The sequence below is a fragment of the Cupriavidus sp. SS-3 genome (genome assembly GCF_035818815.1).
Lineage (GTDB): Bacteria > Pseudomonadota > Gammaproteobacteria > Burkholderiales > Burkholderiaceae > Cupriavidus > Cupriavidus taiwanensis_C.
Genome location: NZ_JAYLVT010000016.1, coordinates 57,672 through 160,819, shown reverse-complemented (window position 1 = coordinate 160,819; position 103,148 = coordinate 57,672). Strand labels below are relative to the sequence as shown.

The 103,148-nt window shown below is 68.8% G+C and carries 102 protein-coding genes and 2 tRNA genes (1 of these 104 only partly in view); 56 read left to right on the top strand and 48 right to left on the bottom strand.

Features of this window, described 5'->3' with window-relative positions; all coding sequences use genetic code 11:
* The first annotated feature begins 259 nt into the window (after positions 1-259).
* The 3 genes from U9J39_RS22195 (at position 260) to U9J39_RS22185 (ending at position 2,613) form a co-directional block, all read left to right on the top strand.
* On the top strand, positions 260-646 hold the full coding sequence (locus U9J39_RS22195; protein WP_115681339.1) for a DUF488 domain-containing protein: 387 nt from the start codon (positions 260-262) through the stop codon (positions 644-646).
* A gap of 79 nt (positions 647-725) precedes the next feature.
* Entirely contained in the window at positions 726-1,970 is a 1,245-nt protein-coding gene (locus U9J39_RS22190) for a nucleoside recognition domain-containing protein (protein WP_326348071.1), read from the top strand.
* A gap of 364 nt (positions 1,971-2,334) precedes the next feature.
* A complete protein-coding gene (locus tag U9J39_RS22185) occupies positions 2,335-2,613 on the top strand; it encodes a DUF1488 domain-containing protein (RefSeq protein ID WP_078198172.1) in 279 nt (92 codons plus the stop codon).
* A 14-nt stretch (positions 2,614-2,627) separates the two neighbouring features.
* Here U9J39_RS22185 and U9J39_RS22180 read toward each other — a convergent pair whose 3' ends face one another.
* Positions 2,628-3,098 (bottom strand): universal stress protein, encoded by a 471-nt coding sequence (locus U9J39_RS22180; RefSeq protein WP_326348070.1) that lies wholly within the window; start codon positions 3,096-3,098, stop codon positions 2,628-2,630.
* A gap of 207 nt (positions 3,099-3,305) precedes the next feature.
* On the opposite strand from U9J39_RS22180, the gene paaA reads away from it, so the two are divergent.
* The 7 genes from paaA (at position 3,306) to U9J39_RS22145 (ending at position 8,854) form a co-directional block, all read left to right on the top strand.
* The gene (paaA, locus tag U9J39_RS22175; RefSeq protein WP_326348069.1) at positions 3,306-4,325 is read left to right on the top strand and encodes a 1,2-phenylacetyl-CoA epoxidase subunit PaaA; all 1,020 of its coding nucleotides are present in this window, start codon (positions 3,306-3,308) and stop codon (positions 4,323-4,325) included.
* Positions 4,326-4,351: 26 nt separating this feature from the next.
* Positions 4,352-4,639 carry a 1,2-phenylacetyl-CoA epoxidase subunit PaaB gene (paaB, locus tag U9J39_RS22170; protein ID WP_012354162.1) on the top strand — a complete coding sequence of 96 codons (288 nt, stop codon included), beginning with the start codon at positions 4,352-4,354 and terminating at the stop codon, positions 4,637-4,639.
* Between the two features lie 10 nt (positions 4,640-4,649).
* Positions 4,650-5,501 carry a 1,2-phenylacetyl-CoA epoxidase subunit PaaC gene (gene paaC / locus U9J39_RS22165; protein WP_326348067.1) on the top strand — a complete coding sequence of 284 codons (852 nt, stop codon included), beginning with the start codon at positions 4,650-4,652 and terminating at the stop codon, positions 5,499-5,501.
* A gap of 43 nt (positions 5,502-5,544) precedes the next feature.
* Positions 5,545-6,114 (top strand): 1,2-phenylacetyl-CoA epoxidase subunit PaaD, encoded by a 570-nt coding sequence (gene paaD, locus U9J39_RS22160; RefSeq protein ID WP_115711169.1) that lies wholly within the window; start codon positions 5,545-5,547, stop codon positions 6,112-6,114.
* A gap of 24 nt (positions 6,115-6,138) precedes the next feature.
* Complete coding sequence (gene paaE / locus U9J39_RS22155; protein WP_326348065.1) at positions 6,139-7,236, top strand: 1,2-phenylacetyl-CoA epoxidase subunit PaaE; 1,098 nt, start codon at positions 6,139-6,141, stop codon at positions 7,234-7,236.
* A 195-nt stretch (positions 7,237-7,431) separates the two neighbouring features.
* Complete coding sequence (locus tag U9J39_RS22150; RefSeq protein WP_326348063.1) at positions 7,432-8,226, top strand: DUF1835 domain-containing protein; 795 nt, start codon at positions 7,432-7,434, stop codon at positions 8,224-8,226.
* A 10-nt stretch (positions 8,227-8,236) separates the two neighbouring features.
* Positions 8,237-8,854, top strand: coding sequence for a TetR/AcrR family transcriptional regulator (locus U9J39_RS22145; protein WP_018006092.1), 618 nt, complete (start codon positions 8,237-8,239; stop codon positions 8,852-8,854).
* 27 nt (positions 8,855-8,881) lie between these two features.
* Here the strand turns inward: U9J39_RS22145 and kefC are convergent, their stop codons facing one another.
* Together kefC and kefF are read right to left on the bottom strand one after the other, a co-directional pair.
* Positions 8,882-10,696, bottom strand: a complete 1,815-nt coding sequence (gene kefC, locus U9J39_RS22140; RefSeq protein WP_115711173.1) for a glutathione-regulated potassium-efflux system protein KefC — start codon at positions 10,694-10,696, stop codon at positions 8,882-8,884.
* On the bottom strand, positions 10,693-11,247 hold the full coding sequence (gene kefF, locus U9J39_RS22135; RefSeq protein WP_326348061.1) for a glutathione-regulated potassium-efflux system oxidoreductase KefF: 555 nt from the start codon (positions 11,245-11,247) through the stop codon (positions 10,693-10,695). Before kefF ends, kefC begins: the two co-directional genes overlap by 4 nt.
* A 329-nt stretch (positions 11,248-11,576) precedes the next feature.
* Between kefF and U9J39_RS22130 the strand changes: the two genes are divergently transcribed.
* Positions 11,577-12,275, top strand: a complete 699-nt coding sequence (locus U9J39_RS22130) for a GNAT family N-acetyltransferase (RefSeq protein ID WP_012354170.1) — start codon at positions 11,577-11,579, stop codon at positions 12,273-12,275.
* A gap of 88 nt (positions 12,276-12,363) precedes the next feature.
* On the opposite strand, the gene U9J39_RS22125 is transcribed toward U9J39_RS22130, so the two are convergent.
* From U9J39_RS22125 to U9J39_RS22105, 5 genes are all read right to left on the bottom strand, one after another.
* Positions 12,364-12,858: an Lrp/AsnC family transcriptional regulator gene (locus U9J39_RS22125; protein WP_010813460.1), complete on the bottom strand. Its 495-nt coding sequence runs from the start codon at positions 12,856-12,858 to the stop codon at positions 12,364-12,366.
* 412 nt (positions 12,859-13,270) lie between these two features.
* Positions 13,271-13,891 carry an EF-hand domain-containing protein gene (locus tag U9J39_RS22120; protein WP_115711178.1) on the bottom strand — a complete coding sequence of 207 codons (621 nt, stop codon included), beginning with the start codon at positions 13,889-13,891 and terminating at the stop codon, positions 13,271-13,273.
* A 154-nt stretch (positions 13,892-14,045) separates the two neighbouring features.
* Positions 14,046-14,831, bottom strand: coding sequence for a type II secretion system protein N (locus U9J39_RS22115; RefSeq protein ID WP_116311855.1), 786 nt, complete (start codon positions 14,829-14,831; stop codon positions 14,046-14,048).
* A 126-nt stretch (positions 14,832-14,957) separates the two neighbouring features.
* The gene (locus U9J39_RS22110) at positions 14,958-16,178 is read right to left on the bottom strand and encodes a globin domain-containing protein (protein WP_115711181.1); all 1,221 of its coding nucleotides are present in this window, start codon (positions 16,176-16,178) and stop codon (positions 14,958-14,960) included.
* Between the two features lie 93 nt (positions 16,179-16,271).
* Complete coding sequence (locus U9J39_RS22105) at positions 16,272-16,724, bottom strand: RrF2 family transcriptional regulator (RefSeq protein ID WP_115711183.1); 453 nt, start codon at positions 16,722-16,724, stop codon at positions 16,272-16,274.
* A 244-nt stretch (positions 16,725-16,968) separates the two neighbouring features.
* Here U9J39_RS22105 and gspG point away from each other — a divergent pair, with 244 nt between their 5' ends.
* The 11 genes from gspG to gspF all read left to right on the top strand — a co-directional run bounded on the left by gspG (position 16,969) and on the right by gspF (position 28,580).
* Positions 16,969-17,430, top strand: coding sequence for a type II secretion system major pseudopilin GspG (gene gspG / locus U9J39_RS22100; protein WP_012354175.1), 462 nt, complete (start codon positions 16,969-16,971; stop codon positions 17,428-17,430).
* Positions 17,431-17,463: 33 nt separating this feature from the next.
* Complete coding sequence (locus tag U9J39_RS22095; protein ID WP_115711187.1) at positions 17,464-17,964, top strand: GspH/FimT family pseudopilin; 501 nt, start codon at positions 17,464-17,466, stop codon at positions 17,962-17,964.
* Positions 17,961-18,374, top strand: coding sequence for a type II secretion system minor pseudopilin GspI (gspI, locus tag U9J39_RS22090; protein WP_115678844.1), 414 nt, complete (start codon positions 17,961-17,963; stop codon positions 18,372-18,374). Before U9J39_RS22095 ends, gspI begins: the two co-directional genes overlap by 4 nt.
* The gene (locus U9J39_RS22085; RefSeq protein ID WP_115711189.1) at positions 18,352-19,059 is read left to right on the top strand and encodes a PulJ/GspJ family protein; all 708 of its coding nucleotides are present in this window, start codon (positions 18,352-18,354) and stop codon (positions 19,057-19,059) included. Before gspI ends, U9J39_RS22085 begins: the two co-directional genes overlap by 23 nt.
* On the top strand, positions 19,056-20,102 hold the full coding sequence (gene gspK / locus U9J39_RS22080) for a type II secretion system minor pseudopilin GspK (RefSeq protein WP_116311856.1): 1,047 nt from the start codon (positions 19,056-19,058) through the stop codon (positions 20,100-20,102). Before U9J39_RS22085 ends, gspK begins: the two co-directional genes overlap by 4 nt.
* A 270-nt stretch (positions 20,103-20,372) precedes the next feature.
* Positions 20,373-21,818 (top strand): type II secretion system protein GspL, encoded by a 1,446-nt coding sequence (gene gspL / locus U9J39_RS22075; RefSeq protein WP_116311857.1) that lies wholly within the window; start codon positions 20,373-20,375, stop codon positions 21,816-21,818.
* 16 nt (positions 21,819-21,834) lie between these two features.
* On the top strand, positions 21,835-22,440 hold the full coding sequence (locus tag U9J39_RS22070; RefSeq protein WP_115711743.1) for a type II secretion system protein M: 606 nt from the start codon (positions 21,835-21,837) through the stop codon (positions 22,438-22,440).
* Complete coding sequence (locus U9J39_RS22065) at positions 22,440-23,249, top strand: type II secretion system protein N (RefSeq protein WP_116311858.1); 810 nt, start codon at positions 22,440-22,442, stop codon at positions 23,247-23,249. Before U9J39_RS22070 ends, U9J39_RS22065 begins: the two co-directional genes overlap by 1 nt.
* A 34-nt stretch (positions 23,250-23,283) precedes the next feature.
* Positions 23,284-25,773, top strand: coding sequence for a type II secretion system secretin GspD (gspD, locus tag U9J39_RS22060; protein WP_326348058.1), 2,490 nt, complete (start codon positions 23,284-23,286; stop codon positions 25,771-25,773).
* 98 nt (positions 25,774-25,871) lie between these two features.
* Positions 25,872-27,347, top strand: a complete 1,476-nt coding sequence (gene gspE, locus U9J39_RS22055; protein WP_116313201.1) for a type II secretion system ATPase GspE — start codon at positions 25,872-25,874, stop codon at positions 27,345-27,347.
* A 15-nt stretch (positions 27,348-27,362) separates the two neighbouring features.
* A complete protein-coding gene (gene gspF, locus U9J39_RS22050) occupies positions 27,363-28,580 on the top strand; it encodes a type II secretion system inner membrane protein GspF (protein WP_115678851.1) in 1,218 nt (405 codons plus the stop codon).
* 197 nt (positions 28,581-28,777) lie between these two features.
* Here the strand turns inward: gspF and U9J39_RS22045 are convergent, their stop codons facing one another.
* Complete coding sequence (locus U9J39_RS22045) at positions 28,778-30,061, bottom strand: NYN domain-containing protein (RefSeq protein WP_326348057.1); 1,284 nt, start codon at positions 30,059-30,061, stop codon at positions 28,778-28,780.
* A 337-nt stretch (positions 30,062-30,398) separates the two neighbouring features.
* Between U9J39_RS22045 and U9J39_RS22040 the strand changes: the two genes are divergently transcribed.
* Positions 30,399-34,016 carry an indolepyruvate ferredoxin oxidoreductase family protein gene (locus U9J39_RS22040; protein WP_326348056.1) on the top strand — a complete coding sequence of 1,206 codons (3,618 nt, stop codon included), beginning with the start codon at positions 30,399-30,401 and terminating at the stop codon, positions 34,014-34,016.
* A 56-nt stretch (positions 34,017-34,072) separates the two neighbouring features.
* On the opposite strand, the gene U9J39_RS22035 is transcribed toward U9J39_RS22040, so the two are convergent.
* Positions 34,073-34,684: an HD domain-containing protein gene (locus U9J39_RS22035; RefSeq protein ID WP_111521211.1), complete on the bottom strand. Its 612-nt coding sequence runs from the start codon at positions 34,682-34,684 to the stop codon at positions 34,073-34,075.
* Between the two features lie 175 nt (positions 34,685-34,859).
* On the opposite strand from U9J39_RS22035, the gene U9J39_RS22030 reads away from it, so the two are divergent.
* From U9J39_RS22030 to U9J39_RS22015, 4 genes are all read left to right on the top strand, one after another.
* Positions 34,860-35,210, top strand: coding sequence for a GFA family protein (locus U9J39_RS22030; protein WP_018006114.1), 351 nt, complete (start codon positions 34,860-34,862; stop codon positions 35,208-35,210).
* 4 nt (positions 35,211-35,214) lie between these two features.
* The gene (locus U9J39_RS22025; RefSeq protein ID WP_116311863.1) at positions 35,215-35,634 is read left to right on the top strand and encodes a VOC family protein; all 420 of its coding nucleotides are present in this window, start codon (positions 35,215-35,217) and stop codon (positions 35,632-35,634) included.
* A gap of 98 nt (positions 35,635-35,732) precedes the next feature.
* Positions 35,733-37,022 (top strand): MFS transporter, encoded by a 1,290-nt coding sequence (locus U9J39_RS22020; protein WP_326348055.1) that lies wholly within the window; start codon positions 35,733-35,735, stop codon positions 37,020-37,022.
* On the top strand, positions 37,019-38,218 hold the full coding sequence (locus tag U9J39_RS22015; RefSeq protein ID WP_326348054.1) for an MFS transporter: 1,200 nt from the start codon (positions 37,019-37,021) through the stop codon (positions 38,216-38,218). The genes U9J39_RS22020 and U9J39_RS22015 overlap by 4 nt, the downstream gene beginning before the upstream one ends.
* Before the next feature lie 4 nt (positions 38,219-38,222).
* On the opposite strand, the gene U9J39_RS22010 is transcribed toward U9J39_RS22015, so the two are convergent.
* Positions 38,223-39,107, bottom strand: a complete 885-nt coding sequence (locus U9J39_RS22010) for a DODA-type extradiol aromatic ring-opening family dioxygenase (protein WP_116311865.1) — start codon at positions 39,105-39,107, stop codon at positions 38,223-38,225.
* Positions 39,108-39,345: 238 nt separating this feature from the next.
* On the opposite strand from U9J39_RS22010, the gene U9J39_RS22005 reads away from it, so the two are divergent.
* A complete protein-coding gene (locus tag U9J39_RS22005) occupies positions 39,346-39,684 on the top strand; it encodes a hypothetical protein (RefSeq protein ID WP_326348053.1) in 339 nt (112 codons plus the stop codon).
* 77 nt (positions 39,685-39,761) lie between these two features.
* Positions 39,762-41,072: an MFS transporter gene (locus U9J39_RS22000; RefSeq protein ID WP_326348052.1), complete on the top strand. Its 1,311-nt coding sequence runs from the start codon at positions 39,762-39,764 to the stop codon at positions 41,070-41,072.
* 69 nt (positions 41,073-41,141) lie between these two features.
* On the opposite strand, the gene U9J39_RS21995 is transcribed toward U9J39_RS22000, so the two are convergent.
* Complete coding sequence (locus tag U9J39_RS21995) at positions 41,142-41,498, bottom strand: DUF2314 domain-containing protein (RefSeq protein ID WP_115711212.1); 357 nt, start codon at positions 41,496-41,498, stop codon at positions 41,142-41,144.
* A 105-nt stretch (positions 41,499-41,603) separates the two neighbouring features.
* Between U9J39_RS21995 and U9J39_RS21990 the strand changes: the two genes are divergently transcribed.
* Positions 41,604-42,230 (top strand): DNA-3-methyladenine glycosylase I, encoded by a 627-nt coding sequence (locus U9J39_RS21990; protein WP_116311867.1) that lies wholly within the window; start codon positions 41,604-41,606, stop codon positions 42,228-42,230.
* A gap of 346 nt (positions 42,231-42,576) precedes the next feature.
* Here the strand turns inward: U9J39_RS21990 and U9J39_RS21985 are convergent, their stop codons facing one another.
* Positions 42,577-43,521: a cation diffusion facilitator family transporter gene (locus tag U9J39_RS21985; protein ID WP_240987629.1), complete on the bottom strand. Its 945-nt coding sequence runs from the start codon at positions 43,519-43,521 to the stop codon at positions 42,577-42,579.
* A gap of 216 nt (positions 43,522-43,737) precedes the next feature.
* On the opposite strand from U9J39_RS21985, the gene U9J39_RS21980 reads away from it, so the two are divergent.
* Complete coding sequence (locus U9J39_RS21980; RefSeq protein WP_018006124.1) at positions 43,738-43,989, top strand: hypothetical protein; 252 nt, start codon at positions 43,738-43,740, stop codon at positions 43,987-43,989.
* Positions 43,990-44,004: 15 nt separating this feature from the next.
* Here the strand turns inward: U9J39_RS21980 and U9J39_RS21975 are convergent, their stop codons facing one another.
* Positions 44,005-44,718 (bottom strand): aspartate/glutamate racemase family protein, encoded by a 714-nt coding sequence (locus U9J39_RS21975; RefSeq protein WP_326348051.1) that lies wholly within the window; start codon positions 44,716-44,718, stop codon positions 44,005-44,007.
* Between the two features lie 302 nt (positions 44,719-45,020).
* A complete protein-coding gene (locus tag U9J39_RS21970) occupies positions 45,021-45,872 on the bottom strand; it encodes a MurR/RpiR family transcriptional regulator (protein WP_326348050.1) in 852 nt (283 codons plus the stop codon).
* Between the two features lie 719 nt (positions 45,873-46,591).
* On the opposite strand from U9J39_RS21970, the gene U9J39_RS21965 reads away from it, so the two are divergent.
* On the top strand, positions 46,592-48,511 hold the full coding sequence (locus U9J39_RS21965) for a hypothetical protein (RefSeq protein ID WP_326348049.1): 1,920 nt from the start codon (positions 46,592-46,594) through the stop codon (positions 48,509-48,511).
* Between the two features lie 204 nt (positions 48,512-48,715).
* Positions 48,716-49,747, top strand: coding sequence for a hypothetical protein (locus U9J39_RS21960; RefSeq protein ID WP_326348048.1), 1,032 nt, complete (start codon positions 48,716-48,718; stop codon positions 49,745-49,747).
* Positions 49,748-49,837: 90 nt separating this feature from the next.
* On the opposite strand, the gene U9J39_RS21955 is transcribed toward U9J39_RS21960, so the two are convergent.
* The 18 genes from U9J39_RS21955 to U9J39_RS21870 all read right to left on the bottom strand — a co-directional run bounded on the left by U9J39_RS21955 (position 49,838) and on the right by U9J39_RS21870 (position 63,659).
* Positions 49,838-49,913, bottom strand: a tRNA-Ala gene (locus U9J39_RS21955).
* Between the two features lie 73 nt (positions 49,914-49,986).
* Positions 49,987-51,708 carry a thiosulfohydrolase SoxB gene (gene soxB, locus U9J39_RS21950; protein WP_116311871.1) on the bottom strand — a complete coding sequence of 574 codons (1,722 nt, stop codon included), beginning with the start codon at positions 51,706-51,708 and terminating at the stop codon, positions 49,987-49,989.
* A 57-nt stretch (positions 51,709-51,765) separates the two neighbouring features.
* The gene (locus U9J39_RS21945) at positions 51,766-52,260 is read right to left on the bottom strand and encodes a TlpA disulfide reductase family protein (RefSeq protein WP_116311872.1); all 495 of its coding nucleotides are present in this window, start codon (positions 52,258-52,260) and stop codon (positions 51,766-51,768) included.
* 5 nt (positions 52,261-52,265) lie between these two features.
* Positions 52,266-52,928, bottom strand: a complete 663-nt coding sequence (gene soxX, locus U9J39_RS21940; RefSeq protein ID WP_326348045.1) for a sulfur oxidation c-type cytochrome SoxX — start codon at positions 52,926-52,928, stop codon at positions 52,266-52,268.
* A gap of 19 nt (positions 52,929-52,947) precedes the next feature.
* Complete coding sequence (gene soxA, locus U9J39_RS21935) at positions 52,948-53,775, bottom strand: sulfur oxidation c-type cytochrome SoxA (RefSeq protein ID WP_116311874.1); 828 nt, start codon at positions 53,773-53,775, stop codon at positions 52,948-52,950.
* Between the two features lie 78 nt (positions 53,776-53,853).
* A complete protein-coding gene (locus U9J39_RS21930; protein ID WP_115678869.1) occupies positions 53,854-54,318 on the bottom strand; it encodes a DsrE family protein in 465 nt (154 codons plus the stop codon).
* Between the two features lie 106 nt (positions 54,319-54,424).
* Positions 54,425-54,736: a thiosulfate oxidation carrier complex protein SoxZ gene (gene soxZ / locus U9J39_RS21925; protein WP_115711233.1), complete on the bottom strand. Its 312-nt coding sequence runs from the start codon at positions 54,734-54,736 to the stop codon at positions 54,425-54,427.
* A gap of 50 nt (positions 54,737-54,786) precedes the next feature.
* A complete protein-coding gene (soxY, locus tag U9J39_RS21920) occupies positions 54,787-55,242 on the bottom strand; it encodes a thiosulfate oxidation carrier protein SoxY (RefSeq protein WP_018006136.1) in 456 nt (151 codons plus the stop codon).
* A 156-nt stretch (positions 55,243-55,398) separates the two neighbouring features.
* On the bottom strand, positions 55,399-55,725 hold the full coding sequence (locus U9J39_RS21915; protein WP_035826540.1) for a c-type cytochrome: 327 nt from the start codon (positions 55,723-55,725) through the stop codon (positions 55,399-55,401).
* A gap of 117 nt (positions 55,726-55,842) precedes the next feature.
* Complete coding sequence (locus U9J39_RS21910) at positions 55,843-56,892, bottom strand: c-type cytochrome (protein ID WP_326348043.1); 1,050 nt, start codon at positions 56,890-56,892, stop codon at positions 55,843-55,845.
* The gene (gene soxC / locus U9J39_RS21905) at positions 56,876-58,234 is read right to left on the bottom strand and encodes a sulfite dehydrogenase (protein WP_326348042.1); all 1,359 of its coding nucleotides are present in this window, start codon (positions 58,232-58,234) and stop codon (positions 56,876-56,878) included. Before soxC ends, U9J39_RS21910 begins: the two co-directional genes overlap by 17 nt.
* A gap of 116 nt (positions 58,235-58,350) precedes the next feature.
* Positions 58,351-58,770 carry an ArsR/SmtB family transcription factor gene (locus U9J39_RS21900; protein ID WP_326348041.1) on the bottom strand — a complete coding sequence of 140 codons (420 nt, stop codon included), beginning with the start codon at positions 58,768-58,770 and terminating at the stop codon, positions 58,351-58,353.
* A gap of 51 nt (positions 58,771-58,821) precedes the next feature.
* Positions 58,822-59,721 (bottom strand): EamA family transporter, encoded by a 900-nt coding sequence (locus tag U9J39_RS21895; protein ID WP_115711241.1) that lies wholly within the window; start codon positions 59,719-59,721, stop codon positions 58,822-58,824.
* A gap of 126 nt (positions 59,722-59,847) precedes the next feature.
* The gene (locus U9J39_RS21890) at positions 59,848-61,113 is read right to left on the bottom strand and encodes an NAD(P)/FAD-dependent oxidoreductase (protein WP_115711243.1); all 1,266 of its coding nucleotides are present in this window, start codon (positions 61,111-61,113) and stop codon (positions 59,848-59,850) included.
* A 12-nt stretch (positions 61,114-61,125) separates the two neighbouring features.
* Positions 61,126-61,491, bottom strand: a complete 366-nt coding sequence (locus tag U9J39_RS21885; protein ID WP_115711244.1) for a c-type cytochrome — start codon at positions 61,489-61,491, stop codon at positions 61,126-61,128.
* A 176-nt stretch (positions 61,492-61,667) separates the two neighbouring features.
* Positions 61,668-62,546 carry a BON domain-containing protein gene (locus U9J39_RS21880; protein WP_115711246.1) on the bottom strand — a complete coding sequence of 293 codons (879 nt, stop codon included), beginning with the start codon at positions 62,544-62,546 and terminating at the stop codon, positions 61,668-61,670.
* Between the two features lie 53 nt (positions 62,547-62,599).
* Complete coding sequence (locus tag U9J39_RS21875; protein ID WP_115711248.1) at positions 62,600-63,187, bottom strand: phosphoheptose isomerase; 588 nt, start codon at positions 63,185-63,187, stop codon at positions 62,600-62,602.
* A 61-nt stretch (positions 63,188-63,248) separates the two neighbouring features.
* Complete coding sequence (locus U9J39_RS21870) at positions 63,249-63,659, bottom strand: YraN family protein (protein ID WP_115711250.1); 411 nt, start codon at positions 63,657-63,659, stop codon at positions 63,249-63,251.
* An 18-nt stretch (positions 63,660-63,677) separates the two neighbouring features.
* Here U9J39_RS21870 and rsmI point away from each other — a divergent pair, with 18 nt between their 5' ends.
* The gene (gene rsmI / locus U9J39_RS21865) at positions 63,678-64,583 is read left to right on the top strand and encodes a 16S rRNA (cytidine(1402)-2'-O)-methyltransferase (RefSeq protein ID WP_326348038.1); all 906 of its coding nucleotides are present in this window, start codon (positions 63,678-63,680) and stop codon (positions 64,581-64,583) included.
* A gap of 102 nt (positions 64,584-64,685) precedes the next feature.
* Here the strand turns inward: rsmI and U9J39_RS21860 are convergent, their stop codons facing one another.
* Positions 64,686-65,453, bottom strand: a complete 768-nt coding sequence (locus U9J39_RS21860; RefSeq protein WP_115711253.1) for a septal ring lytic transglycosylase RlpA family protein — start codon at positions 65,451-65,453, stop codon at positions 64,686-64,688.
* A gap of 270 nt (positions 65,454-65,723) precedes the next feature.
* Here U9J39_RS21860 and U9J39_RS21855 point away from each other — a divergent pair, with 270 nt between their 5' ends.
* From U9J39_RS21855 to U9J39_RS21845, 3 genes are all read left to right on the top strand, one after another.
* The gene (locus tag U9J39_RS21855; protein ID WP_115711255.1) at positions 65,724-66,374 is read left to right on the top strand and encodes an MBL fold metallo-hydrolase; all 651 of its coding nucleotides are present in this window, start codon (positions 65,724-65,726) and stop codon (positions 66,372-66,374) included.
* Between the two features lie 4 nt (positions 66,375-66,378).
* Positions 66,379-67,026, top strand: a complete 648-nt coding sequence (locus tag U9J39_RS21850; RefSeq protein ID WP_115711257.1) for an exonuclease — start codon at positions 66,379-66,381, stop codon at positions 67,024-67,026.
* 206 nt (positions 67,027-67,232) lie between these two features.
* Positions 67,233-67,460 (top strand): hypothetical protein, encoded by a 228-nt coding sequence (locus U9J39_RS21845; RefSeq protein WP_115705439.1) that lies wholly within the window; start codon positions 67,233-67,235, stop codon positions 67,458-67,460.
* A gap of 70 nt (positions 67,461-67,530) precedes the next feature.
* Here U9J39_RS21845 and arsC read toward each other — a convergent pair whose 3' ends face one another.
* Positions 67,531-67,890, bottom strand: coding sequence for an arsenate reductase (glutaredoxin) (arsC, locus tag U9J39_RS21840; protein WP_115711259.1), 360 nt, complete (start codon positions 67,888-67,890; stop codon positions 67,531-67,533).
* 172 nt (positions 67,891-68,062) lie between these two features.
* Between arsC and U9J39_RS21835 the strand changes: the two genes are divergently transcribed.
* Positions 68,063-68,647 (top strand): GNAT family N-acetyltransferase, encoded by a 585-nt coding sequence (locus U9J39_RS21835; RefSeq protein ID WP_115711261.1) that lies wholly within the window; start codon positions 68,063-68,065, stop codon positions 68,645-68,647.
* 97 nt (positions 68,648-68,744) lie between these two features.
* Positions 68,745-69,041, top strand: a complete 297-nt coding sequence (locus tag U9J39_RS21830; protein WP_115711263.1) for an antitoxin of toxin-antitoxin stability system — start codon at positions 68,745-68,747, stop codon at positions 69,039-69,041.
* An 87-nt stretch (positions 69,042-69,128) separates the two neighbouring features.
* Here the strand turns inward: U9J39_RS21830 and U9J39_RS21825 are convergent, their stop codons facing one another.
* Both U9J39_RS21825 and U9J39_RS21820 read right to left on the bottom strand, forming a co-directional pair.
* On the bottom strand, positions 69,129-70,397 hold the full coding sequence (locus tag U9J39_RS21825; protein WP_116311883.1) for a M20/M25/M40 family metallo-hydrolase: 1,269 nt from the start codon (positions 70,395-70,397) through the stop codon (positions 69,129-69,131).
* A gap of 56 nt (positions 70,398-70,453) precedes the next feature.
* Positions 70,454-71,710 (bottom strand): allantoate amidohydrolase, encoded by a 1,257-nt coding sequence (locus tag U9J39_RS21820; protein WP_115711267.1) that lies wholly within the window; start codon positions 71,708-71,710, stop codon positions 70,454-70,456.
* A 395-nt stretch (positions 71,711-72,105) separates the two neighbouring features.
* On the opposite strand from U9J39_RS21820, the gene U9J39_RS21815 reads away from it, so the two are divergent.
* From U9J39_RS21815 to U9J39_RS21795, 5 genes are all read left to right on the top strand, one after another.
* Entirely contained in the window at positions 72,106-73,503 is a 1,398-nt protein-coding gene (locus U9J39_RS21815; protein WP_115711269.1) for a C4-dicarboxylate transporter DctA, read from the top strand.
* Positions 73,504-73,550: 47 nt separating this feature from the next.
* Complete coding sequence (locus tag U9J39_RS21810) at positions 73,551-74,243, top strand: GntR family transcriptional regulator (protein ID WP_012354232.1); 693 nt, start codon at positions 73,551-73,553, stop codon at positions 74,241-74,243.
* A 580-nt stretch (positions 74,244-74,823) separates the two neighbouring features.
* Positions 74,824-75,627 carry an SDR family oxidoreductase gene (locus tag U9J39_RS21805; RefSeq protein ID WP_326348034.1) on the top strand — a complete coding sequence of 268 codons (804 nt, stop codon included), beginning with the start codon at positions 74,824-74,826 and terminating at the stop codon, positions 75,625-75,627.
* A 51-nt stretch (positions 75,628-75,678) separates the two neighbouring features.
* Positions 75,679-76,458, top strand: a complete 780-nt coding sequence (locus tag U9J39_RS21800) for an enoyl-CoA hydratase-related protein (RefSeq protein ID WP_115711272.1) — start codon at positions 75,679-75,681, stop codon at positions 76,456-76,458.
* Positions 76,459-76,499: 41 nt separating this feature from the next.
* A complete protein-coding gene (locus U9J39_RS21795; protein ID WP_326348033.1) occupies positions 76,500-77,333 on the top strand; it encodes a crotonase/enoyl-CoA hydratase family protein in 834 nt (277 codons plus the stop codon).
* A gap of 10 nt (positions 77,334-77,343) precedes the next feature.
* On the opposite strand, the gene U9J39_RS21790 is transcribed toward U9J39_RS21795, so the two are convergent.
* The 3 genes from U9J39_RS21790 to U9J39_RS21780 form a co-directional block, all read right to left on the bottom strand.
* Positions 77,344-77,724, bottom strand: coding sequence for a DUF2784 domain-containing protein (locus U9J39_RS21790; RefSeq protein WP_115711276.1), 381 nt, complete (start codon positions 77,722-77,724; stop codon positions 77,344-77,346).
* Positions 77,725-77,741: 17 nt separating this feature from the next.
* Positions 77,742-78,662 (bottom strand): LysR family transcriptional regulator, encoded by a 921-nt coding sequence (locus tag U9J39_RS21785; protein ID WP_025586057.1) that lies wholly within the window; start codon positions 78,660-78,662, stop codon positions 77,742-77,744.
* A gap of 149 nt (positions 78,663-78,811) precedes the next feature.
* A complete protein-coding gene (locus U9J39_RS21780; protein ID WP_115711278.1) occupies positions 78,812-79,510 on the bottom strand; it encodes a hypothetical protein in 699 nt (232 codons plus the stop codon).
* A 283-nt stretch (positions 79,511-79,793) separates the two neighbouring features.
* Between U9J39_RS21780 and gcl the strand changes: the two genes are divergently transcribed.
* The 7 genes from gcl to U9J39_RS21745 all read left to right on the top strand — a co-directional run bounded on the left by gcl (position 79,794) and on the right by U9J39_RS21745 (position 91,018).
* Positions 79,794-81,578, top strand: a complete 1,785-nt coding sequence (gene gcl, locus U9J39_RS21775; RefSeq protein WP_326348032.1) for a glyoxylate carboligase — start codon at positions 79,794-79,796, stop codon at positions 81,576-81,578.
* 127 nt (positions 81,579-81,705) lie between these two features.
* Positions 81,706-82,488, top strand: coding sequence for a hydroxypyruvate isomerase (gene hyi, locus U9J39_RS21770; RefSeq protein WP_115678893.1), 783 nt, complete (start codon positions 81,706-81,708; stop codon positions 82,486-82,488).
* Positions 82,489-82,564: 76 nt separating this feature from the next.
* Positions 82,565-83,485 carry a 2-hydroxy-3-oxopropionate reductase gene (locus U9J39_RS21765; protein WP_092316699.1) on the top strand — a complete coding sequence of 307 codons (921 nt, stop codon included), beginning with the start codon at positions 82,565-82,567 and terminating at the stop codon, positions 83,483-83,485.
* 112 nt (positions 83,486-83,597) lie between these two features.
* A complete protein-coding gene (locus tag U9J39_RS21760; protein ID WP_326348030.1) occupies positions 83,598-84,911 on the top strand; it encodes a glycerate kinase type-2 family protein in 1,314 nt (437 codons plus the stop codon).
* Between the two features lie 73 nt (positions 84,912-84,984).
* The gene (pyk, locus tag U9J39_RS21755; protein ID WP_115705363.1) at positions 84,985-86,448 is read left to right on the top strand and encodes a pyruvate kinase; all 1,464 of its coding nucleotides are present in this window, start codon (positions 84,985-84,987) and stop codon (positions 86,446-86,448) included.
* 256 nt (positions 86,449-86,704) lie between these two features.
* Positions 86,705-87,574 (top strand): KPN_02809 family neutral zinc metallopeptidase, encoded by an 870-nt coding sequence (gene ypfJ, locus U9J39_RS21750; RefSeq protein WP_115711287.1) that lies wholly within the window; start codon positions 86,705-86,707, stop codon positions 87,572-87,574.
* Positions 87,575-87,880: 306 nt separating this feature from the next.
* Positions 87,881-91,018 (top strand): multidrug efflux RND transporter permease subunit, encoded by a 3,138-nt coding sequence (locus tag U9J39_RS21745; RefSeq protein ID WP_326348027.1) that lies wholly within the window; start codon positions 87,881-87,883, stop codon positions 91,016-91,018.
* Positions 91,019-91,129: 111 nt separating this feature from the next.
* Here U9J39_RS21745 and U9J39_RS21740 read toward each other — a convergent pair whose 3' ends face one another.
* The 3 genes from U9J39_RS21740 to U9J39_RS21730 all read right to left on the bottom strand — a co-directional run bounded on the left by U9J39_RS21740 (position 91,130) and on the right by U9J39_RS21730 (position 93,172).
* A complete protein-coding gene (locus U9J39_RS21740) occupies positions 91,130-91,543 on the bottom strand; it encodes a hypothetical protein (protein WP_326348026.1) in 414 nt (137 codons plus the stop codon).
* A 259-nt stretch (positions 91,544-91,802) separates the two neighbouring features.
* Positions 91,803-92,222 (bottom strand): nucleoside diphosphate kinase regulator, encoded by a 420-nt coding sequence (gene rnk / locus U9J39_RS21735; RefSeq protein ID WP_115711292.1) that lies wholly within the window; start codon positions 92,220-92,222, stop codon positions 91,803-91,805.
* A 518-nt stretch (positions 92,223-92,740) separates the two neighbouring features.
* Positions 92,741-93,172: a Cd(II)/Pb(II)-responsive transcriptional regulator gene (locus U9J39_RS21730; protein WP_116311889.1), complete on the bottom strand. Its 432-nt coding sequence runs from the start codon at positions 93,170-93,172 to the stop codon at positions 92,741-92,743.
* Positions 93,173-93,394: 222 nt separating this feature from the next.
* On the opposite strand from U9J39_RS21730, the gene U9J39_RS21725 reads away from it, so the two are divergent.
* Both U9J39_RS21725 and htpX read left to right on the top strand, forming a co-directional pair.
* Positions 93,395-93,730, top strand: coding sequence for a hypothetical protein (locus tag U9J39_RS21725; protein WP_326348025.1), 336 nt, complete (start codon positions 93,395-93,397; stop codon positions 93,728-93,730).
* Between the two features lie 122 nt (positions 93,731-93,852).
* A complete protein-coding gene (gene htpX, locus U9J39_RS21720) occupies positions 93,853-94,731 on the top strand; it encodes a protease HtpX (RefSeq protein ID WP_111521265.1) in 879 nt (292 codons plus the stop codon).
* Positions 94,732-94,740: 9 nt separating this feature from the next.
* Here the strand turns inward: htpX and arfB are convergent, their stop codons facing one another.
* Positions 94,741-95,145 (bottom strand): alternative ribosome rescue aminoacyl-tRNA hydrolase ArfB, encoded by a 405-nt coding sequence (arfB, locus tag U9J39_RS21715; protein WP_326348024.1) that lies wholly within the window; start codon positions 95,143-95,145, stop codon positions 94,741-94,743.
* 38 nt (positions 95,146-95,183) lie between these two features.
* Positions 95,184-96,011 carry a MipA/OmpV family protein gene (locus U9J39_RS21710; protein ID WP_326348023.1) on the bottom strand — a complete coding sequence of 276 codons (828 nt, stop codon included), beginning with the start codon at positions 96,009-96,011 and terminating at the stop codon, positions 95,184-95,186.
* A gap of 310 nt (positions 96,012-96,321) precedes the next feature.
* Here U9J39_RS21710 and U9J39_RS21705 point away from each other — a divergent pair, with 310 nt between their 5' ends.
* Positions 96,322-98,070, top strand: a complete 1,749-nt coding sequence (locus tag U9J39_RS21705; RefSeq protein ID WP_326348021.1) for a diguanylate cyclase — start codon at positions 96,322-96,324, stop codon at positions 98,068-98,070.
* 52 nt (positions 98,071-98,122) lie between these two features.
* On the opposite strand, the gene U9J39_RS21700 is transcribed toward U9J39_RS21705, so the two are convergent.
* A tRNA-Arg gene (locus U9J39_RS21700) sits at positions 98,123-98,198 on the bottom strand.
* 464 nt (positions 98,199-98,662) lie between these two features.
* Here U9J39_RS21700 and U9J39_RS21695 point away from each other — a divergent pair.
* The gene (locus U9J39_RS21695) at positions 98,663-99,556 is read left to right on the top strand and encodes a c-type cytochrome (RefSeq protein ID WP_115711303.1); all 894 of its coding nucleotides are present in this window, start codon (positions 98,663-98,665) and stop codon (positions 99,554-99,556) included.
* A gap of 77 nt (positions 99,557-99,633) precedes the next feature.
* Here the strand turns inward: U9J39_RS21695 and hemN are convergent, their stop codons facing one another.
* Positions 99,634-101,091: an oxygen-independent coproporphyrinogen III oxidase gene (gene hemN / locus U9J39_RS21690; RefSeq protein ID WP_373429528.1), complete on the bottom strand. Its 1,458-nt coding sequence runs from the start codon at positions 101,089-101,091 to the stop codon at positions 99,634-99,636.
* A gap of 211 nt (positions 101,092-101,302) precedes the next feature.
* Between hemN and U9J39_RS21685 the strand changes: the two genes are divergently transcribed.
* Complete coding sequence (locus U9J39_RS21685; protein ID WP_326348018.1) at positions 101,303-102,430, top strand: ABC transporter substrate-binding protein; 1,128 nt, start codon at positions 101,303-101,305, stop codon at positions 102,428-102,430.
* A gap of 24 nt (positions 102,431-102,454) precedes the next feature.
* On the opposite strand, the gene U9J39_RS21680 is transcribed toward U9J39_RS21685, so the two are convergent.
* Positions 102,455-103,148, bottom strand: the 3' end of a protein-coding gene (locus U9J39_RS21680; RefSeq protein ID WP_326348017.1) for a UvrD-helicase domain-containing protein. Its footprint extends 1,403 nt past the window's final position; the window shows 694 of its 2,097 coding nt (coding positions 1,404-2,097); its start codon lies beyond the right edge, outside the window; it ends in the stop codon at positions 102,455-102,457.

Genomic DNA, 103,148 nt, shown 5'->3' with positions numbered 1-103,148 from the left:
TCGACCCCGCATCCCTTGCTGCGCCTGCCTTGCAGGTGCCGCGTCGTGTTGCGAGGGGGCGAATAGTAAGCGAGCGCAGCGAGGTTTGCAAGCGGTCCCACGAAATAATTCGATGACGCCGGAAAGACCTGCCCAATGCGCACGACAATGAGCACAGTTTGTCAGCCGCAGCACCATGATTCATGATCTGGGGCTGGAGCGAAGCAGGCACACCGCCGCCGCGGCTCTGCATGGCGGCCAGAGCCAAACCGGGATCCTCATGACCATCAGAATCGTAAGATTGGGTACACCGCGCGCGGCTGACGAAGGACTGCGCGTCGGTACTGTACGCCGGCCGCCGCGGGGCGTGCCCAAATCGGAGTTTGCGAGCCGCGATTACTATGATGTCTGGTATCCGGCCCTTTCTCCGTCACCAGAACTCGTCGCCCAGGCGCTGCATGCGACCGACGACAAGCAATGGCGCGCCTTCGTGCGGCATTTCCGCAAGGAAATGGCCGAGCCGGACGCCAGCCGCACGCTGGACCTGCTGGCGGCGCTGTCGCACCAGACCAATTTCTCGGTGGGCTGCTATTGCGAGGACGAAGCGCGTTGCCACCGCTCCGTCCTGCGCGAGTTGCTCGCGGAGCGCGGGGCCGTGATCGACTGAGTTGCGCGACGTGCCGGGATCTTCCCGGCTTTGTTTTCACGCTTTTCCGCTCTCTTTTTTCCCGCTTCCCAATTTTCCGATGGCGCTGAACGTAGTCTGGCTCGGCTTCTTTCTGATTTCCTTCGCCGCCGCCTGCGTCCGTGTGGCGCAGGGTGACCTCGCCGTCTTTCCGGCGATGCTCGGCGGCCTATTCGACAGCGCCCGCACCGCCTTCGAGATCGCGCTCGGACTGGCCGGGGTAATGAGCCTATGGCTGGGCATCATGCGTATTGGCGAGCGCGCCGGCGTCGTCGACGCGTTTGCCCGGCTGGTGAACCCGCTGCTGCGGCACTTCTTTCCCGGGGTGCCCCAGGGCCACCCGGCACAGGGCGCGATGATGATGAACGTGTCGGCCAACCTGCTCGGGCTCGACAACGCCGCCACGCCGCTGGGTCTGAACGCCATGCGCGAGCTGCAGACGCTGAACCGGCGCCCGGACGTCGCCACCGACGCCCAGATCATGTTCATCGTGCTGAACTCTGCCGGGCTGACGCTGATCCCGACTTCGGTCATCGCCATCCGCCAGGCTATCGCAGTCAAGCAGGGCCTGGTCGGCTTCAACGCCGCCGACATCTTCTTGCCGACGCTGCTGGCCACAGGCGGCGCCTGCCTGGCCGGATTGCTCGCGGTGGCGTGGGTCCAGCGGATCAACCTGCTGCGGCCCGCGGTGCTGGTGATGTTCGGAATGGTGATCGCGTTGCTGGGGGCAATGTTCGCGTGGTTGCAGCATGCGCCGCCCGAGCAGGTTGGCACCGTGACGGCGCTGGCTGGAGCCGGCTTCATCCTGTCCTTGATCACTCTCTTCCTGATTTGCGGCGCGCTGCGCCGGGTCAATGTGTATGAGGCGTTTATCGACGGCGCCAAGGAAGGCTTCGGCGTCGCGGTGCAGATCATTCCCTATCTGGTTGCGATCCTGATCGCCATTGGGCTGTTCCGCGCTGCCGGTTGCATGGACGTGCTGATGCGCTGGCTCATGCACGGTTTCGCGATGCTGGGCGTCAACACCGACTTTGTCCCGGCGCTGCCGGTCGGGCTGATGAAGATCCTGTCCGGTGCCGGGGCGCGCGGGTTGATGGTGGACGTGATGACCACTTATGGCGTCGATTCCTTCCAGGGACGCCTGGCGGCGATTATTCAGGGTTCGACAGAAACGACCTTCTATGTACTGGCGGTCTATTTCGGAAGCATCAATGTGCGCAACACGCGCCACGCGCTTGGCTGCGCGCTGGTTGCGGACGCGGCCGGCATTGTTTGTGCCGTTGGCGCCGCATATCTATTCCGCTGACCGCCCTGGGGTGTCGGTTTGTTGCCGCCTTACAACAATATTGTGCGCATCATCGTACATTGACACATTGCACTTGGTGCGTCGCAACAAAGCATGTATAGTGAAGTCTGTCTCCTCCACCACCTCGGTGGATTCCAACCCACGCACAACCTGCGTGGGTTTTTTTTCGTCCGTATGCAGCCACTGCCGCGATGGATTTCCGCATCGCAACAACGGGGGGCCCAAAGGCCAAGCCATGGCAGGTCCGCGGAACATCGGCGACGAGGGAAACATCGTATGGACGGGCATCTTGGCGCGGGGCTTTACGGAATGCCGACTTGGCCTATATTGATTGGATACGTCCGCCGCCAGCCCGAGGCACGCCATGCCAGACATCACGTTCCCTCGCAGCCTCCCCACCTACTGTGCAGCCAGCCTGACGCTGTCCTGCCCCGCGACGGTCAACGGCAGTCCCACCTTGTATTCCGTCACCGCCGAGGCCCTCGAAGCCCATTTCGGCGCGCGCTCGCCGCGCGAGGAAGATCTGGTGGCGGCCTTCACCAGTAACCGCCAGCGCATCGAACGCCTGGCCGAAAGCCTGTTCGAGCTCACCGAGGCGCGCGAAATCGTGCTGCGCAGCGGCCACTTCCGCTTTGCGGGCTGAGCTTCAGGGGCGCTTCAATCGGCTTTCGCTTCGCCGCGCACCAGCAGCACCGGCACGGTGGACTGGCGGATCACCGCTTCGGCCACGCTGCCCAGCACCAGCCGGCGCACGCCGCGACGGCCATGCGTGCCGATTACCAACAGGTCTGCTCCCCATTGGCATGCGGCCTCATTGATGGAAGCACCAATGTCCCCAGGCACCGCAGCCGCGGTCACGAGTTGGGTTTCGTGCGTGACGCCGGCACCAGCCAGGCGCCGTGCTGCGTCCTGCAGGGCGCGCTGCCCGCTTTCCTCGAATGCCTTCTGCAACTGGCTTGGGTCGTAGTAGCCGGCGTCGAACATCGGCGTGCCGGTATCGACCACATAGAGCGCCAGCACGGTGGCGCCGCCTGGCGATGCCACGCGAATGGCTTCGTCAACCGCTAGGTCTGACGTGCTGCTGCCGTCCACCGCCACCACGATCTTGCTGTATGCCGCGCTTGTCATGAGCGTACCTCCGTCGATCGAAGAGAGATGCGGCGCGGGGGCCGCCTGTCTTGGATAGTACACATCGGGCGAAGCCGGCGTCATGCGCCGACACAGACCCACCGGCGGGCACACCCGCTTTAATTGACCGACCGGTCGGCTTATATATAATAGGGCCAGCCACGCCGGACCGATTTGGCGCGGCGCCCCCCCGCCAGAGGAGACGCTATGTACACGCAGAGTCTTGACCTGCCCGGCCAGCACGCCGATGCAGCACAGGCCAGCGCGCCCCCCGATGAAGCCGCCCGCCAGGCAGCATTCGATGCCTGCATGGCCGCCGACGGCAAGATCGAGCCGCAGGACTGGATGCCGCAGGCCTACCGCAAGACCCTGGTGCGGCAGATCTCGCAGCACGCGCACTCCGAGATCGTCGGCATGCTGCCGGAGGGCAACTGGATCAGCCGGGCGCCGTCGCTCAAGCGCAAGGCGATCCTGCTGGCCAAGGTCCAGGATGAAGGCGGCCACGGGCTCTACCTGTATTCGGCGGCCGAGACCCTGGATGCGTCGCGCGACGACCTGGTCGATGCGCTGCACAGCGGCAAGGCCAAGTATTCGTCGATCTTCAATTACCCGACGCTGACCTGGGCCGACGTGGGCGTGATCGGCTGGCTGGTCGATGGCGCCGCGATCATGAACCAGATCCCGTTGTGCCGCTGCTCCTACGGGCCGTATGCGCGCGCCATGATCCGCATCTGCAAGGAAGAGTCGTTCCACCAGCGTCAGGGCTTCGACGCGCTGCTGGCCATGATGCGCGGCACCGACGCGCAGCGCGAGATGGTGCAGGACGCGGTCAACCGCTGGTGGTTCCCGGTGCTGATGATGTTCGGCCCGCCCGATGCGGCCTCGACCAACAGCGCCCAGACCATGGCCTGGGGCATCAAGCGCATCTCCAACGACGACCTGCGCCAGAAGTTTGTCGACGCCACCGTCGAGCAGGCGCGCGTGCTGGGCGTGACCCTGCCCGACCCCGGCCTGCAATGGAATGCCGAACGCGGCCACTACGACTACAGCCCGCTGGACTGGGATGAATTCTGGCGTGTCCTCAATGGCGACGGCCCGTGCAACAAGGAACGTTTGGCCACCCGCGTGAAGGCGCACGAGGACGGCGCCTGGGTGCGCGAAGCCGCGCTGGCGCACGCCGCCAAGCTGGCCGAACGCGAATCCGGCGCCGGTCGCGCCGCCGCCTGACCCCTGACATCGCCGAGGAGACCACGATGCAACGCAAGGAATGGCCACTGTGGGAAGTGTTCGTGCGCAGCAAGCAAGGCCTGGAACACAAGCATTGCGGCAGCCTGCACGCGGCCGACGCGCAGCAGGCGCTGCACATGGCGCGCGACGTCTATACGCGGCGCCAGGAAGGCGTGTCGATCTGGGTGGTGCCCTCCGCGGCGATCACCGCCAGCGTGCCCGAGGAAAAGCCGGAGCTGTTCGACCCGATGGCCGACAAGATCTACCGGCATCCGACGTTCTACCAGCTGCCCGACGAAGTCAACCACATGTAAGGCCCGCACGATGACCGCGTCACCACAGCCCGCCGTGCCCGCTTCGATCGACCACCTGCCACCGGCCCGCACCGCCGCGCTGCGCTACGTGCTGCGCCTGGCCGACAACGCCCTGATCCTCGGCCAGCGCAATGCCGAATGGTGCGGCCATGGGCCGGTGCTGGAAGAAGACATCGCGCTGGCCAATATCAGCCTCGACCTGATCGGCCAGGCGCGACTGCTGTATGGCCGCGCCGGCGAACTCGAGGGCGAGCTAACCGGCCTGCCCCGCCATGAAGATGACTACGCCTACTGGCGCGCGGAGCGCGAGTTCCGCAACTGGACGCTGATGGAACTGCCGCATCGCGGCCCGCTGGCGGGCAACGCCGCCGCCGAACGCGACTACGCCGTCACCATCGTGCGCAACTTCCTTTACAGCGCGCTGATGGTCGAACTCTGGCAGGCCTTGCACGCCAGCCGGGACGAACAGCTGGCCGCAATCGCCGCCAAGGCGATCAAGGAGGCGCGCTATCACCTGCACCACGCCGCCGGCTGGATGGTGCGGCTGGGCGACGGCACCGAGGCCTCGCACGCGCGCATGCAGCGCGCGCTGGAACACCTGCTGCCGTATATGAACGAGTGCTTTGCGGAGGACGCGGTCGAAAGCGACGCCGCCGCGCAGGGCATCGGCGTGGTCACCGCCACGCTGCGCCCGGCCTGGGACGCCACCGTCGCCGAGACGCTGCAGGCGGCCACGCTCGCATTGCCGCCAGCCACCGGCTTTGTCTCGGCCGGCAAGCATGGCGTGCATTCGGAACACATGAGCTACCTGCTGGGCGAGATGCAGGGGCTGGCGCGGGCCCATCCGGGCGCGCAATGGTGAGCACACTAGTGAGCGCACGCTTCATCGCAAAGGCCCGATCCACATGAACGTCACCGCCCTTCCATCCCATCACGTGGACAACGCAGGGGCCACCGACGCGCGCCTCGCGCGCGCGTGGGCGGCGCTCGAGGCGGTGCCGGACCCGGAGATCCCGGTGGTGTCGATCCGCGAACTGGGCATCCTGCGCGAGGTGGCAGCGGCGCCGGACGGCGTGCTGGAAATCGTCATCACGCCCACCTATTCCGGCTGCCCGGCGATGTCGCAGATCGGCGAGGACATCGGCCACGCGCTGGACCGCGCCGGGCTGGCGCCCTGGCGCATCCGCACCGTGCTGGCGCCGGCCTGGACCACGGACTGGATCACGCCGGCCGCGCGCGAGCGGCTGCGCGCGTTTGGCATCGCGCCGCCGGGACAGTGTGGCACCCCGGCCGGGACGCAGCCGCTGCGCTTCGTGCCGCGCGCCGCGCGTGCCGGCGCGCCCGATGCCGTGCCCTGTCCACGCTGCGGCAGCGTCCATACGCAGGAGATCTCGCGCTTTGCCTCGACTGCCTGCAAGGCGCTGTACCGGTGCCTGGACTGCCGCGAGCCGTTCGACTATTTCAAACCCTACTGAGCCCCCGGGCCGAGCCAGGCTGCCATGACTCCACAGTTCCACCCGCTGCGCGTGGCGCAGGTGCGCCCCGAGACCGCCGACACCATCTCGATCGCGTTCGAGGTCCCGGACGCGTTGCGCGATGCCTACCGGTTTACGCAAGGCCAGTTCCTGACGCTGAAGGCACCGGTCGACGGCAAGGACCTGCGGCGCTCCTACTCGATCTGCTCGGCGGTGCAGGACTATGACGTGCATGGCGAATTGCGGGTCGCGGTCAAGCTGGTGGAGGACGGGCTGTTTTCCAGCCATCTGCACGATTCCATCGCCCCCGGGCAGGTGATCGATGTGATGACGCCCGACGGGCGCTTCCACGTGCCGCTGGATGCCGATGCCGCGCGCCACTATGTCGCCTTTGCCGCCGGCAGCGGCATCACCCCGGTGCTGTCGCTGGTCCGCACCACGCTGCAGGCCGAGCCACACAGCCGCTTTACGCTGGTTTATGGCAACCGCAATGTCGACAGCATCATCTTTTCCGAAGCGCTGGAGGACCTGAAGAACCAGTACCTGGCGCGCTTCACGCTCTATCACGTGCTGTCGCGCCAGCCGCAGGAAGTAGACCTGCTGCATGGCCGGCTCGACCACGCCCGGGTGACGGCCTTCCTGCAGACGCTGATCCCGGTCGACGATATCGACGCGGCCTTCGTGTGCGGGCCGGCCTCGATGATCGACGAGGTGGAAGCGGCGCTGCGCGATGCGGGCCTGGACCCGCATCGCATCCACGCCGAGCGCTTCGGGGTGCCGCTGGCACCGACCCGGCGCAAGCCGGCCGCCGCCCATGACGCGCACGCTGACCATGCCGGCACGGCGGAGCTGGTGGTGGTGCTCGATGGCAAGCAGCACAGCATGCGCCTGCCGCTGGAGGACGGCAACGTGCTCGACACCGCGCTGGCCGCCGGGCTGGACCTGCCCTACGCCTGCAAGGGCGGTGTCTGTTGCACCTGCCGGGCCAAGGTGCTGGAAGGCAAGGTCGAGATGGAAAAGAACTACACGCTCGAGCCCTGGGAGATGGACAAGGGCTTCGTGCTTACCTGCCAGGCACGCGCGCTGACGCCGCGGGTGGTGGTCAGCTACGACGAACGCTGATCCCGGCGCGCCGTCGCGTGCGTCGTCAGACAATCGCCGACATTGGCCAGCACGGGCCGTGACTACAATGGCGGCAGGCGGCGCCCTGCTGGCGCGATGCTTGCAGGCGGGTGATCAGGCGCGCGGTGCGGGCAGCTGTCGCGCCGCCGCCGCGGCGGCGCCAGCGAACCGCCCCACCCATATACAATCACGGCCATGCAATATATCCACGTCGTCAACGGTGATGTAGCAGGCACGACCCTGCGCCAGGCGCTGGCCCAGGCGGCGCGGCCGGATCCTGTCGTGGTGCTGCGCGACGATCTCGCCGTCGGGCCGCTGGCGGACATCGACAGCGCCGGGATGATCCGCTCCGGATTCTGGCAGCGCGTCGCCCCGCACACCGACATCGACTTCGCCGCCGAGATGCGCCAGGCGCTGGACCAGTTGCTGGCGCTGCGGCAGGACGACATGGAAGTGGCGATCTGGCACGGCCAGAGCGCGGCGGACCAGTTGATGCTGCGCCGGGTGGTGTTCCACCTGTACCAGGCGCCGCAGCGGATCAACGAGGTCGCGATGGACCTGCGCGAACTGGAAATGCCCGCGCAGGGCAACCTGGCTGCCATCGGCATGTACTCGCCGGCGCGGCTGGCGCGGCGCTTCTCCACCATCGCGCCGGTCTCGGTGCTGCGGCTGGGGCGCCTGGGTTACGAATGGCAGCAGAACGTCAAGGAAAACGCCGACGTGCGGCTGTGGAAGGGCAACACCCTGGTGCCGGCGGCCTACCGCACCATTGACGACATCATCATGGAGCGCGCCCCGGCCGAATGGACCCCCGCGGCGCAGGTGGTGAGCAGCGTGATGGGCGCGATCGAGGGCCTGCTGGCCAGCGACTGGTTCGTGTTCTGGCGCTGCCGCGAACTGATCGCCATGGGGCAGCTGGTGCTGCGCGGCAACGCCGACTCGCTCGACACCTGTGAGCTGCGCCGCCATGCCGGCGGCGGGGGCGAATAAACAAGAATATATGGCCCGTACCAAGGCACCCGATTTCGAGGCGCAGCGCGAACAGATCCTGGACCTGGCCGCCGCCGCCTTTGCCAACAGCAGCTACCCCAGCACCTCGATGGCCGACCTGGCCGCCGCCTGCGGCACCTCAAAAGCGCGGCTGTACCACTACTACGAGAGCAAGGAAGCGATCCTGTTCGACCTGCTGGACCGCTACACGCGCCGGCTGATGCTGCTCGTCACCGAGGTCGAAGCCGACGCCGAGCGCCATGCGCGCACCGACAAGGACGCCTTCGGCAACCTGATCCGCGCGTTCCTGGCCGAATACGAGACTTCGCAGACGCGCCATATCGCGCTGATCAACGACGTCAAGTTCCTGGCCGAGACCCAGCGCGACCTGATCCTGGGCCGCGAGCGCGACGTGGTCGCGGCGTTCTCGCGCCTGCTGCGCCGCGCCTACCCGGAGCGCGTCACGCGCGAAAACCAGACCGCGCTGACCATGACCATCTTCGGCATGATCAACTGGACCTTCACCTGGCTCAAGCCGGGCGGCCGGCTCTCGTACGCTGACTTTGCCGAGATGGTGGTCGACCTGCTCGAAGGCGGCCTGCCCGGCCGCGCTGCCGCCGGCCGCTAGGCCGGCCACGCCGGGCCACGCCCGCGCCTACATCCACTCGGCCTCTTCACGCTGGCGCCGCTGCTCGCGGTCCTGGCGGAACATCTCTTCCAGCTCGTCGCGCGCCTGGCGCGCCAGCGAGACCAGCTTCTTCTGGTCGGTGTAGTGCGGGTAGAAGCGGTCGATCGCCTCGATGTTGTGGCGCCGGAACCGCAGCGCCACGTTGCGCGCCTCGCCGGGGTCGAAGCCCAGCCCTTCCAGCACGCGCCGGCCCAGCATCAGCGAGCCCTCGAACATCTCGCGCTCGAACAGCTGCACGCCGCGGTCCTTGAGCTGGTAGACATGCGAGACGTGGCGCGCGCGGGCATAGATCTGCAGATCGGGGAAGCGCTCGCGCACGCGGTCGATCAGCGCCAGGCTGTCGTCCATGCTGTCGATGGCCACCACCAGGATGCGCGCGTCGGCAATGCCGGCGGCCTCCAGCAGGTCCAGCCGGGTGGCGTCGCCATAGAAGACCTTGAAGCCGTACTGGCGCAAAAATTCGATCTGGTCCGGATCGTGGTCCAGCACCGTCACGCCCACGCCCTGGGTGTACAGCAGCCGCCCGATGATCTGGCCGAAGCGCCCGAAGCCGGCGATCAGCACCGGGTTGTGCTGCGGCGTGATGACTTCGTCCGGCCGCGCCTTGCCGGCGCCGATGCGGGGCGCCACCAGCCGGTCATAGGCCAGCAGCAGCAACGGCGTGGCCACCATCGACAGCGCCACCACCAGCACCAGCAAGGCCTCGGTCTCGCGCGGCAGCAGCCCGGCGCCGCCGGCGACGCCGAACACCACGAAGGCGAACTCCCCGCCCTGCGAGATCAGCAGCGCGAACAGCAGGCGCTGGCCGCGGGCAATCGCAAAATACCGCGCCAGCAGCGCCAGCACCGCGGTCTTGGCCACCACGAAGGCCGCCACCAGGCCCAGCACCAGCCAGGGGGAGCGCGCCAGCACGGCAAAGTCGATCGACATGCCGACCGCCATGAAGAACAGCCCCAGCAGCAGGCCCTTGAACGGCTCCAGGTCCGCCTCGAGGGCGTGGCGGTATTCCGAATCGGCCAGCAGCACGCCGGCCAGGAAAGTGCCCAGCGCCATCGACAGGCCGACCGCGTCCATCATCAGCGCGATGCCCACCACCAGCAGCAGCGCAAAGGCGGTGAACATCTCGCGCATGTCGGTGCGGGCGATGAAGCGCAGCGCCGGGCGCACCAGGTAGCGGCCGCCGGCCACCACCGCGCCGATGACCGCCACCGCCTTGCCCGCCGCGAGCCAGCCGGCCGCGCCGGTGCCGGTCCCTTCGGCGCCCTGCGTGGCCAGCAGCGGCAGCAGCGCGATCATCGGGATCGCGGCGATGTCCTGGAACAGCAGGATGCCAAAGCTGGCGGCGCCGGCCGGCGTGCCGAACAGGTTGCGCTCGGTCAGCGTCGCCAGCGCGATCGCGGTGGACGACAGCGCCAGCCCCAGCCCCGCCACCAGCGCCACCTGCCAGGGCGCGCCGGCCAGCGCCGCGGCCACCCCGATCACCAGCGCGCAGGCGGCAAGCTGCGCGCCACCGTAGCCGAAAATGCTACGCCGCAGCGCCCACAGCTTGCGCGGCTCCAGTTCCAGCCCGATCACGAACATCATCAGCACCACGCCAAACTCGGAGAAGTGCAGGATCGATTCGACATCGGTCACCAGGCGCAGCGCGAACGGCCCGATCGCCGCCCCGGCCAGCAGGTAGCCCAGCACCGCGCCCAGTCCGCCGCGCCGCGCCAGCGGCACCGCCACCACCGCCGCAACCAGGAACACCAGCAGCGCAATCAGGAAATCATGCTGGTTCATGCCTGCACCTCCGCCGGCGCCGGATGCGTCCCCAGCCGCCCGCAAACGTGGGCGATATGGTCGGCCAGCGCCTGGGCGTCGGCATTGTTGGCGTCGTGCAGCACCACCGGCGGCAGCCAGGTCATGCCGCACAGCAGGGCGGTCTGCTCCAGCGGCAGCAGGAATTCGGCGATCGGGTGGCCATGCGTGCCCTCCGGCCCGTACGCGTCTGCCGTGCCGCCGGTGCTGACCACCGCCAGCAGCGACTTGCCGCGCAGCGCGGTGCCGCCCGGGCCATAGGCCCAGCCCGGTTCGAGCACTTCATCCAGCCAAAGCTTGAGCAGGGCCGGCACGCTGTACCAGCGCACCGGGAACTGCAGCACGATCGTGTCCGACACCGACAGCACGCGCTGCTCGGCGACGACATCGACGTCGTAGTCGACATAGCTGCGGTAGAGGTCGCGTACCTGGACCTGCGGCAGCCCGTCCAGCGCGTCGGCCAGCGGCCGGTTCACGCGCGAGCGGCTGGGCGTCGGGTGCGCGTAGATCACAACGATTGGGGGCTCTTTCATTGAAAGACGTCAGGGCTGTCTGGGTGATCGGAGTTCGGCAGGGTGCCGGTGAATTGCCGCGTTGCACCATATCCACACCTGACGGCGCGCAACAATTCATCACATTTTTTTAAGTCGTTGTTTTTACTAAAATTTATTTCGCAACGGGGCCGCAAAGGTTTCTGCTGCGGCGCAGGATGCTTACGTCAAACTGACAATTCCACTACAATACTTTTCGTGCTGCATCAAGTTGGTGTTTCCCCGAGTCTCGCACGGTTTCGGGGAAAAGTGCCTGGAAAAACACCACCGCAGTGCCTATTTTTTATCTGACAGCACCGGAAGGAATCATCGTGAACCCGCTCGAACTGAGCAAGGCCGTCGGCGCACTGACCGACGAAGATCTACGCAAGGCAGCCGAAGCCGCCCAAGCCGCCCACCGCGCCACCGTCCTGGTGCGCGAGCTGTCGGCCCACCACCGCTCGCGCCTGCTGAAGCATTTCCTCGCCCTGGGCGAGGAGGATCGCCTGCTCCGTTTCGGCCAGTCGGTGGGTGACCACGTGATCGAGGCCTATGTCGACAGCATCGACTTCGACCACGACAGCGTGTTCGGCGTCTACGACGACAAGCTCGAGCTGATCGGCGTGGGCCACTTCGCCAACCTGCGCGACAACGCCCAGGGTCGCGTGGCGGAGTTCGGCGTGTCGGTGTCGGGCAGCGCCCGCGGCCGCGGCATCGGCAGCGCGCTGTTCGAGCGTGCCGCCATCCATGGCCGCAATACCAATGTGCGCACGCTCTACATGCACTGCCTGTCGCGCAACGCCGCGATGATGCATATCGCCAAGAAGGCCGGCATGAAGGTCCAGTACGCCTACGGCGAAGCTGACGCCTACCTCGAACTGCCGCCGGCGGATACCGCCAGCCGCCTGAGCGAGGCACTGGACGAGCAGCTCGCCGACCTGGACTACGCGGTGCGCCGCAACCTGCGCGACGCCCGCCGCTTCGGCCTGCGCTTCTGGCGCACCATGGTGCCGCAGAAGCATACCGCCTGAGCGGCCGCAACCCGGTCCGCACGGCATCGACAAAAACGGCGCATCGCAACGATGCGCCGTTTTGCGTTGCCGGCCCGGGCCGCGCCGCTCAGGCCGCGCCGCCCACCGGCAGCGCCGTGGTGTCCTTGATGCTTTCCAGCGCAAAGCTCGAGCGCACGTCGATCACCGATGGATGCGCCAGCAGCTGTTCCTGCATGAAGCGCGCAAAGTGCTCCATGTCCTCGACATAGACCTTGAGCAGCAAGTCCATCTCGCCGGTCATGGCATGGCACGCCGCCACTTCCGGCCAAACGGCGATCGAGGCGCGGAACAGGTCCAGCGGAGCCTTGCCCTTGGGCGCGCCGCCATGCTTTTCCAGCCGCACATTGATATAGGCCAGCAGGCCGAGTCCGATCTTGTTGGGCTCAAGCAGTGCCGCGTACTGCCGGATCACGCCGATCTCTTCCAGCCGCCGGATGCGGCGCAGGCAGGGGCTGGGCGACAGGTTCACGCGCTCGGCCACCTCCAGGTTGGTCAACCGGCCGTTGGTCTGCAGCACTTCCAGGATCTTCCGGTCGATCTTGTCCAACTCCACCTTGCTCACGATATTGTTGCTCCGCAATATGTTTATTGGCAATTTTTTTGCGCAAATTTAGCAAGCCGTGCACAAGTACGCAATTTTTTGTGAAATTACATCCGATCCGCGCCCGATTTAGTGGGTGGGCGGCCTTATCGGTCACTCGCGCTTCAGCCGTTCGGGCCGGGCAAATCCCAGTCTGGCGGCGCTGCCCGGGTGTCGCGGACGCGGCTGACCGGAGAACGGGCGAGGTGGTGCGCAGGTTCCGGCAAACAGGGGAAGCGGCATTCTACGGGCGTTTGCGTCCGCGCCAGTGCGTTCCTGTCCCGGAGTTCTCCACGATGTCCGCTGAACGGACAAAAAAAGCGCGCGGCCCTCAGGCTCGCGCGCTTGGTCGGTATGCCGGCAGCGGCGCTCGGGCGGCGCTACCGGGGACCGTTCAGCCGCCGCTGGTCGACGGCGCGGCCGGGTTGGCGGGCGCCGGCTGGTTGTCCGGGGCGGCCTGGCCGCGCGGGCCGCGTTCGCCACGCTCGCCGCGATGGGGACGATCGCGGTGCATCTTCTCCATGCCGGCGCGGATTTCATCGCGGGTCAGCTTGCCGTCGCGGTTGGCGTCGAGCTGGTCGAAGCGCTTGGCCAGGCGCGGCAGGCCGGCGTTGGCCTCGGCCTTGGTCAGCGCGCCGTCGCCGTTCTTGTCGGCGGCCTTGAACTTCTCGTCGAAGGCGGCCTGCATGCGCGCGTGATGCTCGGCCATGGCGGCCTTGCGCTGTGCGTCCATCTCGGCCTTGTCGATCTTGCCGTCGCGGTTGGTATCGAGCTTGTTGAACCACGCGTCGGCCTCGGCCTTGGAAATGGCGCCGTCGCCATCGGTATCGATCGCCTTCATCCACATGCCGCCGCCGTGGTGGCGGTGGTGGTGGCCCATGCCGGGCTTGCCGGCCGGTGCTGCGCCCGGTGCGGCGGGAGCGCTGGCCTGGGCAAAGGCGCCGCCGGCGACCAGCAGCGCGGCCGAGGCGGCCAGGAACTGTTTCAGGATCTGCGGCTTGTGATTGCGTTGCATGTCTTGCTCCTTGTCATCACGTTGGCATGTACGGATTAGAACGCAGACGATGCAGCGGAGTTGGCGCTTTTAATACGATGTTACCCGCCTCACAGAAAGCCGGGAGCGGCGTAAGGGAACGCAAGCAAGCGCGAATATTCGATGCGCCGGGAGCCTAGGGCTGCGCTTTCGGCACGATCTGCCCTTCATCCGCCGCCTCGGGCGACATTCCGGGCTGGTACTGACGCGGATCGACGGGTTGAGGCTGGGGCTGGGCCGGCTGGACTGATGTTGCCGGCTGGACCGGTTGTGGCTGAGGCTGGACTTGTGGCTGGATCTGGGGCTGGGCTTGCGGCTGCGGCTGGGCCTGTTGCCCTGGCGGCTGGCCGCGCGGCGGCTGGGCCGGCGTGGGCTGCGCAGCGGCCTGCGCTGGCGGCGGCATGGGCGTTGCCATGGGCGCCGCCGCGCCGGCGGGCGGGGTCGGCAGCGGGCTGGCGGCACGCGGCGAACCGCGCGTGGCAACCGCCTGCAGCGGCAGGGCAATCTCCTGGCGCACGCCATTGCGCTCGATCACCACGCCGCGCTGGCGCACTTCCACCAGCCGGATCTGCGGCGCCAGGTCGGCACCCATGCGCACCGCCTTGGCCGGGCCGCCATCGATGGAGACGATCGCCGCGCTGGCGCCACCGCCGAGCTCGGCCACCACGCCGAGCAGCTGCACGTTGCTGGGGCCGGCCTGGGCCGAGCCGCCGAACAGCGTGGCGATCGCGCCGGTCTCGACCGCTTCGGTCTGCGCCACGCGCGCGCTCTTGGGCACCGGGATGGTCCGCATCGCACTGAACGTCAGCACCCAGTAGGTGACCAGCGCGCACAGCGCGATAAACAGCACCACGCTGGCCAGGCGCGGCAGCCACAGCGCGGAGGCATCGAAGCGGAACGAAGGCCGGAGGGACAATTGCATGGATCGGGACCCTGGATACCCGCCGCGGCGGGTCATGGCGCGAGAGCGCGGACGCGCCAAGCGTACCAGAGCCCCATGACGCTGTCTGCCGCGCCGGCGATGCTGCCGCCGGCCCGGCCCGGGCGCTTAAAGCAGGTCGTCCAGCAGGTCGGGACCGAACACTTCGCGCTCGATATGCGCCACCGGCACGCCCGCGCTGAGCAGCGCGTGACGCTGCGCCTGCATGAAGCCAAGCGGCCCGCACAGGTAGAAGCGGCCATCGACGAAGCGTTGCAGCTCGGGCTGGCGCAGCATCTCGGCCAGCGGCATGGTGCCGGCGTGGTCGTAATCGCGGCCTGCGGCGTCGCCGGCTTGCGGGAATTCGTAGCTGATGTGCGTGACCAGTCCCGGCAAGCGCTCGCGCGCCCATTGCAGGTCGGCGCGATGGGCATGGTGGTGGCCGTCACGGGCGGCGTGGGCGAACAGCACCGGCCGCTGCGAGCCTTGCGCGGCCAGCGTGCGCAGCACCGACAGCATCGGCGTGATGCCGATCCCGCCCGACAGCAGCACCAGCGGCCGGCGGCTTTCCAGCGCCGGCGTGAACTCGCCGAACGGCGCGCTCACCTTGAGCTCGGTACCCTCGTGGGCGTTGGCGTGCAGCCAGTTGGACACCGCGCCGGCCGGCGTGGCCTGGTCGCCGTCCTCGCGCTTGACCGAGATGCGCCAGGTCGGCAGGCCGGCCTCGGCCGACAGCGAGTACTGGCGCAGCTGGCGCGCGCCGTCGTCCAGGCGCGCCTCGACGCTGATGTACTGGCCCGGGCGGAACTCACGCAGCGGCTGGCCGTCGGCCGCCGCCAGCGTCAGCGCCACCACCTGGCCGCCCTGCGCTTCGCGTCGCACCACGCGCACCGGCATCAGCTCGCCGGCGGCGACGCCGGTGCGCTGGTACAGGCGCGCCTCGGCGGCGATCAGCTCGCCTGCCAGCAGCCAGTAGGCCTCGTCCCAGGCCGCCAGCAGCGGCGGCGTGGCGGCTTCGCCCAGCACCGCGGAGATGGCGCCGAGCAGGTGGCGGCCGACGATCGGGTAGTGCGCGGGCGTGATGCCCACCGCCGCATGCTTGTGCACGATACGCTCGACCACCGGCCCCAGCGCCGCCGCGTTGTCGATGTTGGCGGCGTAGGCGAACACCGCCGACGCCAGCGACTGCTGCTGGCTGCCGTTGGCCTGGTTGCCCATGTTGAACAGCTGGGTCAACTCGGGCCGGTCGGCGAACATCTCGCGGTAGAAATGCGTGGTGATGGCCAGGCCATGCTCGCGCAGCACGGGCACGCTTGCATCGATATAGGGGCGGGAAGCGGCGGACAGCATCAGGTATCACTCCGTTTTATTCATGCAAACAATATGCATGTTTTTGGACAACAAAAAACCGGCATTCGCCGGCCACGCGCGGATCCCATCCGCTCAGGCCGAACGCCGGTTCAGGAAATCACGATGCAGGCGGATGATCGATTCGGCGGTGTGGCTGCCGGTGACATCGGCCAGCGTGACGTCGTCGAGCGCGCGGTAGAAGGCTTGCTCGGCCACGTCCAGCGCGCGCTTCAGGTGGCAGTTGCCGTGCAGCGCGCAGGGCGGGTTGTCGCAGTCGATCACCGGCCGGTGCCCTTCCAGCTCGCGCAGGATGGTGCCGATGGTGAGGCGCTCGGCGTCGGGGCCCAGCTGCAGGCCGCCGTGGCGACCGCGCGTGGCGCTGACCCAGCCCAGCTTCGACAGCCGCGCCGCCACCTTGACCAGGTGGTTGTGCGAGATGCCGAACTGCTGGCCGACCTCGGCGATCGTGATCGGCCGGCTGCCGTCGCCACGGGCGACGTACATCAGCAGGCGCAGCGCATAGTCGGAGAAGCGGGTCAGTTGCATCGTGGCGTCATGTTAAAAAAGATGCATCCTGGATGCAAGTTATATTTTTCTGCGGCGTGCTACGGTTCGGGATCCGCCAACAGGCGCCGGCCACCATTGTGATTCACAACAGACTTCGCTGCAGCCCCATCCAGGGCCGCCCATAAAAGAGTCATAAGGCGCCGGTTATACTGATTGGCGAACCCGGCCCCGCCCGCCCCGTGGCGCGGGGCCTCGCCATTCCAGCAACGAGGTCTTACCAACAATGCGCAGATTCACTTCCCAGCTTGCCCGCCCCGCCCGTCCTGCCCGCCGCGCGCGCGGCTTTACCCTGATCGAGATCATGGTCGTGATCGTGATCCTCGGCGTGCTGGCGGCACTGGTGGTGCCCAAGATCATGAGCCGTCCGGACGAAGCCCGCATCGTCGCGGCGCGCCAGGATATCTCGTCGATCATGCAGGCGCTCAAGCTGTACCGCCTTGACAACAGCCGCTATCCGACCACCGAGCAGGGCCTGGGTGCGCTGGTGGCCAAGCCTACCACCGAGCCGGTGCCCAACAACTGGAAGGGCGGCGGCTACCTGGAAAAGCTGCCCAAGGATCCGTGGGGCCATCCGTACCAGTACCTGAACCCCGGCGTGCGCGGCGAAATCGACGTGTTCAGCTTCGGTGCCGACGGCCAGGCCGGCGGCAACGCCAACGACGCCGATATCGGCAACTGGGAGTAAGCGCCCCTGCCGCCCGCCCTTGCCGCTTCCCTGATGACCACGGCGCCGCGCCGCCGCGCCCCCCGGCAGCGGCACTCCGGCTTCACGCTGCTGGAGTTGCTGGTGGTGATGGTGATCGCCGGCATCGTGATCTCGCTGGTCGCGGTCAATGCCTCGCCCAACGAGCGTGGCCGCGTGCTTGACGACGGCCAGCGCATCGCGCGGCTGTTCGAGCTGGCGCAGGAAGAAGCGCAACTGGGCGCGCGCCCGATCGCCTGGGAAGGCGACGCCGGCGGCTGGCGCTTCCTCGAATCGACTCCCAATGGCTGGATCCCCTTGCGCACCGACGTGTTCGCGCCCGGCACCTGGCGCCTGGCGCTGGACCAGGTCATCGTCGCCGAGGGCGGCCGCAGCACCGGCACCAACAGCCCGCCGCGGCTGATTTTCGGGCGCGAGCTGATCGATGCCCCGCAGCGCCTGGTTCTTGTGCGCGGCGATATCCGCGTCGACGTGGCCGGCGACGGCAGCGGCCGCTATTTCGCCAGCACGCCATGATGCGCCCGCGCTTGCCCGCACGCCGGCGCGCCCGCGCCGCCGGCTTCACGCTGATCGAAGTGCTGGTTGCACTGACCATCCTGGCGGTGGCTTTGACCGCGGCGATGCGTGCGATGGGCTCGATGGTCGATGCCAGCGCGTCGCTGCAGACCCGCATGCTGGCCGAATGGAGCGCCGAGAACCACCTGGCCTCGCTGCGCCTGGCCAAGACCTGGCCCGAGCCCGGCGTCAGCGGCTATGCGTGCCCGCAGGGCGGCACGCCGCTGTACTGCGAGCAATCCGTGTCGGCCACGCCCAATCCGGTATTCCGACGCGTCGAGATCGCGGTCTATCCGTCGGCCACCGACAAGTCGGTGCGGCTGGCGTGGCTCGTCACCATCGTTCCCAATGAAATCCGCAACGTGCTCTGAGCGCCGGCGCGGGCGCCAATCCGCCGGCGGCTTCACGCTGCTGGAAATGCTGGTCGCCATCACGCTGCTGGCGGTGATGGCGGTGATCGGCTGGCGCGCGCTGGACAGCCTGACGCGCGGCCGCGAACGGCTGATCGACCATGACACCCGGCTGGATGCGCTGAAGGTGCTGTACGGCCAGCTGCAGGCCGATTGCGAGCATTTGGCCAACCCCACGCTGCTGCAGGGCAGCCCGGTCGAGCTCGGCCCGAACCGCGTGCTGCTGGTGCGCGACCGCCGCGACGAAGGCCAGCCGCCGGCATGGCAGGCACTGTCCTACCAGCTTGACGGCAACACGCTGGTGCGCGTGGCCGCGCCGCCGGTGAGCAACCGCGCCGCGCTGCAGTCATCGCTGCTGGCGCTGCGCCAGGGCGGGGAAAGCAACGCGCAGGTGCGGCGCGTGCTGGGCAACGTCGACGGCATGAGCGCGCGCGCCTGGGTCGAACCCGGCGGCTGGCAGGCCGACAGCAACCGCATCCGCAACGTGCTGTTCAGCGGCAACGCGGCCAGCGCGGTGCAAGCGTCGGAGGCCGGCGCGGCGGTGCCCAATACCGCGGTGCGCGCGGTGGAACTGACCATCCTCGCCCGCATGGGCGACGGCGACGCGCCGCGGCAGTTCCAGAAGATCTGCATGTCGGGGCTATGACGCACGCCCGCCGTCCCCTCCGCTTCAGGCCTTTGCGCCGCGCGCGCGGCGCCGCCGTGGTCACCGCGCTGCTGATGGTGACGCTGGCCGTGGTGGTGGTGTCGGGCATGCTGTGGCGGCAGCAGGTGCAGATCCGCGCCATCGAGAATCAGCGGCTGCTGGCCCAGGCCACCTGGATCGAGCGCGCCGCGGTCGACTGGGCACGGCTGATCTTGCGCGACGACCAGCGCCGCAGCAATGTCGACGAACTGGGCGAGCCGTGGGCGGTGCCGATCGCCGAGACCCGCCTGTCGGATTTCCTGGGTGCGTCGCTGCGCACCGACGTTGCGGGCGAGACCTCGTTCCTGTCCGGGCGCATCCTCGATGCGCAGGCGCGCTTCAACCTTGCCAACCTGGTGACATGGTCCGCCACCGGCGGCCAGGGCGCGGCGGTCGGGCGGGTCGCCAATATCGACCAGTCGGCGCAGGCCGCCTATGGCCGGCTGCTGCGCACCGTGGGCCTGAACCCGGCGCTGGCCGAGTCCACCGCGCGCCACATGCTGCAGGCCGCGCAAGGCGGCCACGGCGGCGAGGGCTCGGGCCGGCAGGCGCCACGCCCGCTCGACAGCGTGCAGGGCCTGCTGGCGCTGCCCGGCTACACGCCCGAGATGGTGGCGGTGCTGGAGCCCTTCGTGATCGTGCTGCCCGAGCGCACCCTGGTCAATGCCAACACCGCCGAGGCCGAGGTGCTGGCGGCCATGATCGACAAGCTGCCGCTGGAGCGCGCGCGCGAACTGGTGCGCCAGCGCGACCGGGCGTACTTCAACAATATCGGCAACCTGCAGACACAGCTGTCCACGCTGGCGCCGCAGGCCAGCAGCGGCAACCTGGGCAACCTGCTCGACGTGCGCACGCATTACTTCCTGGTCTACGGGCTGGTGCGGCACGAGCGCGCCAGGCGGCTGCAGGTGTCGCTGATCTACCGCGGCGAACCGCTCGGTGCGGCCAACACCACCCGCGTGATGTGGGTCCAGGACGCGGACCGGCTGCCGGACCTGCGCTGAACCATGCAAGGCGGCCTGGCGCACATATGAAAACGGCACACCGGTGCAGACGGGGAGAATGGTATTGACGCGATTTTGTCACGCAGGCAAGGTATGCTGCGGCGCTGGCGCGAGCCTGACACCAGCCCGCTCGCCGCTGATCGGCCTCCCAGGCCGCCCGCCGGCATCCCCGCACTCCGGCAAGTTTCCTGCGCCGGGGCGTTCCCGGGCGCACCCCCATGGGCCAAGCGCCTTATCGAGCCGTTCTACTGAAGCCAAAGCAAGGACACCTTGAGCACCACTCTGTACGTGCGCTTGCCGCACCGGCCGCATGACCAGCCGCAACCGTGGCAGTTCGGCGCCCTGCCCTTTGCGCTGGTGCGCACGGCGGCGGGCGAGCCGACACGGCGCGGATCGCCTCGCGCCGCACCGGAAGTGTTGCGAGAAGGCCACGCCCGCATCGCCGACCTGCCCGCGGCGGAGCGGCTGGTGCTGATCCTGGCCGCGAGCGACGTACTGCTGACCACCGCCAGCGTGCCGCCGCTGCCGCCCGCGCGCTTGAAGCAGGCGCTGCCCAACCTGGTCGAGGACGCGCTCGCCACCGACGCGCAGCCCTGCCATATCGGCATCGGCCCTGCCCTCGACGGCGCCACGACCGGCCGCGGCCCGCGCCGGCGCTTGCTGATGGTGGCGGACCGCGCCTGGGTGCGCGCGGTGCTGGATGCCTTTGCCGAGCACCGCCATCGCCGCCGCCACATGCTGCCCGCCCAGTTGTGCGTGCCGTTGGCCGCGCTGGCCGAAGCAGAAGCCGGCGCAGAGCCGTCGCTGGCGCCGCCCGGCGCGGCGCCGGCACCGGTGCAGCCGGCCACGCTGGTGGTCGAGGCCGCCGCCAGCGCACTCGCCGAAGGCGGGGCGCTCGGCGATGCATTGGGCGAAGCCTTGCCGGACACCGCCAGCAGCACCACACGCCAGTGGCAACTGACCGTGCGCACCGGTGCGCACGCCGGCTACGGCCTGCTGCTGGGCGACGACGCCCTGGCCGCATGGCAGGCGCTGGCGCCTGAAGGCGCCTGGTATGCCGATGCCGACGCCGCTGCGATGGCGCCGGTGCCCGGCCTGCGCCAGGCCGCTCGCACCGGCTGGCAGCTGTGGATCGATGGTGCGCAGGAATGCCTGCGCGAACCTGGGCTCGACCTGGCGCAGTTCGAGTTCGCTCAGGGCCGCGCCGACCGCTGGAACCTGGTGGCGTGGCGCCTGCCGCTGGCAATGCTGGCGGGCCTGGTGCTGGTCCAGCTGATCGGCATGAACACGCACTGGCTGCTGCTGCGCAACGAACAGCAACGGCTCGAAGCCGCGCAGGCGCAGACGCTGCGCGGCACCTTCCCGCAGACGCCGACGGTGATCGACGCCCCGCTGCAGATGCGCCGGCAGGTCGAGCAGCTGCGCATCGCCAGCGGGCGCAGCACACCCGATGATTTCCTGCCGCTGGCCGACCGCTTCGCCCAGGCCGCGCGCCGGCTGCCGCCCGACGGGCTGCAGGCCCTCGAGTACCGCGGCCGCATGCTGGTGGTGACGCTCAAGCCCGGCACCGACACCGCCGGCCTGCGCAGCGCGGCGCGCCAGGCCGGGCTGCAGATGGAAGAAGACAAGGCCGGCAATGCCGCGGGCAGCACCGGCTCGAGCGCAGGCACGCCTGTGACACCCGGCTCGCGCTGGACCGTCAAGCCCGGCCTGTGACCGGCGGATGCCCGACATGAACCCATTGAAAGATTCCACCCGCCACCCCTCGCCCGCCGCCCGCCGCAGCGGCGCCGCAGCGCTGCGCACGCGCCTGGCGCGGCTGCGCCCGTCGGTGCCGCAGGCATGGCGGGAACGCTTCGACGCCTTCTGGTCGGCGCGCAACCCGCGCGAGCAGGCCATCCTCGGCGGCGGCGGCGCGGTACTGGCGCTGGTGCTCGGCTACCTGCTGCTGTGGGAGCCGGCCGCCGACGGCCGCGAACGCGCCGCGCGCAACCTGCCGCAGCTGCGTGCCGACCTGGCCGAGATGGAAACGCTCGCGCAGGAAGCCCGCGGCCTGAAGGCCACGCCGGCGCCGTCGCTGCGCGGCGACGAACTGACCCAGGCGCTGCAGGAAAGCCTGGGCCAGTACGGCCTGAAAGCTACCCGGCTCGCGGCTGCCGCCGACAACAGCGTGCAGGTGCAGCTCGACAAGGTTCCGTTCGGGGCGGTCAGCACCTGGCTGCAGGACGTACGCCAGCAGCAGCGCATGAAGGTGATCGATGCCCGCGTGGTCTACGTCGGCGCGACGGCGCTGGTGAACGTTACCGCGACCCTGCAGGGTCCGGGTGGCCGCAGCTGATGGTGCGGCTGGAAACCCTGCGCCTGCCGCGCCGTGCGCTGCGCCAGCCGGCCGCCGCGCGGCGCCTGCGCTGGCTCGGGCTTGGCCTGGCCACGGCCGCGGTCACCACGGTGGCGATGCTGCCGGCGACATGGATCGCCGCGCGCGTCGCCACGCAGACGCAGGGACGTGTGTTGCTGGCCGATGCCAGCGGCTCGCTGTGGCGCGGCAGCGCCACGCTGGCGCTGTCGGCCGGCGCAGGCAGCCAGACCGCCACCGTGCTGCCCGGCCGGCTGCACTGGACGCTGGCGTTCTGGCCGCTGCTGACCGGGCACGCACGGCTGGTGCTGACCCACGCCGAGGCCATGGCCGCGCCGGTCGCGGTCACCGCGACGCCGGGCGGCTGGACCGCGCAATCCGGCGCGATGCGGCTGCCCGCCTCGCTGCTCGAGGGCGTGGGCGCGCCGTTCAACACGCTGCGCCCGGACGGCCTGATGCGGGTGGACTGGTCCACGCTGCAGGGCCGGTTTTCCGGCAAGGGCATGACCGGCCATATGACGCTGCGCATCGAGCAGGTATCGGCCGCGGTCAGCCGGCTGCGCCCGCTGGGCAGCTACCGCGCCGAGATCGACTGGACCGGCGAAGGCGACGGCAAGCTGCAGCTGCGCACCATCGATGGTCCGCTGCACCTGGAGGGCAGCGGCACGCTCGGGCGGCAGGCGCGCTTCGAGGGTACCGCGCATGCCGAACCGGACGCCGCGACGCAGCTGGCCAGCCTGCTGAGCCTGCTGGGACGACGAGACAACAATGTGACTAGGCTGCGTTTCTGATGCCACGCAGAGCGCACAGCCCACGGAAATGACTATGACCACCCACGCCAACCGACCTGTTTTCAAGACCGCCTGCGCCCGTGCCGTGGCATTGCTCTGCGGGCTCTCCTTGCTGGCGCCCGCGCCGCTGTGGGCCCAGCCCGGGGCGCCGGCCTCGCGTACCCAGGGCACGCCGCCGGCGCCGCCCGACGTGACTCCCGCCAATCGCGACCAGGTGGTGCTGAACTTCGTCAACGCCGACCTGGATTCCGTGATCAAGGCGGTCGGCCAGGCCACCGGCAAGAACTTCGTCATCGACCCGCGCGTGAAGGGCACCGTCAATCTGGTCACGGAGCAGCCGGTCTCGCGCGCGCAGGCGCTGCAGACGCTGGGCTCGGTGCTGCGCATGCAGGGTTACGCCATGGTCGAGAGCAACGGCTTTACCAAGGTCGTGCCCGAGGCCGACGCCAAGCTGCAGGGCTCGCCCACCGTGATCGGCGGCAGCCCCAGCCGCGGCGACCAGGTGGTGACCCAGGTGTTCCGGCTGAACTACGAGTCGGCCAACAACCTGGTGCCGGTGCTGCGGCCGATGATCGCGCCCAACAACACCATCACCGCCTACCCGGCCAACAACACCCTGGTCATCACCGACTACGCCGACAACCTGCGCCGCATCGCCCGCATCATCGCCGCGGTCGATGCGCCGGCCTCGGGCGAGGTCGAACTGGTGCCGCTCAAGCACGCGCTGGCCAGCGATACCGCGGCGGTGCTGCAGCGCCTGCTGGACCCGGGCGCCGCGGGTGCCACCGGCGGCGGCGGTGCCGCGGCCGTCGATGCCAGCCTGCGCACTTCGGTGGTGGCCGAGCCGCGCAGCAACTCGCTGATGATCCGCGCCACCAGCCGCGCGCGCCTGCAGCAGGCGCGCCAGCTGATCGAGAAGCTCGACCAGCCCTACGCGCGCCCCGGCAACATCTGGGTGGTACCGCTGAAGAACGCCGATGCGATCAAGCTGGCCGCCACGCTGCGCGCCATCGTTGCCGCCGACAGCAGCTTCGCCAGCACCACCCAGCCCGGCGCACAGGCCGGCGGCATCGGCGGCGCGGCGGGCATGACCAATGTGTCGACGCCAACCGGCGGCCAGTTCACCGGCGGCGCCACCACCGCCCAGACCGGCATGCGCGGCGGCACCGGCACCGGGGGCGGCACCGGCGGCGCCTATGGCAACTCGGCCTTCGCGGCCTCGTTCGGCACCACCACGCAGCCGGCCACGGGCGGCATCATCCAGGCGGACCCCTCCACCAACTCGCTGATCATCACCGCCAGCGAACCGGTCTACCGCAACCTGCGCGGCGTGATCGACGACCTCGACGCGCGCCGCGCGCAGGTCTATATCGAGTCGATGATCGTCGAAGTCACCGCCACCCAGGCGAGTGAACTCGGCATCCAGTGGCAGGGCCTGATCAGCTCGTCAAGCGGCAACAACAACGTCTTTGCCGGCACCAACTTCGGCACCGGCGGACAGAACATCCTCAACCTGACCCTGGCCGGCGCCCTGGCCGACGCCAACCGCTCCGCCGGCATCGCTGCCGCGCAGCAACTGGTCCCCGACATCGGCGGCCTGAACCTGGGCATCGTCAACCGGGCCATGGGCCTGGGCGCCCTGCTGCGCGCGCTGGGCACCAACGGCAGCGTCAACCTGCTGTCGACACCGAACCTGATCACGCTCGAGAACGAGGAAGCCAAGATCCTGATCGGCCAGAACATCCCGATCACCACCGGCTCCTACGCCCAGACCGGCGGCGCGGCGTCGGTCACGCCGTTCCAGACCTTCGACCGCAAGGACGTCGGCATCACGCTGCGGGTCAAGCCGCAGATCACCGACGGCGGGCTGGTGAAGATGCAGATCTTCCAGGAATCGTCGAACGTGGTGCAGGCAACCGCCAACCTGATCCAGGGCCCGACCACCAATGTGCGCTCGATCGAGACCAACGTGCTGGTCGACGACGGCCAGATCATCGTGCTGGGCGGCCTGATCGAGGACAACTATGGCGACGGCGTGCAGAAGGTGCCGCTGCTGGGCGACATCCCGCTGATCGGCGGCCTGTTCCGCTACGAGAACAAGAACCGCTCGAAGACCAACCTGCTGGTGTTCCTGCGGCCCTACGTGATGCGCACCGCCGGCGCCACCGACCGCCTGACCGCGGACCGCTACGACTATATGCGCGCGCAGCAGCAGGGCTTCGTATCGCCTAACATCATGGTGCGGGACACCAACACGCCGCTGCTGCCGCCGGCCGACGCGCCGAGCACGCCGTTCGTCAACCCGCGCACCAACGGCCCGGTGGCGGGCCCGTTGCCGCTGCCGCAAACGCTGCCGCAGAGTGCGCCGCAGCCCGGCGTGCCGGGTCAGCCACAGCCGCTGCAGGCGGTCCCGCAACCGGTGCCCGAACCGGCCCCGCAACCCGCGCCCCAGCCCGTGCCGCAAGCGCCGGTGGGCGCCCCGCAGCCGCTCAACCAGCGCGGCGAAGCCGCACTCCCGTACTGAGGCCCGCCATGGCCAGCGAAGTCCAAACCGCCCTCTCCACCGCTCCAGCCGGCATCGCCGACATCAGCCCGCCGGCCGAACTCGAACCACCCTCGCCGATGGCGGCGCGGCTGGTCTCGTACGGCTTTGCGCGCGAGGCCCCGCTGCTGATCGCGCACCAGCGTCCCGACGGGCTCGAGGTGTGGGTCAGCCGCGCCACCTCGCCCACGGCGCTGGCCGAAGTGGCGCGCGTGCACGGCGCATTGCGCCTGCGCGTGCTGGAACCCGAGGCGCTGGAGCATGCCATGTCCGACGCCTATAACCGCCAGGACGGCAGCGCCGCGCAGGTGGTGGGCGAGGTCGAGGGCGAGGTCGACCTGTCGCGCCTGATGCAGGACATTCCCGCGGTGGAAGACCTGCTGGAATCCGAAGACGATGCGCCGATCATCCGCATGATCAACGCGCTGCTGACGCAGGCGGCGCGCGAAGGCGCCTCGGATATCCATATCGAGCCGTTCGAATCGTCGTCGGTGGTGCGCTTCCGCGTCGACGGCACGCTGCGCGACGTGGTGCGGCCCAAGAAGGCGCTGCACGGCGCGCTGATCTCGCGCATCAAGATCATGGCGCAGCTCGACATTGCCGAGAAGCGCCTGCCGCAGGACGGCCGCATCACGCTGCGCGTGGGCGGGCGGCCGGTCGACGTGCGCGTCTCGACGCTGCCCACCGGCCACGGCGAGCGCGCGGTGCTGCGCCTGCTGGACAAGGAAGCCGGCCGGCTGGACCTGGCCAAGCTGGGCATGGCGCCCGACACGCTGCGTGGCTTCGACCAGCTGATCCGCCAGCCGCACGGCATCGTGCTGGTGACCGGGCCGACCGGCTCGGGCAAGACCACCACGCTGTATGCCGCGCTGTCGCGGCTGGATGCGCGCACCACCAACATCATGACGGTGGAAGACCCGGTCGAGTACGACCTCGACGGCATCGGCCAGACCCAGGTCAACCCGCGCATCGACATGACCTTCGGCAAGGCCCTGCGCGCAATCCTGCGCCAGGACCCGGACGTGGTCATGATCGGCGAGATCCGCGACCTGGAAACCGCGCAGATCGCGGTACAGGCGTCGCTGACCGGCCACCTGGTGCTGGCCACGCTGCACACCAACGACTCGGCGTCGGCGGTGACGCGGCTGGTCGACATGGGCATCGAGCCGTTCCTGCTGTCGTCGTCGCTGCTGGGGGTGCTGGCGCAGCGGCTGGTACGCCGCCTGTGCCCGCACTGCAAGCGCGAGGAAGTGATCGAGGTCACGCCCGCCGAGGCCGACGTGCTGCACGCGCAGGGCAAGCCGCTGCAGACCGTGTGGCATCCGGTCGGCTGCGACAAGTGCGGCCAGTCGGGCTACCAGGGGCGCATGGGCGTCTATGAACTGCTGACGGTGGACGACGAAATCCGCACCATGATCCACCGCCAGGCGCCCGAGTCGGAGATCAAGCAGGTGGCGCTGACGCACGGCATGCACACCATGCGCGGCGACGCGCAGCGCTGGATCGACAGCGGCGCGACCTCGCTCGAGGAAGTGCTGCGCGTCACGCGCGACTGACGCGGAGCCGCCCGCATGCCAGCTTTCCGCTATGAAGCCGCCGATGCCGCCGGCAAGACCGACCGCGGCGTGATCGAGGCCGACAGCGCGCGCCAGGCCCGCACCCAGTTGCGCGCGCGCGGGCTCACGCCGCTGACCGTCGACGCGCTGGCCGGCGCCGGCCTGGCGCCGCGCGGCGGCAGCCAGCTGTTCGCGCGCAAGCTGTCGACACAGGAGCAGGCGCTGTTCACGCGCCAGCTGGCCAGCCTGATCGTGGCCGGCCTGCCGCTGGACGAAGCGCTGGGCGCGCTGGCCGACCAGGCCGAGCGGCCCTACGTGCATGAACTGCTGGCCGGCATCCGCGCCGAAGTGATGGGCGGCAGCGCGCTGTCGGTGGCGCTGGCGCAGCATCCGCGCGATTTTCCGGACATCTACCGCGCGCTGGTCTCGGCCGGCGAGCACTCCGGCCACCTGGGCGTGGTGCTGGAGCGGCTGGCCGGCTACATCGAATCGCGCAACACGCTGACCTCCAAGATCCGGCTGGCCTTCACCTATCCGGCCATCGTCACGGTGGTGGCGTTCGCGATCGTGATCTTCCTGCTGTCGTATGTGGTGCCGCAGGTGGTGAGCGTGTTCGCCAACACCAAGCAGAAGCTGCCCACGCTGACCATCATCATGCTGTGGCTGTCGGATTTCGTGCGCAACTGGTGGTGGGCGGCGCTCGCGGTGATCGCGGTGGCCGCGTTCAGCATCCGCCGGCTGCTGAGCCAGCCCGCGGTGCGGCTGGAATGGCACCGCTGGCTGCTGACCGCGCCGCTGGTCGGCAAGCTGGTACGCGGCTACAACACTGCGCGCTTTGCCGGCACGCTGGCGATCCTGGTTTCCGCGGGCGTGCCGATCCTGCGCAGCCTGCAGGCTGCCGGCGAGACCCTGACCAACGAAGCGCTGCGCGCCAACGTCGAAGACGCCAACACCCGCGTGCGCGAAGGCGCCTCGCTGGCGCGCGCGCTGGCGGCGCAGAATCAGTTTCCGCCGGTGCTGGTGCACCTGATCCGCTCGGGCGAAGCCACCGGCAACCTCCCGGTGATGCTGGACCGCGCCGCGCAAGGCGAAGCGCAGGAACTGGAACGGCGCACGCTGTTCCTGACCAGCCTGCTGGAACCGCTGCTGATCCTGACCATGGGCGTGGTGGTGCTGCTGATCGTGCTGGCGGTGCTGATGCCGATCATCGAGATCAACCAGCTGGTGCGGTAAGAGCGCTGTGCTGGCAACCAGCAACGCTCGCATTGCCTGACGCCGCTGGTGCAGGCTCCCCTCTCCCGCGAAGTGGGAGAGGGGTGGGGGTGAGGGTGGGAGCATCAACGAAGTGCAGCGCATCGGTATGCCGGCGCCTGCCCTCACCCCCTGCCCCTCTCCCGCAGGCGGGAGAGGGGAGAAAACCAGCAGCCGTTTTACTCCGCCTTCTTGCTCGGACGCTTGCGCGTCTTGCGCGCCGGCGCCGGCACCGGTGCGGCCTCGGCCTCAACCGCAGCCGGTTGCGGTTCCGCCTCCACCGTCGCCGTCAGCACGGTCGTGCCCGGCGCCGCGAACACCGACTGGTCGATCGGCCACGGCGTCTCGCTCAACGTCACCTCCGGCCGGCGCGCCGCGCGCTTGCGCGCGCTGGTGCGGCTGCCAGCCTTCGGTTGCACATCAGGCGGCACTTCGGGCTGCGGGTCCGGCTGCGGCGCCGCTTCCAGCGGCGGCACCGGCTCGGGCTCGGCCTGCACCGCGTCGGCCGCGACAAAGGGCGGCTCGGCTTGCGCCGGGGCTTCCGGCTCGGACGCAACCGTCTCCGGCGTGGGCAGTGGCTCGACCCCGCGGGCCGGTTCCGGCGCCGGCGCGGGTGCGGGTGCGGGCTGGCGACGCGCCGGCTCCGCGTGCTGGGCCGGCGGCTGCGGCGTGCGCTGCTGCGGCTCGCCGCCCTTGGCGCGCTTTTTCAGCCGCACCCAGATGGTCTTGTTGTTGCCGCCGTTGCGGGTCTCGACCTCGAACAGGCCGGTCGCCGCGACCAGCTCCGACAGCTTGCCGTAGCCGTAGTTGCGCGAGTCGAATTCCGGCGCCTGCTTGGCGATATGGTTGCCCATGCTGCCCAGCGCCAGCCAGCCGTCTTCGTCCGACACCGCCTGCGCCGCGTTCTGCAGCAGGCGCACCAGGCGCGAATCCTGGCGCAGCTCGCCGGTGCTGCGCTTGCGCGTGGGCGCGGCGGCGCCATCGGCCCCGTCCGCGCCGTCGGTGTCGACTTCGGCGCGCAGCACGTCGGAATAGATGAACTTGTCGCAGGCGGTGACGAACGGCTTGGGCGTCTTGCGCTCGCCAAAGCCGTACACCGTCAGGCCCTGTTCGCGGATGCGCGAGGCCAGCCGGGTGAAGTCGCTGTCGCTGGAGACGATGCAGAAGCCATCGAAGCGCCCGGTGTAGAGCAGGTCCATGGCGTCGATGATCATCGCGCTGTCGGTCGCGTTCTTGCCGACGGTGTAGCGGAACTGCTGGATCGGCTGGATCGAGTGCGACAGCAGCCGCTCCTTCCAGCCGGCCAGGTTGGGGCGAGTCCAGTCGCCGTAGATGCGCTTGACGGCGGCCACGCCGTACTTGGCGACCTCGGCCAGCAGGCCTTCGACGATGGCGGGCGCCGCGTTGTCGGCGTCGATCAGCACGGCCAGGGTCGCAGTGCCCTGGCGGGGGGAATTGGTCATGTTCGGATATTCGCTGGCAAGCCGCGCACCGGCGCGGGCGGACTAGATCGGGTTGCACCAGGATGGCAACGCAGATATGACGCACAAGAGACCGCCCGGCCAAGGCGCGGGCGATCTCGATGCAACGCAGTGTACACGCCAGGCCCTGTCGATACGGGAAATCGCGGCCATGACCGGCACGCTTTGTGCTGCATTGCAAGGTACCGCCGACTTTGTGGCGGTGCTACCATGCCGCGCAGAGACACAGCCGCTCCGGGCCTTCACAAGAGGCAACGAGGCGGTTGCCCACAACTGCAGGTTTCGGTGATCCCGACAGCACGCCCATAGAGGAGCACGCATGAATGCCCCCCTGACCTCGCCGGTCAGCGACGCCATCCGCCAGGCGCTCGCCAACGTTTCCCTCGAAGACAAATACACACTCGAACGCGGCCGCATCTATATCAGCGGCACGCAGGCGCTGGTGCGCCTGCCGATGCTGCAGCAGGAGCGCGACCACGCCGCCGGGCTGAACACCGCCGGCTTTATCTCCGGCTATCGCGGCTCGCCGCTGGGCGCGCTCGACCAGTCGCTGTGGAAGGCCAAGAAGCACCTGGCCGCGCACAACATCGTGTTCCAGGCCGGCCTGAACGAAGACCTCGCCGCCACCTCGGTGTGGGGCTCGCAGCAGGTCAACATGTACCCCGACGCGAAGTTCGACGGGGTCTTCGGCATGTGGTACGGCAAGGGGCCGGGCGTGGACCGCACCGGCGACGTGTTCAAGCACGCCAACTCGGCGGGCTCCTCCCGGCACGGTGGCGTGCTGGTGCTGGCCGGCGACGACCACTCGGCCAAGTCCTCGACGCTGGCGCACCAGTCCGAGCACATCTTCAAGGCCTGCGGCCTGCCGGTGCTGTATCCGTCCAACGTGCAGGAGTACCTGGACTACGGCCTGCACGGCTGGGCCATGAGCCGCTACTCGGGGCTATGGGTGGCGATGAAGTGCGTGACCGACGTGGTGGAATCGTCGGCCTCGGTCGAGCTGGACCCGCACCGCGTGCAGATCGCGCTGCCGGGCGACTTCATCATGCCGCCGGGCGGCCTCAACATCCGCTGGCCCGATCCGCCGCTGGAGCAGGAGGCGCGGCTGCTCGACTACAAGTGGTACGCCGGCCTGGCCTATGTGCGCGCCAACAAGCTCGACCGCATCGAGATCGATTCGCCGCATGCGCGCTTCGGCATCATGACCGGCGGCAAGGCCTATCTGGACACGCGCCAGGCGCTGGCCGACCTGGGCCTGGACGACGCCACCTGCGCGCAGATCGGCATCCGGCTGTACAAGGTCGGCTGCGTGTGGCCGCTCGAGGCGCATGGCGCGCGCGCCTTTGCCGAGGGCCTGCAGGAAATCCTGGTGGTGGAGGAGAAGCGCCAGATCATGGAGTACGCGCTCAAGGAAGAGCTGTACAACTGGCGCGACGATGTCCGCCCCAAGGTCTACGGCAAGTTCGACGAGAAGGACAACGCCGGCGGCGAATGGTCGATCCCGCAGGGCCACTGGCTGCTGCCGGCACACTATGAGCTGTCGCCGGCGATCATTGCCAAGGCCATCGCCACGCGCCTGGACAAGTTCGACCTGCCGGTGGACGTGCGCGCGCGCATCACCGCGCGCCTGGCCATCATCGAGGCCAAGGAAAAGGCGCTGGCCACGCCGCGCGTGGTCGGCCAGGGGAAGGACCAGCCGAAGGCCGAGCGCAAGCCGTGGTTCTGCTCGGGCTGCCCGCACAACACCTCGACCAACGTGCCCGAGGGCTCGCGCGCGCTGGCCGGCATCGGCTGCCACTACATGACGGTGTGGATGGACCGCAGCACCAGCACCTTCAGCCAGATGGGCGGCGAAGGCGTGGCGTGGATCGGCCAGGCGCCGTTTGCCGGCGACAAGCATGTGTTCGCCAACCTGGGCGACGGCACCTACTTCCATTCCGGCCTGCTGGCGATCCGCGCGTCGATCGCCGCGGGCGTCAACATCACCTACAAGATCCTGTACAACGACGCGGTGGCGATGACCGGTGGCCAGCCGGTGGACGGCCAGCTGTCGGTGCAGGATATCGCCTGGCAGGTGCACAGCGAGGGCGCGAAGCAGATCGTCATCGTCAGCGACCAGCCCGAGAAGTACAACGCGGCGATCAAGCTGCCGCCAGGCATCGACATCCATCACCGCGACCAGCTCGACCGCGTGCAGCGGGAACTGCGCGAAGTGCCGGGGTGCACCATCCTGATCTACGACCAGACCTGCGCCACCGAAAAGCGCCGCCGCCGCAAGCGCGGCACGATGGAAGACCCGCCGCGCCGCGCCTTTATCAACGACGCGGTCTGCGAAGGTTGCGGCGACTGCTCGGTCAAGTCCAACTGCCTGTCGGTGGAACCGCTGGAAACCGAGTTCGGCACCAAGCGCCAGATCAACCAGTCCTCGTGCAACAAGGACTTCTCGTGCGTGAACGGCTTCTGCCCCAGCTTCGTCACGGCCGAGGGCGCGCAGGTGCGCAAGCCCGAGCAGCATGGCGTGGCGATGGACAGCCTGCCGGCGCTGCCTGAGCCGCAGCTGCCGTCGATCCGCCGCGCCTACGGCATCCTGGTGACCGGCGTCGGCGGCACCGGCGTGGTGACCATCGGCGGCCTGCTGGGCATGGCCGCGCACCTGGAGAACAAGGGCGTCACCGTGCTCGACATGGCCGGCCTGGCGCAGAAAGGCGGCGCGGTGCTGTCGCACGTGCAGCTCGCCGCGCGCCCCGACGACCTGCATGCCACCCGCATTGCCATGGGCGAGGCCGACCTGGTGATCGGCTGCGATGCCATCGTGTCGGCCTCCGACGAGGTCATCTCCAAGACCCAGGCCGGCCGCACCCGCGCCGTGGTCAACACCGCGCAAACCCCGACCGCCGATTTCATCAAGAACCCGAAGTGGCAGTTCCCGGGCCTGTCCGCCGAGCAGGACGTGCGCAATGCGGTGGGCGAGAAGTGCGACTTCATCAATGCCTCCGGGCTGGCCGTGGCGCTGCTGGGCGATGCCATCTACACCAACCCGCTGGTGCTGGGCTACGCCTGGCAGAAGGGCTGGATCCCGCTGACGCTGCAGGCGCTGGAGCGCGCCATCGAGCTGAACGGGGTGGCGGTGGAAAAGAACAAGGCCGCCTTCGACTGGGGCCGCCATATGGCGCACGACCCGGAGCACGTGCTGTCGCTGAGCGGCAAGCTCAAGAGCACCGCAGAAGGCGCGGCCGTGGTCAAGCTGCCGGCGTCGACCGGCGCCCTGCTCGACAAGCTGATCGCGCGCCGCGTGGAACACCTGACGGCGTACCAGGATGCGGCTTATGCCAGCCGCTACCGCGAAGCGATCGAGCGCGTGCGCGCGGCCGAGAGCGCGCTGCTGGGCAGCGGCAAGGCCCTGCCGCTGACCGAGGCGGCGGCACGCAACCTGGCCAAGCTGATGGCGTACAAGGACGAGTACGAAGTGGCGCGTCTTTATACGGATCCAGCCTTCCTGGACAAGCTGCGCGCGCAGTTCGAGGGCGAGCCCGGGCGCGACTACCAGCTCAACTTCTGGCTGGCGCCACCGCTGAACGCGAAGCGCGACGACAAGGGCCAGCTGGTCAAGCGCAAGTTCGGCCCGTCGACGATGAAGCTGTTCCGCGTGCTGGCGAAGATGAAGGGCCTGCGCGGCGGCATCTTCGACATCTTCGGCAAGACCGAAGAGCGCCGCACCGAGCGCGCGCTGATCGGCGAGTACCGTGCCTTGCTGGATGAACTGGTGGCGGGCCTCAATGCCGCCAACTACGACACCGCCGTGGCGCTGGCCAACCTGCCGGACGATATCCGCGGCTTCGGCCACGTGAAGGAAAACAACCTGAAGGCGGTGCGCGGGCGCTGGGCGAAACTGCTGGAGCAGTTCCGGCATCCGGAGACGACGCAGCGGGCGGCTTGAGGCCCTCTCCCCATGAGGGGAGAGGGGAACACAATCGGTTTGGGTCAGTCGCCGGCTTACGCCTGCGCCAGCGTCGTTTCCCCCGGTTTCACATACATCGAATGCTTCGGCTGCGACAGCACCCGGCGCACCATCGGCTCGAAGAACGACAGCGGCAGCGTGTCGTAGTCGGTCATGAAGGCGGCGGCATCGTACTTGCGGCAGAACTCCGCGGTGCGCTCGAACAGTTCGGGCTGGCTGCGGTATTGCTCGCGCAGGTTGCGATCCAGGCCGAGATGATGGAAGAAGTAGTAGCCCTGGAACACGCCATGCTTTTCCACCATCCACAGGTTCTCGGCGCTGACGAAGGGCTTGAGGATGGCGGCGGCGATATCGGGATGGTTGAAGCTGCCCAGCGTATCGCCGATATCGTGCAGCAGCGCGCAGACCACGTACTCCTCGTCCTGGCCGTCGCGGTGGGCCAGCGTCGCGGTCTGCAAGGAATGCGTGAGCCGGTCCACCGGGAAGCCACCGCAATCGCCGTCGAGCAGGCGCAGGTGCGCCAGCACGCGGTCAGGCAACGCGCGTGCGAACGGCATGAACTCGGCGGAGATGGCGGCCCAGTCCTCGCGGGTGCCGTGTTCCATATGGCTGAAGCTGGCGCGTGCAGGCGCGTGGGTGTCGCTCATGCGGGTCTCCTTTGATGGGATGGGGCGCGGTGGCCGCGCGTGTCGTTGTCTTTTGCCGGCATTGTGGCACCCGTGGCCGGACTACACTGTCAAAAACCAAACAATGTGCCGGCATATTGCGGCGCAGCAGCGTTGATGTGATCCGGTTCGCACGGCTGTATCTCAAGGAGACAACATGACCTTCAACGGAAGCTGCCATTGCGGCAACATCGCCTTCGCGGTCGAGGCCGACAGCATCCCCAGCGTGATCCGCTGCAACTGCTCGATCTGCCGCCGGCGCGGGCACCTGCTGTGGTTCGTGCCGCGCGCGACCTTCAGGCTGGAAACGCCCGAGAGCAACGCCTCCACCTACCGCTTCAACACCATGAAGATCGCGCACCGCTTCTGCCCGGTATGCGGCTGCGGCCCGTACGCGGACGGCCAGGACAAGGACGGCAAGCCGATGGCCGCGGTCAATGTGCGCTGCCTGGACAATGTCGACCTCGACAGCCTGAAGGTCATCGACTATGACGGCCTGCACCACTGACCCCATGTTCCGCATCCTCGGCATCGACCACCTGGTATTGCGCAGCGCCGATGTGGCGGCGCTGCGGCGCTTCTATGTCGACGTGCTCGGCTGCAGCGTGGAGCGCGAGCAGGCCGAGCTGGGCCTGACCCAGCTGCGCGCCGGTGCCAGCCTGATCGACCTGGTCGCGCTCGACGGTCCGCTGGGCCGCGCCGGCGGCGCCGGGCCGGGCGAGGAAGGTCGCAACCTCGATCATTTCTGCCTGCGCATCGACCCGTTCGACGCGCAGGCGCTGCGCGCGCACCTGGCGCGGCACGGTGTCGACGCGGGCGAAGTGGCGCAGCGCTTCGGCGCCGAGGGCAAGGGCCCCTCGCTGTATGTGCGGGACCCGGACGGCAACGTGGTCGAGCTCAAGGGACCGCCCACGCCGGTGACCGCACAGTAACGCGGTGGCGTCCGGCGCGCCGCGCGCAGTATCGCTACAATTTGCGACTGGCCCCAGGCGCGCCGCTTCCATGGCGGCCATCCCCCGCCGGGCCCGCCATGACCACACTAGAAGCCAGTCCCGGCACGGACGCTGCCGACCACCGCCATGATGCCAGCGCGGCCCGCACCGGGCCGGCGCAGCCGGCCACGCCGCCGCGCCGGCTGGTGTGGATTCTCGGCCTGACCGAGACCATCTCCTGGGGCACGCTGTTCTTCGCCTTCACCGTCTTCATCGAGCCCATGATCGGCAGCCTGGGCTGGTCCAAGCCCTACCTGGCGGGCGGCTATTCGCTGGGGCTGCTGGTGTGGGCGCTGTGCTCGTTCGCGGTCGGCCGGCTGCTGGACCGCGCACCGGCGCGCAACGTGATGGGCGCGGGCTCGGTGCTGGCCGGGCTGGGCCTGCTGCTGTGGGCGTGGACGCCGTCGCAGTCCGTGTTCCTGCTGATGTGGGTGCCGCTCGGCCTGGCCATGGCGACCACGCTGTACGAGCCCGCCTTCGTCGTGCTGCGCCAGGCCTATGGCGACCAGTACCAGAAGCCGATCGTCGCGGTCACGCTGATGGCCGGCTTTGCCAGCACGATCTTCGTGCCGCTGGCGCAATGGCTGGTGCTGCATGTCGGCTGGCGCCCGACCCTGGTCGGCTTTGCCCTGCTGAACCTGCTGGTCTGCGCGCCGCTGCATGCGCGCATGCGCTACGCCCTGCATCCCTCTTACACCGGCGCTGGCGCCGGCACGGCCTCCGCCGGCGGCCGCGACATTGCCCGCGCCACGCTGCGCCAGCCGGTGTTCTGGGCGGTGGTGCTGGCCTTTACCGCGACCGCGGTGGTGGCGTCGCTGCTGGGCGCGCACCTGATCCCGATGCTGACGGAGAAGGGCATGCCGGTGGCACAGCAGCTGGCGGTCGCGGCGCTGATCGGGCCGGCCCAGGTGGCGGGCCGCATGCTGATGATGCGCGCAGGCGTGCGCCACCCGGTGCGGCTGTCGCTGCCGGTCTATGCGCTGATGAGCGCCGGGCTGCTGTGCTTTGCGCTGGGGCATGGCGCGTGGCTGATGGTGGCGGCCGTGCTGTACGGCTGCGCCAACGGCGTCAACACCATGCTGCGCGCGATGGCCATGCCGGAGCTGATCTCGCGCCACCATTACGCCACCCTCAACGGGCTGATGATGACGCCGGTACTGCTGATGCAGGCGGCGGCGCCGTGGCTGGGCGCGCTGCTGTGGCGCGCGGCCGGGGGCTACTGGCTGATGCTGTGGGTGATGCTGGCACTGGCGCTGGCCGCGCTGCTGGCCTTCGGCTACGCGCTGCACCGGCGCGGGCTGCTGCGCGTGGAGGCGGGCCACCCATGACCGGCTCCCCGGCGTCCGCCGCCGTGCTGCCCGCTGGCCGGGTCGCGCGCGCCACGCGCGGCACCATGGCGCTGTTTTTCGTCAACGGCGCTACCTTTGCCACCTGGGGCGTGCATATCCCCACCATCAAGGCACGCTTCGGCCTGTCCGACGCGATGCTGTCGCTGGCGATGCTGGCGGTGGCGGGCGGCGCCATCGTGGCGATGGGCCCGGTCGGGCGCTGGGTGGCGCGCGCCGGCAGCGCGCGCGCCTCGATGGCTGGCGGGCTGCTGTTCGCGCTGGCCACGGTGGCGATCCTGGCGATGCCGTCGTTCTGGCTGCTGCTGCCCGCGCTGCTGGTCTTCGGCATGACCAACGCGGCGTTCGATGTGGCCATGAACGCGCAGGCCGCCACGGTCGAGGCCAGCCGCACGCGGCCGGTGATGTCGTCGCTGCATGGCATGTTCAGCCTGGGCGGCATGGCGGGCGCCGGCTTTGGCGGCCTGATGCTGGCCTTGGAGGTGCCGCCGCTGGCGCATGCGGCCATGATGGCCGGCCTGACCGCGGCGGTGGCGGTGGCCACGCTGCCGGGGCTGCTGGCCGACCACCCCGTGCCGCCTTCCGCGCCCCACCATCGCGACCATGCGGTGCGGGCGCTATGGCTGCTGGGGCTGCTGGCGTTTCTCGGGCTGGTCGGTGAAGGCGCGATGTACGACTGGACCAGCGTCTATATGCGCGACGTGGCACGGGCGCCCGACGGCTGGGTCAGCCTGGGCTATGCCGCTTTCTCCGGCGGCATGGCGTGCGGGCGCTTCGGCGGCGACCGCCTGCGCGCGCGCCTGGGCGACAGGGCGACCCTGACCGGCAGTGCCTGGGTGGGCTTTGCCGGCATTGCGCTGGCGCTGGCCGTGCCGCTGCCGCTGGCCGCGCTGGCGGGCTTTGCGCTGATGGGGCTGGGCGCGGCCAATATGGTGCCGATCTTCTTTGTCGCCGCGTCGCGGCTGCCCGGCGTGGCACCGGCCGAAGCGATTGCGCGCGTGGCGCGCTTCGCCTATGTGGGGCTCTTGCTGGGCCCGGTGCTGATCGGCGGCGTGGCGCACCTGGCCAGCCTGCGCGCCGGCCTGGCGCTGGTGGCGCTGACCATGGGCTGGATCGCGCTGGCGGGAGCGCGCTCGGCGCGGCGCTACCTGCCGCCGCGTACCCCGGCCGGCCAGTAAGCCTTCAGGCCGCGGCCCGCAGCGGTGCCCCGGCGCCCATGCCCTCGAACACGAAGCTGTCCATGGCCAGCACGCCATAGGTGACCTCGTCGGCGACCCGGGACACCGTGGCCGGCTCCGGCAGCGCCGCGCGCGCGCCCTCCGGGCCGAGGGCAGCGCCCAGCGCCACATAGAAAGGCAGCAGGTGCTCGTCGGTCGGGTGTGCCCGGCGCGCATAGGGCGCCTGCGCACGGTAGTCGGCAATCAGGCGGGTGTCGCCGGTGGCCAGGGCCTGGTCCAGTGCCTCGGCCATCCACTGGCGGAACGCTTCGACATAGGGCTCGGCTGCCGGACCGTGCTGTTCGCGCCGGCCGCCGCCAAACACTTCCTGCAGGTTGTGCGTGAAGCTGCCGGAGGCCAGCACCAGCACGCCTTCGTCGCGCAGCGGCGCCAGCGCGCGCCCGATCGCGATCTGGGCCTGGGGAGCCAGATATGGATTCAGCGCCAGCTGCACCACCGGCATGTCGGCATCGGGAAAGAAGTGGCGCATCGGCATCCAGGCGCCATGGTCCAGCGGGCGCTCGTCGTCGTGGCCGACAAAGCCCGCGCCGGGAATCGCCGCCGACTCGACCAGCACCTTGACCCGCGCCGCCAGTTCCGGCGAACCCGGGGCGTCGTAGCGCAGCGCGTACAACTCGCGCGGGAAGCCGCCGAAATCGTGCCAGGCCTCCTGGCGCTCGCGGCTGGTGACCGCCAGCGTGCTGTAGATCCAGTGCGCCGAAATCACCAGCACCGCATGCGGGCGCTGCGCGCGCAGCCGGGCGCCGAGCGCCTCGAACGCGGCGCCGGTGGGGCCAGGATCGATGGCCAGCATCGGCGAGCCGTGGGAGATATAGAGCGAGGGAAGCATGGCAATACCGCCTTCAAACGGTTTGTGTACTGGCTTCCAGTTTGGCAAAGAACGCCGCCGGGCGCGGCCGCGCTTTGCGGACACCTCATGCAAAAAAATTGAATCCGGGGGCCGATCCGTGGCGCGGCCCACATAACCCGCGCCGAGCCCGCACCTCGGCGGATGCAAGGGACTTATGCTGCAGCCGGAAGCCCCTCATGCGGGCGCTCCGCAGGAAATTCCGCAACAGGAGACTAGGGTGGCATCGCGCAATCCGCGCCGCGCCGGACGGTACAACCCCATTCCGCGCCAGTGGTGGCAGCCGGGCGTCTACGGCAGCATGCCGGCCGTGGCGCTGTGGATCCTGGCGCGGCTGCCAGCCGGACTGCTGCTGTCCGTGACCGGCATGCCGGCCGCGCCGGCCTGGCTGAACCGGGCCGGAGACACGGTGTTCGTGTCGGGCTGGGTGGCCAGCGCCGTGCTGCTGTGGCTCACACGACGCCGCCTTGCCCCCGCCCCCTCGGCTTGCGCCGAGACTGTCCCCGCGAGCCCGCCAAGGCCGGAGCAGCGGGCGACTGAACCTGCACTGCCCGGCTGAAGTCGCGCGCGACGGCGCGCAGGCCTGCGATTAAGGAATCGCTTAATATGGCGATTTCCTTGCATGACCAACGCTTCATGACCGCGACTACCGCCCCCGTTCCAGAACTGACCAACGCCACCCGACGCAAGGCGATCATCGCCGCCACCATCGGCAATGGCCTGGAGTGGTTCGACTTCACCGTCTACAGCTTCTTTGCCGTCATCATCGCCAAGCTGTTCTTTCCCACCGGCAATGACCTGACCTCGTTCCTGCTCACCGTCGCCACCTTTGGCGTGGGCTTTTTCATGCGCCCGGTCGGCGCCATCGTGCTGGGCGTCTATGCCGACCGCGTCGGCCGCAAGGCGGCGCTGACGCTGACCATCCTGCTGATGGCGCTGGGCACCGCCATCATCGGCCTGGCCCCGACCTACCACCAGATCGGCCTGTGGGCCCCGGCGCTGATCGTGGTCGCGCGGCTGATCCAGGGCTTTTCCGCCGGCGGCGAAGTCGGCGGTGCCACCGCCTTCCTGATCGAGCACGCGCCCGACGCCGAGCGCGGCGCCTACGCCAGCTGGCAGCAGGCCAGCCAAGGCATTTCGTTCATGCTGGGCGCGGCCATGGGCGCACTGGTCACCAACGGCCTGTCGCCGGAACAGATCGACGCCTGGGGCTGGCGCATCCCGTTCCTGTTCGGCCTGCTGATCGGCCCGGTGGGCATGTATATCCGCTCGCACCTGCACGAGCCGCCCGAGTTCGAGGCGCGCCAGGCCGCCCGCAAGGCCGCGCAGGTGAAGTTCTCGCCGCTGTCGCAGGTGCTGCGCGACCACCCGCGCGAGGTGCTGGCCGGCCTCGGCGTGACCATCCTGTGGACGGTCTGCACCTACGTGCTGGTGTTCTACATGCCGTCGTACGCCAAGCAGCAGCTGGGCCTGCCGCTGGGCGCGACGTTCCAGTCGACCGCGCTGTGCGGCGCCATCATCCTGGTGCTGTGTCCGCTGATGGGCATGCTGTCGGACCGCGTGGGCCGCAAGCGCATGCTGGGCGTAGTGGCGCTGCTGATCGGCGTGCTCGCCTATCCGCTGTTCCACTGGCTCAACGTGGCGCCGACCACGCAGACGCTGCTGCAGGTGCAGATCGTGCTGGGCATCCTGCTGGCGGCGTTTACCGGCCCGGCGCCGGCGGTGCTGGCCGAGCAGTTCCCGACCGAAGTGCGCTCCACCGGCCTGTCACTGGCCTATAACTTCGCCGTGACCATCTTCGGCGGCTTTGCCCCGCTGATCGTGACGTGGCTGATCGAGTCGACCCAGAACAAGCTGGCGCCGGCCTACTATGTGATCGCCGCCGCCGTGGTCAGCTTTGTCGCGCTGGTGTTCATGCACGACCGGACCGGCAAGCGGCTGGCCTGAGCGCGCCGCGCGTCTTCATCGAAAAAGCCAGCCGCGAGGCTGGCTTTTTTGTGGCCGGCTGGCGGTCGCTCAAGCGTCTTCGTCGCCTTCCCGATAGATATGGATCACGTGCCGGGCCTCGAAACACAGCGGCATGCCGGGATTCATCTCGTCGGTGCAGTACGGCTGGTTGTCGAGTTCGCCGGTATAGAGCGCGCCTTCGCGCCCGGTCACATTGACCCACATCCGCTCGACGTGGACTTCCTCGTTGCCACCCTCGTCGGCGACGAGGATGCGGAAGATCAGCTTGACCTGCTGGCCCGCGGCAAGCGCGTCGCGTTCGGCGCGCGGCGGCAGCCAGAAGGTGTCGGGGTGGGCGGCCGCGATGGGCTCGGCGTCGTCGAGCTCCCATCCGTCCTCGTCCAGGGTGGTCAATCGCATGTCCATTTTCAGCCTTCCGCAATCTCTCAGGTGCGGGCATGATCGCAGCAAATGCGCCGGCCGGCGAGAGCCGGAGCCGCGCCCCATTTATTCGATACTGGAAAGGTACGCATGACGAGCAACAAGGAAGCGCTGGCCGCGCCGGTGCGCTGCGGCTGGTGCGGCACGCTGGAGGACTACTGCCACTACCACGATACCGAGTGGGGCTTTCCAGTGGCCGACGACCGCCGGCTGTTCGAGAAACTGTGCCTGGAAGGGTTCCAGTCCGGTCTCAGCTGGCTGACCATCCTGCGCAAGCGCGAAGCCTTCCGCAAGGCGTTCGCCAATTTCGACATCGAGAAAGTCGCGCGCTTTACCGAGCGCGATATCGCGCGCCTGCTGGGCGATGCCGGCATCGTGCGCCACCGCGGCAAGATCGAAGCCGCGATCAACAATGCCCAGCGGGCCCGCGAACTGCTGGAATCGGAGTCCTCGCTGGCGGCCTACTTCTGGCGCTTCGAGCCCGATCCGGCCAGCCGGCCGAAGGTGCTGACGCCAGAGGTACTGCGCACCATGGCCATTTCGCCCGAGTCCACCGCGCTATCCAAGGACCTGAAGAAGCGCGGCTGGCGCTTTGTCGGGCCCACCACGATGTATGCGCTGATGCAGGCCATGGGCCTGGTCAACGACCACCAGGAGGGCTGCGCCACGCGCGCGCAGGTTCTGGTTGCGCGCAAGGCGTTCAAGGTGCCGCGCTAGCCGGTATACGGACAGCCGCGTATACATGCCGACCAGGAAACAACACCTGGCGCAAAGGTCCTGGCTGTCGTCTTTATATTGTTTACGTATGTAAACATAGTAGTAGTAGGTAAACCGGGCTCCGGGCCGTGGATAAGTCACCTTTTCCCTTCTGGGTCAGTGACTTGCAGCGAAGATAACGGCTCCGGGATAACCCTGATTTGCCGGGACAAGTCCGCGGCAGCGTATACATCTGTCGCGCTCCCCGTGAGTTGTCCGTATACGTCCCACAGCGCGTCCCCAGGCGCGACACAGCTTGTCCGGCCAGTTATCCCCAGGCTTGGCCCACGCTGTCCACAGTCTGGGCTCAGCCATCGGCCGTGGTTGCGCCCACGTATACCGGGTCGACGTGCGTCATCACGTTCAGCACGTGGTGGTGTTCCAGCGTGCGGCGCCGAGCTTCCACCGCGATGGCATGACCCTGCGCCACGGTCAGGGTGGCGTCGATCTCGAGGTGCACGTCGACCAGGACCTGGTCGCCCATCTTGCGCGTGCGCAGTTCGTGCAGGCCGAGCACGCCGGGCGTGGCCAGCATGGTGGCGCGAATCGCGGCGACGGTTTCCTCGTCGGCGGCGCGGTCCATCAGGTCGTTGAGCGCGTTCCAGCCGAAGCGCAGTCCCATGCGCGCCACCATCAGCCCGACCACGATCGCCGCGATCGGGTCGAGGATGTGGTAGCCCAGCAGGTTGCCGCCAATGCCGAGCGCCACCACCAGCGACGACGCCGCATCCGAGCGCGCATGCCAGGCGTTGGCCACCAGCATGCTCGAGCGCACCCGCCGCGCCACGGCCAGCATGTAGCGGAACAGCAGTTCCTTGGACGCCAGCGTGGCCAGCGCAACCCACAGCGCCACGGGCTGCACCGGCTGCGCGCCGCCCGCAGACTGCAGCTTGCCCAGCGCCGCCCACAGCATGCCGGCCCCGACCGTCAGCAGCAGCACGCCCAGAGCCAGCGAGGCGGCGGTCTCGAAGCGCAGGTGGCCGTACTGGTGGTCGGCATCCGGGTCCTTGCGGCTCTGCCAGCCGGCGGCCAGCACGACAAAGTCCGAAAGCAGGTCGGACAGCGAATGCGCGGCGTCGGCGATCAGCGCCTGCGAGCCGGAGATCACCCCAGCGACCGCCTGCACCGCGGTCAGGCCGATATTGACCGCCACGCTGACCAGCGTGCTGTTCCGGCCGGCGCGATGGCGCGCCTCGGCTTGCGCGGCCGGCGTGGCGCCGTCGTCGGGCAGGCTGCCCGGTTTTGCTTGCATGCGGGGCGAGTGCGAATCCATCGGGTGACTATAGCCGAACCTGCGGGCAGCGCGGCGCGACAGCGACGCTCGGTCGGGCCGCGCCATCGTGCCGATTTCGTAACAGCGCTGGCTAACTTATTGCGCCGCCTTTACCGTAGAAAGGACGGGCACCGCACGGAGCGTGCGGACCAGCGCCAGCGGGCGCACCCGGTCTTTGCAAGGAGGGCTCTCACGATGGCGATCCGTTCGCTAGCCTCGCACAGCACATCCCAGCTACGCCGCCTGGTCGGACAGATGCAGGCGGAAGTCGACGCACTCGAAAACCTTTCCACGCCCGATGCCGATGCGCAAAGCCGCCTGGGCTATGCCACCGGCCGCCTGCGCGACGGCATCGAAGCGGTCGAGGATGCCCTGCAGTCACTGCGCGCGCTGCAACAGGTACGCCCGTCGGCGATGAAGGCCAGGCGGCCGACGCGCGTGGCCTAGCCCGCCTTTGGTGGCTTAAGCGCCGGCCGCGGCCGCAGCCGGCGCATCCGCCGGCCCCTGGCGCGGCGCCAGCCCCAGGGCGCGGGCCAGCGCTTCGCATGCGGCCGGGATCGGCCCGATCACGGGTACCGCGAAGCGCTGTTCCAGCGCCCGCGCGGCCTCGCCCAGCGGCCCGCCGCCGATGATCACGGCCTGCGCGCCATCGTCGATGCACGCCTGCACCGCGTCGGCGAGCCGTTCCTCCTGTTGCTGCGGCGCGCTGCCCAACGCGCGCGGGTCGCCATCGGTGAAGCGCGCGCCGGTAAACCAGGTCTCCAACCCGTGCCGGCGCACGCCGGATTCGATCGATGCCGCCAGCCGCGGCGTGGTGGTGGCGATGCCGAAGCGCCGCTCGCCCGCCGCGGCGGCGCGCATCGCGGCCTCGCCGATGCCGACCACCGGCGCCGCCAGCTGCGCGCGCAGCGCGTCGAGGCCCGGATCCCCGAAGGCGCCGACGATCACGCCCCCGGCAAGGCCAGCCAGGCGCACCATGTCCGCGTCATTGACCGCGCCGGCGGCCACCGCCAGATCGTTATCGTCGACGATCATCGGCGCGCCGCGCGCCACCGTCGCGCCGACCACGGCCGGCGGCGCGGCCAGGCGCTGCGCCAGCCAGGCGCGCGCGATGCCGACCATCATCTGCGTGGTGGCGCTGGAAGTGTTCGGGTTGATCAGCAGGATGTGGCTCATTCGCGTCTCGGGACTCAGGAGTGCTGGCTGGCGGCTGGCGCGGCATGGGCGGCCGCTGACTGGCCGGCCGGATCCCGCGTTGACTTCCGCACCCATGCCTTGTCTCCATGCGCACCCGGCGCTTTCTTTTCCGGGCCGGGGCCGAGCCGCTCCGGACGTATTGGGTTATTTTTTTCGCATGATAACCATCTGAAAATAATTTTTCATGCGGCTTTATACCAAGGCGTCGGCTGAAAAAGGCAGCCGACCTCGTTTCAGAAAGGGAAATGGCATCGAGTCGCGCCGGCGGCGCCAGCGCGCGTTCAGAGTTCGTCGAGCGCGTCGTGGAACGCTTCGACCAGGCCGAGGTGCCGTCGCCCCGGCGTGCCGGCCAGCTCCATCACCTGAGTGACCAGCAGATGGCACAGGCCGGTCACTGCGGCGTGGTTGTCCAGCACGCCAGGGGCCTGCACATCACAGCGCAGCACCCATCTGGCCGGTGCCTTGACCGCCGCCCCCTGCTCCGTGATGTAGAGCAGCCGCGGGCAAGCCTTCGCCGCCTGCGCCACGACCGACGGCAACTCGCGCACGCGCCGGCGCAAGGCCAGCACGATCACCACGTCGTCTTCCGTCATGCCGGCGAGATGCTCGCCCATGGTTTCGCCGGCGCCGGGCACCACCTGTGCGCTCGGCACGATCTGCAACAGTTGCCAGCGCAGGTACATGGCCAGCGGCTGGCTCGAGCGGAAGCCGACGATCCAGACCCTGCGCGCGCCCAGGATCGCCTCGGCGATTTCCCGCAGCTGTGCCTCTGACAGGCGCCGGTAAGTGGCGCCGAGGTTGGCCAGGGACTGCTGGAGATGCGCGCCGAGCGAGCCGGTGTCGGCGGCGCCGGCTGCGCTTTCGGTGGCGGCCAGCAACAGCGGCGAGCCCGCGCTCTTCTCCGAGCGCACATGCTTGCGCGCGTCGTCATACGAGGCATAGCCCATGCGGCGCACGAAGCGCGTCACGGTGGCATTCGACACATTGGCCAGCCCGGCCAGTTCCGAGGCGGTATAGCCCGCGAGATCGCCGGGGAAATCCAGCGCGAACTCCGCCAGCCGGCGCTCCGATGGCGACAACTGGTCCAGCTGTTCGCGGATGCGTCCGACGAACGATTTTCTGGTGGCTTGCATGGGACGAGCTCGGCTTTGGTGCGCGCGGTCGGTCGACTCACGTCGGTGCGCGCGCGGGGCTCCAAGGGGCTCAACGATAACGTATGGCGCCGCGCGAAGCGAGCCGCAGGCGCCGGCCTGCCCGACCCACTGCGCGTGGCGCTTAACGCCGCGGGCCGCTGGCATTCATGTGGAATTCAGGTGGCATTAACCCTCGCCCTGCTGGCGCCGCGCCGGCATTAAATAACCGCCCGGACCTGTTTCAAAGCCCTCCAATTACCCGTTTTGTTAGTCGCGAAAATCGCGCGCGATGATATTGCCGCGTACGGAAGCCTGTCCACAAATCGAACAAATCCTTACATGTGATCCAAGCGCGAGTAATCCTTACGTCGCAAGAGCGCACCGCAATAGTGCACAGGTGCCCCGCCCGAAAATCACACGTAACCCATTGTTACCAGCCTGTACGGTCTCGGACACGTACCCCTAGTATCGCCGCTGCCGGGTTTTCCAAGGGGTTAACCCGATCCGCTTTTTATGCCACTGCAATTCGTCGCGCACACTGCAAACCGGCACAAGAACGGGCGTGGTGATGTTTATTCACTTTCATCTTTTATCCATTCACTTAAATATCAATGACTGGGAAAAATCTCCCTCGCGATAACCCATCCGACCTGCGCAGAGCGCGCAATACTTACATTCTGCCGAGCCTGAACTTCCTGGCTGCCGCCTGCGCCGCTGTGGTGCTTACGGCATGCGGCGGTGGTGGCGATGGCAGCGATGCCACCACCTCCGGTAGCACCTCGTCGACCGAAGCTTCGCGCGGCCCGACCACTCCGGCAGCGGAATCCACTCAAGTCGCCGACGAGATTTTCGACGGCTCGGGCAATTTGAATGCCGACGAATATGTCGCCATTGCCTCGGATTATTCCGGCGAAAAAGCCATGGCTTATCGCTACGGCGCGAGTAATTCCGCCCCCGCAGCGGTTGGTACGGTGTGGAAACCCGAGGACAAGACCTTTTACCCGCACGGCAATACCTGTTTCCAGCAGGATTACCCGGGCGCCACGATGGATACCAGCACCAACGTGATCTATCAGCTGGGTAACCTCGACTGTGCCCGCAATGATTACGGCAGCAACATGGGCGACGTGATTTTCCGCGCGGACTCCGCTTCGGACTCTGGCGTCACGCCGCTGCTGACGCTGGCGCTGAGCGCCGGCACCATTGCCGAAAAGCCGCAGACCCCGTGGTTCTGGGGCCATACCACCACCAATCCGCTGCTGAAGGAACACGTCACGGCCAACGGTGGTGCGATGCCGACGCAGCCTATCGCCATGGGCCGCTGCAGCGAGCACGATTGCGCACAATCGCTGGTGGCTTTTCAGAACGGCCTGATTGCCTCGGTCGGCATGAATACGGCTTCGCACTCGGCTTCGGTGAAGCTGCCGGAGGGCAAGGTGCCCACGGCCATCGCCATTACGTCGAATTCCGAATTTGCCCTGGTGACCATCTGGGACACCAAGAACCTGAAGGGCCAGGTGGCGGTGATTGCGCTGGGCAGCCTCGCCGACGGCAGCCAGGTGGGGGGTCCGTATGACTCCAGCGATATGTCGTGGCATGGCCTCTATCCGGGCTTCCGCAACATGTCGAACTTCGTCTTCATGAAGCTGCTGGGCTTCGTTGACCTGCCGGATATGAAGGCCCCGACGGAGATTTCCGCCGTGACCGACTTCAGCGTCATGCAGGACAACACCACCCAGGGCTGGATGCGTGACCCGGTGGGTGACCGCGGCGCGAGCCTGGGTCGCGACGAAGCGACGCCTGGCCTGAGCGAAGCCAACCAGAAGAGCTACGCCCCGGGTGGCGTCAACGCCGACCTGATCTCCCGCGCCGGCGTGGCCGCAGTGATCTCGAAGTCGGAAAAGAAGGTGGTGTTCCTGGACCTGAAGCCGCTGTTCGACAAGGTCAACAACACCTACTTCGAAGGCAGCTTCAGCGATCTGCAGAACACCCTGAACAATACCGGCCTGGAAGACTCGCAATGGCCGCAGACGTTCTCGGTGGACAACTACGCTCCGACCATCGTCAAGACCATGAGCCTGGCCGAAAAGCCGACCGCGGTGAGGGTCTCGATGCTGGCCAACCCCGGCCAGGCCTGGGTGGCGACGGAAGACGGCGTGATCCACGCGATCTCGGTGGCTGGCGTGCAGTCGGGTACCAACCTTGATCCGGAACTGATCAAGGAAGTGACCAGCCTGCAAGTGGGCAAGAACCCGACCAGCATGATCCACCAGGTGAATCGCGAGAGCTTCGGCAACTCGAACACCAAGTTGTGGGTGGTGTCGCGTGGCGAGCAGAAGGTCCAGCTGGTCGACATGGCAACGCTGACGGTCGAAAAGACGCTGCAGGATTCGCGTATGGTCGATCCGATCACGGTGTCTGAAACCCAGCAAAGCCCGCTGCTGACCAGCGTGTTCTCGGTGACCGACTATGCCGGCAAGCAGGTGCTGAACTATCGCTATGCGCCGATCAACCTGCAGGGCGGGAACACCCCGATGTATATCGGCGTGGGCCAGTCGGGCAATGAAGAGTTCGAGTTCGGCGGTTCCTATGCGGTGGCCGGCAAGCCGTTCAACTTCACCCAGAGCAATGTACCCTGAGCGCCATGTCAGCCTGAAGCGCGCCGGCTGATCCCGGCAAGCTTCTGCCCCTGATAGCGCTTGTTCGAGGCCCGCACGGTTCGCCGTGCGGGCCTTTTCCATTTGGGCCAAAGCCGGCCACGCCGTGACGCGGCGTGCGCTGGAGCACAGATTGCCAGCCCGGGGACATGACAACCTCGCCATATGCGCAAGGAGCCCGTCCCAATGCCGAATCCATCCGCCCACGACCTGAACGCCCGCGGCATCGGCGCCCCCATCAGCCTGGTCGCGCCCGGCGAAGGTGGCGTCAGGGACTATGCCGCGACGCTCAACGGGCTGCTGCAGGGAAAGCTGCTCGAGGCGACGCCCGACCTGCCGGCGGCCGCGCTGGCCGGCGCCGACGTGATCCTCCATTACGTTGGCTACGGCTACGCCACGCGCGGTACGCCGTTGTGGCTGCTGCGGCGCCTGCGCGAGGCGCGCCCCCACATCCGCCGCCTCGGCGTCTTCTTCCACGAACTGTATGCCGACGGCGCGCCATGGCGCTCGGCATTCTGGCTCTCACCGGTGCAGCGCTACATTGCCGCCGAACTGGCAGCGCTGGCCGACTTCTGGGTGACCAACCGCGAGGGTTCGGCGCGCTGGCTCAGCGCCCACGCGCCGGCGCGGCCGCACCGGGTGCTGCCGGTGTTTTCCAATCTGGGGGAAAGCGGCGTGCCGCAGCGGGACCGGCAAGCCGCCGTGGTGGTGCTCGGGGGCGCCGCGCTGCGCGCCCAGACGTACCAGGAGGCGGGCGAGGCCCTGTTCGACTGGGTCGGCAGCGCCGGCTTCACGCTACACGACATCGGCCCGCCCCTCGCCGACACCGGCCTCGCCGCCCGCATCGCCCGGCGCGGCGCGGTGGTGCACGGCCGCGTCGAAGCCGCAGAGGCGGCGCGGCTGCTGTCGGTATCGACCTATGGGGTGCTGGCCTACCCCGTCGACTACGCGGCCAAGAGCGGGGTCTTCGCCGCCTACTGCGCCCACGCGGTCTGCCCGGTGCTGCTGTCCCGCAGCAGCGGCGTGCACGATGGCATCACGCCCGGGCACTACCTGCCGTCGATCGAGGCCATGACACCGGCCCCTGATGCCGCCTGGCGCATCGGCCGGGCCGCCCACGCGTGGTATGCGCCCCATGCGCTGCGGCATCACGAGGCCGGGTTCAGGGAGTTGCTGGGGTTGGAAACGCTGCCAGTGCAGGTCGCTGCGGCGTTGTGAGGAGGGACGGCGGGAACGCCGCCAACAAAAAACCCCGGCAGCCTGGCGGCTCCGGGGTATTCGTTCGAATTACGGACTTGCGAAGAATTCTGGTGGACCGAAGGAGGATCGAACTCCCGACCTCTGCATTGCGAACGCAGCGCTCTCCCAGCTGAGCTATCGGCCCGTCGCGGAGGATTGTAGCGTACTTGGGCGGCGCGCTTCAATCCTCCGCGCGGCCGTGCGTGCTGTTTGCCACATCACGCCGCGATGCCGGCATTGCCGTCCATGCCGCGCACGCGCGGCAGGTTCAGCGGGCGCGCGCTGACTTCGCGGGTGTTGCGCAGCCACTGCGCCATCACGTCCCAGACCGGCGCCCCGCCGGCCTCCCGCGCTTGCTCCGCGACCGGCGCCCAACCCGCCACCTTGTAGGTCTTGCCCGCTTCCAGCGGCTTGCCCGCCAGGCGCATGTCGGTGATGCGCTTGCCCATGCCGGCGGCGGGATCGATGGTGTACTGCAGCCCGCCCACGCGCACCATGTCGCCGCCCTGCTGGTAGTACGGGTCGGGATTGAACAGGTTGTCGGCGACGTCTTCGAGGATGGTCTTGATGGTCTCGCCGCTCATCGCCGTCACGGTGGTGTACGGGTAGGTGATGGCAGTCTGGTCCATCAGGTGTTCCATGGTGATGGCCTGGCCCGGCAGCAGCGTGGTGCCCCAGCGGAAGCCCGGCGAGAACGCGATCTGCGCGCCCTGCACCTGCATCAGGCCATCCAGGATCAACTGGTCGAAGGTGCCGTTGAAATTGCCGCGGCGGTACAGCAGGCCGCGGTTGACGGCGAGGACTTCGGACAGCTTCTTTTCATACGGCGCCCGTACCTTGTGGATGAGCGCATCCATGGCCGGGTCGGCCGGCAGGTAGTTGGCGAAGACCGGCAGCAGCCGGTAGCGGAAGTCCGCCACCTTGCCGTTCTTGACGTCGAAATCGAGCACGCCGAGGAACTTGCCGTTGGAGCCGGCATTGGTCACCAGCGTGGTGCCGCCGGCGTTCTTCACCGCCACCGGCGCGGGCACGCCGTCATGGGTGTGGCCGCCGAGGATGGCGTCGAGCCCGCGCACGCGCGAGGCCAGCTTCAGGTCGACGTCCATGCCGTTGTGCGACAGCAGCACCACCGCCTGCGCGCCCTTGCCGCGCGCCGCGTCGATGACCTGCTGCAGGTTTTCTTCCTGGATGCCGAAGGTCCAGTCCGGCACGAAGTAGCGCGGGTTGGCGATCGGCGTGTACGGGAAGGCCTGGCCGATGATGGCCACCGGCACGCCGTTGATCTCGCGGATCACGTACGGATCGAACACCGGGTCGCCGAAGTCGTTGGTCTTGATGTTCTGCGCCAGGAAGGCGACCTTGCCCTTGAAGTCCTTGTCGACGATTTCCTTGACGCGCTCGGCGCCGAGCGTCATTTCCCAGTGCGGCGTCATCACGTCGACACCGAGCGCCAGCGCCGCATCGACCATGTCCTGCCCCTTGGTCCACAGCGCCGTGGCCGAGCCTTGCCAGGTATCGCCGCCATCGAGCAGCAGCGCGCCCGGCCGGCCTGCCTTGAGCCGCTTGACCAGCGTGGCGAGGTGCGCAAACCCGCCGACCTTGCCGTAGCGTCGCGCGGCCTCGTTGAAATCGAGATAGGTGAACGCATGCGCCTGCGGCGTGCCGGGGCGGATGCCGTAATGGCGCAGCAAGGCCTCGCCGACCAGGTGCGGCGGCTTGCCGGCGTAGTCGCCGATACCGAGGTTGACGCTGGGTTCGCGGAAATTGACCGGCCGCAGCTGCGCATGGCAGTCGGTGAAATGCAGCAGGTGGACGTTGCCGAAGCGAGGCAGGTCGTACATCGACTCGACGGCCTGCGCGGCGTGCGCGTCCTGGTGGGAAAAACTCATGCCGCCGGCGCCGGCGATGGCCAGCACCTGCAGGAACTCGCGTCGGTTCATGTCTCGTCCTGTGGATAAGTGCGTGCCGGTGGGCGCATGGCGTCCGGCATCGCATCGCTATGGCTTCGCGTAACGCTCCAGCGCGGCCACGTCGTCTTCGAGCATCTCGCCCACTTCCTTCTGCACCACGCGGCCGCGCGCGTCGATCACGTACAGTTCCGGCAGCCCCTTGCGCTTGCCGAACGCGGCCTGCAGCGCGGGCGAATCCATCGTCGCGGGGAAGGTGTAGCCGCGCTTCTTCATGTAATCGGCGGCCTCGCGCGGGTCCTTGTCGATGCTGATGGCCAGCACCTGCAGCGGCGTGCCGCGCGTGCGCTCGTACAGCTTCTGCAGGCGCGGGTTCTGCATCGCGCAGAACGGGCACCAGGTGGCCCAGTATTCGACCACCAGCGGCTTGCCCGCCAGCGCGGCCGCGCTCAGCGTGCGGCCGTCGAGGGTGCGGACCTCGGGCAGGCGCACCGTGTCGCCCACTTCCAGCGCGGCGGCGCCGGCCGCGGCCATGAACAGGCCCGCGGCCAGCAGCGCGCGCAGCAGCATGGCGGGCGCGCGCATCGGCGTTACTGGTTGACCGGCGAGGCCGGGTCGAGCAGCAGCGCCATCACGTCGCGGATCTGGGCCTCGGTCAGGATGCCCTTGTGGCCGAAGCGCGGCATGTTGGAGCAGGCGGCGTAGGCGCTGGAGTCCCAGATCTTGCCCCAGGTGTACTTGATGACCTCCTGCGAGTTGCCGCGCAGCTTGCCGTACTGATACAGCGACGGTCCGATGTTGCCGAACGAGATCTCTGCCTTGGTCATCTGGTGGCAGGCGTAGCAGTTGCCGCCGTTGGTGCCGCCGACCTGGTCGGTGAACTGCATGCCGCGGCCGTTCTGCGCGACCTTCTCGCCTTCCTTCCAGTCGCCCAGCCATTTGTCGTCGGTTGGGTACTTGACCTGCTTCAGCTCGGCGGCCTCGATCTTCTTCGCCAGCTTGGCCGGCACCCGGGTGCGGTCGGGATACTGGCTGCAGGCCTGCTGCATGCCGTCCTGGTTCAGCACGCCCTCGACCGTGACCGGGCCGCGCGAAGAGAACGAGTCTTCGATCAGCTGCTTCATGTCGGCGCCGCTGACGGCGGCGGGCTTGCCCTTGGCGGTGCGGGCCTTCCCGCTGTCTTGCGCATACGCGCCGGTTGCCAGCAGGGCGGCCAGGGCCGCGACGGCCACTGCCTTGGTATGTCGTTGCATGGTGTCTCTCCCGTACTGGTCAGCGCTTCATCGCCGGGCCGTCGTAGGTGCCGCCGTTGGCGTTTTTCGCCAGGAACATGGTCAGCGCGGTGATCACGTCCGAGCCATAGGCGGGTTCGGGAAAGCGCTGCTGGCGCAGGCAGTCGTACAGGCGGTGCTGCATGGTGCGGACCTCGCCCTGCGACACGCGGTACGCCGGCCAGGTGGTGTAGGCCGCCTGCGCGCCCTTGTCGGTCAGCAGGTTGGGCAGGTCCTGCAGGCGGATGCGCTGGCCGTCCACCGCATGGCAGGTGGCGCAGGCAAAGTCATAGGCACCGCCGCGGTAGAAGAACATCTTCTCGCCCAGCGCATAGGTGCGCTTCTCTTCCGGATGGCTGAGCTGCACGTTCATCTTCACGCCGCGCGACTCGCCGGTCAGGTAGGCGACCAGCCGTTCGATCTCGGACGGCTTGCCCGACGACGAGAACGGGGTTTTGGTGGCCTCTTCCTTGCTCAGCCCCTGCAGCGTCATGCGGCAGTGGGCCAGCCGCTGCTCCAGGTCCATCACCTTGTTGGTGTCCTTGAAGTAGCGCGGCAGTTCGGCGTAGGCGCCCTTGGTTACGCCCGGGCCCTTGCCGAGATCGCATTGCTCGAGCGAGGCGTTCTTCGGGCCGGCAGGCTTCTTCCACAGCTCTTCGCCGGCGGCTTCCCACAACTCGGCGGGATTGCCTTCGGCCAGCATCTGGCGGTATTTGGCGATTTCGTCGGCGGTGCTGCCCTGCGCATGCACGGCGGCGGCGCCTGCAACCGCCGCGGTGGCGGCCGCGGCCAGCGCGGCGCGCCGGAGCTGGCTTCGGATGGTGTTCATGGGGCTTCTCCTCGCGGCCGCGCCCTTGTGGACGGGCCGTTCTTCTCTTGTCTTGCCTTCAGGCAGCGCCAGCCCGGCTCAGGGCTTGATATAGGCGTAGCCTTCCTCGGCCTGCAGCCGGGCGATCTCGACCACGCCGGCCTGGACCACCTTGGCTTCCATCAACAGCTGCGATTCGGAAATCTTGCGCGCGGTCAGCGTATTGCGGCACACGCGGAACTCCACGCCGTCGGCCGCGAGCGCGCCCACCGGGCTCTCGAAGCCGTTGCCGCGCGCGTCCTTGGCGCCTTCGACGAGAAAGTCGACGCCGTAGCCGAACGCGACCACCACGATCCTGGTGCCGGGGGCGCCATTCAGGTGGTTGCGCAGGTTGCCCATCGCGCGCACCGCCTGGTCGATGCCTTCCGACAACTGGTACACCACCTTCACGCGCCCGCCCTTGCCCGCACCGGCCGCGGTCGACTGACCGGACTGGGCCGAAGCCCTGGCTGCCAGGCCGATGGCGGCCAGGGCCGCCGATGCTCGAATAAATGCTCGCCGCATAATGCTCCTTCCGGCCGGGTCCGTCCCGGCATTCCGCCCCGAACCTTAGCAGAGGACGGCGCGACGTGCCGGCAACATGCCGGGCGCGGGCCGGGACCGCGCGGCCTCAGGCGATGGTGGCCTCGTCGGTGCGCTTGTCGCCCTTGTTGTCGGTCCAGGTCACGGCGACCTTGTCGCCCTTGGCGCCGCCCTTGAACTTGAAGTTCAGGAACGGGTCCTTGGACACCGCCGGGCCGAACTGGGCGCGGAACACTTCCTTGCCCTTGCACTGGGCGGTCACGGTCTGGATATGCCAGGCCGCGACGACCTTGCCGGACGCATCCTTGCGCTGGCCGGTCTCCATGTCGTGCTTCATCAGAATCTTGACGTCCACCACGCCGCCGTTTTCGGTGGCGCGTACGCGCATCGGGTCTGCCATGTGTTTCTCCTGTTGCAGTTTGGCGGGAATCTCGGTCCAGGGGCGCGGCGTCAGCCGCCGCAGCCGCCCAGCGTGACCTTGATTTCCTTCGATGCCACGTACCACTTGCCGCCGGCCTTGACCGCGGCGTGCACCACCGAGGTCTGGCCCATCTTCACGCGCGTGGAGACGAACGGCTCGGTGCCGGCCGGGATGATGAAGTCGGCGGCCAGGGTGTTGGGGTTCTTTTCCACCAGGATCGCGATCTGCTCGGTATCCGGCAGGGTGCTGGTCACGGCCACCGGCACCACGGCGCCGTTCTCGGCGATATCGGGGGCGGTGAAGGTGATGGCGGTGCTCTTCTCGGTGCCGCTGCCGCCGAGGGCCTTGATCACGTCGGCAACGCTCTTGCCGTCAAAGGCGTTCTTGTTCCACTCGGCCGCCTGCGCTTCGCTGATCAGGCCGGTGGCGGCCATCAGCGACAGGACAGCGGTGACCCGCAGCACTTCTCGTCGTTTGGAATTCATTGCTTGCTCTCCGGCTACTCCGTTCCAGTCGGTCGTGGACCGTTTCAGGGGTGTTGCATGCGGCCGGTACATGGCCGGCCGCTGGTTGTCCCGGGCCGCGCGGCAATCACTGCCCGGCCCGGTGCATCGGCGGACTGCCCGTTATGGCAGTCGGTCTTACTTGGCGGGGGCGCCTGCCAGCACCCACTCGACCACGGTCTTCAGGTCGGCGTCGCTGATAGCGGCGTTGGCCGGCATCGGCACCGGACCCCACACGCCCGAGCCACCGCTCTTGACCTTCTTGCTCAGGGTCGCCAGGGCGTTCTTGTCGCCCTTGTACTTGGTCGCCACTTCCTTGTAGGACGGGCCGACCAGCTTCTTGTCGACCTGGTGGCAACCCATGCAGGCGTTCTTGTTGGCGATCTCCTGTGCCTTGGCGGCATCTACCGCGTGGGCCGATGCGGCGGCGCCGAGCATCAGCGCTGCGATGACAAACTGCTTCATTGTTAAGCTCTCCAAGCTCTGTAAAGCCGTGGGGACGGCAAAGGCCGCGCGGCCGTGCTGCAATGGCCCGGCGGCACACACTGGCCACCGCCTGGGGGCACTGCGGCGGCCAGTCCGCTATTTTGCCTCAAGAATCCAGCCCACCATGGCCTGCACGTCCGAATCCGGGATTTGCGGCTGCGGCGGCATCGGCACGGCGCCCCACGTGCCCTGCCCGCCCGCCTTGACCTTGCGCGCCAGTGCCGCATGCGCATCCTGCCCCTTGTACTTGCCCGCGATATCGACGAACGACGGCCCTACCAGCTTGCGGTCGATCGCGTGGCACGCCACGCATTGATACTGGCTGGCCAGGCGCGCGCCCGGCGCGGGCGCCGCCGCGGCCACGGCTGCGCTGCCTGGCCTGGCCGCGCCGGCCGCCGCGATACCGCGCACCGGGCCGAACGCGCGCTGCTGCTGCGCCAGGTCGCCATGGGCGTCGCGGGCATAGTCCGGCATCGACGAGGCAACCAGGACCTGCTCCGCGCAGCGCGACATGCACGCGGTGTTGCGCGTATCCGGCCGGCCGCGCCCCGGCCACAGGCCGTGCTCGGTGGTCATGCCGGCACGGTTGGGCATGCGCCGCTGGACCTCGGCGATATTGGCGTCGGACAGTGCAAAGTCGGCCGGCACGATCTCGCCCAGGTGGAGCAGGTAGGCGGTGACCGCATAGACCTCGGTGACGCTCAGGCTCTTGGGCGCGTTCCACGGCATCGCGCGGTGGATGTAGTCCCACAGCGTGCTGACCGTGCTGACCTTCATCAGCGTGGTGCGGTACGGCTGGTTGCCGGTCATGCCGGCGACGCGCCCGCGCTTGATGTCTTCGGCGGTGGTGCCGCCGACCAGCGGCGTAAACACTTCGTTGGATTCGCCGAAGTCGCCGTGGCACGACGCGCACTTGCCGTCCCAGACCTTCTGCCCCTGCGCGACCGTGCCGCTGCCCTTGGGCAGGCCCTTGAAGTCCGGGCGCACGTCGATGTCCCACGCGGCCACCTCCGCCGGCGTGGCGGTGCGGCCAAGTGCCGCACGCGCGTCGCCCGTGCCGGCGGCTGTCGACGCGGATGCCGGCACGGCGCAACCGGCCGCCAGCAGCAGCGCCGCCGCGACCCTGAGCTCAACCCACATGGACATTGGTCACCTCGCCGCCGGCCGCCACCTGCCAGCTCTGGATCGCGTTGTTGTGATAGATCGAGCGCGTGCCGCGCACCGCGCGCAGCTGCCCCAGCTTCGGCTGCACGTAGCCGGTCTCGTCGATGGCGCGGCTTTGCAGGATGGCCGGGCCGCCGTCCCAGACCCAGTCCAGGTTGAAGCGCGTCAGGCACTTGGACAGCACCGGCGCCTCCAGCCGCGCGGTGCGCCAGTTGCGCCCGCCGTCGGTCGACACATCGACCCGCTTGACACGTCCGCGCCCGGACCACGCCAGGCCGCTGATGTTGTAGAAGCCCTTGCCGACCAGTTGCTGCCCGCCCGACGGCGTGGTGATGACCGACTTGCACTCCTGGATCGAGGTGTACTGGCGCAGCTTGCCGTCGGGCATCATGTCGACGTAGTGGATGGTCTCGTCCTTGGCGTTCCAGGGCCGGTCGCCCAGCTCCAGCCGGCGCAGCCACTTGACCCAGGACACACCCTGCACGCCCGGCACCACGAGGCGCAGCGGGTAGCCGTTCTCGGGGCGCAGCATCTCGCCGTTCATGCCCCACGCAACGATGATCTCGTCGGCCAGCTCCATCGGGATGGTGCGCGTCATCGACGAGCCGTCGCAGCCCTCGGCCAGCAGGTAGCGGCCGCGGCGCAGGTCGGCGCCGGCGTCGTCCAGCAGCACCCGCAGCGGCACCCCGGTGAATTCGCAGCACGACAGCATGCCGTGGGTGTACTGCACCGTCGGCACCGCCACGTTGCCCCACTCCATGCCGGTGTTGGCGCCGCATTCGATGAAATGCATGCGCGACACCGCCGGCAGGCGCATCAGGTCGTCCATGGTGTAGACCCGCGGCGTGCGCACCAGGCCGTTGATCATCAGCCGGTGGCGCGCCGGGTCGATATCGTGCCAGCCCTGGTGGTGGCGCTCGAAGTGCAGGCCGTTGGGGGTGATGATGCCGAAGAAGCCCTGCAGCGGCGCGAACGCGACCGAGGCCGCCGACACCCGGGTCAGGCCGGGCGACTCGCGCCGGATCAGGTTTTTCTCATGGACCGAAGGCTGGCCGTAGGGGCGCGCCGCGACCGGTTGCCCCAGCGACGTCGCCCAGGGCTGCGGCTGCAGGATGGCAGGATCGCCATTCGCGCCGTCCGCGGCCAGCGCGTGCCGGCCCGCCGCGGCCGTGGCGATGCCCGCGGCGGCCCCCAGGAAGCTCTTGCGCAGGAAGTCGCGCCGCGGCGCGTCCAGGCCGTGCCGGCCGATGTCCTGCTGCAGCGATGCGCTGACGAAGTGCTCGGGCGCGGGCACGATGCGCCCGGGCCGGTTCCGTTCCTGCAATGCGGTCTCCTCCGGCGCGCTCGCCCCGGTCGGTCAGACCGGTCGGCGTGCCTGTTGTACAGGGCGCCGCAACGGGTGCGGCACCGCCGTTTGCTGCCGGAAGAGTGGTGGCGCGGCTAGCTTGCCGTGCGCCGCCGGCGCGCCTGGGCTTGCGGCGCGGGCTGGGCCATGAAGCGGTCGACCACGACGGACGGCAAGGCGTTGTCCTCCAGCCGGCTTGCCACCTGCACGCAGACCGTGCGGCACAACTCGATCACGCTTTCGTCCGCAATGGCGTAGAACACCAGGTTCGCCTCCTTGCGGCGCGACAGCACGCCCGAGCGGTACATCGCGTTGAGATGCCGCGACACGTTGGTCTGCGACGAACCCACCGTCTCGACCACCGTGCTGACCGGCTTCTCGCCATCGCACAAGGCGTGCAGGATCTTCAGCCGCGTCGGCTCCGCCAGCAGGCTGAAGTAACCCGATACCTTTTCGAACACGCGATCCAGCTCTTCCATGCCGTCCAATATATTCGTATATGCGTGAATGCGCATATAGTGTTTACCCATTGATGCAGCACAACATGAGGGGCCGCGCGCGCCGGCTCAGCGGCGCGCCAGCGCCCTGCCCGCCCACAGGCGCTGGCCGAACACGTTGAGCAGCAGCCCTGCCATCACCACCGCCGCGCCGATCCACTGGGTACCGGACAGGTCCTCGCCCAGCAGCACGTGCGCCGACACCAGCCCCACCACCGGCACCAGCAGTGTCAGCGGCGCCACCTGGCTGGCCGGATAGCGCGTCAGCAGCCGGCCCCACATGGTGTAGCCGAACACCGTCGCCGCGAACGCCAGGTACGCCACCGCGAACACCGCCATGCCGGACACCTGCGTCACGCTTTGCACGATGCGCGCCGGCCCCTCGAACCACAGCGACAGCAGCGCGAACGGCACGATCGGCACCAGCGCGCCCCAGATTACCAGCCCGAGCAGGTCCACGGGGCCGATCTTCTTGCTGACGATATTGCCGCTGGCCCAGCAGAACGCCGCGCACAGCGTCAGCACGAAGCCGGCCGCGCTCATGCCGCCCATGCCGCCCGCACCACCCGCACCGGCGCCGATCAGCGCCAGCCCGCCAGCCGCCACCGCCATGCCGGCAAAGTTGTGCCAGCGCACCGGCTCGCCCAGCCACAGCGCGGCGATCGCCAGCGTGAAGAAGGCCTGCGACTGCAGCACCAGCGACGCCAGCCCGGCCGGCATGCCGACCGCCATGGCGTAGAACAGGAAGGCGAACTGGCCCAGGCTGATGGTGGCGCCGTAGGCCAGCAGCAGCTGCCACGGCACGCGCGGGCGCGGCACGAAAAAGATCGCCGGGAACGCCACCAGCAGGAAGCGCAGCGCCCCCAGCAGCATCGGCGGCACGCCCGCCAGCCCGACCTTGATCACGACAAAGTTGACGCCCCAGACGCAGACGATGGCGAGGGCGAGGAGGCGGTCTCTGGCTTGCATGGGAATGCCGTGCGCGGGTGCGCGAGTTCAGATAGGGACGCCTAGCGTAGCAGCGCCGGTGCGCGCGGCATTGCACGTTCTTGCGGTTTTGTGCGGGCAGCCGTGCCGCCCGCACCGCCGCCACCGTCAGGCCAGCATCTCCGCCCAGATGCCCCGCGCCCAGGCCAGCGCGTAATCGCCCTCCAGCACCGTCGGCGCCGGCGACAGCCCGCCCGAGCCCGGTACCGTGACCATGGTCTTCTGCGCCGCGTCGTAGCGATGCACGCTGGACACATGCACCGCCTCGCGGTCGGAGGTGAAGCTGTAGCAGGTGTTGTTGTACAGCGGCTCCGGGTCCGGGGCGCGGCCCGACAGCAGCGCCACCAGCGCCGCCGCCGCGACCTTGCCGTGCTGGTTGGCCATATGGCCGGACTTGGGCATCAGCGGCGCGATCTGGATGGCGTCGCCGATCACATGGATATGGGCCGCGGCGCGCGACTCGAAGCTGAGGAAATCCACCTCGCACCACTTGCCATTGGCCGTGGCCAGCCCGGCCGACACCGCGATCGCGCCGGCCCGCTGCGGCGGCAGCACATTGAGCACGTCGGCGCGCACATCGTCCTGCACCTCGAACTTGAGCGTGCGCGTGGCGGGGTCGACATCGGCCACCTCGTGCTGCGGCCGGTATTCCACCATGCCCGGGTATTGCGTGGCCCACACCTGGCGGAACAGCGCGGCCTTGGAGGTGATGTCGGCATTGGCGTCCACGATCAGCACCTTGCTGCGCGGCTTGTGCTGCCTGAAATAGTGCGCCACCTGGCAGGCGCGCTCGTACGGGCCCGGCGGGCAGCGGTACGGCGCCAGCGGCACGCTGATGGCATAGGTGCCGCCATCGGGCATCGCCTCCAGCTGGCGGCGCAGCGCGACGGTTTCGGGGCCGGCCTTCCAGGCATGCAGGATCTGGTCGCCGCCGGGCCGCTTCAGCCCGGGCAGCGCCTCGCGCATCATTTCGACGCCGGGCGACAGCAGCAGGCGGTCATAGGGCAGCACGCTGCCGCCCGCGAGGCGCACGGTGCGCCTGGCCGGGTCGATGGCGACCGCGGAGTCGCGCGCGAGCCGCACGCCGTGGCGGCGCACCAGTGCGTCGTACGGCAGCGTCAGGTCGCCGAGCTGGCGGCTGCCGCCCAGCACCAGGTTCGACAGCGGGCACGAGACAAAGGCCGGATTCGGTTCGACCAGCGTCACCTCGATCGCCTGCCCGCTCCATTCGCGCAGGTAGCGCGCCGCCGTGGCGCCGCCATAGCCCCCGCCAACCACCACCACCCTGGCACGGGCCGCGGCGCGTGCCGGCCGGATCCCGGCCGTACCCAGGACTGCGGCGCCCGCGGCGCCGAGGAAGCTTCGTCTGTGCATGGCTCGCTCCTGTCAGCGCACGGCGGCGAACCACGCCGCGATCGCGGCGATCTGGTCGTCGCTATAACCCTTGGCGATCTGGTGCATCACGGTGGCGGGGCGCGTGCCGGCCTTGAAGGCCTGCATCTGCGCGGCCAGCTCCGCCTGCGGGCGGCCGGCCAGCGGCGGAATCGTGCTGCCCGCCGGGGCCCGGCCGGCCGGGCCGTGGCAGCTGGTGCAGGCGGCGGCCTGGCTGCGCGCGCGCAGCGCGGCATCGGTGGGCTGGGCGGGGGCACCGGCGGGCTCAGCCGACAGCGCCGGCTGGGCGCACAGCATCGCTGCGAGCAGCGCCAGTCGGCGCGGTATATGCCAGGCAGGCCGGGGGATCGTTGTTGTCATGGTCTCGCTCCGTCTGGGGGCCGGCGCAGCGCTATCGCAGTCAGCGCACTCAGCCGGCGTGGCAACCGTAGCACATCGGCCGCGCCCGGTGTGCGTTGCAAACCGCAGAACGAAAAACGGCGCCCGCATATGCGGGCGCCGTCTTGACCGGCCGGGGCGGGCGAGCGTTGCGCGCTTCAGGGCAGGTTGCGGCCGGGCGGCAGCGCCACCGGCGAGGTGACCGGAGCCGCGACCGGCGCGGTGGTGGCGCCCGCGCTGCCCGCGGTACCAGGTGCGGCACCGGCCGGCGCATCGATCGGCCCGCCCACGCCCGGCACCGACTGCACCGGCGCCGGCGTGCCGACGTTGCCGTCGAACGACGGGTTTTCCGAGGTCGAGGCCGCATCCAGACGCGCACGCTCGGTGTCGTTGACGTAGTCGAAAGCCTTCACCACCTTGGTCACGCCCGAGGCATTGCGCGCCACGTCCGTGGCCCGGTCGCCCTCGGCGCTGGTGACCACGCCAAGCAGGTAGACCACGCTCTTTTCCGTGGTGATCTTGATCGAGTTGGACGGCACGCCTTCGGCGGTCATCAGCAGGGTCTTGACCTTGCTGGTCAGGTAGGCGTCCTGGCTCTGGGTCATGAAGCCGGGCGAGTTGACCACCTCCAGCTCATTGATCACCACGCGCGCATTCTGCAGGCCGCGCACGTACTGCTCGATCTGTTGCTTGACGCTGTCGTTCTTCGCTTCGCCGGTCAGCAGCACCTTGCGGTTGAAAACGGTCACGTTGACGCGGGCCTGGCCGCTGAAGCGCGAGTTGATGGTGCTCTCGGCCTCCAGCTGCAGGCCGCGGTCGACGGTCTGGGTGGCGGCCGGGCGGCGGTCGGTGGCCATCGCCACCCCGGTGCCCATGGCGCCGGCAATCACCGGAAAGCAGCCGGCCAGCTGCGTGGCGCACACCAGCGCGGCCGCGGCCAGGCCGGCGCGGCCCAGGCCGAAACTGGCCAGGGGGCGGAAGGGATGGCGCGCCTCCGCGCCATTCCGGGAAGCTTGCGTAGTGGGCAGATGAGTCATGCGGTCCTTGCTCTGGCTGAATGTTGGAAATGAGGGTCGGCGGATGCCCGGCATCACGCCTCTCCGAGCAGTGCCTCGTCGATGCCGTTGCACAGGCAGTGCAGCGTCAGCAAGTGCACTTCCTGGATGCGCGCGGTGCGCTCGCTCGGCACGCACAGGTGGATGTCGAATTCGTCGAGGAGGCCGGCGATGGCCCCGCCGCCCTTGCCGGTCAGCGCCACCACCGCCATCTCGCGCTGGCGCGCGGCGGCCACGGCCGCCATCACGTTGTCCGAGTTGCCCGACGTGGAAATCGCCAGCAGGATGTCGCCGGGCTGGCCGAGCGCCTCGACCTGCTTGGCAAACACCTTGCTGAAGTCGTAGTCGTTGCCGATCGCGGTCAGGATCGAGCTGTCGGTGCTCAGCGCGATCGCGGCCAGGCCGGGCCGTTCGCGCTCGAAGCGCCCGACCAGCTCGGCGGCGAAATGCTGCGCCTGCGCCGCCGAGCCGCCATTGCCGCAGGCCAGGATCTTGTTGCCGCTGGTCAGCGCGCCGACCATGCGATCCACCGCGGCGTCGATGTAGGGGGCCATCACCGCCGCGGCCTGTCGCTTGGCTTCGGCACTGTCTAGAAATTGTTGCTGGATACTTTCGATACTCATGGCTCTGGGGGCCCGCTTGTTGCCATGGCGATCCGCGAATCGCCCTCATGTTTGCCGTGCATTATGACCCAGCCCCGGCGGCATCCAGGTCAAAGGCGTGCTGCAGCCATTCCAGCCGGCCGGGTTCCAGCGCCACCACGTCGAAGCGGCACGGCGGCACCCGGGCCAGCGTGGCCAGGTAGTGCGCGGCGGCCAGCAGCACGCGCCGCTGCTTGGCCGGCGTGACGCTGGCCGCGGCGCCGCCGAAGCCGCGCCCGCTGCGCTGGCGCACCTCGACGAACACCAGCGTGCCGTCGGGCGCGCGCATCACCAGGTCGATCTCGCCGCCTTTGCAGCGATAATTGCGGACCACGGGCTCCAGGCCCTGGCGCCGCAAGTGGGCCAGGGCCCGGTCCTCTGCCTGCGCCCCGCGCGCCTGCCGGCTGGGCGCCTGCCCGCCCGGCCCCTGCGTGGTGGATTTGAATGATCGCATCAACGGAAGTTCTCAAGCATGAGTGACTGGATCTCCCTGGCGGCAAGCCAGTCGTACCCGGCCGGCACGCTCTATGTCGTGGCCACGCCCATCGGCAATGTCGCCGACCTGTCGCTGCGCGCGCTGCATGTGCTGGGGCTGGCCGACGCGGTGGCCTGCGAAGACACCCGCAATACCGGCCAGCTGCTGTCGCGCGTCGGCCTGCCGCGGCCGCTGGTGGCGGTGCACGAGCACAACGAGCGCGAGGCCGCGGGCCGCATCGCCGAACGCCTGGCGGCGGGCGAGCGCATCGCCTATGTCTCGGACGCCGGCACGCCGGGCATCTCCGACCCCGGCGCGCGGCTGGTCGAGGCGGTGCGCGCCGCCGGCCATCCGGTGGTGCCCCTGCCCGGTCCCAGTGCGGCGGTGGCGGCGCTGTCGGTGGCGGGCGACCTGCTCGAGGCCGGCGCGGGCCGCTTCACCTTTGCCGGCTTCCTGCCCCCCAAGCCCAAAGCGCGCGCCGAGGCGATCGCCCGGCTGGCGGCACTGGACCACGCCTGGGTCTGCTACGAGGCGCCGCACCGAATCGCCGACACGCTTGCGGCGCTTGCCGCGGGCCTGCCGGGCGAGCGCCGGCTGCTGGTCGGACGCGAACTGACCAAGCTGTTCGAGGACATCGCCGTGATGCCGGTAGCGCAGGCGCCGGCCTGGCTGGCGGCCGACCCGAACCGGGCCAAGGGGGAATTCGTGCTGGTGGTGGAAGGTGCCGGCAGCGCCGCCGCGGATGCCCTGCCGGATGCCGAAGCGCAGCGCGTGCTGGCGCTGCTGCTGGCCGAGCTGCCGGCCAAGCGCGCCGCCAAGCTGGCGGCCGCAATCACCGGCGCGGACACCGGCGCGCTGTATCAGATGGCGCTGGCACAGCGTGCCGGCGACGCCAACGATTGAGGGCGCGGCCCGCGCGCGGGCATAGGCACAAGCGCGAGCCTGCAAGTCAGAATGTAAGGAGGAAGTGTCAGCGCGCGGCGGCATGCGACGGCGCTGGCGCGCTCAGTGGCGCTTGCGCTTGACGGTCTTGCCGCTGGCCTTGGCCGCCTTGCGCGCCTTGGCGGGCGCCAGCGAATCGGCCAGTTCCGGCACGGATACGTCGTCATCGCCGCTGCCGTCGCCGGCCTCGGTGCCGCCGGCATCGACCTGCGGGCCCAGCGCGGCGACCTCGGTGCGGGTCAGGCGACGGATCTCGACATTGGTGGCGCCGCGTTCGACGAAGCCCAGGCGGCGCGCCGCGCCGTAGGACACATCCAGCACGCGGTTACCGTGGTACGGGCCGCGGTCATTGATGCGCAGCACCGCGACCTTGTTGTTGCGCAGGTTGCGCACCAGCACCCAGGTGTCCAGCGGCAGCGACGGATGCGCCGCGGTCATGGCGCGCATGTCGAAGCGTTCGCCGTTGGCGGTCTTGCGGCCATGGAAGCCCTTGCCGTACCACGAGGCCACGCCGCGCTGCTCGAACGTGCCGATGTCGGCGCGCAGGCCTTCGAGCGAGTTGCCGCTGCGGCCTTCGTCGGGGTCATAGCCGAACAGGTTCCAGCTGCCGGTGTCGGGCGTGCGCGTGGCGGGCCTGGCGTCGGCGCGTTCGGTCCGGGCGGGCTTGCCGTTTTTTGCCGCGCGCGTGGGCACGGCATCGCCAGCGTCGGTGCCCGCGGTATCGCTTTCGGGCGGCGTGGCACAAGCGGCCAGCACCACGGCGCATGCGGTGCATGCGCCGAGCTTGGCCAGCCGTTGCCAGCGCTTGGTGAGAGCGGAGATCCGTAACATGGGCGGCAGTCTAACATTGACTGTTTGGGACTATCTCTTTCAATTTGTTACGAAATCTGTGCGATTTCGCACGAACATGGCCTAATTGGCCGGAATCCCGCCTGTGGCAACGGATTCGGGTCAACATGGCACGGCATGCAGTGGGTAATGGATTGATCACACGGCAGGTGCCGGGCGCACGCCAGGCGCCGGACGCTACAATGCTGGGCACCGCCGCGGATCGCGCCGCCAAGACGCCCGGGCCGGTCCGCCCGGCCGCATAACACGCCCATGAAAGCCCTGCTCATTCCCGTCACGCCCTTCCAGCAGAACTGTTCCCTGCTGATCGATGAAAGCACCGGCGCCGCCGCGGTCTGCGATCCCGGCGGCGACCTCGACCGCATCCGCGCCGCAGTGAAAGAACAAGGCGTCACGCTGGAAAAGATCTTCCTGACGCACGGCCACGTCGACCATTGCGCCGGCGCCGCGGCGCTGTCGCGCGAACTCGGCATCCCGATCGAAGGCCCGCAGCAGGACGAGCGCTTCTGGATCGAGCAGTTGCCCGAGCAGACGCGCCGCTTCGGCTTCGGCCATGCGGAGAGCTTCGAGCCCGACCGCTGGCTCGAGAACGGCGACACCGTGCAGTTCGGCAACGAAACCCTGGAGGTCTATCACTGCCCCGGCCATACCCCGGGCCATGTGGTGTTCTTCTCGCGTCCCAACCGGCTGGCCGTGGTCGGCGACGTGCTGTTCGCCGGGTCGATCGGCCGCACCGATTTCCCGCGCGGCAACCACGCCGACCTGATCCGCTCGATCCGCACGCGGCTGTGGCCGCTGGGCGAGGACGTGACCTTCATCCCGGGGCACGGCCCGGTCTCGACCTTCGGCGCAGAGCGCCGCAACAACCCCTTCGTCGCCGATCATCTGGTCGACGCGGGCTGAGGCCATGGCCAAGCGACAGGCGCCCGACACCCGTCCCGAGATCTACGTCAGCACCGACGTCGAGGCCGACGGCCCGATCCCGGGCCCGCACTCGATGCTGTCGTTCGCTTCGGTGGCGATGCTGGCGGACAAGACCGTGCTCGGCACCTTCTCGGCCAACCTCGAAACCCTGCCCGGCGCCGCCGGCCACTCGGTTCAGATGCAGTGGTGGCAAACCCAGCCCGAAGCCTGGAGCGCCTGCCGGCGCGACCTGCAGCGCCCCGAGGACGCCATGGTGCGCTATGTCGAATGGGTCGAGGCGCTGCCCGGCAAGCCGGTCTTCGTCGCCTTTCCGGCGGGCTTCGATTTCACCTGGATGTTCTGGTACATGATGCGCTTTGCCGGGCGCTCGCCGTTCGGCTGGGCCGCGCTCGACGTCAAGACGCTGGGCTTCGCGCTGACCGGGCGTCCCTATCGCAAGACGGTCAAGGCGGCCTTCCCGGCGGCGTGGATGGATCCGCTGCCGCACACCCACGTAGCGCTCGACGATGCGATGGAGCAAGGCGCGCTGTTCTGCAACATGCTGGCCACGCTGCGCGATCGCGAGACTGCGCTGGCGACGCTTACGAGAACTGACGCAAGCGAGCCCTCACCTCCGCCGACACAGGCCTGATTGTCTGTTGCGCCGCGTCAGGCGCGGCGGCATGCCCTTTGCATGCCGCGGCTCGCATCCGGCGCCAGCCCGCCTATAGTAGAAGCGGATATGGCGTTACCGGGCGAAACGAGCCATGACTAACCGGCGCACTTGCGCAGCCACGCCATATGACGTTTGAGCCATCCTGCCCGGACCGCGCGGCGCCTGCCGAGGAGGTGTCGATCATGCGTTTCCCTACCGACCTGCACTTGAGAGACTTGGCCGGCCGGATCCATTGGCCGCATGCCACGCGGGACGCCACGCCCATTACCCATCGCCATTCCTCGGATGAGGACGCCGAAGTCGCCAAGGCCACGCTCTACATCAGCACCGTGACGCTGGTGGTGCTGCTGGTGGTGCTGGCGGCCATCGCTTTCGGTCAGGAGGCCATGCACTGGCTGGGTGTTCATTAGACGACCCCGCCTGAAGCAGACTGCCTCGCAGACCGGCCGGCCCCCACACACCGTGGGGGCCGGTTCTATTTCAGGCCAGCAGCGGCGCCACGTTCTCGGGCGGGCGGCCGATCGCAGCGCGGCGGTTGCGCACCACCACCGGACGCTGCAGCAGGATAGGATTGTCGGCCACCGCCGCCAGCAGCTCGGCATCGGTCAGGCCGGGGTCGGCCAGGCCCAGTTCGGCATAGGAGGCTTCGTTGTCGCGCAGCATCTCGCGTACCGGCACGCCCAGCAGGGTGTGCAACTGGCGCAGCGTCGACAGCGACGGCGGGTCCTTCAGGTACTCCACGATCTCCACCGGCTCGCCCAGCCGCTCGGCGGCTGCCTGGACCAGGGCGAGGGTCTCGCGCGACTTGGAGCAACGGGGGTTGTGGTAGATGGTGATCATGGCAGGTCCTTTCTTGTCATGGCCGCGCCCCGCGGCGGGGCGGCGGCACTAATGCGGTGCAAATCCACCCGCACTATATACAAGACCGCGGGGGCCGCGCAGCATGACGTGGTGCATCGCCACCGGCACGCATCCTGCGTTGCACCGGTTCTTGCCCCAGGCACCATTTCCGATGACCTCCATTCCTGTCTCCACCACCGGGCCGCGCGGCGATGGCATGCGCCAGCCCTATACGCTGCGTGACGCCACCCGCGCCGACATTGCCTCCATCCACGCCATCTACGCCCACCACGTGCAGCACGGCCGCGCCTCGTTCGAGGAAGTGCCGCCGAGCATCGACGAGATGCAACTGCGCCTGGCCGAAGTGCACCGCAAGGGCCTGCCCTGCCTGGTCGCAGAGCGCGACGGCGAGGTACTGGGCTACGCCTATGCCTCGGCCTACCGCGCGCGCAGCGCCTACCGCTTCGCCATCGAGGACTCGATCTACATCGACCACCGCCGCGTCGGCGAAGGCCTGGGCCAGGCGCTGCTGGCCGCGCTGATCGCTCGCTGCGAAACCGGCCCGTGGCGCCAGATGGTCGCCGTGATCGCGTGCACCGCCGCGGGCGAAGGCGCGGGCTCGCTGGCCGTGCACGAACGGCTGGGCTTCCGCACCGTCGGACGGCTGGAGGCGGTGGGGTTCAAGCACGGGCAGTGGATCGATACGGTGCTGATGCAGCGGGTGCTGGGTGCGGGGGCGACGACGCTGCCGGGGTAGGCGGAATCGGCTGCGGCAAGTTCAGACGGGTCTTATCGCCGTGCAGGTGTCCTGATGTCGACAATGCCTATACTTTGTCATCACAAGGACACCGGACATGCTTGTGTCGGAAGAAATCCAACTCACATTCACGCTTGACGCCCGGCTGCGTGACGCGTTCATTGCCGAAGCCGCGGCACGGGGACTCACGCCGTCGCAAGCGCTTCAGGGCCTGGTGCGCGAGTTCCTCGACCACAGCGCCCGAAAGCGCGACTACGAGATTTTCCTGCGCAACAAGGTGGAAGCTTCCCGCGCCTCGCTGCGCGACGCGGGCGGCATCCCCGCGGAACAGATCGAAGCGGAGTTTGCAGCCTGGCGCGCTGCGGCCCGGCCACCGGTTGAAGATCAGACCTGACCAAATCGCCGCCTAAAAAAAACGCCACGGATACCTCCGTGGCGTCTTTCCATCAAAGCTCGGCGCCTGCGGCGCGTCGTCTTCGTCTTACTTCATCAGATCCGACAGCGCCAGTGCCACCACCTTGGTGGCACGGTTCAGGTCGTTCAGGCGCAGGTTTTCGTCCGAGTTATGGCCGCGCGCTTCCATCAGCGTGCGCGGGCCGGCGCCGTACAGCACGGTCGGGATACCGCGCTTGGTGTAGTGGCGGGCGTCGGTGTACAGCGGCACGCCCTGCACCGGGATCTCGACGCCGAACACCGACTCGGCACGGCTCTTCAGCGCGCCGATCAGCTTTTCCACGCCCGGCAGTTCCGACAGCGGCTCGGCCAGGATGATGCGCTCGACCTTCACTTCGATGCCCGGGCGGTCCTTGGCGGCCTTTTCCACCACGGCGCGGATCTCGCCTTCGGCGTCGAAGCCGATTTCCTCGGGGATCATGCGGCGGTCGACGCGGAAGGTCACCAGGTCCGGCACCACGTTGGTGTTGATGCCGCCCTTGATCAGGCCGACGTTCAGCGTGGCGGTGTCGATGCCCGGCACCTTCGACTTGCGCGTGGCCAGTTCCGCGCGCAGGCCGTAGATGGCCTGCAGGATGTGGGTGGCGGCCTCGATCGCGTCGACGCCGGTGTGCGGCATGGCGGCGTGGCCCTGCTTGCCCTTGACCGTCACCTCGACGTGCAGGCAGCCGTTGTGCGACGAGGTGATGCCGTACGAGAAGCCCGCCGAGATGGCGTAGTCGGCCTTGCTCAGGTTGTTGTCCAGCAGGAACTTCGGGCCGATGTCGCCGCCGGTTTCCTCGTCATAGGTGAACTGCAGCTCGACCGCGCCGTTGATCTTCGCGCCCTGCTTCTCGGCTTCCATCAGCGCCAGCACCGCGTAGGTGTAGGTGGCGAAGTCCGACTTGGACACCGCCACGCCGCGGCCGTACATGACCGGGCCGTGCTCGCTGTCGGCGATCTCGCCGCCGTACGGGTCCTTGGTCCAGCCCAGGCCGGGGGGCACCACGTCGCCGTGGGCGTTCATGGCGATGACCGGGCCGCCCGTGCCGAACTGCTTGCGCACGATCAGGTTGGTGGCGCTGATCATGCCGGCGGCCTTGACCTGCTCGTCGGGCACCTTGTGGGCCTCCACCGTGAAGCCCAGGCCCTCCAGCAGTTCCTTGGCGCGCTTTCCGTGCGCGTCGCAATCGCCTGCCGGGTTGTCCGACGGCACCTTGACCAGTTCGGCCAGGAAGGCTTCCTGCTGGGGACGGTGCTGGTCGATGAACTGCGTCAGCGTGGTTTCGATGGGGTTCATATTGTCTCGTGCGGTCATGACTTGTTCTCGTTACAACTGAAGGAGGTTCGGGTGGGGCTTCCGGGCGCGCTGGCTTACTGCGGCAGCCGGAAGTGCTCGACGAAATCGCTGAACACGCGCGCGGACAGTGCGGCATCCTCGGCGGTCATGGTTTCGGTGGGATGGTGGCTGATGCCGCCGTTGCCGCAGCGCACGAACAGCATGGCGACATCGGCGATGGCGGCAATGGCCATGGCGTCGTGGCCGGCGCCCGACGGCAGGTGGCGCACCGGCACGCCCTGGCGGGCGATGGCGGCGGCCCATTGCTCTTGCAGCCACGGGGCGCAGGGAACGCTCTTCGCCTCGTGGGTCTTGCGGATCTGCGCGCGCACGTTGCGGCGCGCGCAGACGCGCTCGATCTCGGCCAGCACGTCGTTGACGGCGGCCTCGCGCTCGGCGTCCTCGCCGGCGCGGATGTCGATGGAGAACACGGCGCGGCCCGGCACCACGTTGGTGGCGCCGTTGGGCACGTTGAACTGGCCCACGGTGCCGACCAGGCCCGGCTTGCCGCCGCAGCGCTTTTCGATATACAGGCCGATTTCGGCGCCGGCCATGGCGGCGTCGCGGCGCATGTCCATCGGCACGGTGCCGGCGTGGCCGGCCAGGCCTTCGAGCTCGACCAGGAAGCGGGTCGCGCCGGAAATCGCGGTCACCACGCCCACCGGCAGGCCTTCGTTCAGCAGCACCGGGCCCTGTTCGATATGCACCTCAATAAAGGCCGCGACCTTGCTCGGCTCATGCTTGGCCGCGGGCAGCGCGGCGGCGTCGAAGCCGGCCTCGCGCATCACCTCGCGCATGGTCTTGCCGCTGTCGTCGACGTTGTCCAGCACATTGTTGTCGAAGGTGCCGGCGATGGCGCGGCTGCCCAGCAGCGTGGCCTTGAAGCGCACACCCTCTTCCTCGGCGAAGCCCACCACCTCGAGCGCGAACGGGAAGCGCTTGCCCTGGCGGTTCCAATCCGCCACGCAAGCGATCGGCAGGATCACGCCCAGGTTGCCGTCATAGCGGCCGGCGTCGCGCACGGTGTCGAAATGCGAGCCGGTCAGCAGCGCCGGCGCGTCGGGCGTGGTGCCCTCGTAGCGGCCGATCACGTTGCCGGCGGCGTCGCGGCGCACCGTCATGCCGGCCTGCTGCATCCACTCGGTCAGCTGCGCGGCGGCGCCGTGGTGGGCCTCGGTCAGGTAGGTGCGGGTGAGCATGCCGGGCTGCTCGGTGTGGACGGCCAGGGCGTCGGCCCAGGCCATGATGCGCGTGCCAGTCTCTGCGGCGGACGGCGACGGATTTGCTGCCATGCGTGTCTCCTGCTGGAAGTGCGTGAAAGCCGCGGCGGCGTGGCTGGCGGGGTGCCAGTGCGGGCGGGACGCCCATGGCCGAAGCTCTATTCTGTGCGATTCATGTTAGCACAGTGAATTCAAAAATTGCATACAAAAATGATATGCACTATATTCGGTTCCACGTTCAGACAATGCGCTGCGGACAATCCGGTCCGGACAGCGGATGGCGTGGAATCCGCCCCAACAGGGGGGCCGTCCGCGCGGTGGCGTACTCCCGACTCGGGAGTCCCGCCGGAACGTAAGGCCGGCAGCCCAACCCAGCCGTCAGAGCAGCACGGGGCCGCCGGTGATTCCTGGATCGAAATGGGCCAGCCGGCGCACTTGCGCGGGACCGGCCCCGCACGGAGACAACCATGCAGCACGCAGTTCCCTCGCAGCAGCGCCCGGGCAGCCCCCGCCTGCACACCCGCTTCACCCGCTCGCTGTTCGGCCAGGTGCTGATCGCCCTGGTGATCGGCACGGCGCTCGGCCTCGCCTTCCCCGAGTTCGCCGCCAAGCTCAAGCCGCTCGGCGATGCCTTTATCAAGCTGATCAAGATGCTGATCGGCCCGATCGTGTTCTGCGTGGTGGTGGCCGGCATCTGTGGCGCCGGCGAGCTGAAGAAGGTGGGCCGCGTCGGCATCAAGGCGGTGGTGTATTTCGAGATCGTCACCACCATCGCGCTGGCGCTGGGCATCGTGCTCGCCTACGTGTTCCAGCCGGGCGTGGGCATGAACGTCGATCCCCGTTCGCTCGACGCCTCGGCCATCGCCGGCTTTATCGACAACGCGACCAAGGTCAAGGACCAGGGCACGGTCGACTTCCTGCTCAAGCTGATTCCCAATACCGTGTTCGGCGCCTTCGCCAACGGCGACGTGCTCCAGGTGCTGGTGGTGTCGATCCTGTTCGGCTGCGCGCTGTCGCTGGTGGGCGAGCCCGGCCGGCCGCTGGTCAGCCTGATCGATACCTTCTCGCACACGCTGTTCAAGATGATGGGGTTCATCATCAAGCTGGCGCCGCTGGGCGTGCTGGGCGCGGTGGCGTTCACGGTAGGCAAGTACGGCATCGGCTCGCTCAAGCAACTCGGGTTCCTGGTGCTGCTGTTCTACGGTGCGGTAATCGTGTTCGTGCTGGTGGTGCTGGGCGGCATCATGCGCGCGTGCGGCTTCTCGGTGATCAAGCTGATCCGCTACCTGCGCGCCGAGCTGCTGGTGGTGCTGGGCACCGCCTCGTCCGACAGCGTGCTGCCGCAGGTGATGAAGAAGCTCGAGTTCATGGGCGTGAAGAAGTCAGTGGTGGGCCTGGTGATTCCGACCGGCTACTCGTTCAACCTCGACGCGTTCTCGATCTACCTGACGCTGGCCGCGGTCTTTATCGCGCAGGCGACCAACACGCCGCTGGCGATGGCCGACCTGCTCGGCATCCTGGCGGTGGCGCTGATCACCTCCAAGGGCGCGCACGGCATCCCGGGCTCGGCCATCGTGATCCTGGCCGCGACGCTGTCGGCACACCCGGCGATCCCGGCGATCGGCCTGGTGCTGGTGCTGTCGGTGGACTGGTTTATCGGCATCGCGCGCGCGCTCGGCAACCTGATCGGCAACTGCGTCGCCACCGTGGTGGTGGCCGCGTGGGAGAAGGACATCGACCGCGCCCGGGCCCATGGGGTGCTGAACGGCACCATCGAGGCGTCCGACCTGGACGCCGGCCTGGCCGCGATGGCGCAGGACGCCGCCGCTCCGGCGATCGTGCCGGGCCCGGTCGCGGGGCGCTAGAATCACGCATCTACCCAACCGCGCAGCCTCTGCGCAAGTGCGCTGCCATGCCCGAGCATATCGATCCTGACATGACCGCCGAAGCGATCGCCGACGACATCGTCGCGGCGATCGTTTCGCACCGCCTGCCGCCCGGCACCAAGCTGCGCGAGGAGGCGCTGGCCAGCGTCTACCGCGTCAGCCGCACCAAGGTGCGCGCGGCGCTGCTGATGCTGTCCAAGGACAAGGTCATCCAGATCGTACCGGACAAGGGGGCGTTCGTGGCCAAGCCCAGCGCCGAGGAAGCGCGCGAGGTGTTCGCCGTGCGCCGCATCCTCGAAGCCGCGCTGGCGCGCGAGTTTGTCGCCAAGGCCACCGCCGCCGACTACAAGCGCATCGATCGCCACCTGGCGGCCGAGCGCAAGTCGCTGGCGGGCAACGATGCCCAGGTGCGCACGCGGCTGCTGGGCGACTTCCATATCGTGCTGGCCGAGGTGGTCGGCAACGGCGTGCTGACCGAGATGATGCGCGAGCTGTCGGCGCGCAGCGCGGTCATCACCATGCTGTACCAGTCGCGCCGCGACGCGGCCTGCTCGTCGGACGAGCACCGCGAGTTCATCGAGGCGGCGCGTGCCGGCGATGTCGAGCGCGCCGTCACGCTGATGGTGGACCACCTGGGCCACGTCGAAGGCGCGCTGCATTTCGAGGAAACCGCGCCGGTGGCGCGCGGCAAGGACCTGGTCGCCGCGCTGCTGGCATAGGCGCCGGCTCCGCCTGCCCCGCTCGCCGGCTTTGGTGCCGGCCGCTTGACGTGAGTCAAAGCCCGCCTGGCCGCCCGCGCGCAAACTTCATCTCGCCATGAAGACGCGGGGGCGCACTTCATGAGCACTTGCCTGCCGGCACCTCATCGTCGACAGGCTGCCCGCACGCTGCAACGGTGTGCGGGCTTTCTTTTTTCTGAGGACGGGGTTCCGCGGCGCCGAATGGCGTGCCGCCCGGCGGCCTCTGACCCGTGCCGTCCCGCACCGGTTTTTCCCTTTTCCGACAGCAGGTTGCGTTACGCCGCGTCGACGCTCGGGATTGCCGCCTGGTCGGGTCATGCGCGTCCCGCGCGGGCTGGCGCGCCGGCCACGCTCGAAAAGCGAATCGCGCCTTCGGGTTAGGATGCCGCAGGCCCCGCCAGAGGCCCGCGCTGTCCCGCCACGCTGCGGAGGCAGCCGCACACGATAACGATCCCAGGGAGACCGCCATGCGCCATCGCGCAATACCTGCCGTGCCGCCGCACTGCCGGCGCTAGCCCTCGCCTGAATCCGCCGTGCTTTCCACCGAAAAGGACTTCCCATGCCCAGCGCCTTCCGCCCCGACGCCTTCGCCGGCAAGACCGTATTCGTCGCCGGCGCCTCCTCCGGCATCAACCTTGGCATCGCGCACGGCTTTGCGCGCGCCGGCGCGCGGCTGGCGCTGATCAGCCGCACCGCCGAGCGCATCCAGGCCGCCGCCGACACCATCACCGCGGCTGGTGGCACCGCCATCGGCATGGCCGCCGACGTGCGCGACTACGCCGCGGTCGAAGCGGCCTTTGTACACACGCAGGACGAGCTGGGCCCGATCGACGTGGTCATCTCCGGCGCCGCCGGCAATTTCCTGGCGCCCGTGGTCGGCATGTCGGCCAATGCCTTCAAGACCGTGGTCGATATCGACCTGCTCGGCACCTTCAACGTGTTCCGCGCCAGCTTCGACCACCTCAGCAAGCCCGGCGCTTCGCTGATCGCGATCACCGCGCCGCAGGCGGTCAACGCGATGATGTTCCAGGCCCATGCCTGCGCCGCCAAGGCCGGCATCAACATGCTGATCAAGTGCCTGGCGATGGAATGGGGCCCGGCCGGCGTGCGCGTGAACGGCATCTCGCCCGGCCCGATCGCCGACACCGAAGGCATGGCGCGGCTGGCCCCCACGCCCGAGATGGAGGCCCGCTACAAGGCGCGCCTGGCGCTGCGCGACTACGGCACCAAGGACGACATCGCCGATGCCGCGATGTACCTGAGCAGCGACAACTCCCGCTATGTCACCGGCACCATCCTCGACTGCGACGGCGGCAGCAAGCTGGGCGACGCCTCGGCCGATGCGCTGAAGCCATCCCGGTAGACCGCCCCCCGATTCCTGCACCGCAACGACCCAGAAACCCGGAGAACCACCATGACGGCAACCGTCCTCTATCAAGCCAGCGAAGGCGTGGCCACGCTGACCCTGAACCGCCCCGACGTGCTCAATGCACTGAACGCCGACATCCTGCGCGAACTGCGCGAGGCCGTGGACCGCGCCGCCGCCGACGCCGAGGTGCGCGCCGTGCTGCTGACCGGTGCCGGCCGCGGCTTCTGCGCCGGCGCCGACCTGGCCGCGCGCCAGGGCGGCGGCGTGTCCGACTCCGGCACGCTGCTGCGCGAGCGCTACCACCCGATCATCATGGCGCTGCGCGAGATGCCCAAGCCGGTCATCACCGCGGTCAACGGCGTGGCGGCCGGTGCCGGCATGAGCCTGGCGCTGGCGGGCGACGTGGTGCTGGCAGCGCGCTCGGCCAGCTTCCTGCAGGCGTTCTCGAAAATCGGCCTGATCCCGGATGCCGGCAGCACCTACTTCCTGCCGCGCTATGCCGGCGAGATGCGCGCCCGCGCGCTGGCCATCCTGGCCGAGAAGATCGACGCGGAAGAAGCCCACCGCATCGGCCTGGTGTGGAAGATCCATGACGACGCCGCACTGCAGGACGAGGCCGGCAAGCTGGCGCGCCACCTGGCGACCATGCCGACCATGGCCTACGCCATGATCAAGCAGGCCCTCAACCAGAGCCTCGGCAATGACCTGGCCGCGCAACTCGAGGTGGAAGCCACGCTGCAGTCGCGCGCCAGCCGCAGCGAAGACTGCAAGGAGGGCGTGGCCGCCTTCGTCGAGAAGCGCAAGCCGCAGTTCAAGGGCCGCTGAGCGCGGCGACCGCACCACTGCCACTACCAGGGAGCCCGCGCATGAGCGCCAGCAATGAACGTATCCTCGTGACGATCGAAGGCGGCGTCGCCGACGTCCGACTGAACCGACCCGACAAGATGAACGCGCTCGACCAGGCCATGTTCGATGCCCTGATCGAGACCGGCGAACAGCTCGCGCGCCTGCCGGACCTGCGCGCGGTGGTGCTGTCCGGCGCAGGCCGCGCCTTCTGCGCCGGACTGGACATGGGCCGCATGGCGGGCATGTTGTCCGACGGTGGCGGCGAATCCCACGACGACGGTATCGGCGCCGGCCGCCTCGGCCAGCGCACCCATGGCATCTCGAACCGGCCGCAATACGCCTGCATGGTCTGGCGCGAGCTGCCGGTGCCGGTCTTTGCCGCCGTGCACGGCGTGGCCTTCGGCGGCGGCCTGCAGGTGGCGCTGGGCGCGGACGTGCGCTACGTCGCGCCGGATGCCAGGCTCTCGGTGATGGAGCTGAAGTGGGGACTGGTGCCCGACATGGCGGGCATGGTGCTGACGCGCGGGCTGGTGCGCCCCGATGTGCTGCGCGAGCTCATCTACAGCGCGCGCGTGCTCAGCGGCAGCGAGGCGTGCGAACTGGGGCTGGGCACCTACCTGGCCGACGACCCGCGCGCCGCGGCACTGGCCGCCGCGCGCGAGGTCGCGCAGAAGAGCCCGCACGCGATCCGCGCCGCCAAGCGGCTGATGGCGGTGGCGGAGCGCGGCGACCACGCCGCCATCCTGCAGGCCGAGTCCGACGAGCAGGACCGGCTGGTGGGCTCGCCCAACCAGCGCGAAGCGGTGCTGGCCAACCTGGAGAAACGCGCGCCGCGCTTCACGCCGGCAGGCTGAGGCGGTCCGCTCAGCGCCTGGCATGGTGGTGGCGCCGCCGGCGCCACCACAGCGCATAGATGGCGACGTTCACCACCAGCACCACCAGCCCCAGCCACAGCTGCACCGCGGGCGTGAGCCCCGCCGGATAAATCAGCGGCAACAGGTAGCGCTCGACAAAGCCGCCGCTGTAGCCGGCCTGCCCGGCAGCCCGGCGCAGCGAGTTTTCCAGCGGCGTCAGCGGACAGATCCAGCCGCCCCATTCGATCAGCACGCCCCACACTGCCGCGGGCAGGTGCACCCATGCCGCACGCGGCCAGCGCAATACCAGCAGGCCGCCCGCCACCACGAACACGATGAACAGCGCGTGCGCGATGACCACCAGGTCGGCCAGCCAGGCGCTGATGGGCATGGCGTAGCGCGGCGGCCTCAGTTGCCGCCGGCGGTGTCCATCCAGTAACCCGGGCGCGCGAACTGCGCCTTCAGGTGCTCGATGAAGAAGCGGATCTTGGCCGGCACCGGCCGCTGCTGCGGGTACACGGCGAGGATGTCGTAGGCGGGCAGCGCGTATTCGTCCAGCACCGTGATCAGCTCGCCGCTCTCCAGCTGCGGCAGGATCTCCCAGGTGGAACGCCAGCCCAGGCCCAGGCCCTCGCCGGTCCAGCGGTGCAGCAGCTCGCCGTCGTTGCAGTCCAGGTTGCCGTTGACGCGCACGGTCACGGTCTTGCCGTTCTGGCTGAAGTACCAGCCGCGCTGCTGGCCGCCCTGCAGGTTGAACGCCAGGCAGTTGTGCTGGGCCAGGTCGTCCAGGGTCTGCGGCACGCCGTATTTGGCAAAGTACGCCGGCGTGCCGCACACCACACGCTTGTTCGACGCCAGCTTGATCGCGACAAAGTTCGGATCGATGGCGCCGCCGATGCGGATGCCGACGTCATAGCCTTCGCGCACCAGGTCGACCACGCGGTCGGTCAGGTTGAACGAGATCTGCACCTCGGGATTGCTGGCCAGGAACGCCGGCGCGTGCGGCGCCACGTGCTTGCGCCCGAATGCAGCCGGCGCCGACACGATCAGGTGACCGGTGGCCTTGTGCTTGCCTTCGGCGATCAGCATCTCGGCGCGGTCGAGGTCGGCCAGCGCCTTCTTGCACTGCTCCATGAACACCGCGCCCTGCTCGGTCACGGCGATGCGGCGCGTGGACCGGTGCAGCAGCTTGACGCCGATGCGGGCTTCGAGTGCGTTGATGCGGCGACCGATCATCACCGGCGTGACGTTCTGCGTCAGCGCCGCGGCCGCCATGCTGCCGTGCTCCACCACGGCGATAAAGGCTTCGATTTGCTTGAGTTTGTCCATCGGATATTCGTCTCCCGGGCGCCATTGTGCGGCATCGCCGGGGTTGTGGCATCCCTGCGCGGCTGATGGGCCGGATCGAGGCCGGCGCATAAGGGCCGCCGCCGGGCCCCGCCACGGGCACGCGGCCGCACCCGGCACGCAGGCGGGTTTCAGCCTGCGCCCGCCGTACGCTTGCTGAGTTGCGCGTTCAGCTCGGCCGCCTCGCCCAGCACATGGGCCAGGCGCCGCAGCGGCCGGCTGCATTGCAGATGCAGGTACAGGTAGCAGGCGGCACCGGTCACGACCATCACGCCGTAGAGCCACAGCAGCGTACCGGCCAGGGCCTGCTGGCGCGGCAGTGCCGCCATCACCGCGGCGGCCGGCGCCAGTGCCAGCAGCACCGCCAGCGTGCGTGCCGCGCCCTCCCACAGCCGCAGCTGCAGCGCCACGCGACGCTGGCGCGCCTGCAATTGCTGTGGCGGGATGCGCGCCAGCCGGCGCAGCAGCGCGTCTTCGGCGGCGCTGTCGCGGTCCAGCTCGGCGGCCTGCCAGCGCAGCGGATGGCGCAGCCGCCCCAGCACCGTGCCGGCACGGGCCAGCCCCGCGCCGACATAGCACGCGGCCGCCAGCGCCAGCAGGGCCTCGAAGCCGCGCAGGGACCAGAGCGGCACGGCCTGCTTCAGCCCCAGGCGCCAGACGGCCAGGCCGGCGCCGCACAGGATCGTCGCGGCCAGTGCCGCGATAAAGCCGAGCCACAGCGCACGCCCGAGCCGGCTCTCCGGCGCGGGGGCAGGCGCTGACGCCGCCTCGGGCGAGGCGGCGGCAAGCGCCTCCAGCAGTTCGTAGGTGGACGGCAGCCTGGAATACATGGTCGGCCCGGATGGCAGGGAATGCCGCCATTTTGCCGCAGCGCGCCGCGGCGGCACGCCGGCGCGCCGGCGTACCCGGTGCTGCGCGGCGTGTCCGTATCGTCACACCACATATCCAATGGCATGCATCGGCGTACCCGCGCCGACCATCCGACGTGGCTTTCCAGCCCATATTGCGTACTACAGGTATCGAATCAACTGATCGCTCTTCTGTTTATCCCAACCGGCCTGCGGGAATAGGATCGACTCCAACGAAATTCCCACCATTACCGGAGACAAGATCATGGCAAAGATGAGAGCAATCGACGCGGCAATCGCCGTGCTGGAGAAGGAAGGCGTGACCACCGCGTTCGGCGTGCCGGGCGCGGCCATCAACCCGTTCTACTCGGCGATGCGCAAGTCGGGCAACATCAACCACGTGCTGGCCCGCCACGTCGAGGGCGCCTCGCACATGGCCGAAGGCTACACCCGCGCCGAGCCGGGCAATATCGGCATCTGCGTCGGCACCTCGGGGCCCGCCGGCACCGACATGATCACCGGCCTGTACTCGGCCTGGGCCGATTCGATTCCCATCCTCTGCATTACCGGCCAGGCCCCGCGCGCCCGCCTGTACAAGGAAGACTTCCAGGCCGTCGATATCGAATCGATCGCCAAGCCCGTGACCAAGTGGGCCGTGACCGTGCGCGAGCCGGCGCTGGTGCCGCAGGTGTTCCAGCAAGCGTTCCACATCATGCGTTCGGGTCGCCCGGGTCCGGTGCTCATCGACCTGCCGTTCGACGTGCAGGTGGCCGAGATCGAATTCGATATCGACACCTACCAGTCGCTGCAGCCGTACAAGCCGGCCGCGTCGCGCGCCCAGATCGAGAAGGCCATCGCCATGCTCAACGCGGCCGAGCGCCCGCTGATCGTGTGCGGCGGCGGCGTGATCAACGCCGACGCTTCGGAGCTGCTGGTCGAATTCGCCGAGCTGGTCAACGTGCCGGTGGTGCCGACCCTGATGGGCTGGGGCGTGCTGGCCGACGACCACCCGCTGCAAGCCGGCATGGTCGGCCTGCAGACCTCGCACCGCTACGGCAACGCCACGCTGCTGGCTTCGGACTTCGTGATGGGCATCGGCAACCGCTGGGCCAACCGCCACACCGGCAGCGTCGACGTCTACACCAAGGGCCGCAAGTTCGTGCACGTCGATATCGAGCCCACCCAGATCGGCCGCGTGTTCGGCCCGGATCTGGGCATCGTCTCCGACGCCAAGGCCGCGCTGGAACTGTTCGTCGAAGTCGCCCGCGAAATGAAGATGGCCGGCCGCCTGCCGTGCCGCAAGTCGTGGGTCGCCGACGTGCAGAAGCGCCGCCGCACCATGCAGCGCAAGAGCGACTTCGACAACGTGCCGGTCAAGCCGCAGCGCGTCTACCGCGAGATGAACCAGTACTTCCCGCGCGACGTGCGTTATGTCAGCACCATCGGCCTGTCGCAGATCGCCGCGGCCCAGTTCCTGTCGGTCAACGAGCCGCGCCACTGGATCAACTGCGGCCAGGCCGGCCCGCTGGGCTGGACCATCCCGGCCGCGATCGGCGTGAAGACGGCCTCGCCGGATTCGGACGTGGTGGCGATCTCGGGCGACTACGACTTCCAGTTCATGATCGAAGAACTGGCCGTGGCCGCGCAGTTCAAGGTGCCGTACATCCACGTGGTGGTGAACAACTCCTACCTCGGCCTGATCCGCCAGGCGCAGCGCAACTTCGAGATGGACTACTGCGTGCAACTGGCCTTCGACAACGTCAACGCCCCGGAGCTGAACGGCTATGGTGTCGACCACGTCAAGGTGGTGGAAGGCCTGGGCTGCAAGGCGATCCGCGTGTTCAAGCCGGAAGACATCGCCCCTGCCTTTGCCGAGGCGCGCGACCTGATGGCCGAGTTCTCGGTGCCGGTGGTGGTCGAGGTGATTCTGGAGCGCGTGACCAATATCGCGATGGGCACCGAGATCGACAACATCAACGAGTTCGAGCCGATCGAAGACCTCGAGGACATCGAGGAAGCGATCCTGAACGAAGAAGTGGAAACGGCGTAAGACCTTCCCGCCCCTTTGCAGTCCGACACGTCATCCCCGCGCATGCGGGGATCCAGCGTCTTCTGAAGTCACTGGGTTCCCGCTTGCGCGGGAACGACAAGAAAAACCAAGTCACAGGAGATGACAAATGACCAAACTTGCGGCCAACCTCACCATGCTGTTCAACGAAGCCGGTTTTCTCGACCGCTTCGAAGCCGCCGCGCGCGCGGGCTTCCGCGGCGTGGAATTTCTCTTCCCCTATGCGTTCCATGCGGACCAGATCGCTGACCGCCTGAACCGCTTCCAGCTGGACCTGGTGCTGCACAACCTGCCCGCAGGCAAGTGGGACGCGGGCGAGCGCGGCATTGCCTGCCACCCGGACCGCGTCGGCGAGTTCCAGGACGGCGTGGGCGAGGCCATCAAGTACGCCAAGGTGCTGGGTGTGCGCCAGCTGAACTGCCTGGTCGGCATCCTGCCGCAGAACGTCAAGCGCGAGCAGGCCCAGGAAACGCTGGTGGAGAACCTGCGCTTCGCCGCCGGCGCGCTGGCCGCCGAGCATATCGACCTGCTGGTCGAGCCGATCAACACCTTCGACATCCCGGGCTTCTTCCTGTCGCGCACGCAGCAGGCGCTGGACCTGATCACCCAGGTCAACGCGCCCAACCTGTACGTGCAGTACGACATCTATCACATGCAGCGGATGGAAGGCGAGATCGCCAACACCATCAAGGCCAACCTGCCGAAGATCAAGCACATCCAGCTGGCCGACAACCCGGGCCGCAACGAGCCGGGCACGGGCGAACTGAATTACCAGTACCTGTTCAAGTTCCTGGACGAGATCGGCTACACCGGCTGGATCGGCTGCGAATACAAGCCGAAGACCACCACCGAAGCCGGCCTGGGCTGGCGCGCCGCGCACGGCGTGCAATAAGCGCGGCGCCCCCGTCGTATCCCGCTACTACCTACGCGAACCAAGACACATTTAATCTCAAGCAAGGAGACATCACATGGCAACCACTCGCAACGTCGGCTTCATCGGCCTGGGCATCATGGGCGCACCGATGGCGGGCCACCTGCGCGCCGCCGGCCACACGCTGTTCGTGCATGACGTCAACCCGGCCCCGCAGGCGCTGGTCGATGCAGGCGTGACCGTCTGCACCAGCGCCGAGGAAGTCGCCAAGCGTGCCGACATCATCGTCATCATGGTGCCGGACACGCCGCACGTGGAAGCGGTGCTGTTCAGCGAGAAGGGCGTGGCCGCCGCGTTCAAGGCGGCCGGCAAGGAAGCCAGCTACAGCAAGATCGTGGTCGACATGAGCTCGATCTCGCCGATCGCCACCAAGGACTTCGCCGCGCGCATCAACAAGCTGGGCGCTTCGTACCTGGATGCGCCGGTGTCGGGCGGTGAAGTCGGCGCCAAGGCCGCTTCGCTGACGATCATGGTCGGCGGCCCGCAGGAGGCCTTCGACCAAGTCAAGCCGCTGTTCGAGCTGATGGGCAAGAACATCACGCTGGTGGGCGGCAACGGCGACGGCCAGACCACCAAGGTGGCCAACCAGATCATCGTTGCGCTGAATATCCAGGCCGTGTCCGAAGCGCTGCTGTTCGCCTCCAAGGCCGGTGCCGATCCGGCCAAGGTGCGCGAGGCGCTGATGGGCGGCTTCGCCGCCTCGCGCATCCTGGAAGTGCACGGCGACCGCATGGTCAAGCGCACCTTCGATCCGGGCTTCCGCATCGAGCTGCACCAGAAGGACCTGAACCTGGCGCTGCAGGGTGCCAAGGCGCTGGGCGTGGCGCTGCCCAACACCGCCACCGCGCAGGAGCTGTTCAACACCTGCTCGGCCAACGGCCTGGGCAAGCAGGACCACTCGGCCCTGTGCCGCGCGATCGAGATCATGTCTAACCACCAGATCGCCAACGCCAAGTAAGCAGCAACCTGTCGTCCCCGCACCGCGGGGACGACACGCTTTGAAGTACCCGATTTCGTACCCGATACGTACCCGAAGCACCCAGCGTTCCCGTCAGCACCCAGGATTCTTCATGCTCGTCACCGAACCCCAAGCCGCCCTGCTGTCGCCCCAGCGCACCGCAGCCAACGCTGAACCGCGCGCGTTGCTGCGCGACCTGTTCGATACCGCGGTCGCCTCCGTCAGCGCCAGCCACTGCCTGCCGCCGCACCTGCCCGCGCCGCCCAGGGGCCGCACCGTGGTGATCGGCGCCGGCAAGGCCGCTGCCGCGATGGCGCAGGCGGTCGAGGCGAGCTGGCAAGGCGAGCTGTCGGGCCTGGTGGTGACGCGCTACGGCCACGGTGCCGACTGCAAGCGCATCGAAGTGGTCGAGGCCGCCCACCCGGTGCCCGACGAAGCCGGCGCGCGCGCCGCGCAGCGCATGGTGGAGCTGGTGCAGGGCCTCACCGCCGACGACCTGGTGCTGTGCCTGATTTCCGGCGGCGGCTCGGCGCTGCTGGCAGCACCCGCGCCGGGCCTGACGCTGGCCGACAAGCAAGCCGTGAACAAGGCGTTGCTCAAGAGCGGCGCCAGCATCGGCGAGATGAACTGCGTGCGCAAGCACCTGTCCGCGCTCAAGGGCGGACGCCTGGCGCTGCACTGCGCGCCGGCGCGCGTGGAGACGCTGCTGATTTCCGATATTCCCGGCGATGACCCGACCCTGATCGCCAGCGGCCCGACGCTGCCCGATGCGACCACCTGCGCCGATGCGCTGGCGGTAATCGCCAAGTACGGCATCGAGGTGCCGGCCAATGTGCGCGCGCACCTGGAGAGCGGCGCCGGTGAAACGCCGAAGCCCGGCGACGCGCGCTTCAGCGGCCACCGCAGCGTGACGCTTGCAACCGCGCAGCAATCGCTTGAAGCCGCCGCGGCGCGTGCGCGCGAACTGGGCTTCGAGGCCCATATCCTGTCCGACTGCATCGAGGGCGAAGCGCGCGAAGTGGCCGAAGTCCACGCCGCCATCGCGCGCCAGGTCGCCCAGCGCGGCCAGCCCTTCAGCAAGCCGTGCGTGATCCTATCCGGCGGCGAGACCACCGTGACCGTGCGCGGCAAGGGCCGCGGCGGGCGCAACGCGGAGTTCCTGCTGTCGCTGGCGGTGGCGCTCGACGGCCTGCCCGGCGTGCATGCGATTGCCGGCGATACCGATGGCATCGACGGTTCCGAAGACAACGCCGGTGCGCTGCTGTCGCCCGACACGCTGACCCGCGCCGCCGCGCGCGGGCTGAATGCGCGCGCGCACCTCGAGAACAACGACGGCTACGGCTTCTTCGCCGGCCTGGACGACCTGATCGTCACCGGGCCGACCCGCACCAACGTGAACGACTTCCGCGCGATCCTGATTTCCTGACGATCGCGCCAACGTAGTACCGACTGACTCGCGGCGCCGACGCGCCGCTACCGAGAATGGAAGAGGAGACATCATGAGACGCCAGCGCAAAGCGAAGATCGTGGCCACGCTCGGCCCCGCCAGCACCGACATCGCGGTGATCCGCGCGCTGTTCGAGGCCGGCGCGGACGTGTTCCGGCTGAACTTCAGCCACGGCACGCACGACGACCACCGCGCGCGCTACGACGCGGTGCGCCAGGTCGAGGCCGAGACCGGCCGCCCGATCGCCGTGCTGGCCGACCTGCAGGGCCCCAAGCTGCGCATCGGCACCTTCGCCGCCGGCAAGGTCGCGGTGCGCACCGGCGATGTGTTCGTGCTCGACAGCGATCCGACGCCGGGCGACGGCACCCGCGTGTACCTGCCGCACCCGGAGCTGTTCCAGGCCGCGCAGCCCGGCCAGTCGCTGCTGATCGACGACGGCAAGGTGCGCCTGGCGATCGAGTCGGTCACCACCGGCACCATCACCACGCGCGTGGCCAACAACGGCTCGCTGTCCGACCGCAAGGGCGTGAATGTGCCCGACGCGGTGATCCCCATCCCGGCGCTGACCGAGAAGGACCGCAAGGACCTGGACTTCGCGCTGTCGCTGGGCGCCGACTGGATCGGCCTGTCGTTCGTGCAGCGTCCGTCCGACATCGTCGAGGCGCGCGAGATCGTCGGCACCCGTGCCGGCATCCTGTCGAAGATCGAGAAGCCGGCCGCGCTGCAGCAGCTGGAAGAGATCGTGCGCGTGTCCGACTCGGTGATGGTGGCGCGCGGCGACCTGGGCGTGGAGCTGCCGCCCGAGCGCGTGCCCGGCGTGCAGAAGCGCATCCTGCGTGTGTGCCGCCAGCTGGGCAAGCCGGTGGTGATCGCCACGCAGATGCTGGAATCGATGATCGACTCGCCGGTGCCGACGCGCGCCGAAGCGTCGGACGTGGCCAGCGCCATCTATGAAGGCGCCGATGCGGTGATGCTGTCGGCCGAGTCGGCCAACGGCCGCTACCCGGTGCAGGCGGTGTCGATGATGAACCGCATCGTCACCGAGGTCGAGCGCGACCCGCTCTACCGCAACCTGCTCGACGCCCAGCACGAGACCCCGCTGAACACGCGCCAGGATGCCATTTGCGCCGCGCTGCGCGAAGTCACGCAGATCATCGGCGCCGCGGCGACGGTGACCTACACCTCGTCGGGCTCGACCGCGCTGCGCGCCGCGCGCGAGCGGCCGTGCGCGCCCATCGTCAGCATCACGCCCAACCTGGAGATCGCGCGCCGGCTGGCGATCGCGTGGGGCATCCACTCCACCGTGAGCCCGGACGTGCAAAGCGTTGATGAAATGGTCGAGGCCGCCACGCGCGCGGCCGTTGCCGAAGGCTACGCCGCGCCGGGCGACCAGATCACCATCGCCGCCGGCATGCCGTTCGGCCAGGGCGGCACCACCAACCTGCTGCGCGTGGCCGAAGTCAGCGCCAGCGCGCTGGCCGCCGCGCCTGTCGCACGCGAGGCCGCACTGGCCTGAGCGCACTGCGCGCGTTCCCGCTGCGCAACGGCCACGCCATGACGGAACCGGGTGCAAACCCGGTTTCTTCGTTTTGCCGCACACCGCCCGCATTGCCCGTCTCCAGGGTGAGTGGGCGGTGTTTTTTTTGACGTGCCGCTGAGCGCATCCGCCGGCACGGCGCGCTGCGGGAACCAGCACCAGCGCGAGCACCGAAGCGCGGATTGCTATACTGAATTCCACTTCCCTTACCCTATTCCCCAAGCCCGGAGCCCCCATGCGCCTCGATGACGAAGCCGAAAGCCAGCACGTTGAAGACCGCCGCGGTGGATTCGGCGGCCTTGGCGGCAAGTCGATCGGCATCGGCACGGTCATCATCGCGCTGGCGGCGTCGTATTTCTTCGGCATCGACCCGATGCTGATCATGCAGGGCGCGTCGGTGCTGCAAGGCTCGGGCCCGCAGCAGCAACAGCAACAGGCCAACCGGCCGCCGGCGACGGACCAGATGACGGTGTTCACGCGCAAGGTGCTGGGCAATACCGAGCGCACCTGGCAACACATCTTCGAAACCCAGCTCAACCGCCGCTATGCGCCGCCGACGCTGGTGCTGTTCTCCGGCGCCACGCCGACGGCATGCGGCACCGGGCAGTCGGCGATGGGCCCGTTCTACTGCCCCGGCGACCAGAAGGTCTATATCGACCTGGCCTTCTATGACGAACTGCGCCAGCGCTTCGGCGCCAGCGGCGACTTTGCCCAGGCCTATGTGATCGCGCACGAGATCGGCCACCATGTGCAGAACCTGCTCGGCGTTTCGGACAAGGTCGACAATGCGCGCCGGCGCATGGGCGAGGCCCAGGCCAACCAGCTGTCGGTGCGCATGGAGCTGCAGGCCGACTGCCTGGCCGGCGTATGGGCCGCCACCGCGCAGCGCGCCAACCAGCAGCTGCTGGAACCCGGCGATATCGAAGAAGGCCTGAAGGCCGCCGCCGCGATCGGCGACGACCGGCTGCAGCGACAGTCGCAGGGCTATGTCGTGCCCGAAGCGTTTACCCACGGCTCCAGCGAGCAGCGCGTGCGCTGGCTGCGCCGCGGCATCGAGTCCGGCGACATCCGCAAGTGCGACGCCTTCGCCGCGCGCGACCTGTAGTTCCCGGCCCGGCCCCCAACCTCAGTGGGGGCCGACAATGTGACGTTTGCGTTGTCCGGGCCGCGCTTCCCTGTCTATAATCGCCGGCAAGGCCGCAATATGACGGCCGGTCGCCGGCGTCGATCCTCACCGATCATTTCCCGCCGCAGCGCCGGGTCCTTCCCCGCCGGACCCCCGTACCCGCCCGGTACGCACCAATTGCCGCAGTCGTTGCGGCGTCTCCGCACCCAAGCCGTTCCGTTCCAACCGCACCGGAGCCACGGCCGATCTTCACTTGCCGTGCGCCCGTGCCAGCCCTGACCTGACATGGCGTCGTTTTTCCTGAAGCGCCCGGCGTTCGCCTGGGTGCTGGCCATCCTGACCGTGGTGGCGGGCCTGCTGGCCCTGAACCGAATTCCCATCGCCCAGTATCCGGCGGTGGCGCCGCCCACGGTGATCATCTATGCCGATTACCCGGGCGCGTCCGCGCGCACGGTCGAGGATCGCGTCACCGCGGTGCTGGAGCAGCAGATGCACGGGATTCCCGGCCTGCTCTACCTCGATTCCAGCAGCGAGGGCGGCACCGCCACGGTGACGCTGGGCTTCCGCCAGGGCACCGACCCGCAGCTGGCGCAAGTCAACGTGCGCAACCGCGTGGCGCAGGCCGAGCCGCTGCTGCCCGAGGCGGTGCGCCGCGGCGGGGTCTATGTCGACCAGGCCAGCAGCAGCGCCTTCATGTATGTGTCGCTGGTCTCGGACAGCGGCCAGCTCGACGAAACCGCGCTGGGCGACTTTGCCGCGGGCTCGGTGCTGCCGCTGCTGCGCCGCCTGCCCGGCATCGGCAAGGCCGAGCCCTACGGCGCCGAATACGCGCTGCGGATCTGGTTTGACCCGGACAAGCTGAACGCCTTCAACCTGACCACGGCCGAGGTCGAGGCCGCCATCCGAGCGCGCAACGGCAACGTCACGCCGGGCCAGCTGGGCGGCGCGCCAGCCGTGCCGGGCCAGTCGTTCCAGGCGATCGTGCGCCCGCCCGCGCCGATGAGCGACGCGCAGGCATTCGGGCGCATCGTGGTGCGCGCCGCCACCGATGGCTCGGCGGTGCTGCTGCGCGACGTGGCGCGGGTGGAACTGGCCGCCAGCGACTACCGCTACGGTTCCACGCTGAACACGCGCAACGCCGCGTCGATCGGCCTGAAGCTGGCCGACGGCGCCAACGTGCTGCAGACCTCGCGCACCGTGCGCGCCGCGCTCGATGCCGCCAGCAAGGGCTTTCCGGGCGACGTGCGCTATGAGATCTCGTATGACGGCGCCACCTTCGTGCAGGCGTCGATCTCGCGCGTGGTGCTGACGCTGATCGAGGCCACGGTGCTGGTGTTCCTGATCCTGTACCTGTTCCTCGGCAACCTGCGCGCCACGCTGATCCCGTGCATCGTGGTACCGGTGTCGCTGCTGGGCACGGTCGCGTGCCTGTACGCGCTGGGCCTGTCGCTGAACGTGATCACGCTGTTCGGCGTAGTGCTGGCGATCGGCATCCTGGTCGACGACGCCATCGTGGTGGTCGAAAACGTCGAGCGCATCATGCGCAGCGACGGCGTGGGCGCGATGCAGGCCGCGGCGCGCTCGATGCGAGAAGTCTCCAGCGCGCTGGTCGCGGTGACGCTGGTGCTGTGCGCGGTGTTCGTGCCGATGGCGTTCTTCGGCAGCGCGGTGGGCGTGATCTACCGGCATTTCGCCGTGACCCTGGCGGTGTCGATCGCGTTCTCGCTGTTCTTTGCGCTGACGCTGGCGCCGGCAATGTGCGCCAGCCTGCTGCGCCACAGCGCGGCGCCGGCGCGCGGGCCGCTGGCGTGGTTCGATGCGCGCTTTGCCGCGTTCACCGCGCGCTATGCCGGCTGGGTGCAGGCGCTGCAGCGGCGGCGGTTGCGCTGGCTGGCGGTGTACCTGGCGCTGACGCTGGCGTGCGGCTATGCCCTGTGGAAGATGCCGAGCGGGTTCCTGCCGGAAGAGGATACCGGCGAGATCGTGGTCGATGTGGAATTGCCCGCCGGCAGCACGCAGGCCGACACGCGCCGCCTGGTCGCCAGCCTCGAGCAGTGGATGCGCGACCAGCACTACCCGGTGCGTTCCAGCTTTGCCGTGCTGGGCTGGAGCAGCGGCGGCAGCGGCGAGCAGCGCGCCAGCCTGTTCATCGGCCTGACCGACTGGAAGGCGCGCGGGCGCGGGCAGGCGGCGCAGGCGGTGCTGGAACGGCTCTCGGCCGGCCTGGAAGGCTGGCCCGGCCGCGGCACGGCGCAACTGTTCGCCTACAACAGCTCGGCGCTGCCGGAACTGGGCAGCATCGGTGGCCTGGACATGCGCCTGGTGGCGCGCCAGCCGGTGGGGCGCGAGGCGCTCTTCGCCGCGCGCGACAAGCTGATCGAGCGCGCCAGGCAGGACCCGGTGCTGGGCGAGGTCCGCGCCACCACCGGCCAGCCCGTGCCAGCGCTGGACCTGAAGATCGACTACCGCAAGGCCGAGGCCTTCGGCGTCGATGCCGAAGCCGTGCACCACACGCTGTCGGCGACACTGGGCTCGCGCTATATCGACGAAGTCGCGCGCGAAGGCCGGGTGCGGCGCGTGATCCTGCAGGCCGACGCCCCGTTCCGCATGCAACCGGACCAACTGGCGCGGGTGCATGTGCGCAACGCCCAGGGCGCGATGGTGTCGCTCGCCGCCTTCGCCTCGCTGGAATGGGGGCAAGGCGAGGTCACGCTGGAGCGCTTCGACGGCTTCAGCTCGGTGCGCATCAATGCCGAAGTCGCGCCCGGCTACACCACCGGCGCGGCGATGACGCGGCTGGCGGAACTCGTGCGCGAGCTGGGGCCCGAATTCGACGTGCGCTGGACCGGGCGCGCCTACGAGCAGGAGCAGACCGGCACGCAGGCGCCGTGGCTGTTCGCGCTGTCGCTGCTGTTTATCTTCCTGTGCCTGGTGGCGCTGTATGAAAGCTGGACCCTGCCGCTGGCGGTGATTGCGATCGTGCCCACCGGCCTGATGGGCGCGGCCGCGGCGATCTGGCTGCGCGGCATGCCCAACGACGTCTATTTCAAGGTGGGCGTGGTGGTGATCATGGGGCTGGCGGCCAAGAACGCCATCCTGATCGTCGAATACGCCGAGCAGTTGCGGCGCGGCGCGGGGGGCGCCATGGACGTGGTCGAGGCCGCCACGCGCGCGGCGCGCCAGCGGCTGCGGCCGGTGGTGATGACCTCGCTGGCGTTCGTGCTGGGGGTGGTGCCGCTGGCCATCAGCACCGGCCCGGGCGCGGGCGCGCAGCAGGCGGTCGGCACCGGCGTGCTGGGCGGCATGCTGGGCGCGACCGTGCTGGGCACGCTGGCGGTGCCGCTGCTGTACGCGGCCATCGCGCGCCGGTTGCCGCGCGCGCAACCGGCGCCGGAACCCGCGGCAGCATCGTCTACGGAATAGAAAAACGCCTGCCAGGCGAAGAGAGAAGGAGGAGGAGGTCGGCCGGGCAGGCGGGAGAGAAAACTTGCGGCCACCGCAGTGGCCGCGTCAGGTCTGGAGAAGACCCGGGGGTCAGACGCGATAGCCGTACAGCGAACCGTCGCCGGAGCGCGAGTTGTCGAGCGCGCGTTCGGCCACGTCACCGGTGAAGCTGTGCGTGCCTTCGCTGAAGGTATCGAACTTGCCGCGCTTCGAGATCTCGCCGCTGGAGCTGCGCGCCCCTTCGCTGAAGGTGTCGAACTTGCCGTCGCGGCGCGAGCCTTCCGAGTACGGATCGAAGCGGCCGGTGCGGGCGCCGTCGGTGTAGGTGTCGAACTTGCCTTGCTTGGCGCCGTCCGTATACACATCGTACTTACCGACCCGCAGCGCGTCGGCATACACATCGAACTTGCCAACCTTGCTGGCAGCGGGGGCAGCCATCGCCGTAGCGGACGCGGCCACTGCCGCGAACACGAGCGCGCCGCCAAGGATACGTCTGGCGATCATTTGGGACTCCTTCAACTGATTTCGTCGTTCTTTCTTGTAGGTCCGGGATAAGACTCCGGCCGCTCTGCAATCTATGTTGCGATGCGAGCACGGACTGAAGATTAGTCACAGCCCGCGCCAGCAGAAATACCGCTGCGACGAATGGTGCGTTGCGAGTCGTGAAACGACTCGCTTGCCGATGAATGGTGTCCGCGGATCGCCGGCGATACGCCGCCACGGAGGGGGGCGCGCGGCGGCGGCCGCACCCGCGAGGGCGGGCTCAGAGCGTGTACTGGCCGGCGGCTTCGGGCTGGAATGCGATCTCGGCGACGCTTACCTGCTGTTCGCGGCCATCGGGCAGGCGGTAACTGACGGTTTCGCCGGCACGCGCGCCCAGCAGTGCCTGGCCCACTGGTGACAGCACCGACAGCCGGCCGGCGTCGAAGTCGGCAGCGTCGGGATACACCAGGGTCCAGTCGCGCGGCGCCTGCTCGCCCGGCAGCGTGCACACCACGCGGGTGTTCATGGTGACCACATCGGTCGGAATTTCCTCGGGCGCTACGATGGTGGCGCGCGCCAGCAGGCTGTCGAGCATGTCCTCGATCTGGGCCGAGCCGGCGCGGCTGGCGATGCGCTCCAGGCGGGTGACATCGAGTTCGGTCAGGTACAGGGTGGCGGTCTGGGTCTTGGTGGCCGTCATGGCGGGTCCTCCGGCAGTCGTGGGTGGGCGCGGCCGGCCTGCATGGCGGGCGGCGGCGGTCAGGTCTTGCGGGTTGGCGTGCCGCGCAGCGGCGCGCATCAACGGATCGGCAAAAGCGTTGCGGCGATCGCCGGCAACAACGGAAACGCTGGCTCGGGCCCGGTTCGGCCCGGGCCCCGCTATGGGAGACGAATCAGGCTGGGAACCGGGCGGAATCAGGCGGTGCGCCGATCCGGCGGGGAGAGATCGCGCGCTTGGCGCGCTGGGGCAGACTGGGCGCCAGGGCGACCGCGGACGCGCGTGCGCGGCCGGTCCGCAGCGGGCGGACAGGCGCATCGGGCATCGGCGTCAGGCGATCAGTCATGGTCATTGCGGAAAAGGATAAGCGGCAGCGGATGGCTTGCTGCAACGGCGAGCCCGGGAGTGGTGGCTCACCTGCCTTGCTGCCCCGGGGTTCATGCACCGTGCTGGTGCGAAGCCGGAGCAACCATCGTAGCACAGCGTCGGGTTCGGGGTCGTCACCCGTTGGTGGCATGGCACTCACAGCCCGCCCCCGCCGCTGCCTGCTGCAGGTTCTGCAGGATGCCGCACCCACTGGCGGGCTGGTGATGGCGGCAGGTCTCGCGCAATGCGCGCAGCTGGCCCTCGAGCGCCTCCAGCGCCACGCGCTGGGCATGGATCTGTGCAATCTGGCGGTCCAGCAACGTGTTGATGTCGTCGCAGTCCTGCGACGGGTTGCGCTCGAACTCGCGCAGGCGCCGGACGTCAGACAGGCTCATCCCGAGCGAACGGCAATGGCGCACGAAGTTCAGCTGCACCACATGGCCCTCGTCATAGCGGCGGTAGCCGTTGGCCTCGCGCGTGGGCGCGTCGAGCAGCCCTTCGCGCTCGTAGTAACGGATGGTCTCGACATCGCAGCCGCTGGACCGTGACAGTTCGCCGATACGCATGTGCCTGTTTCCTTTCCATACCCTGTAACCACTACAGGGTTGGCCATAGTGTAGGTCAGTCTGCCGCATCGTGCAGAAAGTGACGAAACGCTTGCAAACGGCCATGTGCTACCGCCGCCACGGGCGGCAACAGCGCCTTGCGGCATCCTGTAGAATTCCTTCCACTTCCACCGATAAGCCGTCCCCCTGTTCGTGCGCGTCCTGCGGCTGCTCCTGCTGGTCATGATGCTGGCCTTCCTGCCCCTGCCGGGCTGGGCGGCCGCATTCGCGCACGCGGTGCTGTCCACCAACGAAGCCACGGCCGTACCCGCCGCTGCGCTCGGCGCCGACGATGCGGATCGCGCCGCCGTGACAGGGGACCCGACAGGCGACCCTTTGCCGCTTCCCGAAGCCGCCGAGCCGCAGTGGCAGCCCGGCGCCGACCTGGCCGAGCAACTGCTGCCGGCCACGCCGCTGCAGCTGGCCCCCTCGCCCGGCCGTGCCGGGCCGCCTCGCTATGCCGGCGCCCTGCTGCCCGAACCCGACCTGCCGCGGCTGCCGCGACCGCCGCGCGCCTGATCTGACTGGCGCGGCCTGCCCGTGCCCGCCCGAACCCGCGTGCCGCAAACGAATGCGGCGCGCGCCTGCGGTCCCACCGCACCCTTGCGCCGCATGGCGCGACCTACCACTGCTCCACACACATGAAACGCGTACTGCTTTTCCTGGCGACCAACCTCGCCGTCATGCTTGTCCTCAGCATCACCGCCAGCGTGCTCGGGGTGAACCGCTTCCTGACCGCCAACGGGCTGAACCTGGGCACGCTGCTGGCATTTGCCGCGCTGATGGGCTTCGGCGGCGCCTTTATCTCGCTCCTGATGTCCAAGACCATAGCCAAGTGGTCGACCGGCGCGCAGGTCATCACCCACCCCAGCACCAGCACCGAGCTGTGGCTGGTGCAGACCGTCGAAAAGCTGGCGCAGCGCGCCGGCCTGCCGATGCCGGAAGTCGCCATCTACGAGGGCGAGCCCAATGCCTTCGCCACCGGCGCCACCAAGAACAGCTCGCTGGTGGCAGTGTCGACGGGCCTGCTGCAATCGATGTCGCATGAAGAGGTAGAGGCCGTGCTGGCGCACGAGGTGGCGCACGTCGCCAACGGCGACATGGTGACGCTGACGCTGATCCAGGGCGTGGTCAACACCTTCGTGATCTTCCTGGCACGCGTGGTGGGCTACTTCGTCGATTCGATGCTGCGCAAGAACGACGAGGAATCGAGCGGCCCGGGCATCGGCTACATGGTCACCGTGATCGTGTGCGAGATCGTGTTCGGCATCCTGGCCAGCATCATCGTGGCCTGGTTCTCGCGCCGGCGCGAGTTCCGCGCCGATGCCGGCGCCGCCGGCCTGATGGGCACCCCCACGCCGATGGTCGCGGCCCTGCGCCGCCTGGGCGGGCTGGATCCCGACGGTCTGCCGCAGAACATGCAGGCGATGGGCATCGCCGGCGGCAAGTCGTGGATGGCGCTGTTCTCGAGCCACCCGCCGATCGAGCAGCGCATCGCCGCGCTGCAGGCGGCGCGCTGACGCAACGGCTCAGTCGAACACGCGGCCGCGCAGCGCCTTGACCTGGCTGCGCTGGCTCTTGCCCTCCAGCCGGCGCCGGCGCGATGCCAGCGTCGGCCGCGTCGGCCGGCGCACGCGCGGCGGCGTGGCCACGCTGCGCACCAGCTCGTGCAGGCGCCGCACCGCATCTTCCCGGTTCTGGTCCAGGCTGCGGAACTGCTGCGCCTTGATCACCACCACGCCGTCGCGCGTGATGCGGTGATCGTGCAGGGCCAGAAGGCGTTCCTTGTGGTCAGGCGGCAGCGAAGATGCCCGCACGTCGTAGCGCAGGTGCACGGCGTTGGATACCTTGTTGATGTTCTGCCCGCCCGCGCCTTGCGCGCGGATCGCGGTAATCAGGTATTCGTGGTGGGGAATGACCAGCTCGTCGACCATGGCTGCATCATAGCAAGCCGGCCCCGCGCCGGACCGCGCTAGCGCCACGAATAAGCCAGGCCGATGCCATAGGTGATCTGGTTGCGGGTGCCGCGCTGCGTGACGATGGGGCTGTCGGCCGCGTCGCCGGCCAGGCGCTGCGCGTAGACCATCGCGCCGCCATACCAGTGCTTGTCGAACTGGTAGATCATTGCCAGCCAGCCCGTAAACTGCTCCAGCCCGCCGCCCGGGCTGTAGACGGGCAGGCCGCTGGCGGCCGAGTCCGCCGGCGTTACGCCGAAGTAGGTACGGTTGAAGCTGCCGCTGACCCAGGTCGCGCCCAGGCCCATGCCGGCGTAGATGCGCTGGTGCAGCGGCATCCAGAAGGTGCCGGTGGCGGTGACGCGGCTGCCGCCGTAGACGATGCCGGCATTGGTCATCACGTTGATGCCGCCGCGCAGCCGCCACGGGACACGTCCGGGGTTCAGGTATTCATAGCCGATGTAGCCGCCCGCCTCCACCGTGGTGTCGATCTCGTGCACCTGCGCCACGACCGGATCGTCGACGTTGTTGCGGCCGAGGCGCAACCCTACCGCGGGCCCCCACTGGAAACCCGTCAGTCCGCCGAAGTTGAACTGCGCATACGGCCCATACCATTCCAGCAGCCGTCCGCCCGCGGTCACATAGCGCACGCCGGGCACCACGCCGAGCATGCGATCCTTGCCGCCGGCGAATTCGGTGGTGGAGCCGACGCCGAGGCCGACCATGTTCGGCAGCGATCCCGGCAGGCTTACCGGCGCGGCCTCGCCGGAGTGCGCGGCCACGGCCAGCGCAATGCCGGCCAGCGCACCGCGCAGCCGGCGTGGAAGGCTTGTCGTGATCGCCATGGCATGTCGTCCGTGACAGGGTATGGTCGGGCGACTTTATCAGCATGGCCGGAGCGCGAGGTCGCGGGACCGTCCTGAAACTTTTCGCGCCGCGAATTAAGTCCGGGTCGAGATCCATGCCGGCGGTGGCGATATCCATGCCTCCACAGCCCCGATCATTCCAAATCCGGCAATGACATATCGACCTCCTTTGCCTTTTATTCCGGATGGCACATGATGAGCTCAGTTCACTGAAGTCCGTGCGCGCACGAAGCCGAGCGCGATTGCTGTACCCTGCGTGCACGGATTCAGGAACCCCCTGGAGTTACCCATGCGCCCCCGCCTTTCCGCACTGCTCGACCGGCTCTGGGAACAGGCAGTGCGCACGCCGCAACGCTTCGTGGTGTTGTCTTTTGCCGCCGCTTGCGCGCTGCTGCTGATCATTTCCGCGCACGGCCTGGTGGTACTGCGTGACCATGAAGTGCAGACGCTGCAGCAAACCCAGCAACTGCAAGTGGCCGGCATCAGCTCGGTGCTGAACGTTGAGTCCGAGCGGCTGCGCGGCGTGCGCAATTTCGCCCAGCACCTGATCCGCCTGCAGATGGGTCCCCACGCGGTCGAAGCCGATCCGCCGCTGCAAGCCGTCTACGCGCACCGCAACGACGACCTGTGGCAGCTGCCGGCGCCGGAAGGCGATGCGGTGCTGCTCGGCGCCGGCCCGCGCATGCTGGAAGGCCTGGATGGCTTTTCCCGCCGCGACGAAGACCTGCTGCCCGGCCTGTACGTGGCGCGCGGCCTCAGCCACCTGCTGAGCGCCGAGCCGGTCAACCCGCTGGTCACGCGCAAACTGATGTACGTGTCCACCAACGGCTTCTTTGTCACCTATCCGCCGGTGCCGCCAGCCCGCACCGCCGCCGTCTTGCGGCGCGTCAACGATGCAGGCCTCATGCGCGAGCACCTGCCGCGCAACAACCCCGATCGGACCCTGCACTGGCAGATGGTGCCGGTCGGCGGTGACAGTGGCATGTACCTGACGCTGAGCCTGCCGGTCTATCTCCACGCGCAGTTCCGCGGCGTGGCGATTTCCGCCATTTCGCAGCGCAGCCTGGACGACTACCTGACCAGCACCACGCGCAAGGGCGTGCACAGCTTCCTGATCGATATCGACGGGCACCTGATCGGCGCCAGCACGCGCGAAGTCAAGGGCGTCGAAAAGATTGACTCGGTGGTGCCGCCCGCCGGGCGCGAAGCCACGCCCCGGGAAATGTTCAGCCGCGGTGCCGGCACGATACACCTGCCCGACGGCAGCCGCCTGATGTTCGAGCGCATCGGCGGCAGCAACCTGATGCTGGTCGACTACTTCTCCGCCACCGACCTGCTGCTGCGCACCGCCTCGCACCTGAGCGCGGTGCTGGCGGCCAGCGCGCTGTCGTTGGCCCTGCTGCTGTGGGTCACGCTGCAGGGTTTCCGCAAGCTGTTTTCACACTACCTCGCCCGCGGCGAAGCACTGCGCGAACTGGCCGAGACCGACCCGCTGACCGGGCTGTCCAACCGTCGCATGTTCGAGGCGCGTTTTGCCATCGAGCACAACCACAGCCTGCGCGAGAAGACGCCGATGTCGATGATGATGGTCGATATCGACCGCTTCAAACGCATCAACGACAACTGGGGCCACGCCAGCGGCGACCGCGTGCTGAAAAAACTGGCCGACGTGGTGCGCGCGACCGTGCGGTCCATCGACGTGCCGGCGCGCATCGGCGGCGAAGAATTCGCCGTGCTGCTGCCGCGTACCAGCATCGCGGAAGCGACAGAGGCGGCCGAGCGGCTGCGCCAGGTCCTGGGCCAGGTAGTCTGCGAGCCGGCAGCCGACGCGACCGACAAGGGGGAGATCCGCTTCACGGTTTCGATCGGCGTATCGGACCTGGGCGCCGACGGCACCGACAGCCTCGACACCATGCTGATGGTGGCGGACCGTCGTCTCTATGCTGCCAAGAACGCCGGGCGCAACCGGGTCGTCAGCGACGACCCGGTGCCAGAGCCGATGGACGACGGCACCCCCGCTCCTGCGCGCACGGCGTGAGCGTAGGTTGGAAAGCGAATCTGATCGCGTAAAGCGGGAATCCGGATGGGATTGGCGCGCCCGGCTGGGATCGAACCAGCAACCCCTGCCTTCGGAGGGCAGTACTCTATCCATTGAGCTACGGGCGCACAGGACGGTTTTGCAACCGGTTTTGCGGGTACAGCGGCTGCGGCGGGCGAATGCCGCCGCTGGAAAGTCGCATAGGATACCGCTTTTGCCCGGCGCCGTCCATGCGGGGCCGATACTGGCGCCGGGGAACGTCTCGCAACCGCCGCTTTTTGGCACTGGCAGGGGGGCTTTGGCGCTATAATCGCCAGCTATTTGCGTCAAATCGTGCCCGTCGCGCCGTCGGCGCAACGAGTCGACCGGGGTCAAATCCGGGCGGCTGGTTGTCGGCGACAATCGGGCCCCGGTCCGGGAGACAGGCCGAGGTACGCAAATGGCAACAGACCCAAGTCAGGCAAGGGCCGCAGGGGAGCGCGGGCGGTCCGGATGGGGCCGGATAGTGGTCAGCGAAGGGCCACACCAGGGCCAGAAAAAGCAAGCCGAGCGTAAGCGGCCAGAAGGTTTCCTGCAAAACTGAGAGTTCTGTATGAGCGACGTCCACAACGAACACCCCGAGCACGAGTCTCCCATCAAAACCCCGAAGCAGTTGATCGCAGTCGTGATCGCGGCGTTCCTGGTGCCGATCATCGTGATCATCCTGCTGGTCAACTTCGTCGGACACGGCTCGACCGAAAGCGCCGGTGCGAGCACCGCCGCCGAAGCCGTCAACGATCGCATCAAGCCGGTCGCCTCGCTCGAAATCAAGGATCCCAACGCGCCGCGCGTGTTCAAGACCGGCGAACAGGTCTACAAGGAAATCTGCGCCGCCTGCCACGCCACCGGCGCGGCGGGTGCGCCCAAGCACGGTACCGCCGGCGACTGGACCGCGCGCATCGGCCAGGGCTTCGACGGCCTGATGAAGTCGGTGCTCAACGGCAAGGGCGCGATGCCACCGCGCGCCGGCAGCACGCCTGACGACTACACCGATTACGAACTGGCCCGCGCCGTGGTCTACCTGGCCGACGCCGGCGGCGCCAAGTTCCCCGAGCCGCCGGCCCCGGCCGCTGCCGCGCCTGCAACGGCCGCAGCCCCTGAAGCGGCCGCCCCGGCTGCCGCTGCAGCGCCGGCCCCCGCTGCGGCTCCGGCAGCCGCTGCCGCACCCGCACCTGCCGCCGCCGCTGCCGCGCCGGCAGCTGCCTCGGCCGAAGTGGGCAAGAAGGTCTACGAGCAGGTCTGTGCCGCCTGCCATGCCGCCGGCGTGGCCGGTGCGCCCAAGTTCGGCGACAAGGCCGCCTGGGCCCCGCGCCTGAAGGAAGGCATGGATGCGGTTCACAACTTTGCGCTCAAGGGCAAGGGCGTGATGCCGCCCAAGGGCGGCTATGCCGGCCCGGATGCCGATGTGATCGCCGCGTCGGACTACATGGCCAACGCCGCCAAGTAAGCCGGCGCCGACGCCAACAAAAAACCCGCGCCTTTGCGCGGGTTTTTTTTCGTCCGGCCCGGGGCCGCTCTTGCGCGCTACACCACGCGCGAGTAACGCGGCACGATACGGATCGGCTGGGTGCCGTCGTTGGCGGCGCGCGCGCCGCTGTCGACCGGCCGGGCGGCGTCGTCGCGCAGGTAGCGGTCGAACACCATCGCCACGCGGCGCACCAGCAGCCGGCCCAGCGGCGTCACGGTGATGCGGCCGGGCTCGCGGCACACCAGTCCGTCGGTGGCCAGGCGCTCCAGCTCGGCCAGTTCCGCGGCAAAGGCCTCGTTGAAATCGATGCCATGGCGCGCCTCGATGGCAGGGAGATCGAGCACGCCATTGCACATCAGATCGCCAATCAGCTCGCGCCGCAGGTGGTCATCGGCCGTCATCGCCACGCCCCTGGCCAGCGGCAGGCGGCCCTGGTCCAGCGCCCCGTAGTAGTCGTCGAGCGTCCGCGCGTTCTGCACGTAGCGCCCCGCGATCGCGCCGATCGCCGAGATGCCGAGCCCGACCTGGTCATAGCCGGCGTGCGTCGAATAGCCCTGGAAGTTGCGCTGCAGCCGGCCCTCGCGCTGGGCCACGGCGAGGTCGTCGTCGGGCAGCGCGAAGTGGTCCATGCCGATATAGACATAACCCTCGGCGGTCAGCCGCTCGATGGTCGAGACCAGGATGTCGAGCTTCTCGCCGGCTTGTGGCAACGCCTGTTCGTCGATGCGGCGCTGCGGCTTGAACACGTGCGGCAGGTGGGCGTAGCTGTAGACCGAAAGCCGGTCCGGGCGCAGCGCCAGCACCTGGTCGATGGTGCGGCCGAAGCGCGCCGCGGTCTGGTGCGGCAGCCCGTAGATCAGGTCCAGGCTGACCGAGCGGAAGCCCAGCGCGCGCGCGGCATCGACCACGGCGCGGGTCTCCTCGAACGGCTGGATGCGGTGGATGGCCTGCTGCACCTCGGGGTCGAAATCCTGCACGCCCAGGCTGACGCGGTTGAAGCCCAGCTCGGCCAGCAGCGCCATGCGGTCATGGTCGACACGGCGCGGATCGATCTCGATCGAGTGCTCGCCGTCGGCCGCCAGCGCGAAATGCGTGTTCAGCAGCGCCATCACGCGACGCATTTCTTCCGGGTTCAGGAAGGTCGGCGTGCCGCCGCCCCAATGCGACTGGATCACCTGCCGGCGCTCGCCCAGCCGCCCGGCCACCAGCGCCATCTCGCGGCCCAGGTAGCTGACGTAGCGCGCGCTGCGGCCGTGGTCGCGCGTGATGATCTTGTTGCAGCCGCAGTAGTAGCAGATGTTCTCGCAGAACGGGATATGCAGGTACAGCGACAGCGGCGCCGGCGCATCGGCGCGGCAGGCGGCCAGCGCGTCGTGGTACAGCGACGGGTCGGGGCCGTTGTGGAAGCGGTCGGCGGTCGGGTACGAGGTATAGCGCGGGCCGTTGCCGTCGATGCGCCCGGCCAGCGCGCGGAAGTCGGAGAGCGCGCGGCGGTCGAGCGCGGGGAAAGTCATGGCTGACGGGTTCATGGGGGCGCGGGGGAATGGGTATGCGACACGTCATCGTAGGACCGGCCCGGCGCCCGCAGCTTGACCGCCGTCAAGTGCGGGCCTGAGCCGAGCGGCGCCGCTGCCGCTGGGCTGCACGCGTACGTCACATTGGCGTCATGGGTGCCGGGTACGCTGCGCGCCACCGCGCCCACGCGCGATCCGCCAGGTTCCAGCCATGTCACGTTCCCGCCGCTCCCCCACGCCCGTGCCGTACCCACCGCTGCGCGACCACCCGCCGGCAGACGCCGGCCGGCGCCGGCTGCTTGCCGCGACCGGCATGGCGCTGGCCCTGCCCGCGTTCTCCGCCCGGACACAGGCGCCGCGCACGGTGGTGGTGGGGCACCTGGTCGACCGCAACGGCGCCCAGTCCGACCTGGCGCGCGACTACCTGGCCGGGGCCAAGGTAATGTTCGACGCCGTCAACGCCGCCGGCGGTCCTGTACGGATCCAGCACGTGGTGCGCGATGCGGACCCGGATCCGCGCCGCGCGCTGGCGCAGGCGGTGTCGCTGGCCGACACGGAACATGCGGGGCTGCTGTTCGGTCCCGGCGACCGGCTGCTGCCCGCGCTCGCGTCATCGACCGAACTGGCGCGCCGCGGCATGCAGATCATTGCGCCGCTGTCGGGGCTGGCGTTGGCCGCCGACAATGTCTGGTTCACGCGGGCCGACTACCAGGCGGAACTGGACGCGGCCGCGCAACAGTTGCGCGGCTACGGGCTGACGCACATCGCGCTGGCCGTGGCGCCGGATTTCGCGGTGTCGTCGCTGGCCCGGCTGGAGGCGCAGACCGGCACCCGCGCGGTGCTGCTGGAAGGCAGCGGCGACGCCGCGGCACGGCGCATTGCGGCAACACGCCCGGGCGCGGTGATCGTCGCCGGCGACACGCTGGCCTATGCCGAACTAGGCCGGGCGCTGGCGGCGCAGGGGTGGTACGGCTTCCTGGTGGGGCTGTCCGCGGTCAGCGCCAATGCCGCGCGCGAGATCCTGGGCCGCGGCTACGCCGGCGGGATGGTGCTGACCCAGGTCGCGCCGGGGCCGCAGCAGGCCACGTTGCGGGTGGTAAAGGAGCACGTGGCGCGCATGAAGCAGTACCTGGACGAGCCGCCGTCGCCGGCGACGCTGGCCGGCTATATCGGTGCCGCCTGGCTCGCACGTTCGCTGCAGGGTGTGCGCTCCGGCGGCACGGCGGAGTTGCGGCGGGCGCTGCAGGGGCGCGTCGATGTCGGCGACTTCACGCTGGACTTCACGCGCGGGCAGCGCGGCTCGCAGTACGTCACGCTGGCGGTGTCGGGCGCGCGGTAGAAGCTGCGCGGGCGCCGTGACCGCTCAGCCGGCGACCGCCTTGCCCCCATTGCCCAGCAGCGCCTTGAGCGCGCCGAGCCGGTCCTTGGGGCTCATCGCCGGGGTGTCGTCCTTGGGCGCCGGCGCTTCTTCCAGCTTCATCTCGCCGATAAAGCGCGACGGCTGGCACGAATAGGTCTCGCGCGCACGCTTGCGCTTCTTGCACCAGCTGATCTGCAGGCTGCGCTGCGCGCGCGTGATGCCGACATACATCAGCCGGCGCTCTTCCTCGATCTTCTCGTCGGTCATGTCGTCGTCTTCGCGGCAGTGGGGCAGGATGCCCTCTTCCACGCCGACCAGGAACACATGCGGATATTCCAGCCCCTTGGAGGCGTGCAGCGTCGACAGCCGCACCGCGTCGGGATCTTCCTCGCGCCCTTCGAGCATGCTCATCAGCGCCACGGTCTGCGTCAGCTCAAGCAGGTTCTTGCCTTCGCTGCCGAAGCCGTCGGCGTTGTCGTAGCCAGTGGCTTCCTCGCCCTCGACCGCTTCCGGCTTGGTGCCCTTGCGCTTGAGCCATTCGAGGAACTCCAGCGTGTTGGTCCAGCGCGACTGCGCCTGCCGCTCGTCGAAGCTGTCGTACAGGTAAGCCTCGTAGTGGATGCCGGCCATCAGGTCGTCGAGCACTTCAGTAGCCGGGTCCTTCGCCGCGCGGTCGGCCAGCCGCACCATCGATTCG

Bases quoted from the DNA above. Each gene is read 5' to 3' on its own strand.
- U9J39_RS22195 (WP_115681339.1), top strand. From the start codon at position 260: ATGACCATCAGAATCGTAAGATTGGGTACACCGCGCGCGGCTGACGAA.
- U9J39_RS22190 (WP_326348071.1), top strand. From the start codon at position 726: ATGGCGCTGAACGTAGTCTGGCTCGGCTTCTTTCTGATTTCCTTCGCC.
- U9J39_RS22185 (WP_078198172.1), top strand. From the start codon at position 2,335: ATGCCAGACATCACGTTCCCTCGCAGCCTCCCCACCTACTGTGCAGCC.
- U9J39_RS22180 (WP_326348070.1), bottom strand. From the start codon at position 3,098: ATGACAAGCGCGGCATACAGCAAGATCGTGGTGGCGGTGGACGGCAGC.
- paaA (WP_326348069.1), top strand. From the start codon at position 3,306: ATGTACACGCAGAGTCTTGACCTGCCCGGCCAGCACGCCGATGCAGCA.
- paaB (WP_012354162.1), top strand. From the start codon at position 4,352: ATGCAACGCAAGGAATGGCCACTGTGGGAAGTGTTCGTGCGCAGCAAG.
- paaC (WP_326348067.1), top strand. From the start codon at position 4,650: ATGACCGCGTCACCACAGCCCGCCGTGCCCGCTTCGATCGACCACCTG.
- paaD (WP_115711169.1), top strand. From the start codon at position 5,545: ATGAACGTCACCGCCCTTCCATCCCATCACGTGGACAACGCAGGGGCC.
- paaE (WP_326348065.1), top strand. From the start codon at position 6,139: ATGACTCCACAGTTCCACCCGCTGCGCGTGGCGCAGGTGCGCCCCGAG.
- U9J39_RS22150 (WP_326348063.1), top strand. From the start codon at position 7,432: ATGCAATATATCCACGTCGTCAACGGTGATGTAGCAGGCACGACCCTG.
- U9J39_RS22145 (WP_018006092.1), top strand. From the start codon at position 8,237: ATGGCCCGTACCAAGGCACCCGATTTCGAGGCGCAGCGCGAACAGATC.
- kefC (WP_115711173.1), bottom strand. From the start codon at position 10,696: ATGAACCAGCATGATTTCCTGATTGCGCTGCTGGTGTTCCTGGTTGCG.
- kefF (WP_326348061.1), bottom strand. From the start codon at position 11,247: ATGAAAGAGCCCCCAATCGTTGTGATCTACGCGCACCCGACGCCCAGC.
- U9J39_RS22120 (WP_115711178.1), bottom strand. From the start codon at position 13,891: ATGCAACGCAATCACAAGCCGCAGATCCTGAAACAGTTCCTGGCCGCC.
- U9J39_RS22115 (WP_116311855.1), bottom strand. From the start codon at position 14,831: ATGCAATTGTCCCTCCGGCCTTCGTTCCGCTTCGATGCCTCCGCGCTG.
- U9J39_RS22110 (WP_115711181.1), bottom strand. From the start codon at position 16,178: ATGCTGTCCGCCGCTTCCCGCCCCTATATCGATGCAAGCGTGCCCGTG.
- U9J39_RS22105 (WP_115711183.1), bottom strand. From the start codon at position 16,724: ATGCAACTGACCCGCTTCTCCGACTATGCGCTGCGCCTGCTGATGTAC.
- gspG (WP_012354175.1), top strand. From the start codon at position 16,969: ATGCGCAGATTCACTTCCCAGCTTGCCCGCCCCGCCCGTCCTGCCCGC.
- U9J39_RS22095 (WP_115711187.1), top strand. From the start codon at position 17,464: ATGACCACGGCGCCGCGCCGCCGCGCCCCCCGGCAGCGGCACTCCGGC.
- gspI (WP_115678844.1), top strand. From the start codon at position 17,961: ATGATGCGCCCGCGCTTGCCCGCACGCCGGCGCGCCCGCGCCGCCGGC.
- U9J39_RS22085 (WP_115711189.1), top strand. From the start codon at position 18,352: ATGAAATCCGCAACGTGCTCTGAGCGCCGGCGCGGGCGCCAATCCGCC.
- gspK (WP_116311856.1), top strand. From the start codon at position 19,056: ATGACGCACGCCCGCCGTCCCCTCCGCTTCAGGCCTTTGCGCCGCGCG.
- U9J39_RS22070 (WP_115711743.1), top strand. From the start codon at position 21,835: ATGAACCCATTGAAAGATTCCACCCGCCACCCCTCGCCCGCCGCCCGC.
- U9J39_RS22065 (WP_116311858.1), top strand. From the start codon at position 22,440: ATGGTGCGGCTGGAAACCCTGCGCCTGCCGCGCCGTGCGCTGCGCCAG.
- gspD (WP_326348058.1), top strand. From the start codon at position 23,284: ATGACCACCCACGCCAACCGACCTGTTTTCAAGACCGCCTGCGCCCGT.
- gspE (WP_116313201.1), top strand. From the start codon at position 25,872: ATGGCGGCGCGGCTGGTCTCGTACGGCTTTGCGCGCGAGGCCCCGCTG.
- gspF (WP_115678851.1), top strand. From the start codon at position 27,363: ATGCCAGCTTTCCGCTATGAAGCCGCCGATGCCGCCGGCAAGACCGAC.
- U9J39_RS22045 (WP_326348057.1), bottom strand. From the start codon at position 30,061: ATGACCAATTCCCCCCGCCAGGGCACTGCGACCCTGGCCGTGCTGATC.
- U9J39_RS22040 (WP_326348056.1), top strand. From the start codon at position 30,399: ATGAATGCCCCCCTGACCTCGCCGGTCAGCGACGCCATCCGCCAGGCG.
- U9J39_RS22035 (WP_111521211.1), bottom strand. From the start codon at position 34,684: ATGAGCGACACCCACGCGCCTGCACGCGCCAGCTTCAGCCATATGGAA.
- U9J39_RS22030 (WP_018006114.1), top strand. From the start codon at position 34,860: ATGACCTTCAACGGAAGCTGCCATTGCGGCAACATCGCCTTCGCGGTC.
- U9J39_RS22025 (WP_116311863.1), top strand. From the start codon at position 35,215: ATGTTCCGCATCCTCGGCATCGACCACCTGGTATTGCGCAGCGCCGAT.
- U9J39_RS22020 (WP_326348055.1), top strand. From the start codon at position 35,733: ATGACCACACTAGAAGCCAGTCCCGGCACGGACGCTGCCGACCACCGC.
- U9J39_RS22015 (WP_326348054.1), top strand. From the start codon at position 37,019: ATGACCGGCTCCCCGGCGTCCGCCGCCGTGCTGCCCGCTGGCCGGGTC.
- U9J39_RS22010 (WP_116311865.1), bottom strand. From the start codon at position 39,107: ATGCTTCCCTCGCTCTATATCTCCCACGGCTCGCCGATGCTGGCCATC.
- U9J39_RS22000 (WP_326348052.1), top strand. From the start codon at position 39,762: ATGACCGCGACTACCGCCCCCGTTCCAGAACTGACCAACGCCACCCGA.
- U9J39_RS21995 (WP_115711212.1), bottom strand. From the start codon at position 41,498: ATGGACATGCGATTGACCACCCTGGACGAGGACGGATGGGAGCTCGAC.
- U9J39_RS21990 (WP_116311867.1), top strand. From the start codon at position 41,604: ATGACGAGCAACAAGGAAGCGCTGGCCGCGCCGGTGCGCTGCGGCTGG.
- U9J39_RS21985 (WP_240987629.1), bottom strand. From the start codon at position 43,521: ATGCAAGCAAAACCGGGCAGCCTGCCCGACGACGGCGCCACGCCGGCC.
- U9J39_RS21980 (WP_018006124.1), top strand. From the start codon at position 43,738: ATGGCGATCCGTTCGCTAGCCTCGCACAGCACATCCCAGCTACGCCGC.
- U9J39_RS21975 (WP_326348051.1), bottom strand. From the start codon at position 44,718: ATGAGCCACATCCTGCTGATCAACCCGAACACTTCCAGCGCCACCACG.
- U9J39_RS21970 (WP_326348050.1), bottom strand. From the start codon at position 45,872: ATGCAAGCCACCAGAAAATCGTTCGTCGGACGCATCCGCGAACAGCTG.
- U9J39_RS21960 (WP_326348048.1), top strand. From the start codon at position 48,716: ATGCCGAATCCATCCGCCCACGACCTGAACGCCCGCGGCATCGGCGCC.
- soxB (WP_116311871.1), bottom strand. From the start codon at position 51,708: ATGAACCGACGCGAGTTCCTGCAGGTGCTGGCCATCGCCGGCGCCGGC.
- U9J39_RS21945 (WP_116311872.1), bottom strand. From the start codon at position 52,260: ATGCGCGCGCCCGCCATGCTGCTGCGCGCGCTGCTGGCCGCGGGCCTG.
- soxX (WP_326348045.1), bottom strand. From the start codon at position 52,928: ATGCAACGACATACCAAGGCAGTGGCCGTCGCGGCCCTGGCCGCCCTG.
- soxA (WP_116311874.1), bottom strand. From the start codon at position 53,775: ATGAACACCATCCGAAGCCAGCTCCGGCGCGCCGCGCTGGCCGCGGCC.
- U9J39_RS21930 (WP_115678869.1), bottom strand. From the start codon at position 54,318: ATGCGGCGAGCATTTATTCGAGCATCGGCGGCCCTGGCCGCCATCGGC.
- soxZ (WP_115711233.1), bottom strand. From the start codon at position 54,736: ATGGCAGACCCGATGCGCGTACGCGCCACCGAAAACGGCGGCGTGGTG.
- soxY (WP_018006136.1), bottom strand. From the start codon at position 55,242: ATGAATTCCAAACGACGAGAAGTGCTGCGGGTCACCGCTGTCCTGTCG.
- U9J39_RS21915 (WP_035826540.1), bottom strand. From the start codon at position 55,725: ATGAAGCAGTTTGTCATCGCAGCGCTGATGCTCGGCGCCGCCGCATCG.
- U9J39_RS21910 (WP_326348043.1), bottom strand. From the start codon at position 56,892: ATGTCCATGTGGGTTGAGCTCAGGGTCGCGGCGGCGCTGCTGCTGGCG.
- U9J39_RS21900 (WP_326348041.1), bottom strand. From the start codon at position 58,770: ATGCGCATTCACGCATATACGAATATATTGGACGGCATGGAAGAGCTG.
- U9J39_RS21895 (WP_115711241.1), bottom strand. From the start codon at position 59,721: ATGCAAGCCAGAGACCGCCTCCTCGCCCTCGCCATCGTCTGCGTCTGG.
- U9J39_RS21890 (WP_115711243.1), bottom strand. From the start codon at position 61,113: ATGCACAGACGAAGCTTCCTCGGCGCCGCGGGCGCCGCAGTCCTGGGT.
- U9J39_RS21885 (WP_115711244.1), bottom strand. From the start codon at position 61,491: ATGACAACAACGATCCCCCGGCCTGCCTGGCATATACCGCGCCGACTG.
- U9J39_RS21880 (WP_115711246.1), bottom strand. From the start codon at position 62,546: ATGACTCATCTGCCCACTACGCAAGCTTCCCGGAATGGCGCGGAGGCG.
- U9J39_RS21875 (WP_115711248.1), bottom strand. From the start codon at position 63,187: ATGAGTATCGAAAGTATCCAGCAACAATTTCTAGACAGTGCCGAAGCC.
- U9J39_RS21870 (WP_115711250.1), bottom strand. From the start codon at position 63,659: ATGCGATCATTCAAATCCACCACGCAGGGGCCGGGCGGGCAGGCGCCC.
- rsmI (WP_326348038.1), top strand. From the start codon at position 63,678: ATGAGTGACTGGATCTCCCTGGCGGCAAGCCAGTCGTACCCGGCCGGC.
- U9J39_RS21860 (WP_115711253.1), bottom strand. From the start codon at position 65,453: ATGTTACGGATCTCCGCTCTCACCAAGCGCTGGCAACGGCTGGCCAAG.
- U9J39_RS21855 (WP_115711255.1), top strand. From the start codon at position 65,724: ATGAAAGCCCTGCTCATTCCCGTCACGCCCTTCCAGCAGAACTGTTCC.
- U9J39_RS21850 (WP_115711257.1), top strand. From the start codon at position 66,379: ATGGCCAAGCGACAGGCGCCCGACACCCGTCCCGAGATCTACGTCAGC.
- U9J39_RS21845 (WP_115705439.1), top strand. From the start codon at position 67,233: ATGCGTTTCCCTACCGACCTGCACTTGAGAGACTTGGCCGGCCGGATC.
- arsC (WP_115711259.1), bottom strand. From the start codon at position 67,890: ATGATCACCATCTACCACAACCCCCGTTGCTCCAAGTCGCGCGAGACC.
- U9J39_RS21835 (WP_115711261.1), top strand. From the start codon at position 68,063: ATGACCTCCATTCCTGTCTCCACCACCGGGCCGCGCGGCGATGGCATG.
- U9J39_RS21830 (WP_115711263.1), top strand. From the start codon at position 68,745: ATGCTTGTGTCGGAAGAAATCCAACTCACATTCACGCTTGACGCCCGG.
- U9J39_RS21825 (WP_116311883.1), bottom strand. From the start codon at position 70,397: ATGACCGCACGAGACAATATGAACCCCATCGAAACCACGCTGACGCAG.
- U9J39_RS21820 (WP_115711267.1), bottom strand. From the start codon at position 71,710: ATGGCAGCAAATCCGTCGCCGTCCGCCGCAGAGACTGGCACGCGCATC.
- U9J39_RS21815 (WP_115711269.1), top strand. From the start codon at position 72,106: ATGCAGCACGCAGTTCCCTCGCAGCAGCGCCCGGGCAGCCCCCGCCTG.
- U9J39_RS21810 (WP_012354232.1), top strand. From the start codon at position 73,551: ATGCCCGAGCATATCGATCCTGACATGACCGCCGAAGCGATCGCCGAC.
- U9J39_RS21805 (WP_326348034.1), top strand. From the start codon at position 74,824: ATGCCCAGCGCCTTCCGCCCCGACGCCTTCGCCGGCAAGACCGTATTC.
- U9J39_RS21800 (WP_115711272.1), top strand. From the start codon at position 75,679: ATGACGGCAACCGTCCTCTATCAAGCCAGCGAAGGCGTGGCCACGCTG.
- U9J39_RS21795 (WP_326348033.1), top strand. From the start codon at position 76,500: ATGAGCGCCAGCAATGAACGTATCCTCGTGACGATCGAAGGCGGCGTC.
- U9J39_RS21790 (WP_115711276.1), bottom strand. From the start codon at position 77,724: ATGCCCATCAGCGCCTGGCTGGCCGACCTGGTGGTCATCGCGCACGCG.
- U9J39_RS21785 (WP_025586057.1), bottom strand. From the start codon at position 78,662: ATGGACAAACTCAAGCAAATCGAAGCCTTTATCGCCGTGGTGGAGCAC.
- U9J39_RS21780 (WP_115711278.1), bottom strand. From the start codon at position 79,510: ATGTATTCCAGGCTGCCGTCCACCTACGAACTGCTGGAGGCGCTTGCC.
- gcl (WP_326348032.1), top strand. From the start codon at position 79,794: ATGGCAAAGATGAGAGCAATCGACGCGGCAATCGCCGTGCTGGAGAAG.
- hyi (WP_115678893.1), top strand. From the start codon at position 81,706: ATGACCAAACTTGCGGCCAACCTCACCATGCTGTTCAACGAAGCCGGT.
- U9J39_RS21765 (WP_092316699.1), top strand. From the start codon at position 82,565: ATGGCAACCACTCGCAACGTCGGCTTCATCGGCCTGGGCATCATGGGC.
- U9J39_RS21760 (WP_326348030.1), top strand. From the start codon at position 83,598: ATGCTCGTCACCGAACCCCAAGCCGCCCTGCTGTCGCCCCAGCGCACC.
- pyk (WP_115705363.1), top strand. From the start codon at position 84,985: ATGAGACGCCAGCGCAAAGCGAAGATCGTGGCCACGCTCGGCCCCGCC.
- ypfJ (WP_115711287.1), top strand. From the start codon at position 86,705: ATGCGCCTCGATGACGAAGCCGAAAGCCAGCACGTTGAAGACCGCCGC.
- U9J39_RS21745 (WP_326348027.1), top strand. From the start codon at position 87,881: ATGGCGTCGTTTTTCCTGAAGCGCCCGGCGTTCGCCTGGGTGCTGGCC.
- U9J39_RS21740 (WP_326348026.1), bottom strand. From the start codon at position 91,543: ATGATCGCCAGACGTATCCTTGGCGGCGCGCTCGTGTTCGCGGCAGTG.
- rnk (WP_115711292.1), bottom strand. From the start codon at position 92,222: ATGACGGCCACCAAGACCCAGACCGCCACCCTGTACCTGACCGAACTC.
- U9J39_RS21730 (WP_116311889.1), bottom strand. From the start codon at position 93,172: ATGCGTATCGGCGAACTGTCACGGTCCAGCGGCTGCGATGTCGAGACC.
- U9J39_RS21725 (WP_326348025.1), top strand. From the start codon at position 93,395: ATGATGCTGGCCTTCCTGCCCCTGCCGGGCTGGGCGGCCGCATTCGCG.
- htpX (WP_111521265.1), top strand. From the start codon at position 93,853: ATGAAACGCGTACTGCTTTTCCTGGCGACCAACCTCGCCGTCATGCTT.
- arfB (WP_326348024.1), bottom strand. From the start codon at position 95,145: ATGGTCGACGAGCTGGTCATTCCCCACCACGAATACCTGATTACCGCG.
- U9J39_RS21710 (WP_326348023.1), bottom strand. From the start codon at position 96,011: ATGGCGATCACGACAAGCCTTCCACGCCGGCTGCGCGGTGCGCTGGCC.
- U9J39_RS21705 (WP_326348021.1), top strand. From the start codon at position 96,322: ATGCGCCCCCGCCTTTCCGCACTGCTCGACCGGCTCTGGGAACAGGCA.
- U9J39_RS21695 (WP_115711303.1), top strand. From the start codon at position 98,663: ATGAGCGACGTCCACAACGAACACCCCGAGCACGAGTCTCCCATCAAA.
- hemN (WP_373429528.1), bottom strand. From the start codon at position 101,091: ATGACTTTCCCCGCGCTCGACCGCCGCGCGCTCTCCGACTTCCGCGCG.
- U9J39_RS21685 (WP_326348018.1), top strand. From the start codon at position 101,303: ATGTCACGTTCCCGCCGCTCCCCCACGCCCGTGCCGTACCCACCGCTG.